The 115,343-nt window shown below is 73.6% G+C and carries 97 protein-coding genes (1 of these 97 only partly in view); 41 read left to right on the forward strand and 56 right to left on the reverse strand.

The window, feature by feature from the left end; genetic code table 11:
• The 7 genes from IO39_RS15790 to IO39_RS15820 form a co-directional block, all read left to right on the forward strand.
• Positions 1-293, forward strand: the 3' portion of a protein-coding gene (locus IO39_RS15790; RefSeq protein WP_043622656.1) for an ArsR/SmtB family transcription factor. 49 nt of this gene lie to the left of the window's left edge; the window shows 293 of its 342 coding nt (coding positions 50-342); its start codon lies beyond the left edge, outside the window; its stop codon occupies positions 291-293.
• A complete protein-coding gene (locus tag IO39_RS15795; protein ID WP_043622659.1) occupies positions 286-879 on the forward strand; it encodes a TIGR03086 family metal-binding protein in 594 nt (197 codons plus the stop codon). The genes IO39_RS15790 and IO39_RS15795 overlap by 8 nt, the downstream gene beginning before the upstream one ends.
• Positions 876-1,421, forward strand: a complete 546-nt coding sequence (locus IO39_RS15800) for an SRPBCC family protein (RefSeq protein WP_084772972.1) — start codon at positions 876-878, stop codon at positions 1,419-1,421. Before IO39_RS15795 ends, IO39_RS15800 begins: the two co-directional genes overlap by 4 nt.
• Before the next feature lie 40 nt (positions 1,422-1,461).
• The gene (locus IO39_RS15805; RefSeq protein WP_084772928.1) at positions 1,462-2,901 is read left to right on the forward strand and encodes a glutamine synthetase family protein; all 1,440 of its coding nucleotides are present in this window, start codon (positions 1,462-1,464) and stop codon (positions 2,899-2,901) included.
• Positions 2,902-3,077: 176 nt separating this feature from the next.
• The gene (locus IO39_RS58895) at positions 3,078-4,358 is read left to right on the forward strand and encodes a PP2C family protein-serine/threonine phosphatase (protein WP_281200089.1); all 1,281 of its coding nucleotides are present in this window, start codon (positions 3,078-3,080) and stop codon (positions 4,356-4,358) included.
• A gap of 111 nt (positions 4,359-4,469) precedes the next feature.
• Complete coding sequence (locus IO39_RS15815; RefSeq protein WP_245641988.1) at positions 4,470-5,084, forward strand: acyl-CoA-like ligand-binding transcription factor; 615 nt, start codon at positions 4,470-4,472, stop codon at positions 5,082-5,084.
• Positions 5,085-5,192: 108 nt separating this feature from the next.
• Complete coding sequence (locus IO39_RS15820; protein WP_043622663.1) at positions 5,193-6,779, forward strand: MDR family MFS transporter; 1,587 nt, start codon at positions 5,193-5,195, stop codon at positions 6,777-6,779.
• A gap of 115 nt (positions 6,780-6,894) precedes the next feature.
• Here the strand turns inward: IO39_RS15820 and IO39_RS15825 are convergent, their stop codons facing one another.
• Entirely contained in the window at positions 6,895-8,502 is a 1,608-nt protein-coding gene (locus IO39_RS15825; protein ID WP_043622666.1) for an ADP-ribosyltransferase domain-containing protein, read from the reverse strand.
• Between the two features lie 160 nt (positions 8,503-8,662).
• Here IO39_RS15825 and IO39_RS15830 point away from each other — a divergent pair, with 160 nt between their 5' ends.
• The 4 genes from IO39_RS15830 to IO39_RS15845 all read left to right on the forward strand — a co-directional run bounded on the left by IO39_RS15830 (position 8,663) and on the right by IO39_RS15845 (position 21,145).
• Positions 8,663-9,337 carry a macro domain-containing protein gene (locus IO39_RS15830; RefSeq protein ID WP_043623207.1) on the forward strand — a complete coding sequence of 225 codons (675 nt, stop codon included), beginning with the start codon at positions 8,663-8,665 and terminating at the stop codon, positions 9,335-9,337.
• A 301-nt stretch (positions 9,338-9,638) separates the two neighbouring features.
• Positions 9,639-10,649 (forward strand): 3-oxoacyl-ACP synthase III family protein, encoded by a 1,011-nt coding sequence (locus IO39_RS15835; protein WP_063765283.1) that lies wholly within the window; start codon positions 9,639-9,641, stop codon positions 10,647-10,649.
• A 188-nt stretch (positions 10,650-10,837) separates the two neighbouring features.
• Entirely contained in the window at positions 10,838-18,778 is a 7,941-nt protein-coding gene (locus tag IO39_RS15840) for a type I polyketide synthase (protein WP_043623210.1), read from the forward strand.
• Positions 18,779-18,802: 24 nt separating this feature from the next.
• Complete coding sequence (locus IO39_RS15845; RefSeq protein ID WP_043622673.1) at positions 18,803-21,145, forward strand: MMPL family transporter; 2,343 nt, start codon at positions 18,803-18,805, stop codon at positions 21,143-21,145.
• A 28-nt stretch (positions 21,146-21,173) separates the two neighbouring features.
• Here the strand turns inward: IO39_RS15845 and IO39_RS15850 are convergent, their stop codons facing one another.
• Genes IO39_RS15850 through IO39_RS15860 form a run of 3 tightly spaced genes read right to left on the reverse strand, consistent with a single transcriptional unit; the run spans position 21,174 to position 24,902 of the window.
• Positions 21,174-22,208, reverse strand: a complete 1,035-nt coding sequence (locus tag IO39_RS15850) for an alpha/beta fold hydrolase (RefSeq protein WP_043622676.1) — start codon at positions 22,206-22,208, stop codon at positions 21,174-21,176.
• Between the two features lie 25 nt (positions 22,209-22,233).
• Complete coding sequence (locus IO39_RS15855) at positions 22,234-23,235, reverse strand: NAD-dependent epimerase/dehydratase family protein (RefSeq protein ID WP_245641989.1); 1,002 nt, start codon at positions 23,233-23,235, stop codon at positions 22,234-22,236.
• A gap of 8 nt (positions 23,236-23,243) precedes the next feature.
• Entirely contained in the window at positions 23,244-24,902 is a 1,659-nt protein-coding gene (locus IO39_RS15860) for a fatty acid CoA ligase family protein (protein WP_052422955.1), read from the reverse strand.
• 162 nt (positions 24,903-25,064) lie between these two features.
• Between IO39_RS15860 and IO39_RS15865 the strand changes: the two genes are divergently transcribed.
• Positions 25,065-25,292, forward strand: a complete 228-nt coding sequence (locus IO39_RS15865; RefSeq protein ID WP_043622681.1) for a hypothetical protein — start codon at positions 25,065-25,067, stop codon at positions 25,290-25,292.
• Positions 25,293-25,307: 15 nt separating this feature from the next.
• Here IO39_RS15865 and IO39_RS54425 read toward each other — a convergent pair whose 3' ends face one another.
• From IO39_RS54425 to IO39_RS15880, 3 genes are read right to left on the reverse strand one after another with little or no spacing between them, the layout of a single operon-like run.
• Positions 25,308-25,847 carry a hypothetical protein gene (locus IO39_RS54425; RefSeq protein ID WP_157548380.1) on the reverse strand — a complete coding sequence of 180 codons (540 nt, stop codon included), beginning with the start codon at positions 25,845-25,847 and terminating at the stop codon, positions 25,308-25,310.
• 14 nt (positions 25,848-25,861) lie between these two features.
• Positions 25,862-27,229, reverse strand: a complete 1,368-nt coding sequence (locus IO39_RS15875; RefSeq protein ID WP_043622687.1) for a beta-ketoacyl-[acyl-carrier-protein] synthase family protein — start codon at positions 27,227-27,229, stop codon at positions 25,862-25,864.
• Positions 27,226-27,477: an acyl carrier protein gene (locus tag IO39_RS15880; RefSeq protein WP_043622690.1), complete on the reverse strand. Its 252-nt coding sequence runs from the start codon at positions 27,475-27,477 to the stop codon at positions 27,226-27,228. The genes IO39_RS15875 and IO39_RS15880 overlap by 4 nt, the downstream gene beginning before the upstream one ends.
• 198 nt (positions 27,478-27,675) lie before the next feature.
• Between IO39_RS15880 and IO39_RS15885 the strand changes: the two genes are divergently transcribed.
• Both IO39_RS15885 and IO39_RS15890 read left to right on the forward strand, forming a co-directional pair.
• Entirely contained in the window at positions 27,676-28,380 is a 705-nt protein-coding gene (locus tag IO39_RS15885; protein WP_157548383.1) for a hypothetical protein, read from the forward strand.
• A 612-nt stretch (positions 28,381-28,992) separates the two neighbouring features.
• Positions 28,993-30,675, forward strand: coding sequence for a pectate lyase-like domain-containing protein (locus IO39_RS15890; protein WP_211267034.1), 1,683 nt, complete (start codon positions 28,993-28,995; stop codon positions 30,673-30,675).
• Positions 30,676-30,761: 86 nt separating this feature from the next.
• Here the strand turns inward: IO39_RS15890 and IO39_RS15895 are convergent, their stop codons facing one another.
• From IO39_RS15895 to IO39_RS54430, 7 genes are all read right to left on the reverse strand, one after another.
• Positions 30,762-31,403, reverse strand: a complete 642-nt coding sequence (locus IO39_RS15895; RefSeq protein WP_043622697.1) for a response regulator — start codon at positions 31,401-31,403, stop codon at positions 30,762-30,764.
• Between the two features lie 45 nt (positions 31,404-31,448).
• Positions 31,449-32,615: a sensor histidine kinase gene (locus IO39_RS15900; RefSeq protein ID WP_043622699.1), complete on the reverse strand. Its 1,167-nt coding sequence runs from the start codon at positions 32,613-32,615 to the stop codon at positions 31,449-31,451.
• A gap of 3 nt (positions 32,616-32,618) precedes the next feature.
• On the reverse strand, positions 32,619-33,314 hold the full coding sequence (locus tag IO39_RS15905) for an ABC transporter permease (protein ID WP_043622702.1): 696 nt from the start codon (positions 33,312-33,314) through the stop codon (positions 32,619-32,621).
• Between the two features lie 146 nt (positions 33,315-33,460).
• A complete protein-coding gene (locus tag IO39_RS15910; RefSeq protein WP_043622706.1) occupies positions 33,461-34,351 on the reverse strand; it encodes an ABC transporter ATP-binding protein in 891 nt (296 codons plus the stop codon).
• Positions 34,352-34,505: 154 nt separating this feature from the next.
• Positions 34,506-36,002 (reverse strand): glycoside hydrolase family 43 protein, encoded by a 1,497-nt coding sequence (locus IO39_RS15915; protein WP_245641990.1) that lies wholly within the window; start codon positions 36,000-36,002, stop codon positions 34,506-34,508.
• Between the two features lie 315 nt (positions 36,003-36,317).
• Positions 36,318-37,310: a magnesium and cobalt transport protein CorA gene (locus IO39_RS15920; RefSeq protein WP_043622709.1), complete on the reverse strand. Its 993-nt coding sequence runs from the start codon at positions 37,308-37,310 to the stop codon at positions 36,318-36,320.
• A 30-nt stretch (positions 37,311-37,340) separates the two neighbouring features.
• A complete protein-coding gene (locus IO39_RS54430; protein WP_157548385.1) occupies positions 37,341-37,517 on the reverse strand; it encodes an alpha/beta fold hydrolase in 177 nt (58 codons plus the stop codon).
• Between the two features lie 143 nt (positions 37,518-37,660).
• Here IO39_RS54430 and IO39_RS15925 point away from each other — a divergent pair, with 143 nt between their 5' ends.
• Positions 37,661-38,002: a VOC family protein gene (locus IO39_RS15925; RefSeq protein ID WP_043622711.1), complete on the forward strand. Its 342-nt coding sequence runs from the start codon at positions 37,661-37,663 to the stop codon at positions 38,000-38,002.
• Between the two features lie 21 nt (positions 38,003-38,023).
• Positions 38,024-38,146 carry a glycine betaine ABC transporter substrate-binding protein gene (locus IO39_RS54435; RefSeq protein ID WP_281200091.1) on the forward strand — a complete coding sequence of 41 codons (123 nt, stop codon included), beginning with the start codon at positions 38,024-38,026 and terminating at the stop codon, positions 38,144-38,146.
• Between the two features lie 87 nt (positions 38,147-38,233).
• On the opposite strand, the gene IO39_RS15930 is transcribed toward IO39_RS54435, so the two are convergent.
• The 7 genes from IO39_RS15930 to IO39_RS15960 all read right to left on the reverse strand — a co-directional run bounded on the left by IO39_RS15930 (position 38,234) and on the right by IO39_RS15960 (position 47,395).
• Positions 38,234-39,634, reverse strand: a complete 1,401-nt coding sequence (locus IO39_RS15930; protein WP_043622714.1) for an APC family permease — start codon at positions 39,632-39,634, stop codon at positions 38,234-38,236.
• 335 nt (positions 39,635-39,969) lie between these two features.
• On the reverse strand, positions 39,970-40,548 hold the full coding sequence (locus IO39_RS54440; protein WP_157548391.1) for a hypothetical protein: 579 nt from the start codon (positions 40,546-40,548) through the stop codon (positions 39,970-39,972).
• A gap of 731 nt (positions 40,549-41,279) precedes the next feature.
• Entirely contained in the window at positions 41,280-43,169 is a 1,890-nt protein-coding gene (locus IO39_RS57735; RefSeq protein WP_245641991.1) for a glucuronyl esterase domain-containing protein, read from the reverse strand.
• A gap of 321 nt (positions 43,170-43,490) precedes the next feature.
• A complete protein-coding gene (locus IO39_RS15945; RefSeq protein WP_052422956.1) occupies positions 43,491-44,777 on the reverse strand; it encodes a glycoside hydrolase family 30 protein in 1,287 nt (428 codons plus the stop codon).
• Between the two features lie 138 nt (positions 44,778-44,915).
• Entirely contained in the window at positions 44,916-45,518 is a 603-nt protein-coding gene (locus IO39_RS15950; protein ID WP_043622719.1) for a cysteine hydrolase family protein, read from the reverse strand.
• A gap of 73 nt (positions 45,519-45,591) precedes the next feature.
• On the reverse strand, positions 45,592-46,626 hold the full coding sequence (locus IO39_RS15955) for a GlxA family transcriptional regulator (RefSeq protein ID WP_043622722.1): 1,035 nt from the start codon (positions 46,624-46,626) through the stop codon (positions 45,592-45,594).
• A gap of 196 nt (positions 46,627-46,822) precedes the next feature.
• A complete protein-coding gene (locus IO39_RS15960; RefSeq protein ID WP_245641992.1) occupies positions 46,823-47,395 on the reverse strand; it encodes a DoxX family protein in 573 nt (190 codons plus the stop codon).
• A gap of 1 nt (position 47,396) precedes the next feature.
• On the opposite strand from IO39_RS15960, the gene IO39_RS15965 reads away from it, so the two are divergent.
• From IO39_RS15965 to IO39_RS54445, 3 genes are read left to right on the forward strand one after another with little or no spacing between them, the layout of a single operon-like run.
• Positions 47,397-49,013 (forward strand): P-loop ATPase, Sll1717 family, encoded by a 1,617-nt coding sequence (locus tag IO39_RS15965; RefSeq protein WP_043622725.1) that lies wholly within the window; start codon positions 47,397-47,399, stop codon positions 49,011-49,013.
• Entirely contained in the window at positions 49,010-51,076 is a 2,067-nt protein-coding gene (locus tag IO39_RS15970) for a hypothetical protein (protein ID WP_043622728.1), read from the forward strand. Before IO39_RS15965 ends, IO39_RS15970 begins: the two co-directional genes overlap by 4 nt.
• Positions 51,077-51,114: 38 nt before the next feature.
• Positions 51,115-51,267, forward strand: a complete 153-nt coding sequence (locus IO39_RS54445) for a hypothetical protein (protein ID WP_157548394.1) — start codon at positions 51,115-51,117, stop codon at positions 51,265-51,267.
• A 172-nt stretch (positions 51,268-51,439) separates the two neighbouring features.
• Here the strand turns inward: IO39_RS54445 and IO39_RS15975 are convergent, their stop codons facing one another.
• A complete protein-coding gene (locus IO39_RS15975) occupies positions 51,440-52,012 on the reverse strand; it encodes an RNA polymerase sigma factor (protein ID WP_043622731.1) in 573 nt (190 codons plus the stop codon).
• A 359-nt stretch (positions 52,013-52,371) separates the two neighbouring features.
• Here IO39_RS15975 and IO39_RS15980 point away from each other — a divergent pair, with 359 nt between their 5' ends.
• Positions 52,372-53,583: a hypothetical protein gene (locus tag IO39_RS15980; protein WP_043622734.1), complete on the forward strand. Its 1,212-nt coding sequence runs from the start codon at positions 52,372-52,374 to the stop codon at positions 53,581-53,583.
• Between the two features lie 281 nt (positions 53,584-53,864).
• Entirely contained in the window at positions 53,865-57,152 is a 3,288-nt protein-coding gene (locus tag IO39_RS15985; protein ID WP_043622737.1) for a glycosyl hydrolase family 95 catalytic domain-containing protein, read from the forward strand.
• 127 nt (positions 57,153-57,279) lie between these two features.
• On the opposite strand, the gene IO39_RS15990 is transcribed toward IO39_RS15985, so the two are convergent.
• From IO39_RS15990 to IO39_RS16000, 3 genes are read right to left on the reverse strand one after another with little or no spacing between them, the layout of a single operon-like run.
• A complete protein-coding gene (locus IO39_RS15990) occupies positions 57,280-59,241 on the reverse strand; it encodes an ABC transporter ATP-binding protein (protein ID WP_084772934.1) in 1,962 nt (653 codons plus the stop codon).
• Entirely contained in the window at positions 59,238-60,974 is a 1,737-nt protein-coding gene (locus IO39_RS15995) for an ABC transporter ATP-binding protein (RefSeq protein WP_043622739.1), read from the reverse strand. Before IO39_RS15995 ends, IO39_RS15990 begins: the two co-directional genes overlap by 4 nt.
• Complete coding sequence (locus IO39_RS16000; RefSeq protein WP_211267035.1) at positions 60,974-61,570, reverse strand: TetR/AcrR family transcriptional regulator; 597 nt, start codon at positions 61,568-61,570, stop codon at positions 60,974-60,976. The genes IO39_RS15995 and IO39_RS16000 overlap by 1 nt, the downstream gene beginning before the upstream one ends.
• Positions 61,571-61,760: 190 nt before the next feature.
• Here IO39_RS16000 and IO39_RS16005 point away from each other — a divergent pair, with 190 nt between their 5' ends.
• Positions 61,761-62,570, forward strand: a complete 810-nt coding sequence (locus tag IO39_RS16005) for an IclR family transcriptional regulator domain-containing protein (protein ID WP_043622745.1) — start codon at positions 61,761-61,763, stop codon at positions 62,568-62,570.
• A 26-nt stretch (positions 62,571-62,596) separates the two neighbouring features.
• On the opposite strand, the gene IO39_RS16010 is transcribed toward IO39_RS16005, so the two are convergent.
• Genes IO39_RS16010 through IO39_RS16025 form a run of 4 tightly spaced genes read right to left on the reverse strand, consistent with a single transcriptional unit; the run spans position 62,597 to position 65,829 of the window.
• A complete protein-coding gene (locus tag IO39_RS16010) occupies positions 62,597-62,959 on the reverse strand; it encodes a hypothetical protein (protein WP_043622747.1) in 363 nt (120 codons plus the stop codon).
• Positions 62,956-63,822: a DODA-type extradiol aromatic ring-opening family dioxygenase gene (locus IO39_RS16015; protein ID WP_043622751.1), complete on the reverse strand. Its 867-nt coding sequence runs from the start codon at positions 63,820-63,822 to the stop codon at positions 62,956-62,958. The genes IO39_RS16010 and IO39_RS16015 overlap by 4 nt, the downstream gene beginning before the upstream one ends.
• Entirely contained in the window at positions 63,815-64,621 is an 807-nt protein-coding gene (locus IO39_RS16020) for a citryl-CoA lyase (protein WP_043622754.1), read from the reverse strand. Before IO39_RS16020 ends, IO39_RS16015 begins: the two co-directional genes overlap by 8 nt.
• Positions 64,618-65,829 carry a CaiB/BaiF CoA transferase family protein gene (locus tag IO39_RS16025; RefSeq protein WP_052422957.1) on the reverse strand — a complete coding sequence of 404 codons (1,212 nt, stop codon included), beginning with the start codon at positions 65,827-65,829 and terminating at the stop codon, positions 64,618-64,620. Before IO39_RS16025 ends, IO39_RS16020 begins: the two co-directional genes overlap by 4 nt.
• 214 nt (positions 65,830-66,043) lie before the next feature.
• Here IO39_RS16025 and IO39_RS16030 point away from each other — a divergent pair, with 214 nt between their 5' ends.
• On the forward strand, positions 66,044-67,486 hold the full coding sequence (locus IO39_RS16030; protein ID WP_043622757.1) for an amidohydrolase family protein: 1,443 nt from the start codon (positions 66,044-66,046) through the stop codon (positions 67,484-67,486).
• Positions 67,487-67,610: 124 nt separating this feature from the next.
• Here IO39_RS16030 and xynA read toward each other — a convergent pair whose 3' ends face one another.
• Both xynA and IO39_RS16040 read right to left on the reverse strand, forming a co-directional pair.
• The gene (xynA, locus tag IO39_RS16035; RefSeq protein WP_043622760.1) at positions 67,611-68,609 is read right to left on the reverse strand and encodes an endo-1,4-beta-xylanase XynA; all 999 of its coding nucleotides are present in this window, start codon (positions 68,607-68,609) and stop codon (positions 67,611-67,613) included.
• A 275-nt stretch (positions 68,610-68,884) separates the two neighbouring features.
• Positions 68,885-69,757, reverse strand: coding sequence for an alpha/beta fold hydrolase (locus IO39_RS16040; protein WP_245641993.1), 873 nt, complete (start codon positions 69,755-69,757; stop codon positions 68,885-68,887).
• A gap of 86 nt (positions 69,758-69,843) precedes the next feature.
• Between IO39_RS16040 and IO39_RS16045 the strand changes: the two genes are divergently transcribed.
• Positions 69,844-70,527 carry a CGNR zinc finger domain-containing protein gene (locus IO39_RS16045; RefSeq protein ID WP_043622768.1) on the forward strand — a complete coding sequence of 228 codons (684 nt, stop codon included), beginning with the start codon at positions 69,844-69,846 and terminating at the stop codon, positions 70,525-70,527.
• A gap of 124 nt (positions 70,528-70,651) precedes the next feature.
• Here IO39_RS16045 and IO39_RS16050 read toward each other — a convergent pair whose 3' ends face one another.
• From IO39_RS16050 to IO39_RS16070, 5 genes are read right to left on the reverse strand one after another with little or no spacing between them, the layout of a single operon-like run.
• Complete coding sequence (locus IO39_RS16050) at positions 70,652-71,350, reverse strand: ferredoxin-NADPH reductase (protein ID WP_157548397.1); 699 nt, start codon at positions 71,348-71,350, stop codon at positions 70,652-70,654.
• Positions 71,347-72,243 carry a carbohydrate ABC transporter permease gene (locus tag IO39_RS16055; RefSeq protein ID WP_043622775.1) on the reverse strand — a complete coding sequence of 299 codons (897 nt, stop codon included), beginning with the start codon at positions 72,241-72,243 and terminating at the stop codon, positions 71,347-71,349. The genes IO39_RS16050 and IO39_RS16055 overlap by 4 nt, the downstream gene beginning before the upstream one ends.
• Positions 72,243-73,169 carry a carbohydrate ABC transporter permease gene (locus IO39_RS16060; protein WP_043622778.1) on the reverse strand — a complete coding sequence of 309 codons (927 nt, stop codon included), beginning with the start codon at positions 73,167-73,169 and terminating at the stop codon, positions 72,243-72,245. The genes IO39_RS16055 and IO39_RS16060 overlap by 1 nt, the downstream gene beginning before the upstream one ends.
• A gap of 40 nt (positions 73,170-73,209) precedes the next feature.
• Positions 73,210-74,484, reverse strand: a complete 1,275-nt coding sequence (locus tag IO39_RS16065; RefSeq protein WP_043622780.1) for an ABC transporter substrate-binding protein — start codon at positions 74,482-74,484, stop codon at positions 73,210-73,212.
• A gap of 38 nt (positions 74,485-74,522) precedes the next feature.
• Complete coding sequence (locus IO39_RS16070) at positions 74,523-75,533, reverse strand: hydroxyacid dehydrogenase (protein WP_043622783.1); 1,011 nt, start codon at positions 75,531-75,533, stop codon at positions 74,523-74,525.
• A gap of 208 nt (positions 75,534-75,741) precedes the next feature.
• On the opposite strand from IO39_RS16070, the gene IO39_RS16075 reads away from it, so the two are divergent.
• Positions 75,742-77,736 carry a DUF2264 domain-containing protein gene (locus IO39_RS16075; RefSeq protein WP_043622785.1) on the forward strand — a complete coding sequence of 665 codons (1,995 nt, stop codon included), beginning with the start codon at positions 75,742-75,744 and terminating at the stop codon, positions 77,734-77,736.
• Positions 77,737-77,777: 41 nt separating this feature from the next.
• Here the strand turns inward: IO39_RS16075 and IO39_RS16080 are convergent, their stop codons facing one another.
• The 4 genes from IO39_RS16080 to IO39_RS16095 all read right to left on the reverse strand — a co-directional run bounded on the left by IO39_RS16080 (position 77,778) and on the right by IO39_RS16095 (position 82,991).
• Positions 77,778-78,932, reverse strand: coding sequence for a substrate-binding domain-containing protein (locus IO39_RS16080; protein ID WP_052422958.1), 1,155 nt, complete (start codon positions 78,930-78,932; stop codon positions 77,778-77,780).
• Positions 78,933-79,026: 94 nt separating this feature from the next.
• Positions 79,027-80,997, reverse strand: a complete 1,971-nt coding sequence (locus tag IO39_RS16085) for a heparinase II/III family protein (RefSeq protein ID WP_084772935.1) — start codon at positions 80,995-80,997, stop codon at positions 79,027-79,029.
• Between the two features lie 104 nt (positions 80,998-81,101).
• Positions 81,102-82,214: a sensor histidine kinase gene (locus IO39_RS16090; protein WP_052422959.1), complete on the reverse strand. Its 1,113-nt coding sequence runs from the start codon at positions 82,212-82,214 to the stop codon at positions 81,102-81,104.
• Positions 82,215-82,304: 90 nt separating this feature from the next.
• Positions 82,305-82,991, reverse strand: coding sequence for a response regulator transcription factor (locus IO39_RS16095; protein WP_043622788.1), 687 nt, complete (start codon positions 82,989-82,991; stop codon positions 82,305-82,307).
• A 111-nt stretch (positions 82,992-83,102) separates the two neighbouring features.
• Between IO39_RS16095 and IO39_RS16100 the strand changes: the two genes are divergently transcribed.
• The gene (locus IO39_RS16100) at positions 83,103-85,268 is read left to right on the forward strand and encodes an MMPL family transporter (protein WP_052422960.1); all 2,166 of its coding nucleotides are present in this window, start codon (positions 83,103-83,105) and stop codon (positions 85,266-85,268) included.
• Between the two features lie 55 nt (positions 85,269-85,323).
• On the opposite strand, the gene IO39_RS16105 is transcribed toward IO39_RS16100, so the two are convergent.
• The 8 genes from IO39_RS16105 to IO39_RS16140 all read right to left on the reverse strand — a co-directional run bounded on the left by IO39_RS16105 (position 85,324) and on the right by IO39_RS16140 (position 92,803).
• A complete protein-coding gene (locus IO39_RS16105; RefSeq protein WP_043622790.1) occupies positions 85,324-86,532 on the reverse strand; it encodes a beta-ketoacyl synthase N-terminal-like domain-containing protein in 1,209 nt (402 codons plus the stop codon).
• Complete coding sequence (locus IO39_RS16110) at positions 86,529-87,881, reverse strand: beta-ketoacyl-[acyl-carrier-protein] synthase family protein (protein ID WP_084772937.1); 1,353 nt, start codon at positions 87,879-87,881, stop codon at positions 86,529-86,531. Before IO39_RS16110 ends, IO39_RS16105 begins: the two co-directional genes overlap by 4 nt.
• A complete protein-coding gene (locus IO39_RS59405) occupies positions 87,878-88,714 on the reverse strand; it encodes a cupin domain-containing protein (RefSeq protein WP_043623247.1) in 837 nt (278 codons plus the stop codon). The genes IO39_RS16110 and IO39_RS59405 overlap by 4 nt, the downstream gene beginning before the upstream one ends.
• 14 nt (positions 88,715-88,728) lie before the next feature.
• Complete coding sequence (locus tag IO39_RS16120; protein WP_063765286.1) at positions 88,729-89,901, reverse strand: SAM-dependent methyltransferase; 1,173 nt, start codon at positions 89,899-89,901, stop codon at positions 88,729-88,731.
• Positions 89,902-90,022: 121 nt separating this feature from the next.
• On the reverse strand, positions 90,023-91,204 hold the full coding sequence (locus IO39_RS16125; RefSeq protein WP_043622792.1) for an FAD-dependent oxidoreductase: 1,182 nt from the start codon (positions 91,202-91,204) through the stop codon (positions 90,023-90,025).
• Positions 91,201-91,539, reverse strand: coding sequence for an antibiotic biosynthesis monooxygenase family protein (locus IO39_RS16130; RefSeq protein WP_052422961.1), 339 nt, complete (start codon positions 91,537-91,539; stop codon positions 91,201-91,203). Before IO39_RS16130 ends, IO39_RS16125 begins: the two co-directional genes overlap by 4 nt.
• Positions 91,536-92,444, reverse strand: coding sequence for an SDR family oxidoreductase (locus tag IO39_RS16135; protein WP_052422962.1), 909 nt, complete (start codon positions 92,442-92,444; stop codon positions 91,536-91,538). Before IO39_RS16135 ends, IO39_RS16130 begins: the two co-directional genes overlap by 4 nt.
• Positions 92,441-92,803 carry a SchA/CurD-like domain-containing protein gene (locus tag IO39_RS16140; protein ID WP_043622795.1) on the reverse strand — a complete coding sequence of 121 codons (363 nt, stop codon included), beginning with the start codon at positions 92,801-92,803 and terminating at the stop codon, positions 92,441-92,443. Before IO39_RS16140 ends, IO39_RS16135 begins: the two co-directional genes overlap by 4 nt.
• Positions 92,804-93,285: 482 nt before the next feature.
• On the opposite strand from IO39_RS16140, the gene IO39_RS16145 reads away from it, so the two are divergent.
• The 6 genes from IO39_RS16145 (at position 93,286) to IO39_RS16170 (ending at position 98,756) form a co-directional block, all read left to right on the forward strand.
• Positions 93,286-94,119 carry a sensor histidine kinase gene (locus IO39_RS16145; protein ID WP_043622797.1) on the forward strand — a complete coding sequence of 278 codons (834 nt, stop codon included), beginning with the start codon at positions 93,286-93,288 and terminating at the stop codon, positions 94,117-94,119.
• Entirely contained in the window at positions 94,098-94,766 is a 669-nt protein-coding gene (locus IO39_RS16150; RefSeq protein WP_043622800.1) for a response regulator, read from the forward strand. Before IO39_RS16145 ends, IO39_RS16150 begins: the two co-directional genes overlap by 22 nt.
• Before the next feature lie 179 nt (positions 94,767-94,945).
• Complete coding sequence (locus tag IO39_RS16155) at positions 94,946-95,269, forward strand: TcmI family type II polyketide cyclase (protein WP_043622803.1); 324 nt, start codon at positions 94,946-94,948, stop codon at positions 95,267-95,269.
• 4 nt (positions 95,270-95,273) lie between these two features.
• Positions 95,274-96,947 carry an acetyl-CoA carboxylase carboxyl transferase subunit gene (locus IO39_RS16160; RefSeq protein ID WP_043622807.1) on the forward strand — a complete coding sequence of 558 codons (1,674 nt, stop codon included), beginning with the start codon at positions 95,274-95,276 and terminating at the stop codon, positions 96,945-96,947.
• Complete coding sequence (gene accB, locus IO39_RS16165) at positions 96,940-97,386, forward strand: acetyl-CoA carboxylase biotin carboxyl carrier protein (RefSeq protein WP_043622810.1); 447 nt, start codon at positions 96,940-96,942, stop codon at positions 97,384-97,386. Before IO39_RS16160 ends, accB begins: the two co-directional genes overlap by 8 nt.
• Positions 97,383-98,756: an acetyl-CoA carboxylase biotin carboxylase subunit gene (locus IO39_RS16170; RefSeq protein WP_043622813.1), complete on the forward strand. Its 1,374-nt coding sequence runs from the start codon at positions 97,383-97,385 to the stop codon at positions 98,754-98,756. Before accB ends, IO39_RS16170 begins: the two co-directional genes overlap by 4 nt.
• A 139-nt stretch (positions 98,757-98,895) precedes the next feature.
• On the opposite strand, the gene IO39_RS16175 is transcribed toward IO39_RS16170, so the two are convergent.
• From IO39_RS16175 to IO39_RS16190, 4 genes are all read right to left on the reverse strand, one after another.
• Positions 98,896-99,699 carry an ABC transporter permease gene (locus IO39_RS16175; protein WP_043622816.1) on the reverse strand — a complete coding sequence of 268 codons (804 nt, stop codon included), beginning with the start codon at positions 99,697-99,699 and terminating at the stop codon, positions 98,896-98,898.
• On the reverse strand, positions 99,696-100,661 hold the full coding sequence (locus IO39_RS16180; RefSeq protein ID WP_043622818.1) for a daunorubicin resistance protein DrrA family ABC transporter ATP-binding protein: 966 nt from the start codon (positions 100,659-100,661) through the stop codon (positions 99,696-99,698). The genes IO39_RS16175 and IO39_RS16180 overlap by 4 nt, the downstream gene beginning before the upstream one ends.
• Positions 100,662-100,692: 31 nt before the next feature.
• Entirely contained in the window at positions 100,693-101,619 is a 927-nt protein-coding gene (locus tag IO39_RS16185) for a DUF4097 family beta strand repeat-containing protein (protein WP_043622821.1), read from the reverse strand.
• Between the two features lie 101 nt (positions 101,620-101,720).
• Positions 101,721-102,263 carry a toxin-antitoxin system HicB family antitoxin gene (locus IO39_RS16190; RefSeq protein ID WP_043622824.1) on the reverse strand — a complete coding sequence of 181 codons (543 nt, stop codon included), beginning with the start codon at positions 102,261-102,263 and terminating at the stop codon, positions 101,721-101,723.
• A 374-nt stretch (positions 102,264-102,637) separates the two neighbouring features.
• Between IO39_RS16190 and IO39_RS16195 the strand changes: the two genes are divergently transcribed.
• Positions 102,638-103,774, forward strand: coding sequence for a carboxylate-amine ligase (locus IO39_RS16195; RefSeq protein WP_052422964.1), 1,137 nt, complete (start codon positions 102,638-102,640; stop codon positions 103,772-103,774).
• A 63-nt stretch (positions 103,775-103,837) separates the two neighbouring features.
• Here IO39_RS16195 and IO39_RS16200 read toward each other — a convergent pair whose 3' ends face one another.
• Positions 103,838-105,373, reverse strand: coding sequence for an NAD(P)-binding domain-containing protein (locus tag IO39_RS16200; RefSeq protein ID WP_043622828.1), 1,536 nt, complete (start codon positions 105,371-105,373; stop codon positions 103,838-103,840).
• The gene (locus IO39_RS16205; RefSeq protein WP_043622831.1) at positions 105,370-105,939 is read right to left on the reverse strand and encodes a carboxymuconolactone decarboxylase family protein; all 570 of its coding nucleotides are present in this window, start codon (positions 105,937-105,939) and stop codon (positions 105,370-105,372) included. The genes IO39_RS16200 and IO39_RS16205 overlap by 4 nt, the downstream gene beginning before the upstream one ends.
• A gap of 200 nt (positions 105,940-106,139) precedes the next feature.
• Between IO39_RS16205 and IO39_RS16210 the strand changes: the two genes are divergently transcribed.
• The gene (locus IO39_RS16210; protein ID WP_043622834.1) at positions 106,140-106,532 is read left to right on the forward strand and encodes a nuclear transport factor 2 family protein; all 393 of its coding nucleotides are present in this window, start codon (positions 106,140-106,142) and stop codon (positions 106,530-106,532) included.
• Positions 106,533-106,786: 254 nt separating this feature from the next.
• On the opposite strand, the gene IO39_RS16215 is transcribed toward IO39_RS16210, so the two are convergent.
• Both IO39_RS16215 and IO39_RS16220 read right to left on the reverse strand, forming a co-directional pair.
• On the reverse strand, positions 106,787-107,335 hold the full coding sequence (locus IO39_RS16215; RefSeq protein ID WP_043623262.1) for a carboxymuconolactone decarboxylase family protein: 549 nt from the start codon (positions 107,333-107,335) through the stop codon (positions 106,787-106,789).
• Positions 107,336-107,688: 353 nt separating this feature from the next.
• Positions 107,689-108,765 carry a helix-turn-helix transcriptional regulator gene (locus tag IO39_RS16220; RefSeq protein WP_084772940.1) on the reverse strand — a complete coding sequence of 359 codons (1,077 nt, stop codon included), beginning with the start codon at positions 108,763-108,765 and terminating at the stop codon, positions 107,689-107,691.
• Positions 108,766-108,856: 91 nt separating this feature from the next.
• On the opposite strand from IO39_RS16220, the gene IO39_RS16225 reads away from it, so the two are divergent.
• From IO39_RS16225 to IO39_RS16255, 7 genes are all read left to right on the forward strand, one after another.
• The gene (locus IO39_RS16225) at positions 108,857-109,282 is read left to right on the forward strand and encodes a VOC family protein (RefSeq protein WP_043622837.1); all 426 of its coding nucleotides are present in this window, start codon (positions 108,857-108,859) and stop codon (positions 109,280-109,282) included.
• A gap of 89 nt (positions 109,283-109,371) precedes the next feature.
• Positions 109,372-109,635, forward strand: coding sequence for an aldo/keto reductase (locus IO39_RS16230; protein WP_342671421.1), 264 nt, complete (start codon positions 109,372-109,374; stop codon positions 109,633-109,635).
• Entirely contained in the window at positions 109,632-110,732 is a 1,101-nt protein-coding gene (locus tag IO39_RS16235) for a winged helix DNA-binding domain-containing protein (protein ID WP_043622843.1), read from the forward strand. The genes IO39_RS16230 and IO39_RS16235 overlap by 4 nt, the downstream gene beginning before the upstream one ends.
• A gap of 105 nt (positions 110,733-110,837) precedes the next feature.
• On the forward strand, positions 110,838-111,794 hold the full coding sequence (locus tag IO39_RS16240; protein WP_043622846.1) for an ankyrin repeat domain-containing protein: 957 nt from the start codon (positions 110,838-110,840) through the stop codon (positions 111,792-111,794).
• A gap of 215 nt (positions 111,795-112,009) precedes the next feature.
• On the forward strand, positions 112,010-112,813 hold the full coding sequence (locus tag IO39_RS16245) for an SAM-dependent methyltransferase (protein WP_043622849.1): 804 nt from the start codon (positions 112,010-112,012) through the stop codon (positions 112,811-112,813).
• A gap of 99 nt (positions 112,814-112,912) precedes the next feature.
• Positions 112,913-113,560 (forward strand): RNA polymerase sigma factor, encoded by a 648-nt coding sequence (locus IO39_RS16250; RefSeq protein ID WP_084772942.1) that lies wholly within the window; start codon positions 112,913-112,915, stop codon positions 113,558-113,560.
• Positions 113,553-114,683 carry a CU044_5270 family protein gene (locus IO39_RS16255; protein WP_043622854.1) on the forward strand — a complete coding sequence of 377 codons (1,131 nt, stop codon included), beginning with the start codon at positions 113,553-113,555 and terminating at the stop codon, positions 114,681-114,683. Before IO39_RS16250 ends, IO39_RS16255 begins: the two co-directional genes overlap by 8 nt.
• Positions 114,684-115,343 lie beyond the last annotated feature (660 nt).

Genomic DNA, 115,343 nt, shown 5'->3' on the forward strand with positions numbered 1-115,343 from the left:
CGCGCCGCGCGATCCTGGCCCGGCTCAAGGCCGGCGAGGCGACGGTGACGGAGCTGGCGGCGCCGTTCGACATGACACAGCCGGCGATCACCAAACACCTCAAGGTCCTGGAGCGCGCGGGCCTCATCTCCCGCGGCCGGGACGGGCAGCGGCGGCCGTGCAGGCTGGAGGCCGCCGCGCTCAAGGAGGCCACCGACTGGCTGGAGGGCTACCGGAGCTTCTGGGCCGACCGCTACCAGAGCCTGGACGCCCTCCTGAACGAGCTCAAAGAAGAGGACACCCGTGATGAGTGAGACAGCCGAGCGCTACCGCCGGCGCGCCGACGCCTTCGAGCGCAAGGTCGTGGCCGTGCGCCCCGAGCAGTGGGCCGACCCGTCCCCCTGCGCGAAGTGGACGGCCAGGCAGGTGGTGGGGCACATCGTCGACATGCACGCCGCCATGCTGCGCCCGCTCGGCCGCACCCTCGGCCCCGCCCCGTCGGTGGACGAGGACCCGTTGGCCGCCTTCCGGGCCGCCCGCGCGGACGTGGAGGCGATCCTGCGCGACCCCGCGCTCGCGGGCCAGGAGTGCGACACCCCCTCCGGCCGCATGACGGCGGAGCGGCACATCGACCAGGTCATCAGCGAAGACCTGCCGCTGCACGGCTGGGACCTGGCCCGCGCGACGGGGCAGGACGACACGATCGACCCCGTGGACGTCGAGCGGAGCTGGGCGGGCATGCGGTCGCTGCCGCCCGAGCTGATGGAGCGGTTCCGCACGCCGGGCGCGTTCGGGCCGGGCATCGAGGTGTTCGGGCCCGAGGTGAAGGTCGAGGAGGACGCCTCCACCCAGGACAGGCTGCTCGCCTTCATCGGCCGCGACCCGCGGTGGCGCCCGTGACCGCGCCGCTGACCGTGGCCACGCCGTCCGAGCGCGCCATCGTCATGACGCGCTCGTTCGACGCGCCACGGCACCTGGTCTTCGCCGCCTGGACCGAGCCGGCGCTGGTCAGGCGCTGGTACGGCGCGCACGGCTGGGACATCGTCGAGGCCCGCATCGATCTGCGGCCCGGCGGCGCCTGGCGGTTCGTCTGGCACGGGCCGGGCGGGGCGGTCATGGCCTCGGGCGGCGTCTACCGCGAGGTCGTCGCGCCCTCCCGGCTGTCCTACACCGAGTCCTTCGACGATCACTGGTATCCGGGCGAGGCCCTGGTCAGCCACGACTTCACCGAGCGGGACGGCGTCACGACCCTCACCACGACCCACCTGTTCGCCTCCAGGCAGGCGCGGGACCTGGTGATCGAGTCGCCCATGGAGCGCGGGGTCCGCGAGGGGTTCGACCGCCTCGACACGCTCCTCCCCGCCCTGCGCCGACCCCTCCCCGGCCTGCGCCGGCCCCTCCCCCGCATCACCGCAAGCGACCATCCCGGAAGCACAGGGTGATCTAAGCTGTACGCGGTGTGACCGCGAGAAGGGGAGGCCCATGCTCGACCAAGCAACCGCCACGGCGACGGAGCCCGCCGGGGAAGCCGGCACGCAGGCCGGCAGGGAGGGCGGCACGCAGGCCGCCGCCCTGGCCGGCGGGCAGGCCCTGGCCAGGGCCGGCGTCGTCGGCGTCACCATCGTCTGGGCCGACAACAACGGCATCCCCCGCTCGCGCACGGTCCCCGCCGCCCAGTACGACGCGGCGATCGAGCGCGGCGTCGGCATCACCCCGCTGTTCGCGGTCTTCGACTCCCACGACGGCATCACCTTCGACCACTCCCCCCTGGGCACCCCGTCGGGCGACATCCGGCTGATGCCGGTGCCCGACCGGCTCGTGCGGCTGGCCGGGCAGCCCGGGTTCGCGTGGGTGCCGGGGCGGCAGGTGGCGGCCGACGGCTCCGCGTGGCCGTACGACCAGCGGGGCGTGCTGGAGCGGCAGGTCGCGCGGGCCGCGGCGCTCGGGCTGGACTTCCTGGCCGGCTACGAGATGGAGTTCCACCTCAGCCGGGCGGGCGACGACGACGGTGACGAGGTGCGCCCCGTCTACGACGGCCCCTCCTACGGCCCGGCCAAGCTGCTGGCCGTCGACGCCTTCGCCGCGCAGCTCCTGCACGACCTCGACCGCAACGGCGTGCCCATCGGCCAGCTCCACGGCGAGTACGGCCCCGGGCAGTTCGAGTTCAACATCTCCCCCGCCGACCCGGTCACCGCCGCCGACCGGCAGCTCCTGGCCCGGCAGACCGTGCATGCCGCGGCCCGCGCGCACGGCCTGCGGGCGAGCTTCGCCCCGCTGGTCAACCCGGGCCAGGTGGGCAACGGCTGGCATCTGCACACCTCACTGTCCCAGGCGGGGGCGAACCTGCTGTCCGGCGGGGACGGCCCGGCGGGGATGACCGCCGAGGGCGGCGCCTATCTGGCCGGCCTGCTGCGCGACCTGCCCGCCGTCGTGGCCGTCACCGCACCGAGCCTGTCGTCGCTGCAACGGCTGCGGCCCGGCTACTGGTCCGGCGCGTACACCTGCTGGGGGGTGGAGAACCGGGAGGCGTCGCTGCGGCTCGTACCGTCCACTCCGCTGCTCGGGGCGGGGCACGCCAACGTCGAGCTCAAGCCGTCCGACGCGGCGGCCAACCCCTATCTCGCCCTCGCGGCGGTCATCGCCGCGGGGCTGGGCGGCATCGAGGACGGCCTCACGCCGCCCGATCCGGTGCAGGACAACCCGGGCTCCTGGAGCGAGGAGCGGCGGGCCGAGCACGGAGTCCACCGGCTGCCCGCCACGGTGACGGAGCAGCTCGGCGCGCTGCTGGGCAACCCGCGCGTGCGGGCCGCGCTGGGCGAGGAGCTGACCGACGCGTTCCGCGCGGTGCGCGTGTCGGACGCCGCCCGGGCCCGCGACCGCGACGCGGCCGACGTCCTGCGCTCCTACCGCTGGCTCTACTGACGACGACCCCGGCGGCCGGCCGTCCGGACGGACGCCCGGCCGGCCGCCCCCGGGAGCCTGGCCGCGCCCCGGGGAACCTGGCCGTGCCCCAGGCGCCTGGCCGTTCTGACGGCGCCGGCCCGTGGCGCGCGCCCCCTGCCGCCGGTCGCGGCGGCGGGAGCGGTTACCGTGGGTACATGACCGCTCACGACGCATCGGGCGCCCCGGGCCAGGGGACATCGGCGGCGCGGGGGACGATGTTCGGGGCGCTGCTGTCCGCGAGCCACACCTGCGCCTTCGAGCAGATCCCGGTCCTGGTGGCGGAGCAGGCGGCGCGGGTGGGCCTGGCCGACGTGGTGATCTACCTGGCCGACCTGCAGCAGGAGGTACTCTCCCCGCTGGCGGGCCTGGCCGCGCCGGCCGGCGAGGCCGAGGACGCCCAGATCTGCATCGAGGGCACGCTGGCGGGGCGGGCGTTCCAGCACGGCCGGATCCTCCCGGCCGCCGTGCACGACCCGCACGAGTGGTGGGTGCCGCTGGTGGACGGCACGGACCGGCTGGGCGTCCTGCGCATCACCGCCACCGACGTGGACCGGGAGGCGCTGCTGGACATGGAGCGCCTGGCCGCGCTGGTGGCCCTGCTGGTGGTCTGCAAGCGCCCGATGAGCGACACCTACGCCAAGCTGGTGCGGCGCAGGCGCATGAGCGTCTCGGCGGAGATGGAGTGGCGGCTCATGCCGCAGCGCACGTTCGGCACCGAGCGCATCGTGATCAGCGGGGTGATGGAGCCCGCCTACGACGTCAGCGGCGACGTGTACGACTACGCCTTCGACGGCCTCCTCGCCCACCTGGCGATCTTCGACGCGATGGGCCACGACACCGCCGCGGGACTGACCGCCAACCTCGCGCTGACGACCCTGCGCAACTGCCGTCACGCGGGCGACGGGCCGGAGGTGGCGGCGCGCCGGATCGACGAGGCGCTCATGGGCATCTTCGGCGGCGAACGGTTCGCCACCGGCATCATCGCCGACCTCGACATCCCCAGCGGCGAGCTGCGCTGGGTCAACTGCGGCCACCATCCGCCGGTCATCATCCGCGGGCGCGCCACCGTCGAGCTGACGTGCGACCCGGGGCCGCCGGCGGGCACCGGGCTGGGGCTGCCCGTGACCGTGAGCCAGACGCGGCTGCAGGCCGGCGACCGGCTGCTGCTCTACACCGACGGCATCACCGAGGCCCGCAACAGCGCCGGCGAGGAGTTCGGCATGGAGCGGTTCACCGACTTCCTCATCCGGCACCAGAGCGACGAGCTGCCGGTGCCCGAGACCCTGCGCCGGCTGATCCTCCACCATCTCGACTATCACGGGCACCGGCTCCGCGACGACGCCACCGTGCTGCTCGTCGAGTGGCCGGGCTCGTGCCCGTACTCCGACGAGCAGGCCGACGCGCTGACCGGCATCCCCCGGGGCGACGCCGTCTGACGCGACGCCGGGGCCCCGCCGCAGGAGAAGGGGCCCGAGACGCCTGTGATCTGCCCCACTTCAGATGCTGAAACATTGCAGATTATGAAAAATCCCCCCTACTCTTGACTGGTGACCATCGTGGACAGCGCTGACGAACTCGGCCGGAGGGACCGGAAGAAGCTCGAGACCCGTGCGGCGCTGGAACGCGCCGCCCTCACGCTCGTCGCCGAGCGCGGCCTGGCGGGGGTCACGGTGGAGGACATCGCCGAAGCGGTCGACGTCTCCTCACGCACGTTCTTCAACTACTTCCCGTCGAAGGAGGACGCGCTCATCGGCCGGAACCAGTTCACCGCCGCCGAGCTGCGCGAGAAGCTGGAAGCCGTCCCGCCGGAGGTGCCCGTCCTGGAGGCGTTGCGGCGGATGGCACGGGCCGAGGCCGAGCATGTTCAGGAGCAGCAGGAGCAGTGGCTGCTGCGGCTGAAGGTGTTCGAACAGAACCCGTCGCTGCTGCCGCGGCTCGTGGCCAGCGGCACCGAGACCGAGCGCGCCGTCACGGAGGCGGTCGCGCGCCGGGCCGGCGTCGAGCCGGGCACGACCGGATATCCCGAACTGGTCACCGCGGCGGGCCTGGCGGCCTTCCGGGTGGCGATGATGCGCTGGAGCGCCGCGGGCGCCCGCCGCCCGCTGGCCGGCCTGGTCGACGAGGCCTTCGCGCAGCTCGCCGCCGGCCTGCCCAACCCGTGACCTGCCCGGTCACCGTCCCCTTTCCACCGTACCGGTAAACGTTTCGCCCTGCCGGCGTCCGCGGGTGTCACCGCGGGCGCCGCTTTGTCTGAGAGAGATTGAGGAAAAATGACATCCACCAGCGCGCAGCCCGAGGCCGAGGCCGCGGCGCCCGCCTCCCGAAGAAAGGTCCTGCAGGCGCTGTCGGGGCTCATGGTGGGCATGTTCGTGTCCATCCTGGCCTCGACGGTCGTGGCCAACGCCCTGCCGCGCATCATCACCGAGCTGCAGGGCACGCAGACGGTTTACACCTGGATCGTCACCGCCGAGTTGCTGGCCATGACGGCCACGGTGCCGCTCTGGGGCAAGATGGCCGACCTTTACAACAAGAAGCTGCTGATCCAGCTCTCGCTGGGGTTGTTCGTGGTGGGCTCGCTGATCGCGGGCCTGACGCCGAACGTGGAGATCCTCATCGTCAGCCGCGTCGTCCAGGGCGTCGGCGCGGGCGGCATGACCGCGTTGTCGATGGTCGTGATGGCGGCCATGATCCCGCCGCGTGAGCTGGGCCGCTACGCCGGCATCTTCGGCGCCGTGTTCGGCGTCGGCACCGTGGCGGGCCCGCTCATCGGCGGCGTGCTCGTGGACACCTCCTGGCTCGGCTGGCGCTGGTGCTTCCTGCTCGGCGTGCCGTTCACGATCGTGGCCATCATCCTGCTGCAGCGCACCCTCGACCTGCCGGTGGTGCGCAAGGAGGTCAAGGTCGACTACCTGGGCGCGCTGCTCATCACGGTGGGCGTGTCCACGCTGCTGATCTGGTCGTCGCTGGCGGGCAACCAGTTCGAGTGGGGCTCCTGGTGGACCGTCGGGCTCGTGAGCGGCGGCGTGATCGTGCTGGCGCTGGCCGTCTGGGTCGAGTCGCGGGCGGCCGAGCCGATCATCCCGCTGGCCATCTTCAAGAACCGCACCGTCGCCCTGGCCACCATCGCCAGCGCGCTGGTCGGCGTGGCGATGTTCGGCGGCACGGTCTTCCTGTCGCAGTACTTCCAGGTGGCGCTCGGCAAGTCCCCGACCGTCGCCGGTCTGATGAGCCTGCCGATGGTGTTCGGCCTGCTGATCTCCTCCACGGTGGCGGGCCAGCTCATCACCAGGACCGGCCGGTGGAAGGGCTTCCTGGTGGCCGGCGGCGTCGTCATGCTCGGCGGGATGGGGCTGCTCGGCACCATCGACGGGCAGACCGGCACCGTGCTGCTCGGCGTCTACATGGCGGTGCTCGGCATCGGCGTGGGCATGCTCATGCAGAACCTGGTGCTCGCCGCCCAGAACGACGTGCCCGCCCAGGACCTGGGCTCCACCACCTCGGTGCTGACCTTCTTCCGCAGCATGGGCGGCACGATCGGCGTCAGCGCGCTCGGCGCGGTGCTGGCCAACCGGGTCACCACGCTCATGACGGAGAAGCTCGGCCCGATGGCCGCCGCCGGTGGCGGCGGCGGCGGCGACCCGCACGCGGTGCCCGACATCTCCAAGCTGCCCGCGCCCGTCGTCCGCGTCATCCAGGACGTGTACGCGACCGCGACCGCCGAGTTGTTCCTCATCGGCGTGCCGCTGACGGCGCTCGCGCTGGTGGCGGTGCTGTTCATCAAGGAGAAGCCGCTGGCCACGCTCTCGGGCGAGGAGCGGCTGGCCAAGGAGCGCGCCGCCGCGGCCGCCGGCCACTGACAGCCGACGCTGACGGCCGCCACCGACGGCCGCCACCGACGGCGGCCATTCACCGCCGCCGTCAGCGGCCGCCATGGGCGGCTCCCCGGTCCGCGGCCTCCGGGTCGCGGGCCGGTCAGGCCACCAGGAGCTGTTCGTCGAGCTCGGCCAGCGTCACCGTGCACAGCCCGCCGCGCTCGGCCCGCACCTCGGTCACCTTGAGCCGCGTGCCGGGGGCGAGGATGAACTCCTCCTCCCCGGTGAACGCCGAGAAGCCGCGGATGCCGACGGCGCGTACCGGGCGCACCTCGAAGAGCGTGCGCTTGCCGCGCCGCCCGAGGAACGCCTGCGCCACGCCCAGCTCCGAGGTGCACGACGACACGCCCCACCACGTGACGGTCCGGCCCACCGGGTACTGCCCCCGCAGGTCCAGCGACACGCCGCGCCACAGCGGCTCGGTGCGGGCGGGCAGCCGCGACACGGCCGAGGACAGCAGCCTCAGGTACGGCAGGTAGGGCACGATCCGGCTGCGGTCCGGGTGGCGCAGGGTGGCGTTGATCTGGCGGTAGAAGGCCGACTCGCAGGTGTAGAGGTACAGCGCCGCGATCTCGTCGGCGGACAGGCCGTGCGCCGCCGCGGCGGCCGCCTGCTTCTCCCCGAACCGGTACGACTGCTCCACGTGCCAGTCGAGCCCCGGCAGCAGCGCGGCCACCGGCGCGACCGAGTCGGGGAAGGGCATGAGCGGGGTGGCGGACACGCCGGTGATGGCCGGCAGCTCCAGGCCCTCGTCCTTGACGCCGGCCAGCCGTTCGAGGTAGAGCTGGTGCAGCTCCATGGTGGAGGCGATGAACGCCCCCATGCGGTCGGCGTCCGCGCCGGAGTCCCCCGCGCGCTCGTTCCAGCCCTTGCTGGGCAGCCAGTCGATGCCGTCGGCGCCGAGCGCGTTCAGCGCCGCGTTCACCTCGGCGAAGTGGTCGCCGTCGCAGAAGATGTCGCCCTGCGCCGCCGGGTTGGGGTGGTCGATGTGCCGGACCTCGACGCCGGGATACTTCTTCTGCAGCCGCTGCACGACGGACTTCAGGGTACGGGCGTGCGCGCCCCACCACGCGAACACCACGCCCCGGTCCTGCTCGCCGGCCTCCTGCTTGGCCCGCAGGATCTCCTCGACGATGCGCTCGACGACCGGCCGCCAGAACGCGGTGTGCCGGTCGGTGGGGATCGCCCCGTCGCCGCTGGCCGTCAGCGCGGCGTTCAGCAGCAGCACGCCCTGCGTGAGCATGGCCTGGAACCACTCCGGCGGCTGCACGGTGTCGTGCTCCTTGAGCAGGGCACGCAGGTCGGCGATCGGCGTCTTCTTGGGGATGCCGTGCTTCCACATCGCCGCCGCCTTGATGATGCAGCGGATGGAGACGGTCCGGCCGAACCGGCTGTCGGCCCAGTCGTGGAAGGTGTTGTCGAACATCGCGATGCCGGTGGCGCTCTCGGCCCGCGGGTAGGGGTTCTGGCCGAAGACGACGACCTTCCACTTGTGCGGCGGGTTGGGCTTGAGCGCCTGGAAGGTGAGCTCCCGTACGGGCACGACGTCCGGGCCGCGGCCGGGGCCGATGAACGCCTCCGCGCCCGGCTGCGACTCGATGACCGGTCTCAGCAGCGGCGCCCACGCCTCTCCCCCGCCCTTGAACAGCTCGGCCAGGGCCAGCGGGTCGTCGGGGGCGGGCTGGGCGGTGACGCTGTCGTCGCTCATCATGGGCTCCTCGATCGGCGGAACGGCAGGGGAATTGTGCCGCATGAGGATCATGGACGCGACGTCGCGGGCGCCGGATCGGGCAAGATCCGGATTGTCGGCAGGGCGCGGTATGGTCATGGCTCCCTGGAAGTCCCCGTACCTGTCCGGAAGTGAGTTCATGACCGTCAAGCTCGTGCAGCCGCCGCTCAAGGTGGTGCTGGTGGACCTCAACCCCAACGTGGTCGCGGAGTGGCTGGCGGCCTTCGCCGACACCCCTGAGGTCGAGATCCGCAAGGGCTCGATCCTCGACCAGCGGGTGGACGCCTGGGTCAGCCCCACCAACGCCAAGGGGCGGATGGACGGCGGCACCGACGCGGCCATCAAGCGCCACCTCGGGGCGGGCATCCAGCTGCGCGTCCAGCGGGCGATCCGCGACCGGTTCGGCGGGTCGCTGCCGGTGGGCAGCGCGGTGTGCGTGCCGTCCGGGGCGACCAACCCGAAGTTCCTGATCTCCACGCCGACCATGCAGCAGTCGGCGCAGGACGTCAGCGAGACCCTCAATGTGGCCCTGGCCTGCGCCGCCGCGTTCCAGGCCATTCACGCGCAGAACGAGCTGCAGCCGGGCAGCATCGGGTCGGTGGCGCTGGTCGGCATGGGCGCGGCGACCGGCCGGGTGCCCGCGCGGGTCTCGGCCAACCTGATGTGGACCGGCTACACCCTCTTCAACGACCACGTCTTCCGCGACTACGACGACCTGCGCGCGACGATCCGCGAGCAGCTCGACGACATCGACAGCAGGCCGCAGGAGGAGCGGGTACGCATCAAGCCGCCCGCGGGCCGTTCCCGCCGCTGACGCCCGCTCCGGGGCCCCGCCGCCGACGCCCGCGGGCCCGTTCCCGCCGCTGACGTCCGCTCCGGGGTCCGGCCGCCGACGGGCGCGCCGGCTCCGCCGTCACCGGGCCCGCCCCGGCGGGGCTCTCATGGGGTGCGTTTCCGAGGGTCAAAAGCGTGGCAACCTCCCCTGAGCCCTGGCGTTTCCCGCGCGGCGGCGGATCGCGCCCGGCTTATCGTGATCGCCGAATCGATCACGGAAGGGCGGCTTCCATGCCGGAACGGCAGGCTCTGGGCAGCGCTTCGGAACCGGGCGGGGCGGCATGAGCGCGCCCCGGTACTCACAGGTGAGCGCGGTGGCGGTGCGCCTGCCCGACGAGGACCTCACCACGCCGGAGCTCGAAGAGCTGCTGGCCGAACGCAATCCCCGCGTGGACGTGCCGCGCGGGCTCATCGAGCGGCTCAGCGGGGTGCGGCGCCGGCACGTCGCGCCGCCCGGCGTGCTGCCCTCCGACCTGGCGGTGGCCGCCGCCAGGGACGTGCTGCGGCAGACGGGGCACGCGCCGCCCGCGATCGACCTGATCATCTACGCGGGCGTGTCGGCCGACGCGGTCGAGCCGGCCACCGGGCACATGGTGGCTGCCAAGCTGGGCGCCGACTGCCCGGTGTTCGACGTGCGCAACGCCTGCAACAGCGTGCTGAACGCGATCGAGGTGGCGGACCTGTTCATCACCTCGGGCCGGCACCGTACGGTGCTCATCGCCTGCGGCGAGGTCATCACGGCCGCCATGCCGTGGCGGCTGGCCTCGGAGGAGGAGTTCACCACCGCGGTCCCCTCCTACACGGTCTCCGACTCGGGCAGCGCGCTGCTGCTCCAGGCCGCCGACGCGCCGGGGGTGCTCGGGCACCGGTTCTGCGCGAACTCGGCGGACTGGGAGGTCTCGGCCATGCCGTTCGTCCGGGACGGCGCCGGCGCCCTGCGCGTCGGGGCCTTCACCATCGACTCGGTGGGGCTGGCGATCGGGGTGCAGAAGCTCGACCGGGAGATCTGGCGCCGGCCGCTGGCCGAGCACGGGCTCGACTGGGACGACATGGCCGCGATCTGCGTGCACCAGCCCTCGCTGGCGGCCCTGGGGGCGGTCTGCGAGCTGGCGGGCATCCCCCGGGACAAGGCGGAGGTCACGATCGCCGATCACGGCAACCTGGCCGCGTCCACGATCCCGATGCAGCTCCACCTGGCCACGGAGGCCGGGCGCGTGCGCCGCGGCGACCTCGTGGCGCTGGTGGGGGTGGCCAGCGGGATCAGCGCCGGAACCGTGCTGCTGCGCTGGTGACGTCCGCCGCCGGCCGCCACGGGGCGCGCGTCGCGCCGGGCGGACGGGTTCGGCACGGGGTGCGCGGGGCGGACGGGTTCGGCACGGGGTGCGCGCCGCGCCGGGCGGACGGGTTCGTTGAACTCTCGCGATTTCTCACATAGTAGTGACGCGAGCACGAAGAGTGAGAATGGGTGGTGTTCGCGGGCATGCGCGATGAAATGGACGCGGTGGCGATCGTCGGAGTGGGCTGCCGGCTGCCCGGCGCGATCACGGACCTGGACGGGCTGTGGCAGGCGCTGGAGCAGGGGGCCGACCTGATCGGAGAGGTCCCGCCCGACCGCTTCGACGCGGCGCGCTGGGTGGACGAGGACTCTCCCCGGCCTGCCAAGAGCTACACCCGGGCAGGCGGATTCCTGGACGACATCGACCACTTCGACGCCGCCTACTTCCGGATCTCGCCGAAAGAGGCGGCGGCCATGGACCCCCAGCAGCGCCTGCTGCTGGAGATGACCGCCGAGGCCCTGGACGACGCCGGCATCGACGCCGCCGCCCTGGCCGGCACGGACACCGCCGTGTTCGTCGGGATCTCCGACAGCTCCTACGGCACCCGGCAGACGCTGCACACCGAGCAGGTCGGCCCGTACACGATGGCGGGCTCGGCCCTGTCGATCGCGGCCAACCGCATCTCGCACGTCTTCGACCTGCGCGGCCCGAGCATGGCGGTGGACACGGCCTGCTCGTCCTCGCTGCTGGCGGTGGAGCGGGCCTGCCGGGCGCTGGCGGCCGGCACGAGCCGGGTGGCGCTGGCCGGCGGGGTGAACGTGCTGCTCTCCCCGGCCGGCTACGTCGGGTTCAGCCAGGCGCGCATGTTGTCGCCCAGCGGCCGGTGCGCCGCCTTCTCCGCCCGGGCCGACGGGTTCGTGCGCGCGGAGGGCGGCGGGGTGGTGGTGCTGAAGCGGCTGGCCGACGCGCTGGCCGACGGCGACCGCGTGCACGCCGTCATCGCCGCCGCCGGCACCAACAACGACGGCCGCACGAACGGCCTGTCGCTGCCCAACGCGGCGGCGCAGGAGGAGCTGCTGCGCCAGGTGTACGGGCGGGCCGGCCTCCACCCCGACGACCTCGTGTACGTCGAGGCGCACGGCACCGGCACCCAGGCGGGCGACCCCGCCGAATGCCTGGCCCTGGGGCGGGCGCTGGGCCGGGCCCGCACCCGGGGCGCGCTGCCCATCGGCTCGGTCAAGTCGAACGTGGGTCACCTGGAGCCCGCCTCGGGCATGGCGGGGCTGTTCAAGGCGCTGCTGGTGCTCCGGCACGGCGTCATCCCCGCCTCCCTGCACGCCGACGAGCTGAACCCGGGCATCGACTTCGACGGCCTGAACCTGTCCGTCGTCACCCGCGCCGCGCCGGTGAGCCTGCCCGCGGGCGGGCGGGTGCTGGCCGGCGTCAACTCCTTCGGGTTCGGCGGCAGCAACGTGCACGTCGCGCTCGCCGCCCCGCCGCAGATCGAGGCGCAAATCGAGGCGCAAATCGAGGCGCAGGTCGAGGCGCAGGTCGAGGCGCAGGTCGAGGCGCAGGTCGGGGCGCCGCCCGTACGGGAGCGGCTGGGGGCGCGGCTGCCCGTGGTGGTGTCGGCGCGCACGCGGCGCGCGCTGGAGCGGGCGGTCGAGCGGGCCGCCGGCCACCTGGACCGGCTCGGCGACGCGGACCCGGCGGCCTTCTACGACACCGCCTACACGGCGACGCGCCGGCGCGGGCTGCATCCGTACCGGGCCGCGGTGCTGGCGGACTCGCCGTCCCGCGCGGCGGCGGCGCTGCGCTCCCTCGTACGCGACGACGCCCCCGCCGTCACGGGCGGGGCGCGCGGCGACGAGACCAGTGCCGTGGCGTTCGGGGAGGGCGTGGAGCACGGCCGGGTGGCGTTCGTGTTCTCCGGCAACGGCTCGCAGTGGGCGGGCATGGGCGCCGACCTGCTGGAGCGCGACCGGGTGTTCCGCTCGGCCGTGGCGGAGGTGGACGCGGCGCTCACGCCGCTGCTGGGCTGGTCGGTGCTGCACGAGCTGGCCCTGCCCGCGCGGCGGTGGCGGCTGTCGCTGACGGAGGTCGCGCAGCCGTTGTTGTTCGCGGTGCAGGCCGGCCTGGTGGCGATGTTGCGGGCGGCGGGCGTCCGGCCGGGGGCGGTGCTGGGGCACAGCGTCGGCGAGGTCGCCGCCGCGTACGCCGCCGGCGCGCTGACGCTGGAGCAGGCCGCCCGGGTGATCGCCGCGCGCGGCACCGCCCAGGCGGCCACCATGGGCATGGGGCGGATGGCCGCCGTCGCCCTGCCCGCGGAGCAGGCCCGGCAGGTGCTGGCCCGGTACCCCGGCGTGGAGCTGGCCGCCGTCAACAGCGACCGCGACGTCACCGTGGCCGGGCCCGAGGACCGGCTCAAGCAGCTCGGCGCGGACCTGGAGGCGGACGGGGTGTTCGTCCGCCGGCTCGACCTGGACTATCCGTTCCACAGCACCGCGATGGACGCCATCCGCGAGCCGCTGACCGCCGCCCTGGCCGGGCTGACGCCGGGGCCGGCCGGGATCACGCTGGTGTCCACCGTGACCGGCGAGCCCGTGCGCGGCGAGGAGCTGACCGCCGATCACTGGTGGCGCAACGTGCGCGAGCCGGTGCTGTTCGGCGCCGCCGTCGAGCACGTCCTGCGCACCGGGCACGACGTGCTCGTCGAGGTGGGGCCGCACCCGGTGCTCCGCTCCTACCTGCGGCGCGTCTCCGGGCAGGCCCGCCGGCCCGCCTGCCTGGTGACCACCGTGCGCCGCGAGGAGCCCGGCCCCGCCACCATGGACCGCGCCGTCGCCACGCTCGTCGCCTCGGGGGCCCGGCTCGACTGGGACGGCTACTTCCCGCGTCCCGGCCGGGTGCGTACGCTGCCGTCCTACCCGTGGGAGCGCGAGCCGTTCGGCATCGGCGGCCCCGACACCTGGACCCGCGGCAGCGGCACGGGCGCGCTGGACCATCCGCTGCTCGGCGAGCGGCTGCCCGCCCCGCACCCCACCTGGCACGGCCGGCTCGAACGCCCGCTCGCGCCCTGGCTGACCGACCACCGCATCGGCGACTCGGCCGTCATGCCCATGACCGGCTACGTCGAGATGGCGCTGGCCGCGGCGCGGCTGGCGCGTCAGGAGGACGGCCGGGCGATGGAGGCGGACCGGGCGATGGAGGTGGACCGGGCACGCGTCAGCCGGGCGCTGGTGCTCCCGGAAGGGCCCGACGCCCGCCCGCTGTACGTCCAGACCTTGCTGTCGCCGGAGACCGGCACCGTGATCGTCACCGGCACCGACGACGTGGGCCGCCCGCCGCAGGAGCACTTCCGCGCCCGGGTGCGCCCGCTGCTGCGCGAGAGCCCGCCGCCGCTGGACGTCGCCGCGCTGCGGGCCCGGGCGCGCACCGAGCTCGACGTGGACGACTACTACCGGCGGGCGGCGCGGGGCGGGCTGGCGTACGGGCCGGCCTTCCGGGTGCTGACCGGTCTGTGGCGGGGCGAGGGCGAGGTGCTCGGCGCCTACTCCGTGCCGGCGCAGGCCGAGGGGCGCTACCACGTGCACCCGGCGCTCCTCGACGGGGCGCTCCAGGCCGGGGTGTCGTGGCTGCTGGAGGCGCTGGAGCAGGGCGAGGCGTTCCTGCCGTCGGCGATCGGCGCGGTGCGGGTCCACCGCGCGCCGGCCGCCGAGGGGCTCTTCCACGTACGCGAGCGGGCGCGCGGCGACGACGAGGCGCGCTGGGATCTCGTCGTCACCGACCCCGACGGCACGGTCGCCGTCGAGGTGGAGGGGTGCAGGCTGCGCCGCAGCGGGCTCAGCGCGGTCCTCCCGGTACGCCGCTTCCGCACCGAGCTGCGCGCCCGTCCTCATGACGACCTGCCGGGCGAGCCGTGGCCGCTGCCGGGGCCCGCGCTGATCGCGGACGCGGCGGCCGAGGCCGTCGCCCCGGTGCGCCGGGCGTGGGACGCGCTGCGTTACGGCCGGTTCGCCGACCTCATGGAGAGCGCCTTCGCCCGCGCCCTGGCCGCCGCCCTGACCGAGGTGGCGCCCGCCGCCCGGGACGGCGTGACGCTCGCCGGCCTGGAGCGGGCCGGCCTGTCCCCGGACCGCACCGCCCTGGTCCGCCACGCCCTCCTCCTCCTGGAACGCCACGGCCTGGCGGAACTCGATCACGACCCTTCGGAGCCCGGACGCCATGGCCTGCCGAAGCCGGAGCGGGAGCGGGCCGGTTCGGAGGAAGCCGGGGACGGGTGCCGGTTCCGGCTGGTCGAGCCCGGCGGCGGACCCGGCGACGGCGGACCCAGTGACGGCGGGCGCGGCGGCGACGGACGCGGCGGCGAGCTGTACGGTGCGGGGAATCCGTTCGCCGCCGAGCAGGCGCTGACCGCCCTGTGCGTGAGCCACCTGGAGCCCGTCCTGCGCGGGCGCCGCGACCCCGCCGCCCTGCGCACCTCCGGCGGCGGTGCGGAGCTGCTGGAGCAGGTGCGCGACATCGCGCCGCTCAGCCTGTACGGCAACCGGGTGGCGCGGGCCCTGGTGGCGGAGATCGCCCGGCGCTGGCCCGCGGACCGGCCGCTGCGCGTCCTGGAGGTGGGCGGCGGCACGGGCGGCACGGCCGCGGCGCTGCTGCCGATCCTGCCGGCCGACCGCACCCGCTACCTGTTCACCGACCCCGACGACCTGGCCGTGGGCCGGGCCCGGCGGCGGCTGGCCCGGTTCGACTTCGCCGACTTCCGGTGCTTCGACCCGGACGCCGACCCCGCCGGTCAGCGGCTGAGCCCCGGCGGATGGGACCTGGTGATCGCCGCCCACTCCCTGCACCTGGCCAAGGACCTCACCGGCGCGCTGCGCCGCCTGTCCCGGCTGCTGGTGCCCGGCGGCCAGCTCCTGGCCGTGGAGCCGCACCGCCCGCCGGTCGCCGCGTACGCCGGCCTGCTGCCCGGTTACTGGGACGTCGCCGACTCCCGGCTGCGTCCCCGCTCTCCCCTCCCGGAGGCGGAGCGCTGGCCCGCGCTGCTGGCCGAGTCCGGGTACGGGGAGGTCACGCGCATCGGGGACACCGACGGCACGTGCTCGGTCCTGCTGGCCGCGGCCCAGGGCTCCCGGCCCCGCCCCACCCGGCCGGCGCTGAGCCCGTCCCAGACCTGGATCATCGTGACAGACCGGCCCCAGGATCAGGCAGCCGACCGGCCCCAGGATCGGGTGACGGACCGGCCCCAGGACCGGGCCCAAGGCGAGGCGGCGGGCCGGCCGCAGGGCTCTCTCGTCTCCGCGCTCGCGGACCTGGTGGCCGAGAGCGGCGGCAGGGCGGTGCCGGCCAGTGCGGCCCAGGGCCCGGCCGGGCTCCTGGCACACGTGCCGCCGGACGCCACGTCCGTGTCGTTCGCCCTCGTCCTGGAGCCCCCGCGGGCCACGAACACCGCCATGAACAGCGCCACGAACACCGCCGTGAACACCGCCGTGAACACCGCCACGAACACCGCCGTGGACGCCGCGGAGGCCGTGGAGGCGGCCTGCCGGGGGGTGGCCGCGTTGCGCACGATCGCGGAGGCGTGCCGCGACCTGCCCCCCGCCATCCCGGCGACGCTGTGGCTGATCACCGGCCCCTGCGCCGCCCTGCCGGCCCCCGGCGAGGACGACACCACCGAGCGAGCCCCCGTGACCGCCCAGGACCGTCCGTCACAGGCCACGGTCCAGGGCGGGGCCGACCCGGCGAAGGCGGCCCTCGGCACGGCCCGGCCGGCGCCCGCGGGCGCGCAGGACGCGGCCGAGGTGGTGCATGCGGCCGTATGGGGGGCGGCGCGGTCGCTGGGGAACGAGCGGCCCGAGCTCACGGTGCGCCGGGTCTCCCTGCACCGCGCCGGTGACGCGCTCGCCGACGCCGCCCGGCTGCTCACCGAGCTGATGCGCCCCGGCGACGAGGACGAGATCGTGCTGACCGGCCAGGGGCGTTTCGCCGCCCGTACCAGGGAGGTCGCCGAGCGGCCCGCCCGGCGGGCGGGCCGGGCTCCCTGCTCGCTGGTGATCCGCGACCCGGGGCTGTCGCACCGGGTGACCTGGCGGGAGTCGCGCGTGCCCGAGCCCGCTCCGGGCGAGGTGCTGATCGAGGTCCGCGCGGCGGGCCTGAACTATCGTGACCTGGTCCACGCGGTCAACCTGCTCCCCAGCGAGGCGCTAGAGGCCACCGGCTCCCCGCTGGGCCTGGAGTGCGCGGGCGTGATCACCGCGGTCGGCGAGGGCGTGCCCGCGGCGCGGATGGGCGAGCGGGTGGCGGCGATCGCGAACGGGCTGGCCACCCATGTGACGACGCCCGCCTGGGCCGCGTTCCCGGTGCCCGACGGCCTGGGCTTCGCCGCGGCGGCCACGATCCCGCTGGTCTACGCCACGGTGCACGTCGCCCTGGTGGACGAGGCGCGGGTGCGGCCGGGCGAGACGGTGCTGGTGCACGGCGGCGCGGGCGGCGTGGGCCTGGCCGCGATCCGGTACGCCCGCCGCCTGGGCGCGAAGGTGATCGCCACGGCGGGCACCGAGGCCCGGCGCGACCTGCTGCGCGCGATGGGCGTGGAGCACGTGCTGGACTCCCGTACGCTGCACTTCGCCGAGCAGGTCAGGAGCCTGACCGGCGGGCGCGGTGTGGACGTCGTGCTCAACTCGCTGGCCGGCGAGGCGCTCACCAGGAGCCTGGAGACCCTCGCGCACGGGGGCCGCTTCGTCGAGCTGGGCAAGCACGACATCTTCGGCGACCGGCCCCTCCCGCTGCGGCCCTTCGGCGGCAACGTCTCCTTCTGCGGCCTCGACCTGGGGCTGCTGATCGCCCGCGACCCGGCCAGGGCCGCCGGGGTGGCCGCGGAGCTGGCCGAGGCGGTCAGGGCCGGGGACGTGACGCCGCTGCCGCACACGGTCTTCCCCGCCGCCCGGGCCGGCGACGCGTTCGCGCTCATGCGCCACTCCCGGCACGTCGGGAAGATCATCCTGTCGTTCGACCCGCTCGACGAGCCGATCGAGGCGGAGCCCGCGCCGCGTGCCCCGCGTCTCGACCCGGCGGGGACGTACCTGGTGACCGGCGGGCTGGGCGGGTTCGGCGCGGCCACCGCCCGCTGGCTGGCCGATCGGGGCGCGCGCCACCTGGCGCTGGCAGGCCGCCGCGGCGCGCGCAGCCCGGAGGCTCCGGCCCTGCTCAAGGAGCTGGGCGAGCGCGGGGTGGCGGTGAGCGTGCACGCGGCCGACGTCACCGACCGGGACACGATGGCCGGCATCGTACGCGGGGCGCGTGAGGCGGGCCGGCCGGTGCGCGGCGTCGTCCACTCGGCCATGCACCTCGACGACGCGCCGCTGCCGGAGCTGTCCGACGACCGGATCAGGGACGTGCTCCGTCCCAAGGTCGCGGGCGCGCTGGTGCTCGACGACGTGACGCGGGACGAGGAGCTGGACCTGTTCGTCCTGTACTCCTCCGTCTCCGCCACGATGGGGCAGATCGGTCAGGCGTCGTACGCGGCGGCGAACCTGGCCCTGGAGGCGCTGGCCCGCCGCCGGCGCGCCCGCGGCCTGCCGGGGCTGGCCGTCTGCCTCGGCGTGCTCGCGGAGACCGGCGTCGTCGCCCGTGGCGAGCAGGGGGAGCGGCTGGCCGCGTTCGGGGTCGAGCCCGTGCGCCCGGCCGAGGCGTTCACCGCCGTCGAGGACCTGCTCGTCGCCGGCGCGCCGGTGGGCGGCGTCGGCCGTCTCGACTGGAGCCGGCTGCGCGGCCTGCTCCCCGCGCTCGACCGGCCCCGGATGTCGCCGGTCATGCCGGCCGGGCTGGAGCGGGACGCCTCCGGCCCCGACGAGCTGGCCAGGCGGCTGGCCGCGCTGCCGGCCGAGGAGGCGCTGGCGCAGGTCGGCGAGCAGCTCCGGGGGTTGTTGTCGGCGGTGCTGCACCTGCCGGCCGACCAGATCGCGCAGGACCGCAAGCTGGCCGACTACGGCATGGACTCCCTGATGGGCGCGCAACTGCTCGTCTCGGTCCGCCACCGGTACGGCGTCGACATCCCGCCCATGGAGCTGCTGCGCAGCGGCGGGACCGTCGCCGACCTCGCGCACGTCGTCCTCGGCCGGCTGGCCGGGCCGCGGCAGGCGTGAGGCGGCGAGCGAAGGGAGGGCCTCATGCCGCTCGGCAACACCCGCGGCCACACCGGCCCCACGGCCGCCGCGGCTGAGGCCACCGGCCCGGCCGGGACGACCTCGGCCAGCCCGCCGGGCGGGGACGGAACCGGCATCCCCGGCAGGGGCGGGGGCGTGCTCGATCGGCTGGCGCGGGCCGCGGCCCGGCGCGGGCGGCTCGTCATCGCGGTGTGGCTGATCCTCGCCGCGGCCTCGGCGGCGCTGCTGCCCGGGCTGACGCACCGGCTGGCGCCGCCCTCGCTGGAGGTGCCCGGCTCGGAGTCCGCCAGGGCCGCCGCCCTGATCGCCCGCGGGCTGCCCGAGCTGGGCACCGAGCAGATGCTGCTGGCCTTCGACTCGGCCCGGCTGGACACCGACGCGCCGCCCTACCAGCGCGCCCTGGAGGCCACCGTACGCGCGCTGGACCGCCGGCCCGACGTCGGCGCGCTGCTGCCGCTGCCGGCCGTCGAGGGACAGCACCCGCACCGCGTCTACGTCCTGACCGGCGTGCACGGCGACGAGCTGACCCGGCAGCGGCGGCTGCCCGCGCAGCTCGCGACCGCCCGGCAGGCCGCCCACACCGCCTCCGGGGGGCAGGTCACGGTCACGGTCATCGGCGTCAGCCGGGCGTTCGCCCAGCTCGCCCACACCGACATGGGCGACCTGCGGGCGATGGAGCTCAAGACCGTGCCGCTGGCGGTGCTGCTGCTGGTGCTCGGGCTGGGGGCGGTGGGGGCCGCGGCCGTCCCGCTGCTGGTGGGCGGCGCGGCGATCCTGACCGGCACGGGCGCGCTCACGCTGGCGGGCGCGCTCGGCCACGTCGACTCCACGATGCTGACCTTCACCGTCACCATGTCCGTGGGGCTCGGCCTGGACTACGCGCTGCTCGTCCTGCTGCGCTACCGGCAGGCCCGCCGCGCGGGACGGCCGCCCCTGGACAGCGTCGGCCACGCCGCCGCCACGGCGGGCGGCACGGTGTGCTGGTGCGCGATGGCGATCATGGTGACGGCGGGCGGGCTGCTGATCGTCGACGTGCCGTGGGCGCACTCCATGGCGCTGGCGGGCGTGCTGGCCGCGTTCGTCACCATGCTGGCGGCGCTGACCCTGGCCCCGGCCCTGCTGCCCCTCCTGGACCCGTACCTGGAGTGGGGCGCCCTCCCCTGGCGCCGCCGGCCCGCGCGGGCCGGCTCGCCCGGGGGGTCGGTCGCAGCCGGCTCGCCCCGGTGGCTGCGGGGGGCCGCGCACCTGATGCGCCACCCCGTCCGGTACGCGCTGGCCGCGACCGCGCTGCTGCTGGTGGCCGCCGTACCGGTGCTGGACATGCGGCTGGGCCTGCACTACGACCGCGAGACGCTGGCCGGCACCGACATCGGCGAGGGGCTGGCCAGGCTGGAGTCCGACGGGGTGGCCAGCCTGACCAGCCTGGCCCTGCCCCACCCGGCGGGCGGCGGCCCGGTGGACACCCTCGCGCTGGCCGAGGCGCTGCGCGCCGACCCGCGGGTCACGCTGGTCAGCGCGCTCGACAACGGCGAGGACCTGACCCTGCTGCTGATCGCCGACCGGTTCGCGCCCGACAGCGCCGCGTCCGCCGCGTTCCTGCGCGACGTGCACGCCCGCGCGGCCGAGCTGCTGCCGGCCGGGCAGGAGGTGCTGGCCGTGGGGCCGGCGGCGCGGCTGGCCGACCTGTCGGCGGGGGCGCTGGCCGGGTTGTGGACGGTGCTCGGGGTGGTGCTGCTGTCGTCGTTCGCGCTGCTGCTGATCACCTTCCGCAGCCTGCTGATCCCGCTGAAGGCGGTGGCCATGAACGTTCTGTGCGTCTGCGCCGCGTTCGGGCTGCTCACGCTCTGGTACCAGGACGCGGGCACGGCGGCGGCCGACGTCAACGTGCTGCTGCCGGTGATCGTCTTCACCATCGTGTTCGGCCTGTCCCTGGACTACGAGGTCTTCCTCGTCCACCGCATCGCCGAGCACTACCGCCTGCGGGGCGACAACACCGCCGCCGTGCTGCACGGGCTGCGGCACACCGCCCGCCCCATCACCCTGGCCGCCGCCATCATGGCCGTCACCTTCGGCGGGCTGATGTTCACCCGGCGGCTGGACTTCCAGCAGGCCGGGTTCGCGGTGGCGGTGGCCATCGTCATCGATGCCACGCTGATCCGGATGGTCCTCGTGCCGTCCCTGATGCGGCTGCTCGGGCACCGCAACTGGTGGCTGCCGGACCCGCTGAACCGCCTCCTGCCCCCCTTCACGCCGCCCGCCCCGGCCGGCGCCCCCGCCCCGGCCGGTGCTCCTGTGCCGACCGGTGCGCCGCCGCCGCCGTCCGGCGTGCCCGCCGAGGAGCGCTGAGGGACGCCGAGGGCGCCGAAGGGCGGGGTCAGCGGCGCAGGAAGGCGGCGACGGCGGGCACGAGCCGGTCGTGGGCGTCTTCGAGCACGTAGTGTCCCGCGTCGCGGTAGACGTGCACCTGCGCGTCCGGGAAGCGCCGCCGCCACTCGGCGAGCATGGCGGGGTCGAGCACGGGGTCGCGCAGCCCCCAGCCGATCAGCACCGGCCGGTCGGCGAACCCGCCGAGGCTCTCCCCCGTCCGCCGCAGCTCGGGCCAGGCGGGATCGCCGGGTCCGAGCGGAATGTCCTGCACGAACCGCTGCACGGCGACCCGGTGCCCGGCCTGGCCGACCCGGTGCCCGGCCTGGCCATCACCGCGATCGCCGCTGGGGTCGCCACTGGGACCGCCACTGGGACCGCCACTGGGACCGCCACTGGGACCGCCGGCCGAGCCGGCGGGCCCGGCCGGGTGGCGGTCGGGGGACAGGAACGCCGCGCGCACCTCGGCGGGCAGGCGGCGGCGCACCCCGAACGGCGGCAGCGTGGCGGCCCGGGCGAAGGCGTGGTGCCGCAGGAACAGGCGCGCCCCCAGCCGGGTCTCCCGCAGCAGCCAGAACGGCAGCCGCAGCGCCGGCCTGACCCGCGCGCCGTGCGGGTTGGGGAAGGCGGCGGTGTTCAGCACGACCAGGCGCGCCACGCGGCCGGGGTGGCGGCGCGCCCAGCCCATGCCGATGGGGCCGCCCCAGTCGTGCATCACCAGGGTCCAGCCGCGGGCCGGGGCCCGGCCGCTGTCGATGAGATGCGTGGTCAGGGCGTCCAGGTCGTCGATGCGGGAGGTGAGGGTGAAGGCGTAGCGGTCCTCCCCCGGCTTGTCCGAGCGGCCCATGCCGATGTGGTCGGGCGCGACGCAGCGGTGCTCGCCGCGCAGCGCGAGGATCAGGCGCCGCCACAGGTAGCTCCACGACGGGTTGCCGTGCAGCATCAGCACGGGCGCCCCGTCCCCCTCGTCCACGTAGTGCTGGCGCAGCCCGTTCCTGGTGAACCAGTGCGGGGCGAACGGGTATCCGGGCAGGTCCTCGCTCATGGCAGCCGGGCCTCCTGACGGTCGGTCATGGCAGGTGGGTCCCTCGCCGGGCGGCGGGGTGGGCGGCGAGGTGGGCGGCGAGCCTGGACAGGCCGTCGGACATGCGCACGCGGGGCGCGTACCCGAGGTCGCGGCGGGCCGCCGACAGGTCGAACCAGTGGCTGGTGGTGGCCTGGCACACGGCGAGCCGGGTGAACGGCGGCGTCACCCCGGCGATCCGGCACGCGGCCTCCACCACCGGGGCCGCCAGCCGGGCCGCCCGGGCGGGCACCCGCCGCGTCACGGGAGGCAGCCCGGCCGCCCCGAGCAGGGCGTTGACCCACTCCGCCAGGGTGCACGGCTCGTCCTGGCCGATGAAGTACGCCCGCCCCGAGACCCGCCCGTCCTGGGCCAGCCGGTCCAGGGCCAGCAGGTGCGCCTCGGCGGCGTTGTCGATGTAGACGGTGTCGACGCGCTTGCCCGGCGCGCGCGGCAGCAGCAGCCTGCCCTGCCTGGCCCGCGCGGTGAAGCGCGGCAGGAAGTGCGGGTCCCCCGGCCCCCAGATCAGGTGGGGGCGCAGCGCGACGGTGGCCAGGCGGTCGCCGTTCGCGGCCAGCACGAGGCGCTCGGCGGCGGCCTTGGTGGCCGGGTAGGGCGCGAGGAAGCGGCGGGCGTAGGGCGCCGACTCGTCCACGCCTTCCAGGTCACGGCCGTCGTACACGACGCTGGGGGAAGAGGTGTGCACGAGCCGGGCGACGCCGGCGCGCAGGCAGGCGGCCAGCACGTTGGCGGTGCCGTCCACGTTGATCGTCCGGTAGTCGCGGGCCGGCCCCCACAGCCCGGCCAGGGCCGCGCAGTGCACGACGGCGTCGCATCCGGCCACCGCCCGCTCCACGGCGCGCGGGTCGCGCAGGTCGCCGCGGAGCTGCGCGACGCCGTACGCGTCCAGCGCCGGGTGCGGCCGGCGGTTCAGCGTGCGGACCTCGTCGCCGCGCCCGGCCAGCAGCCGGCAGACGGCCCCGCCCAGGAAGCCACCGCCCCCGGTCACCAGGACCCTCATCGCCCACCGGCCCCGAGCGCGCGGGCCGCCCAGCGGGCCAGCACCGGACGGCGGATCTTGCTCGCGTGCCGGACGTCCATCGGGAAGCTGCGGTGGAACAGCACCTCGCCGACGACGGGCACCGCCGCGCGCACCCGTTCGGCCAGCTCGCGCCGCGCGGCCCTGGGCAGGCCGGGCTCGCACTCCACGCAGAGCACCGGCCGCTGCCGCCCCGGCGGGCCGACGCCGACCAGCGCGCTGCGCCGCACGCCCGGCAGGCCGTCGCAGATCGGCTCGACCTGGTCGGTGTAGAGGTCGCCGTCGCGGGTGCGTACGCGCTCGCTCTTGCGCCCCGCGAACCACAACCGCCCGCGCTCGTCCTGCCACCCCAGGTCGCCCATGCGGTGCACGGTCACGCCGCCGTCGTCGATCCGGGCGAGCCGGGTGTCGTGCGGCCGGCCGAGATACGGGTCGCCGACGGCCGGGCCCGCCACCGTGATCTCCCCGACGGTCCCCGCCGGCGCCAGCAGGTCGTCCGACCAGACGGGGACGGGCTCGTCCGAGACGGCGATGATCCGTACCTGGTTGCCCGGCAGCGGCCTGCCCAGGCACGTGCCGGCGCCGCGTGCGGTGGCCTCGGCCGTCGCGGTCAGCTCGGCCGCGTCCGCCACGCTGACCAGCAGCGACTCGGTGGCCCCGTACACCGAGCGCAGGTCCGCGCCCGGGGGCAGGCAGCGCAGGGCGCGCCGCAGCACCCCGACGGGCAGCGGGGCGCCCGCGGTGAGCACCATCCGGACCGTGTCGAGCGGCTCGCCGGTGCGCAGGCAGTGGCGGGCCAGCCGGTCCAGCAGCGCGGGGGCGGCGAACAGGGCGGTCGCGCCGTGCCGCCGGATCGAGGCGGCCATGGCGGCGGGATCGGTGCGCTCGGGATGGCGCAGGTTCGTCCGGGGGATCACCGCGCCGCAGCCGATGGCGGGCGCGGCCACCGCGAACGGCAGGAAGGTCGAGTACAGCGTGCCGCCCGGCTCCAGGGAGCCCAGCAGGCCCAGCAGCGCGGCCTGCCCCGCCAGGTGCCGATGCCGCAGCGGGACGCCCTTGGGCGCGCCGGTGGAGCCGGAGGTGAACACGATCAGCGCCGGGTCGTCCGCCTCCGGCCGCGGCCACGGGCCCGCCGGCGCCGGTGAGCGGCCGAACCACCTCGGGCTCCGGCCGGCCGTGATCAGGACGCGGAGGCTGTCCCGGCCCCATCCGAGCACGGCCCGCGCCACCCGGGCGCGGGCGATCCCGACGAACGCCTCGGGCGCGGCCTCGGCGAGACAGGCGCCCATCGCCCGTACGCCGAGCCCCGGGTCGATCAGCACCGGCACGGCCCGCAGCCGGAACAGCGCGAAGATCAGCGCGACCAGCTCCGGCCCCGGCGGCACCAGCACGGCGGTGCGCGTCCCCGCCGCCACCCCCGCCCGCGCCAGGGTCCCCGCCGCACGATCGACCAGTTCGTCCAGCTCCCCGTACGTCACCGTCCGCCCGCCCCGCCACCCGGACGAGCCGCGCCACCCGGACGAGCCGCCCGGCCAGCCGGACGGGAGGCGGCCGTCGAAGCGGTAGGCCACCTCGTCCGGGCGGTCCCTGGCCCATCGTTCGGCCATCGCCATCACGTCGGCGTGCTGCGTGCTCACTGCTGTCGTCCCTCTCGCTGTCATGAACGGGGTCCGCGGGCAAGGGGGAAGACGGCCTGACGGTCAAATGTTGCACCGCGCTACGTCTGGCGCGTTTCGAGCGACACGCACATGGTTACTCTCCGTAGCAAAAACCTGATCTTATGTGAATGGAGCAGGACTATGCGCCGCCTCATCGCCATACTCACCCTGACCGCCTCGGCCGCCACGCTGCCGGTCGTCCTCGCCGCACCGGCCATGGCCGTCACGGCCTTCGACTGCGTCCTCGGCTTCGGCTTCGTCATCCCCGATCCCGCCAGCCAGACCCGGTGGCTCTGCTACGGCGGGCGGAGCAACAACCAGCCGGTGTCCGGGCTCCTGACCGACGGCACGCCGGCCGTGGTGCGCTGAACCCGGGCGTCGCCGCTAGCAGGGCGTCGCCTCCAGCACGGGGAGGTCCTGCGGCAGCGACGTGCCGAACAGCCGGGACTGCGCCGGAGCCTGCCCCTTCTCCGGCGCGACCGCCGGCAGGCCCTTCATCAGGCCCGTCGCGGCGAAGAACTCCGCGAACGCCTGGGCGAGGGCCCGTACGGGGACGCGCATGCAGAACTTGCCCAGGCCGTCACCGCCGAGGGGCTCGACGGCGGTGCCCGCCAGGGGCCACTCACCGAAGACGGTGTCGGCTTCCGCCCCGGTCCCCGCGCCGGTCACCTCTCCGGACGTCTCCACCTGCCCCGTGCCTGCCGCCGCCCCTGGCGTCCCCGCGGACGCCGCCTGCGGCGTCCCTACGGGCCTTGCTTGGGGCGTCCCGGCACCCGGCACCGCGGCGGGAGCCGTCCGGGGCGGCGGCGCGGCGGGGGCCGGGTCGGCGGGGATCGTGGCGGCGGTGGCTGCGGGAATCGTGGTAGCGGGGCCGGCGAGCAGGGCGCCGCAGAGGGCGGTCGTGGACAGGACGTACGTATACACGGCGTGTTCCTCGGTCAGATCGGTGCGAAGATCAAAGTGGCGTTGTGGCCGCCGAAGCCGAACGAATTGGACATGACCGGCCCCGGCGGCAGAGGCCGCGCCTCGCGGGCGACGTCGATGGGGCACTCCGGGTCGAGGTTCTCCAGGTTGGCCGTGGGCGGCAGGGTCAGCTCGCGCATCGCCAGGATCGCGGCCACGGCCTCGATCACGCCGGCAGCCGCGATGGCGTGCCCCGTGACCCCCTTGGTGCCGGTCACCGGCACGCCGGCCGGGCCGAACAGCCGGCTGATCGCCTGGGCCTCGCCCAGGTCGTTCAGGCGGGTGCCGCTGCCGTGCGCGTTGACGTGCGCGATCTCGCCCGGCTCCAGTCCGGCGTCGGCCAGCGCCGCGCGCATGCAGCGGTAGGCCCCCTCGCCCTGGGCCGCCGGGGCGGTCAGGTGGTGGGCGTCGGAGCAGGAGCCGTACCCGGTGAGCTCGGCGTGCACGCGCGCGCCCCTGCGCAGGGCGTGCTCCAGGTTCTCCAGGACGAGGAACGCGGCGCCCTCGGCCAGCACGAACCCGTCGCGGTCCCGGTCGAACGGCCGGCTGGCGCGCTCGGGCGCGGCGGTCCTGCGTGACAGGGCGCCGCAGCGGTCGAACGCGAGCAGCACGGTCGGGGTGAGGCAGGACTCGCTCCCACCGGCGATCACCAGGTCGGCGGAGCCGTCGCGCAGCAACCGGGCTCCCTCGCCGATGGCGTTGGAGCCGGAGGCGCAGGCCGTGCCGATCGTGAGGCTGTGACCCTTGATCTGGTGGCGGATGCTGATCGCGGCGGCGGCCGCGTTGTGCATGACCATCGGCACGTAGAGCGGACCGGGCGCCGTCGGCCGCGCACCGCCGGCCACACCCGCGCCCGGCGTCCGCGACTTGCCGAGCGTTCCCGCGTCCGGCGTCCGTGGCTCACCGAGCGATGCCGCGTCCTGCGTCCGTGCACCGCCGAGCACACCCGCCTCCAGTGTCCGCATGCCGCCGAAGCAGATGCCGGCCACGACGGCCCGGCGCTCGGGCGGCACCCGCACGCCCCCCGCACCGCCGGACCCTCCCCCGCGCCCACCGTCGCAGGCCCCGTCGAACGCGTCGGCGAGCGCGTCGTCGGCCGCGCACACCGCGAGCTGGGCCACCCGGTCGAGCCGGTCCGCCTCCCTCGGCGTCAGGTACCCCCCGACGTCCAGCTCGCCCACCTCGCAGGCGAAGTCGCAGGCCAGGCCCCGGGTGTCGAAGGAGGTGATCCGGCGGGCCGTGGAACGCCCGCTCAGCAGCGCGTTCCACAACTCCTTGGGATGGCCGCCGGCCGGCGTGCGCAGGCCCATGCCGGTCACGGCGACCCGTACCCGGCCCGTCATCGCGCGTTCGCCGTGGCCAGCTCGCGGGCGTACGCGACGACGTCGCCGACGGTGCGCAGGGTGGCGAGCGCCTCACGCGGCATCGGGCCCCACACCTCCTCCATCGAGACGTGTAGCTCGGCCAGGTGCAGGCTGTCGGCCTCCAGGTCCTCCCTGAGCCGGGTGTCCGGGCGGACCCGCTCCGGCGGGACCTTCAGAATCCGTACGCAGCTGTCGCGCACCATGGTCACGATCTCGTCATCGCTCACGCCTGATCCCCTCCTCGTGGTCTTGTCACCCAGCGTCGCCGATGACGCGATAAGTGATCACTCAAGACGCGGCGTCCGGCGTTAAGGGATTGATCAAGTTTTGCGGTCAAGAGCGGGCAACTCCGCGGTTCGCGCGCGGCCGGGCGTGGCCTGCGTCCCTATCGTGAGCAGCACCGACACCACGTCATAGGGGATGACATGCCCGTTTCCCGGATTCACGCGCCGCTCATGACCACGGCCGCCGCCCTGGCCGTGGCGGCCGCCGCCGCCCTCCCGCCGCCCGCCGCCCTGGCCATGACGCCCGCGATCCTCCCGCCGCCCGCCGCCCTGGCAGTGACGCCCGGGTCTCTCCCGCCGTCCGCCACCCTGCCCGGGCCGCCCCCCACCCTGCCCAGGAGGCTCGCCGCACCGGCCGCGGCGGTAGCGGTCCTCCCGGCGGCGGAGCGGACCCTGCTGACCTGCCAGCTGTCCACGACGTCGGAGCATCCGCTGACGTTCAGCCCGGCGGTGGGCTTCATGGCGCGTACCGTGACCGCACGTGCCACCCTCGAACTGTCGCACTGCACCGGCTCGGCGCGGAACCTGCGCTCGGGCCTGCTGACCGCCCAGGGCACCGGGCGCGCGACCTGCAGCAGCGTACGCGACATCCGCGGCACCGGCCGGATCGTCTGGTTCGGCCGGGACGGCAAGCGGGCGGGCGTGTCCACGCTGCGCCCGTCCACCTCCCGCGTCCAGACCTACAACCCGGGCGACATGCTGCTCAGCGGCACGATCACCGGCGGCCCGCTGGCCGGGGCGCGCACCTCCGGCACGGCCACCCCTACCTCCAACATCAGCACGTGCGCCACCAAGGGCCTGACCACCGTGTACGGCAGCGGCAAGATCGCCTTCCTGGGCACGTAGCCACGCACGGTCCCGCCCGCCGGACGGCCCGGGCGGACCACCGCGTACCGGTCCCGCCCGCCCGACCGGCCGGCGGCACGAACGACCGGCACGAACGACCGGCGGCACGAACGTCCGGCGGCACCGCCTTGACCGCGTGCCACCACAGGCGGTCGTGTACTTGTGATCGGGCCCGTCCGCGCGATAAAAACGTCCGACACCATTCCTTCACACCTTGATACAAGCCCCGGCCAGAAAAGAGAGCGCTCTCTCGCCGCCGCGGCCCCGGCCGGGGCCGTCCCAGCCCGAACGCGCTCCCCCTCGGCGGCGCCGCGACCAGCAGCGGAAAGGACACGCGCATGACGCCCCAGCCCTCCGGTGACGACACCCCCTTAACCCCACCCCCCGCCCGCCGCCCGCCGGGCCGGGCGCTGAGGTCCGGCCTCGTGCTGGCGGCCGCCGTCATGACGGCCGGAACCGTCATGACGGCGGTCACGCCCGCCACCGCCGCGACCCCGCCCTCCGGCGCCCCCGGCCTGGGCCCCGACCTCGGCCCCAACGTCACCGTCTTCGACCCCGGCATGCCGGTCGCCCAGATCCAGGCGACCCTCGACGCCGCGCACGCCGCCCCGCGTGAACGACGAGATGGGCACCGCCCGCCACGCCTACCTCTTCAAGCCCGGCACGTACGGCACCCCCGAGCAGCCGCTGCAGATCAAGGTCGGCTACTACACCGAGATCGCCGGCCTGGGCGCCTCGCCCACCGACGTCGTCATCAACGGCAAGGTCGAGGTCTACAACCGCTGCCTGGCGGACAACGGGACGAGCAACTGCCTGGCGCTGGTCAACTTCTGGCGCACCCTGTCCAACCTGTCGATCAAGGTGAACGCGGCCGGCCAGGACGGCTGCCGGGCCTCGGCCAACATCTGGGCCGTCTCCCAGGCGGTGTCGATGCGCCGGCTCGACGTCAGCGGCGGCGCCCTGTCGCTGATGGACTACTGCACCGCCGGCCCGCAGTACGCCAGCGGCGGCTTCATCGCCGACTCCCGCCTGCCGTCGGTCACGAACGGCTCCCAGCAGCAGTGGCTCACCCGCAACAGCGAGATCGCGGGCTGGTCGAACGGCGTGTGGAACCAGGTCTTCTCGGGCGTCGTGGGCGCCCCGGAGGAGAGCGCGTTCCCGAACCCGCCGTACACGACGCTCGACACCACCCCGATCAGCAGGGAGAAGCCCTACCTCTACACCGACGAGCGCGGCCGGTACCACGTCCGCGTGCCCGCCGCCCGCCGGGACACCCGCGGCGTCTCGTGGGCCGGTGGCCTGACGCCGGGCCGCTCGCTGCCGCTGTCGGCCTTCCACGTCGCCAGGCCGTCGGACTCGGCGCAGGTCATCAACGCCCAGCTCGCCCGCGGCAAGCACCTGCTGCTCACCCCCGGCGTGTACGACATCGCGCGCAGCATCGAGGTCAGGCGCCCGGACACGGTCGTCCTCGGCCTCGGCCACGCCACGCTCACGGCCGTCCGCGGCTCGACCCCGATCGACGTCGCCGACGTGCCCGGCGTGGTCATCGCCGGCGTGACCGTGGACGCGGGCACGGAGCAGTCACGCGTCCTGCTCCGGGTGGGCAGGAAGCACGACCGGCACCAGCACGACCAGCACCACGGCTCGCCGCACGGCCGCCGCCACGCCGCACCGGACAACCCGACGACCCTGTCCGACGTGTACTTCCGGGTCGGCGGCCCCCACGTCGGCAAGACCGACGTCGCGCTGGAGGTGAACAGCGACCACGTGCTCATCGACCACACCTGGGTCTGGCGCGCCGACCACGGGATCGAGGGCTTCACCGACACGCAGCGCTGGAACACCAACCTCGGACGCAACGGCGCCGTCATCAACGGCGACCACGTCACGGCGACGGGCCTGTTCGTGGAGCATTTCCAGCAGTACAACACGATCTGGAACGGCGAGGACGGCACGACGATTCTGTACCAGAACGAGCTGCCCTACGACCCGCCGACCCAGGCCGACTGGATGAACGGCGCCGTCGAGGGCTGGGCCGGCTACAAGGTCGGCGACCACGTGCGCAGGCACCGCCTGTACGCGGGGGGCGTCTACGTCTTCAACCAGAACAACCCGCAGATCCACACCGAGAACGGCTTCGAGGTGCCACGGCGGCCGGGCGTCCGCCTGCGCCACATCATGACCGTCAACCTCAGCGCCGGCACGATCGACCACGTCGTCAACGGCGTCGGGGAGGCGGCCGACACCACCCGGGTCGGCGCCCCGGTCTACCTCACCGACTACCCGGCCCCGTGAATGCCCTCCCGGCCGGGCCCGTCCGTGCGGGACCGGCCCGGCCGGCGAGCGGTCAGGCCCGATGATGATCGGGTGATGGTTCCGGGTCAGCCGTTGTCGAGGGTGAGCAGGCCGCGGCGGAAGGCGGTGGCGACGGCGGCCGCCCGGTCGTTGACGCCGAGCTTGGTGTAGATGTGCAGCACATGGCTCTTGACCGTGGCCTCGCTGACGAACAGGCGCGCGGCGACCTCGCGGTTGGTGGCGCCGTCGGCGATGAGGCGGAGGACCTCCAGCTCGCGGGCGCTGAGCGGGTCGGCGGGCGCGCGGACCTGGCCGAGGAGGCGGGTGGCGACCGACGGGGAGAGCACGGCCTCGCCGCGGGCGGCGGTGCGCACGGCGCGCACCAGCTCGTCGCGGCCGGTGTCCTTGAGCAGGTAGCCGGTGGCGCCCGCCTCGATGGCGGGCAGCACGTCGCGGTCGGTGTCGTACGTCGTCAGCACCAGCACGCGGGCCGGGTGGCCGAGCCGGGCGAGCTGCTGGATGGCCGTGACGCCGTCGGTGCCGGGCATGCGCAGGTCCATGAGGATCACGTCGGGGCTCAGCGCCCGGGCCAGCTCGACGGCCCGCGCGCCGTCAGCCGCCTCGCCGACCACCTCGAAGCCGGGGTCGCCGGCGAACATGCCGCGCAGGCCGTCGCGGACGATGGGATGATCGTCGGCGATCAGCAGGCGGATCGGACCCTCGGTCATGCGGCGCCGCCCGCCGTGCCGGCCGGGGCTCGTCCCGGTGAGGTCTCAGGCACGCGACACCGCCGGGACGCTCGCGGAGATCGCGGTGCCCGCGCCGGGCTCGGACTCGACGTCGAGGGTGCCGGCCAGCCGGGTCACCCGCTTGCGCATGGCGGTCAGCCCGAACCCGCCGGCCTCGCCGACCCGGCCGGGGTCGAAGCCGGCGCCGTCGTCGCGTACGTCCAGCGTGATCACATCTCCCATGTACGACAGCGTCAGCCCCACCCGGGAGGCGGCGGCGTGCTTGGCGGCGTTGGCCAGGGCCTCCTGCGCGACGCGCAGCAGCGTCTCCTCGACCTCCGGATGCATGGGACGGACCGTACCAGTGACCGTGAAGTCGGCACGAACCCCGTTGAGCTCGCCCCACTGCGAGACCACGCCCCGGAGCGCCTCGGGCAGCGGCGCCGCCGCCAGCTGCCCCGGCCCCACCGCGTGCACCGAGCGCCGCGCCTCGGCCAGGCTCTCCCTGGCCAGCCGCAGCGCCAGGTCCACGTGCCGCCCGCCGTCGTCGGCCCGCCTGGCCGCCTGGAGCTGGGTGATGATCCCGGTCAGGCCCTGGGCCAGGGTGTCGTGGATCTCGGCCGCCACGCGCTGCCGCTCGTCGAGCACGCCCGCCTCGCGGGCCTGGACCAGGAGCTGGGCCTGCAGGCCGGCGTTCTCCCGCATGGCCTCCTCCAGCCGGGTCACCATGCGCTTGCGCTCGGCGCTGCGCTCGGCGGTGACCTCGCCGACGAAGCTGAACAGGGCGACCGCGCCGACGATGGCGGCGGTGAAGAACACGTAGGTCAGGACGGCGAACGGAGTGGGCTCCGGCAGGCCGCCGTTGTAGGCCGCGACGCAGACGGCCGCGGTGGCGCTCACGCCCGCCAGGCGCCAGCTCCCCTTCAGGTACTGCCAGGAGTGCAGGTATCCGGTGAAGCCGAAGAAGCTCGCGTACCACACGTCCTGGGTGCAGAGCGCGCCGATCAGGATCACCAGGCCGGCCACGTAGGTCGCGCCCCGCCGCGCCGGCGCCATCCAGGCGGCGGCGAGCGCCGACAGGCCGGCCGTGAGCCAGGGGTCCTGGCCGCCGCCGAGCAGGGCCAGCACGGTGGAGACGGCCAGCAGCACGTACGGCAGGGCCACGAGCTGGCGCTCCAGCAGCCGTTCCCAGCGGTCGAGCCGGCCGGTCATCCCTTACTCCCAGCGGAAGAGCCTGGCCGCCGCGACGCTGATGACCGCGGCGTAGGCGGCCATCACACCCAGCAGCAGCGGGCTGGGGGCCGTGCCCGCCCAGACGTCGCGCAGGCTCTGCCCGAAGGCGCCCAGAGGAGTGTACTCCCCGATGCGGGCCACCAGCTCGGGCAGCTGGTCCCGGGGCTGGATGAGGCCGGCGAGGTAGGCCATCGGGAAGTACAGCAGGACGCCGAAGCCGTTGGCGGCGCGGCCGTTCGGCGCCAGGGCGGCGACGAGCAGGCCGACCGCGAACATGCTCGCCGTGCCGAGCAGGAACACCAGCGCGACCGCCGGCGCGGCCGTGGGCAGGTGCGCGCCGAGCACGGTGCCCGCGACGGTCACCAGCAGCGCGCACGCGGTGACGGCCAGCACGAGCTGCAGCAGCAGCTGCACCATCAGCAGGCTCCCCGGGCGCACCGGCGTGGTGGACAGCCGGCGCAGGACGCCCCGCTCGCGGTAGGCGGCCAGGGTGGTGGGCAGCAGGTACAGGCCCACCAGCCCGACGGCGATGGCCAGCGCCATCGGCAGCAGCACGGTGTCGCCCGGCTCGATCGAGCTGCCGAACACCACGAGGATGAACAGCGGGATGAGCAGCGAGAACAGCGCTCCCGGCTCCCGGGTCAGCAGCTTGGTCTCGACGAAGGCGAGCTTGAACATGAGGGTCCTCTCGATGGGCAGGGGCGACGGGATCGTCAGGGCGGCGGGAGTGTCAGTACGGCCGGAGCGTCAGGGTCGCGGGAGCGGCAGGACGGCCGGAGCGTCAGGGTCGCGGGAGCGGCGTGAGCGTCAGGGCGGCCGGAGTGTCAGAAGGAGCGGCCGGTCAGGGCCGTGAAGGCGTCTTCGAGGGTGCGCTTGTCGATGCGCAGCTCGCTGACCAGGACGTGGTGGCGGGCCAGGTGCGCGGTGACCGCCGTGGCGAAGTCCCCCCGGCCCGTGACGACCACCCGGTTGCCCGTCCTGGACACGCCGGTCACGCCCGGCACCCCGTCCAGCTCCACCTCGTCGTCCCCGAGCAGCGTGAAGCGCATCTGGTGCGCGTCGCCCACCAGCCCGTCCGGGCTGTCGATCGCGACGACCCTGCCGCGGTCGAGCACGGCGACCCGGTCGCACAGCTCCTCGACCTCGTCCATGAAGTGGCTGACCAGCACCACGGTCACGCCGCCGGCGCGCACCCGTTTGATCAGCTCCCAGGTGGCGCGGCGGGCGGCCGGGTCCAGGCCGGTGGTCAGCTCGTCGAGGAAGACCACGCGCGGGCCGCCCACCAGGGCCAGCGCGATGAACAACCGCTGCTTCTGCCCGCCGGAGAGCTTGGCGAAGCGGGTGTCGCGCTTGTCCGCCAGCCCCCATTCCGCCAGCAGCTCGCGCCAGTCGCGGGGCCGGGCGTAGAAGGAGGCGTACAGGTCGAGCGCCTCCCACACCTTGAGGTTCTCCGGCAGCTGGGTCTGCTGGAGCTGTACGCCGATCTGCTCGCGCATCCGGCGGCCGTCCTTGACGGGGTCGAGGCCGAGCACCCGGATCGTGCCCGCGTCGGGCCGCCGCAGGCCCTCCACGCATTCGACGGTGGTGGTCTTGCCGGTGCCGTTCGGGCCGAGGAGGCCGAAGATCTCGCCCTCGCCGACCGAGAACGACACCCCGTCCAGCACCGTGAGGCCCGCGTACGTCTTGCGGAGGCCGGTGACTTCGATGACTGCCATGCCTCAAGCATCCTGGGCCGGCCTCCGGCGCGAATCGGCCCACCGGCCATGATCGGCGGCACGCGCTGCTGATCCGGAAATCCACCGAACGGTTGATGCGGCCGGGGGCCGGGCCGTGCGGGTCGCGCGGAGCCGGCCCCCGGGTGACGGGTGGTTACGGGGTGAGGCGGAAGGTGGCGTCGGCGCGGTCGGTGGCGGTGCCGATCGGGTCGATGCGCATCAGGTAGCCGCTGTGCCGCAGGTAGCGGTCGGGCACGTTGTGCGACCGGAACGAGCTCCAGGCGGAGTCGGCCAGCCCGGCGACCCGGTGGAAGGTGGCGTCGGCGCGGAAGGCGGCGCTGCCGTCGGAGGCGTCGAGCCGGATCTCGTAGTTGTAGTGCCGCAGGTAGCGGCCGGGGACGTTGACCGACTCGAACGACACCCCGGCGCTGTCGGCCAGGCCGGGCACCATCCGCCACAGCTGGTCCTGGTACGGGTCGAACGGGTAGGCGTCCAGGCGGGCCACGTAGTCGGCGTGGCGCACGTACCGGTCGGGGAAGTTGGCGGACTTCAGCCGCGTCCAGTTCGGCGCGCCCCAGCGGGACAGCAGGGCGTCGTGCTCGGCGGCGCTGATCCCGGTGATGGAGCCGTGCTTGGCGTTGAGCGGCGGGGTGTAGGCGCGCTGGTCCATGACCGTCCAGGAGCCGCCGCCGACGCTGGAGGCCGACCAGGCGTAGTAGTCGTTGTTGACCGGGCCGAAGGAGTCGCCCCACAACCACCAGCCGGTGCCGGCGTTGTTCCTGACCAGCATGGGGGCCTCGATGGCGGTGCCCTGGCGCAGGCCGGCGGTGTAGGTGGTGTAGCTGCCGGGGGCGCCGGTGGCGGAGCGGGCGCCGTACAGCAGGCCGTTGGACAGGTTCTTGTAGTACAGGTAGAAGGTGTTGCCGTCCACGGCGATGTCGCCGTCGAGCACGGGGAAGCCGGGGCTGAAGTACACCTGGTTGGGGGTGACGGTGCGGAAGTCGGTGGTGTAGTTGACCATGAGCACGTCGGTGGTGCCGTTGTGGGCCGAGTAGACGATGCCGTACTGGCCGCGGGAGGCGTCCCAGAACGCGGTGGGCGCCCAGGTGTGGGTGTTCAGGCCGTGCATGCGGATGCGGCGGTAGCCGGTGAAGCTCGTCAGGTCGGCGGAGTCCCAGACATGCAGATACTGGTTGTTCTGCCCGAAGTCGGTGCCGTTGAGGTCGGTGGCGAGGATGACGAACGTGCCGTCCTGCTTGCGCAGGACGAACGGGTCACGCAGGCCGCGCGTGCCGGCCGTCGGGGTGGTGACCGGGTTGTTCTGGTTGAGCGGGGTCCAGTTCAGGCCGTCCTGGCTGACGGCCAGGTGCAGGCCGTAGTTCGCGCCGGTCATGTTCGGCGACTCGGTGAAGTACGCGAAGACGTACGCCGTGTTCGCCGCCGCGTTCGCGGCCATGTTCGCCGCCATGTTCACCGCCATGTTCGCCGCCGTGTTCGCCGCCATGTTCACCGCCATGTTCGCCGCCGTGTTCGCCGCCGTGTTCACCGCCGTGTTCACCGCCGAGGCGGGCCGGGCGGGCATGAGGCCGGTGGCGGCGATCGCCGCGCATAAGGCGGCGAGCAGGGCGAGGGCTCTGCTGCGCAGGGTCATGGTGGAGCCTTCCTTCTTGTTAGCGTTAACATTTCGCGGCGGGAAGGTCGTGCGCACAAGCATCCGAAGCGGGATGTGCACGAGTGTTAACGCCAACACGGCCACCGTCAAGGGCCCCCACCGCTCCCGGGCCGCAGGACCTCGGCAACGGACCTCGGGCCCCGTAGCGTTCTCCCGGGCCCAGGAGCCCTACGGAGGCCGTGTGGGCGGAGGCCGTGCGGGCGGAGGGCGAACGGGGGGCGGGCGAGCGGGCGAGCGGGCGGCGGGCGAGCGGGCGGCGGGCGAGCGGGCGGCGGGCGAGCGGGCGGCGGGGGTTCAGAGCCAGCCGCTCCGGCGCAGCAGCCGGTAGACGATGACCACCGCGACGGCCATGACGGTCAGGCTGAGCGGATAGCCCAGCGTCCAGTGCAGCTCCGGCATGTGGTCGAAGTTCATGCCGTAGATCCCCGCGATCATGGTGGGCACGGCGATCAGGGCCGCCCAGGAGGAGATCTTGCGCATGTCGGCGTTCTGCTGGATGGCCGCCTGGCTCTGCTCCTTGCTGACCAGGGCCAGATGGGCGTTGAGGGCGCTGGTGAGCAGCTCGTTGTGCTCGTCCACCCGGGTGTCCACCCGCAGCAGGTGGTCGAGCACGTCGCGGAACTGCTCCCGGATGTGGGCGCACAGCTCCACCCGGCCCTTGACGATCTCCTCCAGCACCGGGATGAGCGGGTCCTGGGCGGTGCGGAACTCCAGCACCTCGCGCTTGAGCGAGTAGATGTCCTCGGTGACGTCGCCGTGCTCGCCGCTGAAGACCCGTCGTTCCAGCACGATGAGGTCGTGCTCGACCTCGTGCGAGGTCTGGGAGTAGGTGTCGACGACCTGGTCGCAGATCGCGTACAGCACGCCGGCGGGGCCGGCGGCCAGCAGGTCGGGGTCGGACTCGACGCGGCGGCGCACCCCGCCCAGCGGGTCGGCCTCCCCGTGGCGGACGCTGATGACGAAGTCGCGGCCCAGGAACAGGTTGATCTCGCCGACCTCGATGTCGGAGCTCTCCTCCACGTACTGCAGCGGCTTGAGCACGACGAACAGCGTGTCGTCGTAGCGCTCCAGCTTGGGCCGCTGGTGGGCGTGGATGGCGTCCTCGACCGCGAGCGGGTGCAGCCGCACCTCGCTGGTGATCAGGTCGAACTCGTCCTGGCTGGGCTCGTGCAGGCCGATCCAGAGAAAGCAGTCGCCCCTGCTCCTGGCGTCGTTGAAGGCGTCGCTGATGTCGCCGCTGATGGTCTCACGCACGCCGCCGCAGTAGATCGCCTTGTCCACAATCACAGGGGCATTGTCGCGTAGTTCGTACCGGGATCAGACCTGCCGGGCGGCTCCGGCGAGCCAGCGGTCGAGCGTGGCGACGTACGCGCCGGGCGCCTCCACCGGCAGGAGGTGGCCCACCCCCTCGAACACGTGCGGCTCCCAGTCCGTACGGCCCGCGACCACGTCGTCGATCGTGTCCTTGACCACGAACCCGTCCTCGTCACCCAACAGCAGCAGCGCGGCCCGCTCCGGCGCCTCTGCGGCGAACAGCAGCGCGACCAGCCCGCCCCTTTCCCCGGCTCAGGCGTTTCCGGGGCTCTGCCGGAGGGACACACTCGTCACCGTACTGCGCGAATCCGTAAGATCAGCTCATGTCCATCGACCTGTTCGCCTGCATTCCGGTCGCCGACTACGCGGCGGCGCTCCTGTGGTACGAACGGCTGCTGGGCGGGCCGCCCACCTACGTCGCGAGCGACACGGAGGCCGTGTGGGAGCTGGCCGAGCACCGCTCGCTGGCCGTCGAGCACCGGCCCGGGCACGCCGGGCACACCATGGTCGTCATCTTCGACGGCGACTTCGACGCGCGGGTGGCGGGGATCGCCGGGCGGGGGCTCGAACCGGCGGAGCGGGTGACGTACGGCAACGGCGTGCGCAAGGCGATCTACCGCGATCCGGACGGGAACGAGATCCAGTTCGGCGGCGCCCCGCTCTGACCGGCACGCCCGCTCGCCAAGCTGGACGACGCCACCATGCAGGAGCTCAACGCCCGCATCGACGTCAAGGGCGAGGAGCCGGCCGCCGTCACCGCCGACTGGCTCGGCAAGCAGGGCTTCCTCGGCGGCGCCGCCGGCGCCTGACCCGATCCCGGGGGCGGGCTTCACACCCGGCCCCGGCACGGCTCGGGTCGCGGGGCCGGCCTCGCACGCCGCCCCCCGGAAGCCGGGTCATTCGCCGGGGCGTTGCCTGCGATGGATGACCCAGGTGAGCAGCCACAGGGCCAGGCCGATCGCGAGCAGCACGCCCGCGATCTCGTACTGGCCGGCCGGGCGGCCCGACGACCAGGGCAGCACCAGGTAGAGGCAGGTGACCGTGCCCACCACGGGCAGAACGCGGCCCGCGTTGAAGTGCTTGACCGCCGACTGGTCCCTGCGCAGGACGAGGACGGACAGGTTGACCCCGGCGAAGACCGCGAGCAGCAGCAGCGACGTCGTGCCGCCCAGCAGCGACACGACCGGGCTGTCCGGGTCGAGCGAGACGAACGTGATGAGCCCGAGGGCGATGACCGTGGTGAACACGATCGCGCTCTCCGGGGTGCGCCGGGTGCGGTGCACCTTCGACAGGAAGGAGGGCAGCACGCCCTGCTTGCTCATCCCGTACAGCAGCCGGCTGGCCATCAGCATGTTGATCAGCGCGGAGTTCGCGACGGCGAACATCGAGATGAACGGCAGCAGGTCGGCGATCGGGAAGCCCGGCGTCGCGGTCTGCACCACGGTGGCCAGCGGCGTCTCGCTCTCGGCCAGCCGCCCGACGGGCACCACGGCGACGGCGCAGATCGACACCAGGACGTAGATCGCGCCCGTGATGCCGAGCCCCGTGAACATGATGCGGGGGAAGATCCGCGACGGGTCCTTGGTCTCCTCGGCCATGTTGACGGAGTCCTCGAAGCCCACCATCGCGAAGAAGGCCAGGGACGTCGCCGTGCTGACGGCCAGGAACACGCTCTTGTCGGCCGCGGTCTCGAACGCGACGACGCGGGAGAAGTCGGCGTTGCCGCCGGCGATGAAGTACAGGCTGAGCAGGATGACGAGCAGCAGCCCCGACAGCTCGATGGCGGTCAGCACCACGTTGATCCGGACGCTCTCGCCCACGCCGCGCAGGTTGACGGCCAGGACCAGGAGCATGAAGCCCAGGGCGATCGCCAGGATGACGCCGTTGCCGACGTCGAGCCCGAAGCCGGCGGCGAGGTTGGCGGCGAAGGCGCGCGAGGCCGCCGAGGCCGAGGTGATGCCCGAGCACATCACGGTGAAGCACACCAGGAAGGACAGGATGTGCACGCGGAACGCCTTGTGCACGTAGAGCGCGGCGCCCGCGGCCTGCGGATATTTGGTCACCAGCTCCAGGTAGGAGCAGGCGGTGATCGCGGCGACCACGAAGGCGATGGCGAAGGGCAGCCAGGCGGCCCCGCCCACCTCACCCGCGACCTGGCCGGTGAGCGCGTAGATGCCGGTGCCGAGAATGTCACCGATGATGAACAGCAGCAGAAGCCCGGAGCCCATGACCCGCTTGAGCGCGGGCTGGTCGCCGTCTGACGTGTGCGCGGGGGCGGGCGGGCTGCTCTGGGACATGACGGTGGTCCTTGTCTCGGATCGACCGTGGCTGGACGTGGGGGCGGGCTAGCCGCGACGTAAGGGGCCGGGGAACGGCCCGAACGCATGATCATCCGTCACCCCTGCCACTTTACGTGTCCGCGTGGCCACGCGGGAGTGGCCGCGACCGGATTTTTCCGCCCGCCGCACGGCAGCTCTCCGAGCCGCCCGGCAACCGAAGCGCCGGGCGAAGGCGGGACCGTGGGTGGCGCCGTCAGCGCGTCGCCGGGCCGGCCCGCAGCGCGGTCCGGCCGCCTCGAGCCCGGCCGGAGTCGGCGGTGCGGACAGCTCGGCCTCGCCTGACGGCGCGCCGGTCATCTCCCCGTCCTGACCTCACCGTCGAGGGCCCTGACCTCACCGTCGAGGATCCCGGCCTCACCGTCGAGGATCCCGGCCTCACCGTCGAAGGTCCTGACCTCACCGTCGAGGATCCTGCTCTCACCGCCACGGGTCCTGGTCTCGCCGCCGCGGGTCCTGGTCTCGCCACTGCGGGTCCTGGTGTCACCGCCCGGGGTCTTGGTGTCACCGCTGCGGGATTTGGGCTCGCCGCCGCGGGGCCTGGTGTCACCGCCACGGGGTCTGGCGTCGCCGCGGGACTTGGGCTCGCCGCGGCGGGGAGTGTGCCGGCCGCCCGCTGCCGCCTCCTGGGCCAGGCGTCCGATGCGGTTCGGCTCGCAGCGCACTAAGGCGTTGATGGAGCGCAGGTTGACGGCGGTGCCGTTCGCGAAGCCGGGACCGCTGATGGTGGCCTGCTGCGGGGCTCGATCCGCGAACGTGACCTCCAGGCGCCAGGCATCGCGGCAGAGAGTGAGCAGGAGTCCGGTGGGCGGGCGGGTGCTCTGGATGTTCCAGCCGTGCCGGCGTGCGCGGCTGGAGAGCGCATGCGGATGCATCAGGTCGTCGTCCTTTTTCGTCAGATGGATGTTCACTGGCTTGGCTGGGCGAATTGACCGTCTGATAGGTCTGACGGTTGCAAGGGCCGAATTGGAACCATCTCCTGCCCAGTGGAAACCCTCCAAAGCCCTGCCAGCCCTCATCGGCGCCGCCCTCCGCGAGGGCGCCGATTCGCCCGACTGTGCCGCTGACCAGGAACTTCACTATGACCAACGCTACACCGACCAGTATGCGCCGCGGTCCGTACGCATCCCGTAAGATCAACCGGCTTCGTGGACGTCCACTCACGCCGGGGATACACCGCGGATACCTTTACGGCACCCCGAAATCACAATCCGCACTCTTGATGTTGCTCACCGTGACGGCCAGGGTGTGAGGTGCAACACGCACCACGGCCGCGGCACCCCTTCCGCAACCCTCACCGCGGATGGGGCCGCCGCCGCCCATCACATCCTTTCTCCCGAGAACGGAGCGGCACCCATACGACGCAGGACGCCGGAGAGGGTCGTGCGGACGGTGGCCACGGGCGGGGCGGTGGCGACGATCGCCGCCACCACGCCACTGTCCCGGCCTGGGCCTCTATGCGCTTTTGCACACCCATGCGTCCGGTTGGCCCGTGTCTCCCCATCGGTCCAGGGCCGGGTGAGCGGCGAGCCGGGGCTGCGGTTCGGGGCCCCGGCCCGCCCGCGCCTGACGAGGAGTGGGCGGACGGGCCGGGAGTCGAGCGGGGTCAGGCGCAGGTGTAGCCGGAGGGCAGCGAGGTGTCGCCGTTCGGGCGGTTGACCTGGAAGCCGACGCCGCCCGTCGCGGCGCCCGGGGCGAGCGTGCCGTTGTGCGCCACGTTCCTGATGGTGACGGTCTGCCCGCTGCTGGTGACGGCGCCGTTCCACGAGCCGGCCAGCGCGTGCCCGGCGGGGAGTGTGAAGGTGACGGTCCAGCCGGTGATCGTGGCGGTGCCGGTGTTGGTGACGGTGAGCGGCTGGATGACGTACCCGGTGGCCCACTGCGTCTGTACGGTCGCCACCGCCGAGCAGGCCCCGGCGGACGAGCCGGGCTGGGTGGTGACGGTCACCGCGCCGGAGAGCGGGGAGGTGTTGCCCGCGGCGTCCCTGGCCACCACCTGGTAGCGGTAGGTGGTGGCCGGGGTCAGGCCCGTGTCGGCGTACGACGTCGTGGCCGAGGCGCCGACCCGGGTGAACGTGCCGCCGCTCGCGCCCGGCGCGCGCAGCACGTCGTAGCCGGCCAGGCCGGAGCCGCCCTGGTCGGTGGAGGCGGGCCAGGTCAGCGTGGCGCTGGTGGCGGTCACGCCGGAGGCGACCGGGACGCCGGGAGCGCTCGGCGCGGTGGTGTCGCCGCCGGTGTCGCCGAGGGCAGGCGTCTGCCAGTCGCGCCACTCGGCCAGGTTGCCGCTCTTGGCGGGCGAGACGCGCATCGTGCCGGTGGAGGAGCCGGTGTTCAGCAGGAACTTCTGGATGTTCTGCTGCAGCGGGGTCCGCCATTCCGATCTGGTGGCGCAGTGCGTGCCGTCCTGCACGTCGGACCAGTAGGTGATGTTGCCGCCCGCCCCGAGCGCCTTGTAGACCTCGGCGCCGCCCAGCGCGCCCACGCTCGCGGACCGGGCTGCGAGCCAGTCGATGTGCGGGTTGTCCATGATGAACAGCCCGCGCGGCGCGATCATGCCGACGACGGAGTGGGTGTCCACCGGCAGCCTGGCCGGGCTGCCGGTGAAGGAGCCGAACGCGTCCCCGAGCCACGGCTGCTCGGAGTACGCGCTGCTCAGCGGCTGGGCGCCGCTCTCGCCGGGGATGGCGCGGAAGGCGGCGACACCGCCGCTGCCCGGCTCGATGGGCATGGTCAGCGCGATGCGCTGGTCGAACGCGCCGGTCACGAAGGCGCCCTTGCCGTACCGGGAGCAGCCGGTGACGCCGGTGCCGTCGGCGCGCAGGACGGCACCGCCCGCCTGCTCGATGACGTCGATGATGCGGCTCACGCCCCAGGCCCAGGCGGCCAGCACCCCCGTGCCGCTGGAGGCGCCGTAGAGGGTGTAGAACGCGCCTTGCTTGCTGGTACGCGGCGTGCCCTCCCTGCCGACGGCCAGGGGGTCGTAGGAGATGACGGCCGCGCCGGCCGCCTTGATCGTGGCGGTGTCGGCGCCCAGCCCGCCCAGCACGACGACGGCGGGGAAGGGGCCGGAGCCGCTCGGCAGGTCGACGCCCGCCGAGAAGGAGGCGCTGCGGCCGTTGTGGGAGACGTTGACGGTGATGCCGGTCCTGGAGACCGTCCCCGTGACGCTGGACGGCTTGGCGGGCTTCTCACCGTAGACGAACTTCTCGGCCAGCCGTTTGATCTCCTCGCGCCGGCAGCGCCAGTCGGACTTCGCGGAGATCCGCGTGCCGTCCAGCTTCCTGAAGGGGTCGGGCAGCCGGGCGGCGGTGGGCAGGGACCCGGCGTCGGGCAGGCCGGGCACGGCGCAGTCGGCCCCTTCGTTCTCCACCCCGGCGGCGGCCACGGCCGGCCCGGCGGGTGTGAGCGTCACCGTCCCGGCGGCCCCGAGCGTCGCCGCCATCGCCAGCGCGACGACCCTCGTGCGGATCTTCGGGCGGGTCCAGCTTGTGATCACCAGGGCTCTCCCTTCCGGCTGCGGTGTTGGCGATCAGTCTGAAAACCCGCTCGAAATGTGTCAAGGACACGCCGAAATATTTCAGTTACCGATCTTCATGCATCCTCTCAACCTGGGCCTCCTTGAAGCACTAGACCGAAACTATCGGAAACTAGCTGAAAGCCGGGTGCCGACTTCGCTGCAGGTTCCGAAAGTTTCGGGTCACTTCGGGCTCAGGCGAGCCGTAGACGCCGATCCAGTGCCAGATGTTGCGGTTCGTGGGGTGACCGGCGAGGTGGTCGGCGGACGGCGTCTCCGCCGCTTGTGCGTGTGGTGGCGGGGTCAGCGCAGCACGATCGTCGTCAGGGTGCGGGGCGGGAGCGGCAGCGAGCCGTCCGTGACGGGGCGGGGGTCGAGGGAGGCGTCCGGGCCGGTCAGGTACGCCTCGGCCGGCTCACTCACGCCCGCCCACGTGACGGCGGACATGCCGGTGTTGAGCACCTCGACGACGCGGGAGCCGTCAGGGTTGCGGAAGGCGCACACCTTCAGCGCGGGCAGCGCCGACGCGGCGCCGATCCTGACCGCGCCCGGCCTGATGAACCTGCTGAACGCGGCCAGCGCCCAGAACCGCTTCGAGACGCGGTACGTCCCCGCCTCCTCGTCGATGCGCAGCAGCGCCCTGGTGTTCCCCTTCGAGGCCCCCAGCCAGTACAGGTAGCCGGAGACCCCGGCGAGGGTGAGGGCGTCGTGCACGGCCGTGGCGATGGTGTAGCCGTCGGAGCCGCTGCCGTCGTACCAGCTCTCGTTCCAGACGTGGCCGTTCGGGTTCCACTCCGACATCCAGGTGGGCAGCTTGGTCGGCAGCGGGGTGTCCACCGGGGTGCCGTAGCCGTGGCCGCTGTGGACCTTCACCCAGCGGCGGGCCCCGGCGTCGGCGGCGACGGCCGCGGTGTACGCCTTGGCCTCGTCCCAGCCGAGCGACTCGCAGCACACCAGGTTCACGTCCGCGGCGAGCGGTCCGAGCACCTTGACGAACTCGGCGGCCTCCTTCGGGGTGAAGCGCATGGAGGGGTGCGGGGCGGTCCAGTCCGGCTCGTTGGCGAAGGCCAGGTCGGTGATCCGGATGCCCTCCCGCCGGTAGAAGCGGGTGTACTGCACCAGGTAGTCGGCATAGGCGCGCCACCACTCGCGCTTCAGCCTGCCGCCGTTGCGCTCCTCGCCGTTGTCCTTCATGTAGCCGGGGGCGCTCCAGGCGACGGCGAAGAAGCGCTCGACCCCGTACCGCTGGGCCTCCTTGGCCAGCCAGACCTGGCTGTTGTCGTCGCCGTCCCAGACGTACTTCGGCGGGGCGTCCGGGCCGCCCGGGTCCTCCGGCTGGATCGACACCATGGCGTCGTACGGGCTGCCGGCCGGCGCCGAGCCGATGCCCAGGCGCAGGATGGTGAGCCCGGCGCCCTGGCCGGTGCCGAACCACAGGTCGAGGATCTCGCGCTGCCTCTCCCGCGGAAGGGCCCTGATCAGCTCGTTGCGGCGGAAGGCGGTGGAGATGCCGAACCCGTCGATCGTCTGGTGCCGGGCCTCCTCGTCGATCGTGATCACCGGTGGATCGGCCGGTCGGGGTTCGTTCATCGCTGGGGCTCCGGGCGGGGAAGGCGCATGGCGCCCCAGAGTTAGCACATCGGTGCCTTCCCCCTCAATACACACCGGCCCCTCAATACACACCGGCTCGCCGATGCGTACCGTCCGGAGCGACCCGGCGGGAGCCGGTCAGGCGGGCAGGTCGGCCACCCGCGCCGCGACCAGGCCGAACAGGTCGCCGATCGTGGTCAGGGCGGCGGCGTGCAGGGCGTCGGCCGGGATCGGCGCGCCGTCCGGCCCCGCCAGCGGCCGGGTCGCGCACGCCTCCGCCACCACCGTGGGCCGGTAGCCGAGGTTGAACGCGCCCTGCGCGGTGAACTGCACGCACATGTGGGTCATGAAGCCCGCCAGCACGAGGTCCGGCCCGGCCTCCGAGCGGCGCAGCACCTCCAGCAGGTCGGTCTCGTGGAAGGCGTTCGGGAAGCCCTTCACGACGACGGGCTCGCCGTCCCGGGGCGCGACGCGGTCCTCGATGCGCCCGATCTCGGCGCGGATGTCGTACGGGCTGCCCTCGCCTCCGTCGTTGACCACGTGCACCACCCGCGCCCCGGCGGCCCTGGCACGTTCCAGCAGCCGGGCGCCGGCGTCGAGGGCGCGGTCGGCGTCGGGGAGCGCCATGACGCCGGTGCGGTAGGTGTTCTGGAAGTCGATCAGGACCAGGGTGGCGTCCGCGAGCCGCGGCAGCGCGCCGTCCAGGCCGATCACGTCACGCAGGGTCGTCGAAACGGTCATCACAGTTCTCCTTGGTGATTCGGGGCATGGCGCATCACCGGCCCGACCGGGCCGGGAACGCGCGGGAACAAGATCAGGCGGCGGTGCGGAACCGTCGCCGGTAGGCCGCCGGGGTGGTGCCGAGCCGCCGCCGGAACGCCCGGTGCAGGGTCTCCACCGAGCCCAGGCCGGACTCGGCGGCGATCCGCTCCAGCGGCTCGTCGGTGCCCTCCAGCAGCCGTCGGGCCGCCTCCACCCGCGCCGCCTCGACGTAGGCGGCCAGGGTCGAGCCGGTCTCCTTGCGGAAGACCCGCGAGAAGTGCCGCTCGCTGAGGCGCATGCGCTCGGCGAGCGCCGCCGCCGACAGGTCGGCGGTCAGGTTGGCGGTGATCCAGGCGCGCAGCTCGTCGATGTCGCGGCGTTCGGCGGGCGCCTGCCAGAGCGGGACGCTGAACTGGCTCTGCCCGCCCTGCCGCTTGAGGTACATCACGAGCTGCCTGGCGACCGTCAGGGCCAGCCGCTCGCCGTGGTCCTCGGCGACCAGCGCGAGCGCGAGATCCATGCACGCGCTGATGCCCGCGCCGGTCCACACCTTCCCCGACCGCACGTAGATCGGGTCGGGGTCCACGACGACGTCGGGGTGGTCGGCCGCCAGCCGGTCGGCGGTGGCCCAGTGCGTGGTCGCGGTCCGGCCCTTCAGCAGCCCGGCGGCGGCCAGCAGGTGCGCGCCGACGCACACCGAGGCCACCCGGCCGGCGTGCTGGGCGGTCTCCTCGATCCAGCCGACCAGGAGCGGATCGATCACCGGCGCGCCGTCGCGATCGACCGCGCCGGGCACCACGAGGGTGTCCACCTGGTCGCCGACCTCGTCGAAGGTCAGGTCGGTGACGAGCCGGACGCCGGCGCTGGTGCGCACCTGGCCGCCGGCCGGCCCGGCGAGCAGCACCTGGTAGGGCGCGCGGCCGGGCATCCCGCCGTCCGCGCCCCCGCCCGTATCGCTGCTCGCCTCTCTGGCCGCCTCCCTGCTCGCCTCTCGGTTCGCCACCGCGAACACCTCCGCGGGCCCGGTGACGTCGAGGAGGTCGACGTCGGGGAACACGGCGATGACGACACGATGTGGAGCGGACATGTCTCTATTGTCCCCCCACACGGTGCGTGGCCGCCATGACGAGGTTCTGTCACATCCGGACGCCCTCGGCCGTTCGGCCCCGAGCCGGCGACGGCCCGCCTCGGCCGGGAACGCGGTTCGACCTCCTCGGCGGCCTGGCCGAGGAGGTCGAACGAGCGCTTTCGTGGGTCCGGCCGCCGGTCCCGCCGGGCGGCCGTCAGGAGGCGGGCAGGGGGTCGCGGGCGGCGCGGGGGCGTGCGGCGCGGTCGGCGGCCGGCACCAGGCGGGCGCCCAGGGCGCGGGCGCCGATGACCATGGCCGCCGCGGCCAGGACGATGTCCTTGAAGATGTACTGCGCCTCCAGCGTCGGCGCGCCGGGGAACAGGTCGGTGAAGAACAGCGCGTACGGCGCGAAGAACCCGGCCAGCGCCCCGGCCATCACGACCAGGCCGGTCTTCAGCAGCCTGCCGGTCACCAGGGTGAGGCCGATGAAGACCTCCATGGCGGCGATCACGAACTGCGCCGCGTAGCCCGACAGCACGCCCAGGGACAGCCGCTCCAGGGTGGCCACCGACAGCGCCTCCGCCGGGCTGACCCCGGGGAAGAACTTGAGCGTGCCGAAGGCCACGAAGACCAGGCCGAGGCTGACGCGCAGGACGCCGATGCTGTGCCGGGACAACCAGGCGGCCAGCGCGGGGATGGCGCGCGGGCGACCGGAATCCGGCGTATCAGCGGCCGGATCGGCCCGCTCCGGAGGAAATGAGCAGGCCGACGAGCGAAGGTGACCCACGATGACCCGTGGCAACGGCAACAGCAACGGCAGCAGCAACGGCAACGACATAGACCGCCTGTTCACCGTGCAGAAACCGCTGGGGCCCATCGCCGTCTCCGACTCGCAGAACGTCAACGTGCTCAAGGCCCTGTACGACACGCGCGTCCAGCTCCACCTGCGCTCGGAGGACAACCCGCCGACGTTCATCGTCGGCCGGCGCGGCTCGGGCAAGACGGCGCTGCTGCTGTCGCGCGAGTTCAACCCGGAGAACCTGTCGGTGCGGCTCAGCGCCGACGACGCCTTCGCCGGGATGCAGGCCGTCGTCCGGGAGGTCGGGGCGTCGATGTTCCTGCCGGTCGAGGGCGTGGCCCGGCTGTGGGGCGCGCTGCTGTGGGCGCCCATCGCCGCCCGGCTGGTGACATCGGAGCGGCGGCCTGACGACCCGGGGCGCGCGTACCAGATCCTCTGGCAGGAGACGGCCGAGCTGCGCAAGAGCGCGGACGGCTCGGCCGACCACGCGCTCGACTTCGCCGCGGCGCGGCTCATGGAGCACATGGACCGGGCGCCGCGGATCATCAGCCTGGAGAGCCTGCTGAACGGCTTCAGGCTGGCCGAGCGGCCGTGGAACGACGTGGTGCAGGCCGCCAGGGACGTGCTGGCCGCGCGGCGCACCCCCGTGTTCGTGCTGATCGACTCTCTGGAGAACATCGGCGACCACATCCACGACGACGGCAGCGAGCACACCAAGGACATCCGGCGGATCCTGCAAGGGCTCTTCCACCTGGTGGGGAAGGCGGGCCAGTGGACCGCGCAGAGCCCGGTGCGCATCCAGTGCTGCTTCCCCAGCGAGTTGTGGCCGGTGCTGAACCGGGTCTCCACCAACCCGCCGAAGGACTTCAGCGGCCGGCTGATGCTGCGCTGGCAGTGGCGCGACCTGCTCAGGGTGGTGGGCATGCGCCTGCGCATCTTCCTGGCCCGCCACTACCCGCGCGAGCTGCGCGGGGTGGGCGCCGACGAGCACGAGCGGCTGCTCGAACGGGTCCTGCCGGAGAGCCTGACCAACTCGCGGGGCGTGCCCGAGAAGTCGGTGCCCTACATCCTGCGCCACACCCAGCTCCTCCCCCGCCAGGTGCTCTACATCTTCGGCGAGGCTCTGCACCAGGCGATCGTGGAGACCGGCGGGCCGCACATCCGCGACAAGGACGTGGTCAACGCGGTCGCCGAGGCGGAGGCGGTGCTGTGCCCGGAGGTCTTCTCCGCCCACAGCTTCCGCTACCCCCACGCCCCCGACGTGGGCCGGCGGATCATCCCGCACCTGCCCTTCCGCTTCAACGACGGTTTCCTGCACCAGATGTTCAACTACGCCGGCATCAGAAAGAACTTCGACCTCAACTACGTCGAGATGCGCGAGATGCTCACGGACCTGGGCATCATCGGCCAGTTCACCGGGGAGACCGAGCACTACCTGCACGCGGAGTTCGCCTACACGCTGGACCGGCAGATGACGTTGTCGCCGGACAAGGACTACTGCCTGCATCCGCTGTTCGTGCGCCACTACGGCTCGCCCGACACGCTGCCGGGCGCCGAGCGGGTCAAGCCCGTCTACCCGTCGGGCGTGGAGGTGGTGTCGCTGTGAGCGGGCCGCGCGCGTACTCGCGCTACCACTACCTGCACCGTCCCGGCGGGGTGGACGAGATCGGGATCGCGCTGGCGGGCGGCGGCGTCCGGGCCGCGTGCCTGGCGCTGGGCGCGCTGCAGGTCGCCGAGGAGTCGGGCGTGCTGGCGCGGGCCCGCTACGTGTCGGCGGTCTCCGGCGGCAGCTACATGGCCACCGCGTTCCTGTCGGCCCGGGCCCTGGCGGCCAGGGCCCGGCGGCGCCCCGGGCAGGAGGACGGGGGGCCGCCGTGGAACGGGGGGCCGGCCGAGGAGGAGGGGTCGCCGCCGTGGAGCCGGGGGTCGGCCGAGGAGGAGCATCTGCGCAGGAACCTGCGTTACCTGGGCGAGGACGTGTCCGACCTGTTCCTCGGCCTGACCCGGTACGTCCTGAGCCTGCTGCTGAACCTGGTGCCGTTCGCCACCGTGATCGTGCTGGCCGGATGCGCGCTCGGCGCGCTCTACCGGGCCGCGCACGCGCTCGCGCCGGTGGACGACGAGCTGGCGGCGCGGATGGCCGAGCAGCGCTGGGCCCTGGCGGCGGCCGTCGCGGTGGCCGGGGTGCTGCTGGAGCGGCGGTTCGGCCGCGCCGAGCGGCGGGCGCGGTGGGCGGTGCTCGGCCTGGTGGGCGTGCTGCTGCTGCCCGACGCCGTGGTGCTGGCCACCCGCGTGCTCGACACCCGGATGTTCGACGCCTCGGCGGGCGTGCGGCTGGCCGGGCTGGTGGCGCTGCTGGCCGTCGTGGCGGGGGCCGTGGTGCGCACGCAGTGGAGCTTCGCCTTCAACCCGGTCCGCCAGGTGCTGCTGCAGGTGCTGCGCGCGCTGTTCTCGATCTCCATGGTGGCCGTGCTGGTGCTGCCGCTGCTGCTGGCGGTGGGGCAGGCCAGCCAGCTCCCGTACGCGACGGCGGCCGCGGTGGGCGGGGGCGCGCTGCTGGTCCTGCTCGTCTTCCAGCTCGTCGCGCCCGCCAACCGCACCTCGTTGCACGAGACGTACCTGCGCCGGCTCAACCGCGCCTACGTGGTGCGGGCGGCCGGTGAGCACGGCGTCGTCCGGCTGTCCGACGTGCCGCTGGAGCACATGCACGCGGAAGGGCTGCCCCGCCTGCTCGTCTGCGCCTCGGTCAACCTGCGGGCCAGCGAGTCGGCCGAGGGCGAGGGCTGCGCGTCGTTCGTCTTCTCCGCCGACTACGTCGGCAGCGCCGCGATCGACGAGCGCGCGCCCGGCACCGGCTCGCCCAACGGCGGCGACCCGGCCGAGAAGGGGCCGCCCGCCTTCGACGGCAAGCTGCGCGCCGCCACGCTGGTGGCCGCCTCGGGGGCCGCCGTCGCGCCCCACATGGGCCGCTACACCGGCCGCGCCACCCGCATCGCCCTCGCGCTCATCAACCTGCGCCTGGGGTTGTGGTTCCGGAACCCGGCGATCAAGCCCAGGGAGTACCGCGGGCCGCGGCCGCTGCGCCGGCTGGTCAGGCGGTGGCAGCAGCCGGGCCCGGTGTCCACCTGGCGCGAGGCGCTCGGCGGCCTGTCGGCCCGGCACCGCTACCTGTTCGTCTCCGACGGCGGCCACTGGGACAACTCGGGCGTGGTGGAGCTGCTGCGCCGCCGCTGCCGGACGATCTTCGCCGTGGACGCCTCCGTGGACGAGTACCGGCTGGGCAACGTGCTGCGGCTGATCGCGCTGGCGCGTACGGAGCTCGGCGTCGAGTTCGAGGCGGACGGGCTGCTGCTCGAATCGCACGACCCCGTGGTGCGGATCAGGTTCGCCTACCCGGACGACACCCCCGACAGCCCCTCCGGATATCTGATCCTGCTGCGCACCCACATCAACCAGGAGATGCCCAGCGACATCGTCGCGCTCGCCACGGACCGGACGGGCTTCCCGCGCCACAACACGCTCAACCAGTTCCTCCGGGCGCGCGACGTCGACGCCTACGTCACGCTCGGGCGCTGGCTGTTCCAGCACGGCCTGGCCGCCGCCGACCTGCTCCCCGCGCACGCCCACCACGCCGGAGGAGGATTGCAGAATGCGGGCCGGACGTACTGACGAGGCATCCAGCCGACCGATCGAACAGGATGAGTGACATGGCCACCTCACCGTGGGCCGACGAGGACCGGCTGCTGGCCGCGCTCCGGGACGCCGTCCTGGCCGCGGCGGCGGTCCCGCCCGGGTTCGCCGAGGCCGGCAAGTCCGTCTTCACCTGGCACGATCCCGACGCCGCGCCGGCCCGCCCCTGACTGATCCGCCGGCCCGGGCCGATCCCACCCCGCCCTGCCCGATCCCGGCCGCTTCGGGCCCCGGCCGCTCCGGGCCGCTGCGGGCCCCGGCCGCTCCGGGCCGCTCAGGGCTTGCTTCGGGCCGCGCAGGGCCGGTGCCGGGGCGCGGATCAGGCCGTGCCGGGGGCGCGGGTCAGGCCGTGTCGGGGCCGATGAAGCCGGCGAGGTGCGGGCTGCGGCGCAACCTGGCCAGGCAGCGGGCCCGCTGCGGGCCGATGCCGCCGATCGGCACCCCCAGCAGGTCGCTGATCTGCGCGTACGACATCGGCGTCTCGCTCAGGAAGCAGCCCAGCAGCGTCCTGCAGTAGTCGGGCAGCTCGGCCAGCGCGGTGCGCAGCGCGAGGTTGCGCTGGGCCCGCTCCACCTCCTCGTCGACCACGACGGTGTCGTCCTTCAGGTCCACGTCGAGCAGGAACTCGGAGTCGTGCCTGCGGCGCGTCGTGCGGTACTGGCGCATGCACTCGCGCTGCGCCACCATCGCGATCCAGCCGGGCAGCGCGGCGGGCTCGCGCAGCTCCCCCAGGTGCTCGACCAGGCGCAGCCAGACGGTCTGGGCCACGTCGAGCGCGTCGGCGGAGGTCAGGCGATAACGCAGGCAGATGGACCACAACAGGGGCGAATAGCGCTCGACGATGGCGTCCCACGCGCCCTGGTCACCCTTGCGCGCCTTGCCGACCAGTGCCACGACCTGCGGATCGTCTCGCATGCCGCCTCCAAGGCGCGCCCGTCACCCATCGTGTCGTCCACCTGACACACGGGTTCATCGTATGCGCGCGGCCCCCGGGAAAGGGCACGGTCGGGCGCGGGCCTTCTCCTTGTACGTGCCGCCGCTCGGGCCCGGTTCATACCGATGCCCACTGGCGCCGTCCTCCGGGCGGGGGGCGTTCGCGGTTCCACAATGGGGCAATGGCCTACCCACCACAGCCTCACCCGCAAGATCCGTGGGGCCCACAGACGCAGGAGACACCTCAGGGACACGGCGGAACCGGGCCCGCCCCGCCACCCTCCGGCCGGCCGCCCGGGTACGGCCCGCCGGCGTCCGGCCGGCCGCCGGTGCCACCGCCGGTGCAGCAGCCGGGCCACGGGCCGCAGCCCCGGCAAGGAGGCCCGCCCGCCGGGTACGACCGGCAGCCGGGACGGCACGGCGCGCCGCCGTCACCGGACTTATGGGAGCAGCAGAGCTCCTACGACCCGTACGGCCCGGCGCAGCACCCGTACGATCCCTACGCGGCCGCGCCGCACCCGAGGGACCCCTACGCGCCGGCGCCGCCCCCGCACGACCCTTACGCCCCGGCCCAGGGCCCGAACGACCCCTATGCCCCGGCCCACGGCCCGCACGACCCCTACGCCCAGAGCCCTTACGACCGGGGTGACCCGTACGACCGGGGTGACCCGTACGACCGGGGCAACCCGTACGGCCTGCCCCAGAGCCAGTACGACTACGGCGCACCGGCCAGGCGCAACGCCACCCTGACCATCGGGTTGTCGGTCGGCCTGGGCCTGGTCCTGCTGGTCGGCGGCACGGCGGGCGCGATCGCGTACGCCCGTTCGAGCGACGGCCCGCCGCCCGCCGCCCAGCCGGGCGGCGCGACGTCGTTGCCCACGACCGCGCCCTGGCAGTCGGAGGCGCCCTCGCAGGAGCCCTCGGAGGGAAGCTCGGAGGGAAGCTCGGAGGGAAGCTCGGGGACAGGCGCGGACGGAAGCTCCGGCGGGGCCTCGCAAGCGCCCGCCGAGGAGCCGGGTGATCCCACGGAGGAGCCGGCCACCGAGCCCACGGGGGGCACCTCGTCGCGGGCGGCCCCCGGATCGCCGATCAAGGACGCCGAGTTCGAGGACTGGAGCGTGGACCTGCCCGGAGCCAGGTTCAACGCCAACAAGGTCGAGGGCTGGACGTACGACACGTGCGACCCCGTGGACGGCGAGGGCGTGCTGGCCAGGAACAACTGCAGCCGCGCCATCCAGATCGCCTACTCGGCCTACCGGGGGCACCTCAAGGCGATCCAGGTGGTCATGGAGTTCCCGACGGACAAGGACGCCAAGTCGGCCGCGACGCGGCTGGCCAAGCTCACCTCGGACGCGATCAGCGTCCGCGCCGACATGACGCTGCCGAGGTTCGAGTACGGCAAGGTCCGGACGAACGCGGCCAAGAAGTACGTCGTCGCCACGATCGTCACCGCCGACCGGACGGCCAAGGCCAGGGCGAACAAGTTCCACATCTATCTGCAGGCCGACTCCATGAGCTACCTCATCCTGCGCGATGTGACGGTCACGAGCTGACCGGGCGACGGCCCGCACGCGGCGCGGCCCCCAGCCACCCGCGCCGCCCACCCGCACCCCACGCCACGCCCGCTTCCCCGGCAGCGTGGTGATCGACGGCAGCGGCCGGGAAGCGGTCATCGGATGTTCCCCATGCGTGGACCCGAACGGGAAGATCTGGCCGATACATCGGAGGTTAACTCTTGTGAGGGGGAGGTTTCGGTGCTATCCCCTAGATCATGGCTGTTTTGTGATCGGAGGAATCCGTGCCCCACCCCCCGAGAAGACGCTTCAGCGCCGCCATGATCACCGTCTTCATGCTCGCCGCCGGCCTGGCCGCACCCGCCCGTGCCGCCACCGGCCCGGCCGAGACACCCGATGACTTGACCCTCTGGTACGACAAGCCCGCCACCGACTGGGAGACCCAGGCCCTGCCCATCGGCAACGGCCCCCTGGGCGCGATGGTGTTCGGCGGGGTGGCGTCCGAGCGGCTCCAGTTCAACGAGAAGACGTTGTGGACCGGCGGTCCGGGCTCGCCGGGCTACGACTTCGGCAACTGGAAGCAGCCGCGCCCGGGCGCGATCGCCGCCATCCAGGAGCGCATCGACCGCGAGGGCCGGATGTCGCCGGAGGACGTGGCCGCCGAGCTTGGGCAGCCCAAGACGGGCTTCGGCGCGTACCAGACGTTCGGGGACCTGTTCCTCGACTTCGGCCACGGGACGGCGAGCGGTTACCGGCGGGAGCTGAGCCTGCGCGAGGCCGTGGCCCGCGTGCGGTACACCGCCGGCGGCGTGCGCCACGAGCGGGAGTACTTCGCCGCCAACCCCGGCAACGTGATCGTCGGCCGGATCGCCGCCGACCAGGGCGGCAAGGTGTCGTTCACGCTGCGGCACACCTCGCCGCGCGCCGACAAGACGGTCACCGCCTCGGGCGGCCGGCTGACCATCCGGGGGCGGCTCGCCGACAACAAGCTGCGCTTCGAGGCCCAGGTGCAGGTGATCGCCGAGGGCGGCACGCGCACCGACGACGGCGACAAGGTCACCGTGTCCGGCGCCGACAGCGCGGTGCTCGTGCTCTCGGCCGGCACCGACTACGCCGACGCCTATCCCGCGTATCGGGGCGCGGACCCGCACGGCGAGGTCACCGCCGCCGTGGACGCCGCCGCCGCGAAGGGCTACGACGCGCTGCGCGCGGCGCACGTCGCCGACTACCGCGAGCTGTTCGACCGGGTGCGGCTCGACCTGGGCGGCGCCATGCCCGATGTGCCCACCGACCGGCTCCGCCAGAGCTACACCGGCGGCGGCTCGGCCGCCGACCGCGCGCTGGAGTCGCTGTTCTTCGCCTACGGCCGCTACCTGCTGATCTCCTCCTCCCGGGAGAACGACGTGCTCCCGGCCAACCTCCAGGGCGTGTGGAACCACTCGACCAGCCCGCCCTGGTCGGCCGACTACCACGTCAACATCAACCTGCAGATGAACTACTGGCCGGCCGAGCAGACCAACCTGCACGAGACCACCCGGCCCTACGACCGCTACATCACCTCGCTGGTGGCGCCGGGCCGGGTGACCGCCCGGGACATGTACGGCGCCCGCGGCTGGGTGGTCAACAACGAGACCAACCCGTTCGGCTTCACCGGCGTGCACGACTGGGCCACGGCCTTCTGGTTCCCCGAGGCCGCCGCCTGGACCACCCGGCACCTGTACGACACCTACCGCTTCACCGGCGACCTCGGCTACCTGCGGGAGACCGCGTACCCGGTGATCAAGGCGGCGGCGGAGTTCTGGCTGGACTTCCTGCACACCGACCCGCGCGACGGCAGGCTCGTGGTCTCCCCCAGCTACTCGCCCGAGCACGGCGACTTCTCGGCGGGCGCGTCGATGTCGCAGCAGATCGTCGGCGAGGTGCTCGCCAACGCCCTGGCCGCGGCGGAGCGGCTCAAGGTGGACGCGGGCTTCCGCGACGAGGTGCGCGCGGCGCTGGACCGGCTCGACCCCGGCCTGCGCGTCGGCTCCTGGGGCCAGCTCCAGGAGTGGAAGGGCGACTGGGACTCGCCGACCGACACCCACCGGCACGTCTCCCACCTGTACGCCCTGCACCCCGGCGACCGCATCCGCCCCGGCACCCCGGAGGCGCGGGCGGCCGAGGTCTCGCTGAGGGCGCGCGGCGACGGAGGCACCGGCTGGTCCAAGGCGTGGAAGATCAACTTCTGGGCGCGGCTGCTGGACGGCGACCACGCGCACAAGATGCTCGCCGAGCAGCTCAAGACCTCCACGCTGGACAACCTGTGGGACACCCACCCGCCGTTCCAGATCGACGGCAACTTCGGCGCCACCTCCGGCATCGCCGAGATGCTCGTGCAGAGCCAGCACGACGTGGTGCACGTGCTGCCCGCGCTGCCGGCCGCGTGGCGGGACGGCTCGGTACGCGGCCTGCGCGCCCGCGGCGACGTCACCGTGGACGCCTCCTGGAAGGACGGCGCGCCCGCTGCCGTCACCGTCCGTCCCGGCCGGACCGGGCCGATCGCGGTCAAGTCGTCGTTCATCGCCGGCCGCTACCGGGTCTACGACGAGCGGGGCCACGAGGTGGCGCCGCGCCGCGACGGTGACACGCTGAGCTGGCAGGCCCGGGCGGGCCAGGCGTACACGATCAGGAACGAGGCCGCGGTCACCGTCGAGGCGCCCGCCGCCGCCACGCCGGGCGTCCCGTTCGAGGCGCGGGTCGCCGTCACCGCCACCGGCGGCAGGGCGGTGCCCGCCTCCGACGTGGCGCTCACCGTGCCCGAGGGCTGGAGCGTGCGGCCGGCCAGCAGGCGGCTGGCGGGCGTGGCACCGGGCAGGTCGCGCAGCGCCGCGTTCACCGTCACGCCGGGGCCCGCCGACGGGACGCGGCGGGCGGTGCTGTCCGCCGCGGTCACCGGCTCGTGGCGGGGCGCGGCCACCGCGGTGCTCGCCCTGGCGCCCTGCGCGCCGCCCGCGCCCGGCTCGGTCCTGGTCGCGTGGGACCCGAAGGAGGGCGGCACGGTCGCCGACGCCTCGGGCAACGGCCGCCACGCCACCGTGACCGGCGCCGCCGCCTACGACCCCACGGCCCCGTCCGGCAGCGGCCTGATCCTGGACGGCGCCACCTACCTGGGCACCGCGCCCACCACGCTCGGGTTCGTGCCGGAGGCCACCTTCGCCGCCGAGGTCCGGATCGCGGGCGGCGGCTACCGCCGGCTGTTCGACTCGCAGCCGTCCGGCGACCCCGGCACCGACGGCGTCCTCATCGACGTCACCCCCGGCAACGCGCTGCGCTTCATCGGCGCGGGCGCGAACGTGACGCTGGACACGACGCTGCCGACCGGCCGCTGGATCGACCTCGTGGTCACCCTCGACCGCACCGGCGCCGTCACCGTCTACGTGGACGGCGAGCGCCGGGCGACCGGCCGAGTCTCCTCCGACGGCATCGCCGGCTGCGCCACCCGCCCGCTGCGCTTCGGCGCCGACCAGAACGGCGGCCAGCGGCTGACCGGCGGCGTGGACCGCGCGGCCGTCCTCGCCAGGGCGCTGACCGCCGAGGAGGTGCGAACCTGGCGCGACCTGGCCTTCTGACCGCCCCGCCGCCGGGAGCCGGGACGGCGCCGGCGGCGGGTTTCCGGGCCGGCCTCCGGTGCCGCCCGCCGCCCGCCCGCCGGCGGCGGGCCGGGCGTCCGCCGGCGGCGGGCCGGGCGTCCGGGGGTCAGTCGACCTCGACGGCGGCCTCGGCGAACTGGGCGGAGTACAGCCGGGCGTAGGCGCCGCCGGCCGCCAGCAGCGACTCGTGCGTGCCCTGCTCGACGATCCGCCCCTCCTCCATCACCAGGATCAGCCCGGCGTCGCGGATCGTGGACAGCCGGTGGGCGATCACGAAGCTGGTGCGGCCCTCGCGCAGGCTGCTCATCGCCCGCTGGATGAGCACCTCGGTGCGGGTGTCGACCGAGCTGGTGGCCTCGTCGAGGATGAGGATCGCCGGCTCGGACAGGAACGCCCGCGCGATCGTGATGAGCTGCTTCTCCCCCGCGCTGACCGTGGTGCCCTCACCCTCCTCGTCGAGGACGGTGTCGTAGCCGTCGGGCAGCGTGTGGGCGATGCGGTCCACGTGGGCGGCGCGGGCGGCGGCCTCGACGCGCTCGCGGGTGGCGCCCTCGGCGCCGTAGCCGATGTTCTCCGCGATCGTGCCGCCGAACAGCCAGGTGTCCTGGAGCACCATGCCGAGGTTGGCGCGCAGCTCCTCCCTGGACATCTCGGCGATGTCGACCCCATCGAGGGTGATGCGGCCGCCGGTCACCTCGTAGAAGCGCATGATGAGGTTGACCAGCGTCGTCTTGCCCGCTCCCGTGGGGCCGACGATGGCCACGGTCTGGCCGGGCTCGACGGTCAGCGACAGGTTCTCGATCAGCGGGCGGTCCTCGGCGTACCGGAAGGAGACGTTCTCGAACGTCACCCGGCCCCTGACCCGCTCGGGGCGGGCGGGCTTCGCGGGCTCGGGGGACTGCTCGGGCGCGTCGAGCAGCTCGAAGACCCGCTCGGCCGAGGCGACGCCCGACTGCACCAGGTTGGCCATGCCGGCCACCTGGGTCAGCGGCTGGCTGAACTGGCGGGAGTACTGGATGAACGCCTGCACGTCGCCCAGCGAGATCGAGCCCGAGGCCACCTTGAGCCCGCCCACCACGGCGACCAGCACGTAGTTGAGGTTGCCGATGAACATCATGGCCGGCTGGATGAGGCCGGAGATGAACTGGGCGCGGAAGCTGGAGGTGAACAGCGCCTCGTTGTGCTCGGTGAAGGTGTCGCCGGCCTCCTTCTGCCTGCCGAACGCCTTGACCAGCGTGTGACCGCCGTACATCTCCTCGATGTGGCCGTTGAGCTTGCCCGTGGAGGACCACTGCTTGATGAACTGCGGCTGCGACCGCTTGCCGACGACGGCGGTGACGTAGACCGACACCGGCACCGTCACCAGCGCGATGAGCGCGAGGATCGGCGAGATCCAGAACATCATGGCCAGCACGCCCACGACCGTCAGGGCCGAGGAGATGAGCTGGCTCATCGTCTGCTGCAGCGTCTGGGCGATGTTGTCGGTGTCGTTGGTGGCGCGGCTGAGGATCTCGCCGCGCGGCTGGCCGTCGAAGTAGCTCAGCGGCAGCCGGGACAGCTTGGCCTCGATCTGCTCGCGCAGCCGGTAGGCCGCCCGCTGCACCACGGTCGTCGTCATCCGGAACTGCGCGATCCCGAGCACCGCCGCCACCAGGTAGAGGGCCAGCACCCAGGCGAGCACCACGGCCAGCGCGGCGAAGTCGATGCCCTGCCCGGGCACCACGCTCATCGCGGCGACCATGTCGGCGAAGGTGTCCTGGCCGCGGGCACGCAGCCCGGCCACGGCCTGCTCCTTGGTGGCCCCGGCGGGGAGCTGGGCCCCGATGATGCCGGAGAAGATCAGGTCGGTGGCGATGCCGAGGATCTTGGGGCCCATCACGGTGAGCGCGACGCTGAGCGCGCCGAGGGCCAGGATGACGATCAGCATCCCGCGTTCGGGGCGCAGCAGCCGCAGCAGGCGGCGCAGCGAGGAGCCGAAGTCGAGGGCCTTCTCCGCGGGCCCCGCCATCATCCGGCCGGGGCCGAAGCCGGGTTGCGGGCGCCGCGCGGGCGCCTGTGCGGCCGTCATGCCGCCGCCTCCTGTTCGGTGAGCTGGGACAGCACGATCTCCCGGTACGTCGGGCAGGTGTCCATGAGCCCGGCGTGGTCGCCGCTGCCTACCACCCGGCCCTCGTCGAGCACGATGATCTGGTCGGCGTCGCGGATCGTGCTCACGCGCTGGGCCACGATGACGATCGTGGCGTCGGTGATCCGTTCGGCCAGCGCGGCGCGCAGCCGGGCGTCGGTGGCGTAGTCGAGGGCGGAGAAGGAGTCGTCGAAGAGGTAGATCTCGGGCCGGTGCACCAGGGTCCTGGCGATGGCCAGGCGCTGGCGCTGGCCGCCGGAGACGTTGGTGCCGCCCTGGGCGATCGGCTCGTCGAGGCCGCCGGGCATCGCCTCGACGAACTCGCGCGCCTGGGCCGTCTCCAGGGCCTGCCACAGCTCGTCGTCGCTGGCGTCGGGCCTGCCGTACCTGAGGTTGGAGGCGACGGTGCCGGAGAAGAGGTAGGGCGCCTGCGGGACCAGGCCGACCACGCGGGCGAGCACGGCCGGGTCGAGCTCGCGGACGTTGACGCCGTCCACCAGCACCTCGCCGGCGCTCGCGTCGAACAGCCGCGGGATGAGGTTGAGCAGCGTCGTCTTGCCGCTGCCGGTGCTGCCGATGATCGCCGTGGTGCGGCCGGGCCGCGCGGTGAAGCTCACCCCGGACAGCACCGGCTCCTCGGCGCCGGGGTAGCGGAAGTCGACCGACCTCAGCTCCAGCTCGCCGATGCGCCGCTCGGGCACGACGGGGTCGGCCGGCGGGTGGACGCTCGGCTCGGTGTCGAGCACCTCCTTGATGCGCTCGGCGCACACCTCGGCCCTGGGGACCATCATGAACAGGAACAGCGACATCATGATCGACATCAGGATCTGCATGAGGTAGGAGATCACCGCGGTCAGCGCGCCCACCTCCATGGCGCCGTCTGCGATGCGGTGGCCGCCGAACCAGACCACGGCGACGCTGGAGACGTTGACGACCAGCATGACCGAGGGGAACATCAGCGCCATCAGCCTGCCGACCTTCAGCGACACGTCGGTCAGCTCCGCGTTGGCCACGGCGAAGCGCTCGCGCTCGTGCCTGTCGCGGACGAAGGCCCTGATGACGCGGATGCCGGTGATCTGCTCGCGCAGCACCTGGTTGATCCGGTCGATGCGCTCCTGCATGGCGCGGAAGAGCGGGCGCATGAGCGTCACGATCACGCCCAGGATGGCGATCATCACCGGCAGCACGACGAGCAGCAGCGACGACAGCGCCGTGTCCTGGCGCAGCGCCAGCACGATGCCGCCGACGCACATGATCGGCGCGGTCACCATCATCGTGAACGTCATCAGCACGAGGAGCTGGATCTGCTGCACGTCGTTGGTGGTCCGGGTGATCAGGGACGGCGGGCCGAACCTGTTGACCTCCTGGACGGAGAAGTCCTGCACCCGGTGGAAGATGGCCGCCCGCAGGTCCCGGCCCAGGGCCATGGAGGTGCGCGCGCCGTAGTAGACGGCGACGACCGAGCAGACGATCTGCACGAGCGTCACGCCGAGCATCACCAGGCCGAGCCGCATGATGTGGGCGGTGTCGCCCTTGACGACGCCGTCGTCGATGATGTCGGCGTTGAGCGTGGGGAGATAGAGCGTGGCCAGCGTCTGCACGAACTGGAAGAGCACGACGAGCGTGATCTCTTTCCCGTACGGCCGGAGCTGGACCCGCAGGAGACGGAGCAGCATCAACAGCGGCTTTCTGTAGAGGTGGTGTGGGGGGCGCGCACGAGGAGCCCGTCGAGCAGCACGGAGACGATCTCGTCGTCCTCCATGTCGCCGAACTCGTCGCCCAGGCCCAGGCTCCGCTGCACGCTGACCGCCACCAGCATGAGCAGCAGGTGCGCCGCGGCCTCCGGGGAGCGGCGCAGCCGGGCGCGGTCGGGCTCCATCAGCGCGGCCAGCCCGGACAGGATCGCCTGCCGGTAGGACATCATCCGGTCGCGGAACTCGGCGTCGCCGTCCATCAGCTCCCGGGGCGCGACGACCAGGTTGGCGTTGGCCCTCATCCCCGCCCGCAGCCTGGCGACCGCCTCGCGCAGCCGCTCGCGCAGGCCGGCCGCCGGGTCGACGCTCGCCAGCACCTCCAGGGCCGGCTCCGGGTCGAAGGCGGTCATCAGCGCCGCGCGCAGCAGTGACGCCTTGTCGGGGAAGACGCCGAAGATCGTGCCCTCGGCCACGCCCGCGGCCTCGGCGATCTGGCGGGTGCTCACGGCGGTGCCGTGCGCGCGCAGGAGCGGGAGCGTGGCGGCGATGAGCGCGGCTCGGCGGTCTTCCGGTGCCATGGCCGGCACCCTTCGCCTTCTCGTCATGGAAGGAGAGTAATGAGCGAGTACTCACTCGTTCAACCGATTATTCGGGGCTTGATCCCTTTGTCGGCTGGTGAGGGTGGCGGCGGACAGGCGTACGCTGTGCGGACATCCGGCCGGGACGGTCTAGAGTCGGATCGGCGGGATCCGAGCAGGGAGGCGTTTCATGGCACGTGCTGACACCGGCCCCGACTTCATCGAGGCGCTGGCACGCGGCCTCGACGTCATCCGGGTGTTCCGGCCGGGCCGGGCGGTCATGTCGCTGACCGAGGTGGCCACCGCCGCCGGGCTGGCCCGGCCCACCGCCCGGCGCATCCTGCTCACCCTCCAGGAGCTGGGCTACGCCAGGAGCGAGCCGGGCGGCTACGCGCTCACCCCGCGCGTGCTCGAACTCGGCGTGTCCTACGTGCGCTCCATGGGGTTGTGGGAGGTGGCCAGGCCGCACATGGAGCGGCTGGTGGAGCGGACCCGCGAGTCGTCCTCCATCGCCCAGCTCGACGGCTCCGACATCGTCTACGTCGCCCGCGTGGCCGTGCCGAAGATCGTCACGCTGTCGGTGCAGATCGGCACGCGCTTCCCCGCCCTGCAGACCTCCCTGGGCAAGGTGCTGCTCGCCGCGCTGCCGCCGGGAGAGGTGGAGCGGGTGCTGGCCGAGCCCAGCCGCTCGGGGGTGGAGCCGCGCTGGCGGCCCGGCCCGGCCGAGCGGGAGGCGGCGCTGCGCGAGGTCCGCGCGAAGGGGTGGGCGCTGACCGACGAGGAGCTGGCCCTGGGCATCCGCAGCGTGGCCGCGCCGCTGCGCGACGGGCTGGGCAACGTGATCGCCGCGCTCAACGTCAACGCGCACGCGGCGGAGACCTCGGTGGAGCGCCTGGCCGAGGAGCACCTGCCGCTGCTGCTGAAGACGGCCGGCGCGATCAGCGCCGACTGGGCCGTCTACGAGCGCGTCCCCCACGTCACCGCCGCCTCGACCGCCTGAGCGCCGGGCGACGGGCGACGGGCCCTTCAGGTGGCGATGTCCGGGTACGGCAGGGTGTGGTGCGCCAGCCTGCGGGCGTACTCGCGCTGGAAGCCCAGCGGCTCGGCGTGGTCGCGCTCGAACATCGCGATGAACAACGTCAGCGTGAGGAACGGGTGCGCCCCCAGCTCGAACAGCTTCGGATAGTCGTGCGCGGCCAGCGCCTCGCGCTCGACGTCGTCGAAGCGCTGCCAGGTGGACGCCTCGCCGGCGTGGCAGCCCAGGATGCGGCCGGCGTACTCGGCCTCCCACCACTCCACCGTGGCGCGCGGCTCGGAGCGGTAGCGTTCGACCAGCTCGGGGTCGCGATCGACGGTGAACAGGAACTTGTCGAGCAGATACTTGCTCACGGGCGGCCGCCTCCGTTCGGGTACCAGGTGAAGTACGCCTCCATGGTGTGGAACAGGTCGTAGGTGTCGACGTAGTCGGCCTTCCTGCCCTCCCCCGCCACGCCCATCATGAGCATGAAGTCCATGAAGCCATGGGTGGCGTTGCCCGGGTTCCACAGGCTGTCCAGGGTGACCTCGGCCAGGCACCCCTCCAGGTCCCCCGAGGAGATCCACCCGACGGCCTTGCGGTCGAACTCGGGGTCGGGGCCGTGCGGGCCGAACTGGCGCGGGCCGCCGAGCTCGAGCGACAGGTGCCCGGTGCCGATGACGGCCACCCGCCGGTCGTCGGGCCACGACTCCACCAGCTCGCGGATGGCCCGGCCGAGCTGCACGAAGCGCCCGGGCCGCGGCAGCGGCGGGGCGAAGATGTTGGTGTAGACGGGCACGATCGGCAGGTCGTTCTGCGGGCGCAGGGTGATGATCGGGCACGTGATCGAGTGGTCGATCCGCAGCTCGTTGGAGAAGGCCAGGTCGAAGCCGAGGTCCAGGCCGCCGCGCAGGAGGTGGGCCGACAGGTCCTCCTCGCCGCGCACGAGCATGCGGGGCAGGCCGAACTCGCGCTCCTCGTTGTGGAAGTTGGCGTCGTAGCAGGGCGCCTTGCCGACCAGGAACTGCGGCATGTTGTCCAGCCAGAGCTGGTGGAAGTGGTCGGAGCCGACCATCACCAGCACGTCGGGCCTGGCCCTGGTGAGGGTCTCGCGGAACGCCTCGACCTTGCGCACCCACTCGTCGGCGAACGGCGGCCGCTCCGCGCCGGTCGAGGTGGAGGCGCGGTAGTAGAAGGGATGGTGGGTGGATGCGATGACCGCGACGAGCTCAGCCATGCGAACCTCCATCGGGGTACGGCTCGGGCGCGATCGGCCGGGTGGCCCGGTCCACGGACAGGAAGATCTCGTTCGCCACCGGGCGGCGCAGCTCCTCGGCGAGCTGCCCGATGAGCCCGGCGGTCCTGGCCAGCAGCGCGAAGGCGCGCAGCAGCTCCAGGGGCAGGCCGAGGTCGGCCAGCGCGGCCCCGCAGACGCCGGCGCCGTTGAGCGGCAGGGTCCGGCCCAGCACCCGGGGGTGCACGCGCCCGATCGCGGCGAACAGCGACAGGTGCGGCCCGAGCAGCCCCTCCTGCCGGGCGATCTCGAACAGCCGGGGGGTGCGCGGGTCGCCGTCCTTGTGCACGTGGTGGCCCAGGCCGGGGACGAGCGCGCCCCGCTCGCGCCGCTCGCGCACGGCGGTCAGGGCCAGCTCGTCCCAGCCGGCCTCGCCGGACGGGAGCGGGTCGCGGCCCGCGAGCGCCTCGTGCAGGAACCGGCCGCAGTCCTCGGTGACGCCGAGGAAGCGCGAGCCGCCGCCGAGCAGCCCGGCCGCCAGCGCCCCCTGTACGGAGTCCGGCGCCGACAGGTACGTCAGCCGCGTCACGATCGCGGTCGGCGTGAACCCGTGATCGGCCAGCGCGGCCAGCACCGCCTCGAACACCCGCACCTCGCCCGGCGCCGGGCGGCGCCGCGCGGCCAGCCAGAACGCCAGCTCGCCGAAGCCCACCTCGCCCATCACGTCCGCGGCCAGGTCGTGCCCGAGCAGGGTGATCGTCTCCGCCGTCGACGCCCCGAGCGCCGTGGGGTAGTCGCTCACTCCCCCTCCCCCGCACCGGGGCCCAAGTCGGGGCCGGCGGAGGGTCCTGAGTGCGGTTCGGTCAGCCACTTGCGCAGCTCCGCGCCGTGCTCGTCGAGCTCGGGCGGCGGGAGCGCGTAGCCGGCCGGCGTCTCGGAGAAGCGGATCGGGTGCCGGGTGGTCGGCACCGCCCGCTCCCCCTCCCCGACCTCCACGATCGGTTCGAGCCCGAAGCGCTCCGCCATGGCGAAGCCGCCGTCGATGGTGTTGATCGGCCCGCTCGGCACCCCGGCCGCCACCAGCAGCTCGAACCACTCGGCCGCGCCGCGGGCGGCCAGCCGCTCGACGAGGATCGGCCGCAGCTCGTCACGGTGCGCGGTACGCCCGGCGTTGCGGGCGAAGCGCGGGTCGTCGGCGACCTCGGGGATGCCCAGCACCTCGCACAGCTTGCGGAACTGCCCGTCGTTCGCGGCGGTGACGATGAGGTCGTCGTCGGCGGTGGGCAGCGGCTCGTACGGGAACACGCTCGGGTGCGCGTTGCCCATCCGGTACGGCACCACGCCGCCCGCCACGTACGCCGAGCTGTGGTTGACCAGCCCCGTCAGGGCCGAGGACAGCAGGTTCACCTCGACGTGCTGCCCGCGTCCGGTGGCCTCCCGGTGCCGCAGCGCGGCCAGCACGCCGATGACGGCGTGGTTGCCCGCCATCACGTCGAACACCGAGATCCCGGCCCGGTAGGGCGGGCCGTCCGGCTCCCCGGTCAGGCTCATCAGCCCGGACATGGCCTGCACCATCAGGTCGTAGCCGGGCACGTGCGCGCCGGCGCCGGAGCCGAAGCCGCTGATGGAGGCGTACACGATGCCGGGGTTGGCGGCCCGGACGGCGTCGTAGCCCAGCCCGTACCTGGCCAGGCCGCCGGGGCGGAAGTTCTCGACCAGCACGTCGGCGCGCCGGGCCAGCTCCCTGGCCGCCGCCGCGTCGCCGGGGTCGCGCAGGTCCAGGGCGATGGAGCGCTTGCCGCGGTTGACCCCGAGGTAGTACGTCGACACCTCGCCGCGCGCGGGCGGCGTCCAGCCCCGGGTGTCGTCACCCTTGGGGCCCTCGACCTTGACGACGTCGGCGCCCAGGTCGGCCAGCAGCATCGTGGCGTACGGCCCGGCCAGCACCCGGGAGAAGTCCGCCACCAGCACCCCCGCCAGCGGCCCGCCCCGCTCGGACCCGCCCGTCATCCAGCTCCCCTTCCGTTCGCTGAACGGACGACTGTCCGCAACTCGCGATTCTGGCACACCTCCCCACTCTGAACCAGAGCCGCGAGGCGCGCCAGGGCCCCCTTGACAGCGGTCCCGGCGATCGTAGAGTTACGGCGAACCCGATGACCGCGCAGCGGACAACCGTTCGCGAATGACGGCGCGCTGCCGCCCCCGGCCGTGAGGAGTTGCTGCGATGAGCGAGCGGACCGGCTTCGGGGCGGGGCGCCCCATCGTGCTGCGCGGCGGCACCGTCCTGCCGATGGAGGGCCGCCGGGTGCTGCCCGGCGCCGACGTCCTCGTCACCGGCGACCGGATCGCGGCCGTCGGCCCCGCGCTGGACGTCCCCGAGGGCACCGCCGAGATCGACGCCTCCGGCGGCATCGTCATGCCCGGCATGATCGACACCCACCGCCACATGTGGCAGACCGCGCTGCGCGGCTACGGCGCGGACTGGACGCTGACCCAGTACTTCGTCTGGTTCTACCTGGAACACGGCAAGCTGTTCCGGCCCGAGGACGTGCACGCGGGCAACACGCTGGCCGCCATCGAGGCCCTCGACGCCGGCGTCACCACCGTCGTCGACTGGTCGCACGGCCTGCGCACCCCCGACCACGCCGACGCCGCCGCCGACGCGCTGCAGGGGGTGCCCGGCCGGTACGTGCTCGCGTACGGCAACCTCCACCGGCCGCCCGCCGAGTGGACGGCCGCGCCCGAGTTCCGCGACTTCGTGCGCCGCCGCGTCACCGGCGACGACCTGCTCGGCTTCCAGATCGCCTTCGACGTGCTGGGCGATCCCTCCTTCCCCGAGCGGCCCGCCTTCGAGGTCGCCCGCGACCTCGGCGTGAGCGTCACCACGCACGCCGGCGTGTGGGGCGCCACCGGCGACGACGGCCTGCGGCTCATGCACGAGCACGGCTTCATGACCCCCGGCACCGTCTACGTGCACGCCGCCTCCCTGTCGGCCGACTCCTACCACCGCATCGCGGCCACCGGCGGCTCGGTCTCGGTCTCGACGGAGAGCGAGCAGAGCGCCGGCCAGGGCTACCCGCCCACGTGGGCGCTGCGCGCGCACGGCATCCCGGTCTCGCTGTCGATGGACACCAGCGTCTGGTGGAGCGGCGACCTGTTCTCGGCCATGCGCGCCACGCTCGGCGCCGACCGCTCGCGCGAGCACCTGGAGGCGCACGCCAGGGGCGAGACGGTCACGCACTGCGCGCTCCGCGCCGACCAGGTCGTGGACTGGGCCACCCGGGGCGGGGCCGCCGCCATCGGCCGCGACGACCTGGGCGTGGTCGCGCCCGGGAAGAAGGCCGACCTCGTGCTCATCAAGAACGACGCCTCGCCGGTGTCGTTCCCGCTGCTGAACCCGTTCGGGCACGTCGCCTTCCAGGCGCAACGCGGCGACGTGCACACCGTGCTGGTCGACGGGCGGGTGGTCAAGCACGGGCACCGGCTGGCCGGCATCGACCTGGACGCGGCGCGGGCCTCGGCGGAGCGGACGGTGGAGCATCTCCGGAGCGAGATGGGCGAGGAGGCGTGGGCGAAGGGCATGGACCCGGACGTGCCGGAGACGAAGATCCTCGACAACCCGTACACGTACACCGACTACCGCAGCGACGCCACCCACCGCCGCTGACCACCGCACCCCCGGCGCGGCGGCCGGGGAGCCGTCGCGCCGGGGGTGCGGAGTTTCCGATGGTGCCGGGGTCAGTGGCCACCCCTCGGTGCCGGGGTGCGGGTTCCGATGGGCGGCCGAAGGGTCAGCCCGCGCTGCAGGAGACCGTCGGCCAGGTGTGGTTGCCGTTGTGCTGGATCGTCACGCCCCAGTTGTTGCCGCTGCCGTTGGACCTGGCGCTCAGCGTCTGGGCGTTGGGGTAGCTGGCGCTGACGTTCCAGGTGGCCAGGACCTTCGCGGGCGAGGGCACGTTCATGGTGACGGTCCAGTTGCTCGACCCGCTGACCGCGACGTTGAGGTTGTAGCGGTCGCTCCACTGCTGGCCCGCCGAGAGCGTCGCGGTGCAGCCGCCGGGGTTGCCCGGGTTGCCGGGGTTGCCGGGGTCGCCGCCCGAGGAGCCGATCGTGATGTTGGAGTTGCCGCTGCTCTGGTATCCCTCGGTGGCCATGATCATGTAGTCGTGGCTGCCCAGGCTCATGCCCGCGCGGGCCCACGCGTCGAAGTGGTTGCCCGAGGTGATGGTGCCGCCCGTCTTCTTGGACTGCCTGACGCTCCAGTACTGGTTGAACGTCCGCGTGCCCTCGATGGACGGCGCGTTGTAGCGCGTGGTCTGGTAGATGTCGTACGTGCCGCCGTCGCTGGTCACCGTGCCCTTGTAGGTGCCGGTGGGCCGGTAGGTGCCCCAGTTGTCGACGATGTAGTACTCCACCAGCGGGTTCCTCGTCCACCCGTAGAGCGTCAGATACGCGTTCCCGGACGGGTTGAAGCTGCCGGAGTAGCTCACGGTCCGGCGTCCGCCGGTGCTCCAGCCCTTGCCGGCGACGAAGTTGCCGGTGTTGCGCCAGGAGGTGCTGTAGTTGCCGCCGGACCCCAGCTCCATCGAGACCGTCCCCTGACTGTCGGTCCAGAAGGAGTAGAAGTAGCCGTTGTTGGTACCGGTCTGGTTGGTGGTGATGGCGGCGTGCGCGATGCCGGGCAGCGCGATGGCCAGGAGCAGCGCCGCGACCACGGCGCAGGCCCGGCCGAGCAGCGGCCCGGGACGGCCGCGTCCGCGGCCTGTCCGGTGAATGAGGGCGCCGTTCATGTGCGTGTTTCCTCCTCGTGACGTCCGGGGGGCAAGCGGCACCCGGGGCGGATGTCGCGGCGGGTGGCTCGGATCAGCGATGGTGAGGACAACGAAACTATCGGTACGGTGGCGAAAGTATCGGCCGCGTTCCGCGGAGTTGTCAACGCCTCCCGCCAGCTTGTGAAGACCCCAGCAAAGCCTCCGGCCACCCTGCCACCGTCACCAGGGGTTCATCGCGGGCAGACGCTCGTGAAAATTTCAGATGGCATCCGAAATATTGCGATCGAGGGGCGTCACGGTGCGGACCGGCGCGCCGGCGTGCCGAGGAAGTCGCGCAGGTGGGCCAGCAGGGCGTCCGGCCGCTCCTCGGGGATGAAGTGGCCGCACTCGGGGATCTCGGCCCCCCGCACGTCGTCGGCGTACGCGCGCCAGATCTCCAGCGTCGGCAGCCGCGCGGGCAGCCCGGCCGATCCCCACAGGGCCAGCACCGGCATCGTCAGCCGCCGCCCCGCCGCGGCGTCCTCCTCGTCGAGCGCGAGGTCCTGCTCCTGCGCGCGGTAGTCGTCGAACCCGGCCCGCAGCGCGCCCGGCCGCGAGAAGGCCCGCACGTACGCGTCCACCGCCTCGGGCGGCAGCCCGTGCCGGTTGTACGTCCACCGCTCGAAGAAGTACTCCAGGTAACCGCGCACGTCGTGCCCCACCAGCCGCTCGGGCAGGTCCGGCTGCAGGTGGAACAGCCAGTGCCAGTAGCCGGGGGCGAGCGACGCGTCCAGCCGGCGGAACATCTCGCGGGTGGGGATCACGTCGAGCACAACGAGCCGTTCGACCTGGCCGGGACGGTCGAGCGCCCAGCGGTGGGCGACCCGCGCGCCGCGGTCGTGGCCCACGACGGCGGCCCGTTCGAAGCCGAGGGCGCTCACCAGCTCGGCCACGTCGGCCGCCATCCGCCGCTTGTCGTAGCCGGTCGCGGGCTTGTCGCTGAGGCCGTAGCCGCGCAGGTCGGGGGCGATCACGGTGTGGGTCTCGGCCAGGGCGCCGAGCACCGGCCGCCAGCACAGGGAGGTCTGCGGCCAGCCGTGCAGCAGCACCACGGCCGGACCGGCGCCGGCCCGCGTGTAGTGCAGGCGGATCCCGCCCACGGTGGCCACCCCGGTGGTCGTCGTCACGTCCATTGCGCACCCTCTCGCATTACTAACCATCTGATGGGGTTAGCGACGGTAGCATGGGGGCGGGACGGCCCGACAATGGAGACATGGCAGAGACCGACGAGTGGATCCGCGACGGCGGCCGGGTGTGCCTCGACTTCCTCAACACCCTGCGCGACCGGTGGGACGTGCCACGGGAGACGCTCGCGGAGCCGGGAGACCTGCTGCGGTGGCTGCGCGGCGCCGGCCTGCTCGCTCCGGACGCGCCCGGCACCGCGCTTCCCCCTGATCCCGGCACCGCGCCCCACCCCGGGCCCGACTCCGCGCCCCACCCCGGGCCCGACTCCGGGCCCGACTCCGGGCCCGACTCCGGGCCCGACGCGCTGTTGCGGTCGGCGCGGCTGCTGCGGGAGGCGATCGACCGGGCGGTGCTGGGCGCCGCCGCCGGCCGCCTGCCCGGCCGCGCGGACGTGGAGCTGATCAACGAGGCCGTGGCGGCGGCGCCGCGTCCCGTCCTCCGGCTGGTGATCGTCGACGGCCGGCTGGCGGCGGGCACGGCGGACGGCGTCGCGGCCGACGTGGCGGGCGCGCTCGGGCTGGTCGCCCGCGACGCGGCCGAGCTGCTGCTGTCACCCGAGGTGAGACGCGTGCGCGTGTGCGGCTCCGAGCGCTGCGCCCTGCGGTTCGTGGACCGGTCGCAGGCGGGCAACCGCCGCTGGTGCTCGATGACCCGCTGCGGCAACCGCACCAAGGTCAGACGCCACCAGCTCCGCGCCAGACCCACCGCCTGACCCGCCCGCCCACGCCCGGACCGCGGCCCCCGCGCCGGCCGCCGGCAGCCGCGCTCCTGCACGGCAGGTCCCCGGCCTCCTCCGGGGTCACCGGCCGGCGCGTTCCCGCGCGACCGGTCCCCGGTCAGCGCTGCGGGTGGGCGGGCAGGAGCGGGGCGAGGACGAAGCGGGTGGTGGCCCACACCAGGTAGAGCAGGGGCGCGCCGAGGAGCAGGACGCCGAGCACCGGCCTGGCCAGGACGACGGTGACGGCCAGGCCGAGCGCGGCGACGTTCAGCGCGGCCAGGTACCAGCGCCGGGCCACGAGGTAGAGGCAGGCGCGCAGCCGTACCGGCTCGCCCTCCGCCAGGAGGGTCAGCAGGGCGACGGTCACGGCGATCACCAGCCCGGCCGCCGTGGCGAAGAACGGGACGAGCGCCGGCCCCCAGCCGGTGCGCCAGACGGCCGCGGTGTCGATCGCCAGCACCGCGACGGCCGCGGCGCCGCCCGCCCACACCAGCGCCGCGCGCCCGCCGCCGCGCCGGTAGCCGGTCAGGAACGGGCGCAGCACCACCGCCGCGCCCGGCTCCCCCAGCGCCGCGAAGCACGCGAACGCGCCCGTCAGCGCCGGCGCGCACAGCGGCGACAGCGCCAGGAAGAACGGCCACGACGCCCACGGGTCCCGCAGGATCGCCAGCGCCGCCAGCAGCGGCGCGCAGGCGGCGGCGAGCAGCACGTTCGTCATGAGGCCGACGTAGACGGTGCCGAAGATCCGCTCGTACGTGGTCTGCGCGGCCGGCCGCAACCACCGGCGTACCCCGCCGGCCTGGCCCGGCGCGCTCATCCTTTGAGCCCGCTGGTGGCGATGCCACGGATGAAGTACCGCTGCCCGAGCAGGAAGATGACCACGATGGGCAGCACCGACAACACCGCGCCCGCCATGATCATGGCGTACTCCGCCTCGTACTGGCCGACGAACGAGCGCAGGCCCAGCTGCACGGTCCACAACTCGTTGCTGGTCAGGTAGATGAACGGCCCCATGTAGTCGTTCCAGGTGTTGACGAAGGTGAGCAGGGCCAGGCTGGCCAGCGCGGGCTTCGACAGCGGCAGCATGATGCGCCAGTAGATGCCGTACTCGCTCAGGCCGTCGATCCGCGCGGCCTCGCACAGGTCGTCGGGGATCGACATGTAGTACTGGCGCATGAGGAAGACGCCGAACGCGCCGAACGCCTGCAGCAGGATGATCGACCAGTACGTGTTCGTCAGCTCGGCCCGCTGCATCATGATGTACTGCGGCACCATGTACGCCTGCCACGGCACGGCGATGGTGGCGATGTAGGCGACGAACAACCCGTCCCGGCCGGGGAAGCGCACCTTGGAGAAGCCGTAGGCGGCGAAGCTGCCGCTGAGCACCTGCAGCAGGGTGATCGCCACGGCCAGGAACGCCGAGTTGCCCAGGTAGGTCAGCAGCGGGATGCGCTCCCAGATGTCGACGAAGTTCGACCAGCGCAGCTCGTCCGGGATCCACTGGATCGGGATGGTCAGCACCTCGTTGTCGCGCTTGAGCGACGAGGACACCATCCAGCCGAACGGCACCAGCACCAGCGCCGTGACCACAGTGAGCGCCGCGTACGCCGCCGCCCCGCGGACGATCCCGCGCCCCCGCCGGCCCCGCCCGCCCGGCTCCGGCCCGGGACGCCGCCCGGCCACGGGGGGAGCGTCGTGCAGCGTCGTCATCAGCCGTTCCTCCGTTCGTTGAGCCGGAACTGGATCAGGGTGGCGGTGAGCACGATGAGGAAGAGCACCAGGGCGATCGCCGAGGAGTAGCCGAACCGGCCCTCCCTGATCCCCTGCTCGTAGACGAGCTGCGCCAGCACCTTCGTGCTGCGGCCGGGACCGCCCTCGGTCATGACCACGATGAGGTCGAGCACCTTGAAGCTCTGGATCGTCAGCATGACCAGCACGAAGAACGTGGTCGGCCGCAGGCTCGGCAGCGTGATGCTCCAGAAGCGCTGCCAGGCGCCGGCGCCGTCCACCGTGGCGGCCTCGTAGTACTCCTTGGGGATGGTCTGCAGGCCGGCCAGGTAGAGCACCATGTAGTAGCCCATGTCCCGCCACACGCTGGTGACGATCACCGCCGGCATCGCCCAGTCCGTGCTGGCCACCCAGCGGGGCGGGGCGTCGACGCCCAGCGCCCCGAGCACCTGGTTGACCGGCCCGGCCGTGGGGTTGAACAGCATGTTCCACACGATCGCCACGGCGACCAGCGAGGTGACGTACGGGAAGAACGCCGCGGTGCGGAAGAAGGCCATGCCGCGCAGCTTGCGGTCGAGCACGAGCGCCAGGCCGAGAGCGGCGACCAGCGTGAGCGGGATGTGGCCGGCCGCGTAGTAGAGGGTGTTGCCCAGCGCGACGTGGAAGTTCTCGTCGCCGAGCATGCGCTGGAAGTTCTTCAGCCCCACCCACTCGGGCGTGCTGTAGGAGTCCCAGTCCAGGAACGCCAGGGCGAAGGCCGCCAGCATCGGGATGAGGGTGAACAGCGCGAACCCGAGGAAGTTCGGGAGGATGAAGCTCCATCCGACGAGGATGTCGCGCCACGCGCGCGTGCGCCGGGGCGGCGCCTTCGGCGCGGGCCGCGCCGGTTGCGTCATCACATCGGCCATGACCGTCCTTTGTGCCGTCTGAGAAGTCGTGCGCGGGGGCCTAGTCGAGCGCCTCGTTCTTGACGCGCTCGTTCATGGAGGCGATGCCGTCGGCCGCGGACTTCTCGCCGACCATGACCAGCTCGTGCTCCTCGTTGAGGATCGTGTCGATGTCGGAGGCCTTCTCGCTGACCGGCATCTCCAGCACGACCTTGTCCGGCTCGAACGCCTTCTTCGACAGCTCGTCGGAGGGCATGCCCTCGGCGGCGAAGTACGCCTTGGTGATCTCGGGCGTCTGCAGCGCCGGCACCACGCCGACCTTGGTGATCGCCTCGGCGCCGGCCTGGCTCGCGGCGAACTGCACGAACTTCCTGGCCGCGTCGGCGTGCTCGGCCTTGGCGTTGACGGCGAAGGCGGTGGGCGAGCCGAACGTCGTCACCTCGGTGCCGCCGGGGCGCTGCGGCATCGGGGCCAGGCCCCACTCGACGTCGGTGGCGCCCTTCTTCCTGGCCTCCAGGATGCCGGAGATGTACCAGGTGCCCATGGGCATCATGGCGGCCGCGCCGGTCTCGAACTGGGTGCGGTAGTCCGACTTCTGGGCCTTGGCGGTGCCGAAATCGAGCACGGCGCCGGACTTCTGCAGGCCGAGCGCGAGCGCGTACTGGTCGTTGAAGAAGGAGTAGTCGCCGCCGAGCTGGTCGCCGCCGCTCTGCGCGGCGGCGACGGCCTGCACGACCGAGCGCCAGGTGTGGTGGTAGGCGCCGTAGACCTTCTTGCCGCCCTCCTCGCGGGTGAGCTGCTGGGCGAGCTTGGCGTACTCGTCCCAGGTGAGCTTGTCGGGCATGGTGACGCCGGCCGCCTCGAATGCCTTCTTGTTGTAGTAGAGCAGCCAGAAGTCCTGCCGGTACGGCATCGCGAAATACTTGCCCTGCACGTCGAAGGCGTCCAGGCCGGCCAGCTTGGAGGTGTCGGTGGACTTGACCGCGTCGGTGATGTCGAGGAGCTGCCCGCGGCTGGAGTAGCGCGAGTAGTCGATGACGTTCTTCATGGTGATCACGTCGGTCGTGTCGCCGCCGGCCAGCATCGTGGTGACCTTCTCGGGATAGTCGTCCGCGAGGATGTCCACCGGCTGGATCTTGATGGTCGGGTTGGCCTGCTGGAAGGCCTCGAACAGGGCGGTGAACTCCGGGGTCTTGGCCAGGTTCCACACCGAGACCCGCAGCGTGACGTTCCCGTCGCCGCCGCCGGCCGGCTCGTCCGAGCCGCCGCAGGCGGTCACGGCGAGGGCGAGGGCGGCCACGGCCGCCAGACGGCGTGAGGTGTTCAAAGCGATCATTGATCCGGTTCCTTTCCGGTTGAGCCGGTATCCGGCGCTCAGGCGCTCACCTTGAACTCGTCCACCGTCACGGCCGCGCGGGGCGGCCGGCCGGTCACGTGGCGTTCCAGCTCGTCGAGCGCGCTCTCACTCATGCGCCGGGTCTCCGAGCCGAGAGATCCGGCGACGTGGGGGGTGATCATGACGTTGGGCAGGCCGTACAACGGCGAGCCCGGGGGCAGCGGGTCGGGGTCGGTGACGTCGAGGATCGCGTTGAGCCGCCCGGCGGCGCACTCGCGCTCCAGGGCCGCGGTGTCCAGGACGGCGCCGCGGGCGGTGTTGATCACGGTGGCGCCGTCGGGCAGCGCGGCCAGCTCGGCGGCGCCGATGAGGTGGCGGGTGGCCGGGAGCTGGGGGACGTGCAGCGAGAGCACGTCGCAGCGGGGCAGCAGCTCGGGCAGCTCGACCAGGCGCGCCCCGGCCGCGCCCACCTCGGCGGGCGAGGCGTACGGGTCGGCCACGAGGATCTCCACCTCCAGGGCGCGCAGCCGTTCGACGACCCGGCGTCCCACCCGCGAGTAGCCGACGACCCCGACCGTGCGCTCGCGGTTGGACAGGTCCTCGCGGCGCACCAGGGAGGACCAGCCGGCGCGGCGCATGAGCGCGTCCTGCGCCAGGAACGGGGCCTTCTTCCCGGCGAAGATGATCGCGGCGAGCGTGAACTCGGCCACCGGGATCGCGTTCTCGTCGGCCGCGCTGGTGACGAGGAGGCCGCGGCGCCACACCTCGTCGGTCACGAACGATCGCACCGTGCCCGCGCAGTGGAAGATCGCGCGCAGCCGGGGCGCGTCGGCGAGCCGTTCGGCGGTCAGCGGCGGGCAGCCCCAGGAGGTCAGCAGCACCTCGGCCTCGCGCAGCCGGCGGCGCGCGCGGGGCGTGTCGAGCTCGGCGGTCACGAGCGGCTCGCCGAGGTCGGCCAGCGTGCGCAGCCGGCGCAGCTGCGGCTCGCGGAACTGCACGTCGAACGTGGCCTGGTCCATGACCAGCAGGGCCTGTGCTCGTCCGGTCATGGCGTCCCCGCCGGAGGCGCCATGACCACGTTGCTGTGCTTGATGATTACCTCGCTTCACTCAGGTCACTCGGCCCGTTACGGCAAGCGCTTTCCGATGGCGCCGATCATGTCCGATCGTTACAATCGCGTCAATACCTTGTTAATCAGATCGATCACGTTATCTGATCGATATTGATCGTCCCCGTTCGATCGGGTCAGGAGGACGGATGCCTGCGTTCCTGGAGTCACTGCGGGAGCTGGACGACCGGCGGCTCTCGCCGTACACGGGATGGACGCGTGATCACTGGGGGGCGCTGGCCGACCATCTCCTGCTGTCGGCCCGCCCGTACGCGTCGGCCGGGCACGCCCGCGTCTCCTTCCCCGGCGCGCCCGGCGGCTACGGGGCCGACGTGGACGGGCTGGAGGGGTTCGCGCGCACGTTCCTGGCGGCCGGGTTCCGGGTCGCGGGCGAGGGCGGGCGCGACCCGCTGGGCCTGATGGACTGGTACGCCGAGGGGCTCGCGGCCGGCACCGACCCCCGTTCGCCCGAGCGGTGGGTCCGGCTCGACGAGCACGGCCAGGCGAAGGTGGAGGCCGCCTCCATCGCCCTGGTGCTCCACCTGACCAGGCCGTGGTTGTGGGACCGGCTGCCGCCGCTGGTGCAGGAGCAGGTCGTCGACTACCTCGCGCCCGCGATCGGCTCGGACTACCCGCCGATCAACTGGATCTGGTTCCAGATCATCGTCGAGCAGTTCCTCTCGTCCGTCGGCGGGCCCTTCTCCGCCAAGGACATCGCGGAGGGCCTCGCGCTCACCGACGGCTTCGCCCGCCAGGACGGCTGGTACGCCGACGGCGCCGAGCGCGCCTACGACCACTACGTGGGCTGGGCGCTGCACTTCTACCCGCTGATGTGGACCGAGATGGCGGCCGGCGAGGCGATGGCGGACACGCGCCGGCCGGTGTACCTGGAGCGGCTCGAACGTTACCTGCACGACGCCGTCCATCTCGTCGGCGCCGACGGGTCCCCGCTGGTGCAGGGCCGCAGCCTCACCTACCGCTTCGCCGCCGCCGCCCAGTTCTGGATGGGCGCCCGCGCCGCCAGCCCCTCCCCCGGCTCACCGGAGGGCGGTGGGACGGGCATGCCCGGGTTCGGGCTGCTGCGCCGGGCCGCGTCGGGGATCGCCCGCCACTTCGCCGAGCACGGGGCGCCCGACGAGGACGGCGTCCTGACGCTGGGCTGGCACCACGCGTGGCGGCCGATCGCCCAGTCCTACTCCGGGCCCGGCTCTCCGTACTGGGCGGCCAAGGGCCTGTTCGGCCTGGCCCTGCCCGCCGATCACCCGGTGTGGACGGCCACCGAGGAGCCGCTGCCCGTCGAGTCGGGCGACTTCCACCGCACGGTCAGGGCGCCCGGCTGGCTCGTCAGCGGCACCCGCGCCGACGGCGTGGTCCGCGTCGTCAACCACGGCACCGACCACTCCCACCCCGGCACCAACCTGACCGACTCGCCCCTGTACGGCCGGCTCGGCTACTCCACCGCGACCTCGCCCCTGCTGACCGGCGCGCCCGTGGACCAGTCGGTCGTCCTCCTCGACGAGCACGGCGAGCCCAGCCACCGCACGGGGTTCGAGACCGTCCGCGCCGAGCGCCTCCCCTCCGGCACGCTGGTCGGCGCGTCCCGCTGGCAGGCGCACTGGGTCACCGCGGAGGGCGACCGGCCCGACCACGGCAGCGGCCGTTCCGGGCCGGTGCGGCTGGGGCCGTGGCTGGAGGTGCTCTCCGCCGTCCGGGGTCCTTGGGAGATCCGCCTGGTACGCCTGTCCCCCTACCCCACCGGGTCCGCCTCGCCCACCGGGTCCGCCTCCCCCAGCGGGGACGCCGGGGGGCCGCTGCGCATCGGCGGGTGGCCGCTGCCCGCCCTTGGAGACGTCCAGGAGGACGCGGCGAGCGTGGGGAACGGCAGGCTGACCTCCCGCGTCGTCCCCGGCTCCGGGCTGGGCGCGTCCGGCGTGCTGCGCGCGGCGGACGCCTCACCGCTCGCCCCGCTGACCCTCGTCCCGTGGTGCGCCACCGAGACGCCGGCCCGCCCCGGCACCTGGTACGACGCGGCGATCCACCTCGGCGGCCGGTCCCCGGGCGAGCCCCCGGCCCTGACCTGGGACACCCCCGGCACCGCGGCCCTGAGCTGGCCGGACGGCACCCGCGACCACCTCCCCGTCTGACCGCCCGCAGAGTCGAAGGATCGTGCCGGACGGCCGAGGGGTCAGGAGGCGGACGAGGAGGAGCGCACGATCAGGCGGGGCTCGACGATCATCCGGTGGGTGGGCCGCTCCGGGTCGGGGTCGGCCAGGCGGGCCGCGAGCATCGCGAACGCCGCCCGCCCCACCGCCGCCTTCGGTGGCCGGACGGCGGTCAGCGGCGGGTCGCACAACTCGGCCACCTCGTCGTCGTACGCCACCACGGCCAGGTCGCCGGGCACCCGGAGGCCGCGCTCCCGGCACCGTTCCACCAGGCTGATCGCCTCGGGGTCGGAGTGGACGAGCAGCGCCGTCGTCCGCGAGGCGACGCACTGGTCGAGCACCTCGTCCAGCGCCTTCGCCCATCCGGGGTCCCGCTGATCGACGGTGTCCGCGTCCGGCACCCCAGCGCCACCCCTGCCGTCGCCGTCGTGGGCGGTGCCGAGGGGGAGGCCGAGTTCCTCGCACGCCTGCCGCCAGCCGCGGCGTACGTGCGGGCTCGTCGGGCTCTGCCGGGTGGTGATCAGCCCGACGCGGCGGTGGCCGAGGGCGGCGAGGTGCCGTACGGCCATGGCCGCCCCGAACGCGTGGTCGCTGACCACCGACTCCATCGCCTCCCGGTGGTCGCCCACGGCGGCGGCCCGTTCGACGAGCACGACCGGCACCCCCGTGCCCCGGAGCCAGCGCACCAGCTCCTCGCCGTCGTCGCCGGTCGTGGTCGGGGCCACCAGCAGCCCGTCCAGGCCGCCCGCCTCGACCAGCCGGGCGAGCTGGCGGCGCTCGTCGGCGGCCTGGTAGGTGGCGCCCCGCAGCACGATCCGCGCCCCGGACGCGGCGGCGGCCTCGCGGACGCCGCGGATCACGTCGGGCCAGTAGTAGTCGAGCGACGGCACCACCATGCCGACGGTCAGCCGGGGCTCCTCCCGCTCCGCCGGCCGTGCGGGCTCCCCGGCCGGGAGGGTCTCGGCCACCGGGCCGCTCTGGAGCGCGGCCCCGCCGCGTACCCGGCGGATGAGGCCCTGCGAGGACAGCAGCGCGATGTCCCGGCGGATGGTGATGACCGAGACGTCCAGCTCGGTGGCCAGTTCGTTGACGCGTACGACGCCGCGCAGGCGCAGCAGCTCCAGGAGCCGGGCCCGGCGTTCGTCCGGCAGCGGGCCGGGCGGATCGGGCAGTGTCACTGTGGCACCGTCTTTCTCGAAGGCACCGCCACGGTGCCGGATGAAGGAACCGGGAGAACGCCGCCGTGCGAGCCGGAGCCGCCGTGCGGGCGGTTCACTCTCCCACCTCCACCCGCAGCTCGAAGGCGCCGCGCGGGGTGCCGGGGAGGGCGAGTTCGAGTCTGGTCAGACGCTCGCCCCACACGTCCGACAGCATCGGGTCCTCCAGCGTACGGACGGTGAGCGCCGCCGTCGCGCCCGCCGGGTCCCAGGAGATCAGCACGGTACGCGCCCCATCCTCCGGCCGCACGCGGACCTGCCTGTCCGAGCGCCGCTCGACCTGCCCGGCCAGCACGAAGCGCAGGACGCTCGGGTCGCCGTCGCCGGTGAACTCCCAGGCGTCGGTGATCGTCACCAGGCCCGCGTCCCGGTCGAGGACGGCCGTGCGCCACCACCGTTCCAGCCCGGGCACGGGGTAGGCGGCGGCCAGATCCAGCTCGACGGCGAAGCGCCCGGACCGACCGGGCTGACCGGGCTGGCCGGGCTGGCCGGGCTCACCATGCCCGGGCCTGCCAGGTGGGATGGGTTCGTCCGTCACGCGCATGTCGCGGGCCCGGAAGTCGCGGCCCTGGCCCTGTCCCGTGCCCCGCACGTGTGGCACGTTGTGCCAGTCGCTGCGCATCGTCCAGATCGAGTACCGGTCGGGCCCGAACGTCTGCGCCGTGTACGTCGGCCGCCCCGGATCGGCGAGCACGGGCACGCCGTCCACCGCGACCACGACGGATCCCACGTCATTGTGGTTGTGGTGCTCGTCGTTGTGCCCGCCCTTGACGGCCAGCGCCAGGCCGCGCGCGGTGCCGCCCGCCGTACGGGCGAGGGCCACCTGCGTGCCCGGCAGCCAGAGCCCGGCCACCAGCGGCGGCTCGGCCGGCCCTGCGGCGCGCCACTCGTCGTCGGCCAGCTCCCGCAGCGCCCGGCCCAGCTCGGCCGAGGGGTCGATCCCGGCCGCCCGCTGCGACAGCGCGTGCCGGACCGCGTCCTGCTCGCCGAGCCTGCGGCCCCAGCGGTAGGGCACCTGCCAGGGCTGCCCGGCCGGCGGGCGGGCGCGGGCGTCGGCGAGGTTGAGGTACCACGGCCCGCCGAGGTGCATGCGGTGGGGGAAGCGGAGCGTCTCGCGCACGATCGGCACGGCCGCCGCGTCGAGCGTCCCGGACGTGGCGTGCGCCAGGACGTCGAGCGCCTCCAGGGCCCGGCATGCGCCGTTCCACCAGTATTCGTACCCCTCGTCGATGGAGCCGTCGGCGGGCAGCGCGGCGAGGTAGCGGTCGAGGCCCTCGACGGCCGGCGCGACCTGGCGCGCCCGTTCCCGCGCGTCATCCTCCAGGCGCAGCGCGGCGACGAGGACGTTGCCGCAGATCCACGGGCACCAGTTGTGCACGTCGCCGTCACGGCCGAGCCAGTGCCAGTCGCGCCGCCGTACGAACGGGTCGAGCACCCGCGCCCGCACCTCCGCGCGCACCCGCTCGCGCAGGCCGGGGAAGCGCTCCTGGAGCCGCTCGCCGAGGACCTGGTCGGCCCAGGCGAGCTGCGCGGCCACGCCGGCGGCGCCGAGGTCGAGGCAGGGGGCCGCGGGGTCGGGCAGGACCGTGCCCCTGGGGCGGCAGGTGTCCTCGTGGGCGGGCCAGCACCAGGAGCTCTGCTCGCACAACAGGACGATCCCATCGGCCACCTCGTCCAGCCACACCTCCCCGCCGGTGGTGGCCGCCATGAGGACGGCGCGGGTGAGGCGGTCCTGGCGGGTGAACACGCTGGACTCGTACACGGTGCGGTTGCCGTCGCGGAAGTAGCGCGCGTACTGCGAGGCCAGGGGTTGCGGCCAGGGCGTGCCCAGCTCCGCCCGGGCCCGCTCGCGCACGGCGTCGAGCCCGCCGCCCTCGCCCGCCCGGCGCCAGAGGTCCGACCCGGCGGCGGGGACCGGCAGCGCGGTCTCCGGCGGCAGGAGGGCATGGGCCAGGGCTTCCGGCTCGGCCCTGGCGCCCCACGCGGACAGCAGCGGCCCCGCCCGCCCGGTCACCGTGTTCGTCATACTCCTCCTCGCGACCCCATCGATCCTCACGTGATCGAAGTTGAATCAACATGATAGAGCTGATCGAAGTGTCACCGCTCGGGGGTGCGGGGTGAGGAGCGGGGTCAGGGGTGGTTGAGGGGGAGATGTACGTGGAAGGTGGTGCCCTCGCCGGGTACGGAGCGGGCGGAGACCTCGCCCCCGTGGGCCGTCACCACCGCCCGGACGATCGACAGGCCCAGGCCGGCCCCGCCCCGGCGGGCGCCGCCCCCGTGGCTGTGGTCCACGCGGTAGAAGCGCTCGAAGACCAGCGCCGCCTGCTCCGGTGGCATCCCCGGCCCCCGGTCGGCGACCTCGATCACCGCCTGGCCGTCCTCGACGCCGATCCGCACCGCGGCCGGGGTGCCCGGCGGGGTGTGGTGCAGGACGTTGGCGAGCAGGTTGCCCATCACCTGGCGCAGCCGGGCGGCGTCGCCGGTCACCCGGACGGGGCCGTCGTGGTCGAGCGTCAGAGGGCGGTCGGGATCGACGGCCAGGGTGTCGGCCACGGCGTCGGCGGCCAGCTCGGTCAGCTCGACCGGCTCGCGGTCCAGCGGGCGGCCCTGGTCGAGGCGGGCCAGCAGCAGCATCTCGTCCACCAGCGAGCCCATCCGGGTGGCCTCCGCCTCGATCCGGCGCATCGCCTTCTCCAGGTCGTCCTGGCGGGTGGCGGCGCCGCGGCGGAACAGCTCGGCGTACCCGCGGATGGTCGCGATGGGCGTGCGCAGCTCGTGGGAGGCGTCGGCGACGAAGCGGCGCAGGCGGTCCTCCGACGCCGCGCGCTCGCGGAAGGCGTCCTCGATCTGGCCGAGCATGGCGTTGAGCGCGTCGCCGAGCCGGCCGACCTCCGTGCCGGGCGGCCCGGCCTCGACGCGCCGCGCCAGGTCGCCGTCGCCGATGGCGGCCGCGGTCTCGACGATCCGGTCGAGCGGGCGCAGGCCGCGCCGGATCAGGTGGGCGGCCAGCAGGGTCAGCGCCGCCAGCCCGAAGCCGGACGTGCCGATCAGCACGAACGCGACGCGCTCCGACAGCTCGTCGGAGGCGGCGAGCAGTTGCTCCGGGGTGGTCAGGGACAGCAGGCGGGAGCTGCCGGGCCCGCGCCAGTCCTGGATGGCGCCGAAGGTGGCGCCGGCGGCCAGGACGAGCGCGAGGGCCAGCAGGCCGACGACGGTCGCGACGAGACGCGCGCGAAGGGACATCAGGCTTTCCTGGGGAGGGCGACGGGAACGAGGCGGACGCGACGGGTCACCGGGGCTTCCCGGAGACGTTGGGGCGGGCGCGGGAAGGCATCAGGGTTCCCTGGGGAGGCGCAGGACGTAGCCGACGCGGGGGACGGTGTGGATGAGGGGCGGGTCCACGGCGTCCACCTTGCGGCGCAGGTAGCTGATGTACGTCTGCACGACGCCGTCGTTGCCGCCGAAGTCGTACTCCCAGACGTGGTCCAGGATCTGCCTCTTGGTCACCACCCGCCCGGCGTTGGTCACCAGGAAGCGCAGCAGCTTGAACTCCGTCGGCGTCAGGTCGAGCAGGACCCCGTCGCGCCGCACCTCGTAGGCGTCCTCGTCGATCACCAGGTCCTCGAAGCCGAGCCGGCCGCTGCCGGGCTCGGCCCGCCTGGTGCGGCGCAGCACGGCCCGGATCCGGGCGATCAGCTCCTCCAGGCTGAACGGCTTGGTGACGTAGTCGTCGCCGCCCACGGTCAGCCCGCCGATCTTGTCCTCGGTCGCGTCCCGGGCGGTGAGGAACACCACGGGCACCTCCGTCCCCGTGGCCCGGATCCTGCGGCACACCTCGGTCCCCAGCACGTCCGGGAGCATGACGTCCAGGACGATCAGGTCGGGCCGGAAGGAGTCGGTCATCGCGACGGCCGCCGCACCGGTGGCGGCCGTCGCCGTCTCGAAGCCTTCGTACTTCAGTGCGGTCGACACGAGGTCGGCGAGGTAGGGTTCGTCGTCAACGACAAGGATGCGGCTCACACGTTCAGTCTCACCCGGCGGGCGGGCGGCGGCGAACAATGATCCTCGATTCACATAACCGTCTAAGAACGCCCGCACGGCGCTCGAAGATCATTTTGCTGCACTGGAGGCATGGAGAAACTCTCGGCCTTTGTCCTGCGACGCAAGGGACTGGTCACCCTGCTCGCCGTCCTGGCGTTCTTCGTCGGCATGGGAGCGACCCCGATCGCGATCCAGCGCCTGTCCGAGGTGTACGCGCACCCCGGCATGCCGGCGTTCGACGCCAACCAGGAAATCGTCAAGATCTACGGCAACGGCGGCTACCAGCGGCCGTTCGTGCCGGTCGTGGTGCTGCCCGAGGGGCAGCGCGCGGACGCGAGCAGGGAGGTCATCGGGCGGGCCTTCGCCGCCGTGGCCGCCGAGCTGCCGCAGTCGCGCGTGGTGTCCTATGCCGACACCGCCGATCCCCGGCTGGTCGGCTCCGACGGGCGGACCACGTTCGGGCTGGTCTTCCCCGGCACCTACTCCGACGGCAGCCCGCCCGGCGGCGGGCTCGGTGAGACGCCCGACGAGAGCCCGGTCATCGTCAAGGCGATGACCCCGCACCTGCCGCCCGGCACCGAGGTGCACGTCACCGGCCTGGACACGCTCGCGCCCAGCGTGGACGCGGGCGGCGTGGACGTGCCCGCCAAGATCGGCATCGGCGTGCTGGCCGCGGTCGTCGTGTTGTTCCTGGTGTTCCGGTCGGCGCTGGCGCTGGTGCCGCTCCTCATCTCCGTCCTGTCCATCTTCGCCTCGTTCATCGTGATCCTGCTGCTCACGCTCGTCATGACCGTGCACGACGTGGCGCTGACCACCATGCCGCTGCTCGGCCTGGGCATCGCCGTCGACTACTCGCTGCTGCTGGTCGCCCGATGGCGCGAGGAGCAGGCCAACGGCTTCCGCGGCGACGAGGCGGTGCACCGCGCGATGGCGGGGGCGGGGCGCGCGGTGCTGTTCAGCGGCGTCGCGGTGGCCATCGGGCTGGTGACCATGGTGGTGCTGCCGGTGCCGTTCCTGCGCAGCCTCGGCATCGCCGGCATGATCATCGCGGCGCTGAGCGTGGCCGCGACGCTGACCGTGCTGCCGGTCCTGCTGGCGCTCACCGGCCAGCGGCTCGACCGCCGCGCCGCGGCCGGCCGGCGGTTCGCGGGCGAGGCGAACGCCGGTCGCGCCTGGTCGGCCTGGGCCCGCGGCGTCGTACGGCTGCGCTGGCCCGCCGCGCTCGTCTCCGGCGGCCTGCTGCTGGCGCTGTCGCTGACCGCGCTCGGCGTCAACCTGGGCCTGCCGGAGAGCGGCCACCTCAAGACCACCGGTCCCGGCCACGACGGCATCGCGGCGCTCACCCGCGCGGGCATCCCGGCCGGCGTGATCACACCGATCGACACCCTGGTCACCGGCGACCCCGCCGCGGCCGTCGAGCGGATCAGGCGGGTGAAGGGCGTCGCGACCGTGCTCGCGCCGGAGTCGGACACCTGGCGGCGGCAGGGCACGGCGGTGATCTCGGTGCTGCCGGTCGCGGAGAACGGCACCGCCGCCGGCGAGGCCACCATCACCCGCGTCCGCGAGAGCACCCCGGACACCGTGCGGGTCGGCGGCAACGCGGCGCAGAGCATGGACTTCCAGGCCCACACCTACGGCGCGTTCCCGTGGATGCTGGCGCTGATCGCGCTGGTCACGTTCGTGATGCTGACGCGGGCCTTCCGGTCGCTGCTCCTGCCGCTCAAGGCGATCCTGCTGAACCTGCTCTCGCTCGGCGCGGTGATCGGCGCCATGGTGCTGCTGTGGCAGTTCGGCTGGGGGACCGCGGCGCTGCTCGACATCCAGCCCACCGGCTCGATCGGCGAGTTCGTCCCGCTGACGATCTTCGCCTTCCTGTACGGGCTCAGCATGGACTACGAGGTCTTCATCCTGGCCCGCATGCGCGAGGAGTACGACCGGACCGGCAACACCCACCAGGCCGTCATCCAGGGCGTCGGCCGTACGGGGCGGCTGGTCACGTCGGCGGCGCTGATCCTGTTCATCTCGTTCGCGGCGCTGGCCATGACGCCCGAGCTCGACGTGAAGGTCTTCGCCAGCGGCCTGGCCCTGGGCATCCTGCTGGACGCCACGCTCATCCGCGGGGTGCTGGTGCCGGCCGTGGTGGCGATGATGGGCCGCTGGAACTGGTGGCTGCCCGGCTGGGCCGCCCGCCTCCTGCGGGTCGAGCCCTCCCCGATGCGGGACGAGGCGCCGGAGCGCGTCCCGGTCACCGTGTGAGCACGCGGAACGGCCACCGCCGGAAAGGCGGTGGCCGTTCGTGGTGCGGGGCGGGTCAGGCGGCGGTGAGCACCGCCGCGGAGTTGAAGCCGCCCGAGCCGCGCGCGACGACCAGGGCGGCCGACAGCCCGGAGACCGTGCGGGCGCTGGTGACCAGGTCCAGCCCGGCGGCCCCGTCCGCGACGCCGACGGTGGGCGGGATCACCCCGTCCGCCAGGGACAGCGCGGCCCAGGCCAGGTCGAGGGCGGCGCCGCCGGAGCACAGCCGGCCGGTCATCGTCTTGGGGACGGTGACCGGGACCCGGCGGGGCCCGAAGACCTCGGCGATGGCCGCCGCCTCCTGCCGGTCCCGCACGGGGTCGCCGGCGCCGTCGGCGAAGACCACGCCGATGTCGGCCGGGGTGAGCCCGGCGCGGGCGATGGCCTCGCGCATGGCCCGCGCGTACTGGCCGTGGCCGGGCGCCGGGTCGGTGATGTGGTGGGCGTCGTGCGTGGACGCGGTCCCGGCGATCTCGGCGTAGATCGTCGGGACGCCCCGGTCGCGGGCCCGCTCGCGCTCCTCGACGACGAGGATCGCGCCGCCCTCGCCGGGCACGTACCCCGGCGCGTCCGGCGCGAAGGGGCGGTAGTCCCCGGTCCGGCCGACCGCCGCCTCGCTGCTCTGGCAGGCCAGCGCGTACGGCGACAGCGGCGCCTCGGTCCCGCCCGTCACGACGGCGGCGGTGCCCCTGCGGATCGCCCTGGCGGCCTCGGCCAGCGCGTCGATCGCGCCCGCCGCGTCGGCGACCACCACCCCGCAGGGCCCCTTGAGCTGGTGCCGGATGGACAGCTGGCCGCTGCTCGCCGCGTAGAACCAGCCGATCGACTGGTACGCGCTGACCGCCCGCGACCCCTGGCTCCACAACGCCTGGATCTCCCGCTGGCCGAAGGCGTTCCCGCCGGACCCGCTGGCGGTCACCACCGACAGGTCGAACGGGTCCTCGCCGGCCGGGTCGAGCGCGGCGTCGGCGAGCGCGAGCTGCGTGGCGGCCAGCGCGAACCAGGTCCACCGGTCGGTCTGCACGAGCAGCTTGCTGGCCACGAACTCCTTCTCGTCGAACGCGGCCACCTGCCCGGCCCACCCGATCGGCGCTCCCTCCTCGACGCCCGGCAGCGGGGCGATGCCGATCCGGCCCGACAGGGAGCTCTCCCAGTGCTCGGTGACGCCGACGCCGGTCGGCGCGACCACGCCCAGGCCCGTGATGACCACTCTGCGCCCGCTCACGCGACCCCTCCGAGCTTGGACGGGGCCGGCGTGGAGGAGGCCGGCGCGGAGGAGACAGGCGCGGAGAAGACAGGCTCGGAGAAGACCGGCTCGCAGAAGACCGGCTTGGAGAAGACCATCGCCGACTGGAAGCCGCCGAAGCCGCTGCCCGCCGAGAGCGCGTGCCGCGCGGTCACCTCGCGCGCGACCAGCGGCGTGTAGTCCAGGTCGCATTCCGGATCGGGGGTGGTCAGGTTGGCCGTGGGCGGCGCCACGCCCCGGTCCAGGACCAGCGCGCAGGCCGCCATCTCGATGGAGCCGATGGCGCCGAGCGAGTGGCCGACGACGGACTTGATCGAGCTGATCGGGATGTGGCGGGCCCGCTCGCCGAGCGCTCGCTTGTAGGCGGCGGTCTCGTGCCGGTCGTTCTGCTTGGTGCCCGAGCCGTGGGCGCTGATGTAGCCGACGTCCTCGGGGTTGAGCCGGGCCTGCCGCATGGCGTCCGCGACGGCCTCGCCCAGCTCGTACCCGTCGGGGCGCAGGCCGGTCATGTGGAAGCCGTTGGCCCTGGCGGCGTACCCGGTGATCTCGCAGTAGACGCGGGCCCCGCGCCGGCGGGCGTGCTCCAGCTCCTCCACCACCAGCATCGCGGCCCCCTCCCCCAGCACGAACCCCTTGCGCCCGGCGTCGAAGGGCCGGGACGCCTGCTCGGGGTCGTCGTTGTCCGGGGTGGTGGCGCGGATGGCGTCGAAGCAGGCCACGGTGATGGGCGAGATCGGCGCGTCGGAGGCGCCGGCGAGCATGACGTCGGCCTCGCCGTCCTGGATGAGCTGGAGCGCGCGGCCGATCGAGTCGATGCCCGAGGTGCAGCCGGTGGAGACCACGGCCGCGGGGCCGCGGGCGCCGAAGCGGACGGCCAGCTCGGTGGCGGCGCTGGAGGGGACCAGCGCCTGGTAGAGGAAGGGCTGCAGGTGCCGGTGGTCCACGTCCCAGTGGCGGCCGCGGTCGCTGGCGACCACGTACTCGTCCTCCAGGGTGATGGTGGCGCCGACGGCGGAGCCGAGGCTCACCCCCATCCGGTCGCGGTCGGCGGCGGCCAGGTCGAGGCCGGAGTCGCCGACCGCCTCGTCGGCGCAGACCACGGCCAGTTGCGCGAACCGGTCCATGCGCCGGATCTCGCGCGGCGTGAGCCCGTGGGCGGCCGGGTCGAAGTCGACCTCGGCCGCGATCTGGGAGCGGAACCCGGACGGGTCGAACGCGCTCACCCGCCGGATGGCGGGCTTGCCGTCCACGATCCTGTTCCAGAACTCCTCGCGGCCCACGCCGCCCGGTGCGACCACGCCGACACCGGTGACGACGGCTCTTCTCACGCGCTCACCTTCTCGGGGTAGGGCTCGGTGTCCACGTGCCCGAGCTCGGGACGCGGCGCGAGCGGGCTGAGCTGGAAGACCGCCAGCGCCTGGCCGTCGGCGGTGTTGGTGAGGCGGTGGCGGACGTTGCGCGGGATCAGCAGCGCCTGCTCGGGCCCGACCGTGACCGGCTCGCCGTCCAGGTCCACGCGGAGCGTGCCGGTGGCGACGAACAGGTACTCCTCGGAGTAGGGGTGGTAGTGCTCGGAGACCGACTCGCCGGGCTGCAGGCGTACGGCGCCGCAGAAGCCGGAGGACGAGCCGCACGTCGCCGGGGAGACCATGGTGCGCAGGTCGCCGCCGCGCTTGGTGTTGGCCGGGACGTCGTGGAAGCCGACGACCCGGCGGCGGCGCAGCTCGACCCTCTCCTTGATCAGCGCCATCTGCACCTTGCTGTTGGCGTTGATCCGCTCGGTCATGCCCGCGGTGTCGACCGGCGCGCCGGGCTTCATGTGGAAGTCCTGCACCCAGCGCATCCGCGTCCGGTCCGGGTCCAGCTCCTCGTACGTCCAGGTGATGTTCATGAACTCGAACGGGCCGGTCTCCACCCGCCGCGCCCGCACGGTCCAGGTGTCGCGGTCCCACGTGCGCTCCGACACCCAGGACCAGACGCGGTCCAGCTCGTCGGGGTGCATGGTGAGCCGGAAGGTCACCGAGTTCTCCGACTCGGTGAGGATCTCCGCCTTGGCGTACTCGGAGAACAGGTCGGGCCAGACCGTGACGTCGTTGGTCTGGTCCCAGACGAACCCGATGGGCGCGTCGATCTCGATCGCGTTGTCCGTGTGTCCGATCATCATGCGTCTCCGTCTCAGCTCGCCAGGCGCTCGGTCACGAGCTTCTTCATCTGCGCCGGGGTCACCTCGGCCGTCAGCTTGTCCTCGATGTCCACGTCGAAGCGCTCCTGGATGCGGGTGGCGATCTCCATCCGGGCCAGCGAGTCCAGGCCGAGCGCCTCGAAGTCGCGCTCCAGCGCGTGCTCGTCGGCGTCGGCGCGGTCGAGGCCGACGGAGACCAGCAGGTCGCGTACCACGTCGTCGGTGAATGCCATGGTGTTGTTCTCCTTGTCGTCATGGGTGGCGGTGTGATGGATGGCGGCGTCATGGATGGCGGCGTCATGGATGGCGGTGTGGGAGGCGGCGTGGGAGGCGGCGTGGGAGGCGGCGTCACGGGTGGCGGTGACGAGCCAGATGCGGGCGGCGCCGACGAGCTCGGGGTCGGCCATCGCGGGGACGGGCCGGCCCAGCCGCCGGGCGAGGTCGGACTGGTGGGTGACCTCGGCCCGCCAGCCGTGCGCGGCGAGCCAGGTCCGCGGGTCCTCCACCGAGGACTGCCACGAGGCCTGCGTGGCGGCCAGCCGGTTCACGGCCGGCGCCAGCTGCGGGAGCTGGATGTAGGCGCGGTTGAGGTGCTCGACGGCCAGCCGGCTGCCGGGCGCGGACAGGGCGCCGATCGTGTCCAGGACGCGGGCGCCGTCGTCGGCGGTGAGGTACATCAGCACGCCCTCCACCAGCCAGGCGGTCGGCCGCCGCGGGTCGAAGCCGGCGTCGGCGAGCGCGGCGGGCCAGTCGTCGCGCAGGTCGGCGGCGACCGCGCGGCGCGCGCAGGAGGGCCGGGCGCCCAGGCCGGCCAGGGTCTCCTCCTTGAAGGAGACCAGGCCGGGCAGGTCCACCTCGAACACCTCGGTGCCGGCGGGCCAGTCCAGCCGGAAGGCGCGGGTGTCCAGGCCGGCGGCCAGCAGCACCACCTGCCGCAGGCCGTCCCCGGCCGCCTCCAGCAGCGCGTCGTCGAAGAAGCGGGTGCGCAGCACGAAGTGCTCGGCCGCGCGCCGTCCCGCCTCGCTGATTGCGGGGATCCGGCCGGCGGCCTCGGCCAGCGGGCCCGCGAGGGGGTCGGCGAACAACCGGTCGGGGCGCGCGCTCTCGGCCTCCCTGGCCTGCGCGATCACCACCGCGGTACGGCTGACCCCGGTGTGCAGACTCATGCCTGGTTTCCTCTCTGAGATGAAGGCGGCCGCCCGGTCGGCAGCCGGTGCCGGGGCCGTTCGCGTCCGGCGGCCGGCACCGGCTGCCCGGTGGGCGGCCGGCGCCGGTGGCCGCCGGCGGTCAGCGGCCGACGAAGTCGACGGCCATCGTGAGCTCGTAGGTCTTGCGGTAGATGAGCCGGTCGAAGGTCGCGCGCATGAACGCGTCGCGCGCGGCCACGGCCAGCGGATGCCGCCAGCGGGTCAGCTCGCCGTTGAACCGGGACCTGCGCACCATGCGGGCGGCCCGGTCCACGCGGCGGGCCTCGTACCCGGCCAGGCTCTCCGCCACGCCGGCCTGCCCGGAGGCGGTGGCGGCGCCGAGCTCCTGGGCCAGCACGACGGCGTCCTCGATCGCCTGGCCGGCGCCCTGGCCCAGGTTGAACGTCATCGGATGGGCGGCGTCGCCGAGCAGCGTCACCCGGCCGTGGCTCCACCGGGCCAGCGGCGGCCGGTCGAAGACGGGCACCGGGACCAGGTCGCCGGGCCCGGTCGCGGCGATCAGCGCCGGGATCGGGTCGGGCCAGCCGTCGAACTCGCGGGCGAGCATGGTGCGGGGGTCGACGCCGATCGGCACGGTGACGCCGTCGCCGAGCACGCCGTCCCAATAGACGTGCTCGTCGTCGAGCCGGTAGCAGACGAACCAGCGGCCCCTCCCCCACGTGCTGAGGAAGGTGTGCTCGGGCACGCCGGAGCCGGGCAGCCAGATCACGCCCTGGAAGGCGGTGAAGCCGGCGTACCTGGGGGGCGGCTCGTGGGCGAGCAGCCCGGCGCGTACGGCCGAGCGCAGCCCGTCGGCGCCGACCAGCAGGTCCGCGCGCTCCTCCCGGCCCGGCCCGAACGTGACGGTGACCCCGTCGCGGTCGGCGGCGAACCCCGTCAGGCGGGAGCCGAGCACGAGGTCGTCGCCGATCTCCTCGGCGAGCAGGGCGTGCAGCCGGGGCCGGCTGACGCTGTAGACGGGCGCGTCGAACCGCTCGGCCATCCGCGCCATGGACCAGTCGGCGAGCGTGCGCCCGCGCCGGTCCCGGAAGCGGTGCCGGTGCAGCTCGTAGCCGATCTTGCGCAGCTCGGGCTCCAGCCCCAGCTCGCGCAGGGCCAGGACCGCGTTGTGCCACAGGACCAGGCCGTGCCCGGACTGGGCGGAGCGCAGCTCGGCGGCCCGCTCGTGCACGGTGACCGAGGCGCCCGCCCGCCGCAGGGCGACGGCGGCGGCCAGGCCGCCGATGCCGCCGCCCGCGACGAGCACCCTGGGCGCGGTCACGCCGCGGTCCCCTCCATCACCGCGGTCTCCATGGTCGCCGACGTCTCCGCCATGACGGTGAAGCGCAGCGACCTGGCCTCGGTGATGCAGTCGCGCATGGGCTTGACCAGGTCCCGGTGCTCCTCGGTGGCCTCCCAGGCCAGGAAGTCGTCCAGGGTGCGCCACTCGCTGGTGATCAGCCACTGCTCGGGGTCGGTGGCCGAGCGGCACACCTGGTCGCGCAGGTGCCCGGGCACGCCGCCGGCCACCTGGTGGCGGATCTGCTCGTACGCGCGCAGGAAGTCCTCGCGCCGGTCGCCGGGGACCTTGATGAGGAAGACGATCCTGGCCTTCATCGCGGACCTCCGACCCCGGAAGGCGGACCGGCGACCCCGGAAGGCGGGCCACCCACGCCCGGGGGCGGGCCACCCGCGCCAGGAGGCGGGCCGCCCACACCGGGAGGCGGGCCCCCGAGCCCGGGAGGCGGGCCGCCGAGGCCGGGGGGCGGGCCGGAGAGGTCCGACCTGAACTCGAACTTGCCGAGCACCGGCACGCGGCAGCCGTACAGGCCGTCGGAGGCGGGGCCGGTCAGGAAGCCCACGACCCGGGCGACCAGCTCGGGCGTGACCATGTGCTCGGTGTTGAGGTCCGGGCGCTCCTGCCGCTTGTCCGGCGTGTCGGCCATGGTCATGACGACCGTGTTGGCGTGGATCCCGTTGCGCTTCACCTCGTGCGCGATCGACCCGACCCAGGCGGCCAGCGCCGCCTTGGCCGCCGAGTACGCCGACAGCGCGGGCATCGGCACCTCGGCCAGCGGCGTGCTGAAGTACACCAGCCGCCCGCCCTCGCCCAGGTGCGGCAGCGCCGCCTGCGTCGCGGTGACGGCCGACAGGTAGTTGGCGCGCAGCAGGTCCTCGCACACGCCGGAGTTCATGAGGAACAGCGGCCCGGCGCGGAACCCGCCCACCATGTGGACCAGGCCGTCGAGCCGGCCGAACCTGCCGACGGCCTCGGCCACCGCGTGCGAGGCGCCGTCCGGGTCGGACACGTCCGCCGCCAGCGTCTCGATCCTGCCGGGGGTGCCGAACTCCTCCTCCAGCTCGGCCAGCCGGTCCTTGTTCCTGCCGACCAGCAGCAGCCGGTCGCCCCGGCTGCCCAGCAGGTCGATCACGGCCCCGGCGAGCCGGCCGGTGGCCCCGGTGATGAGGAAGACGGGCGTCGTCACGGGCGTCGTCACGGGCGTCGTCACGGGCGTCGTCATCGGGCTGCCTCCGCGGGTTCGGCCACTCGGGTGGTCACGTGCTCCATGAGGGCGGACAGGAAGAACGACCTGGCCCCCTCGGGGGAGCTCATGTCGCGGGGGACGGCCAGGTGCGGGTCGAGCTCCCGTTCCAGCCGCTGGATGCTCGGCTGCCTGGCCAGGTGCGCCATCACGCTCGGCAGCGCGCCGTCGATCTCGATGACGCGGACGACGGTGGTGCCGTACATGAAGATCGAGGTGCTGAGGAGTCGGGTGCCGTCCGGCGTGACCCATTCCGGCGGGTCGTAGGCCGACAGCAGTTCCTTTACCGCGGCCTCCGAGCCGGGCTTGATCTGGAAGGTGATCGCGTATCGCTGCATCGGGCTCCCTCGGTCCGGGCGGCCCTCCGCCGCCCCCGATTCAGCCTCTTCACGGGGCGGTCGCGTGTCTTCCGCCGGCGGGCCGAACCGCGGGCTCCCCCGCGCGTGCGAGACCTCCCCCACCTGGCGAATACCGAAGGGAAATCTCTATTTCCATTTCGTTAAACCGCTCGTCAGGCTACGGTCTTCTGGTAGGCCCGATGATCGCTATCGCCATTTTCAGAGATCGCGGATTGTTGAATCATGAACCGCGCAGAACATTAGTACGCCCTGCGAGACCCCTTAGAGAACCCATAGAGCGCTTGCCCGCACCGTAAACCGCGTGCTACACGGCCCCGACGCCGCGACAGGGCCACTCTGCGAAAGATATGTGAGCCGCCATACAAATCCCTTGAAGCGACCATTGCGTCAAGCTAGTATTCGCAGCCATGGGGGTAATTCGGCACATATGCACACCGTTTTATCAGCAGACCTCGGCTTTAATGGCACTCGAACAGCGCACCACCGTCGACCGGCTCATCATCGTGGAGGAATGGGCCCTGGTCGTCTCGGCGTTCTTCATCGGGGGAGCACTCACGGCCTCGGTCGTCCACAGGATGTCCCGGGTCCGGCTCTTACGGGCACAGCAGGCGGCGGTGCTGCGCGAACGGCGGCGCGTGGCGCGCAACCTGCACGACGGGGTCAGTCACGGCCTGGTGGTGATGGCCCTGCACGCCAGGCGGCTGCGCTCGGCCACGGCGGGCGCCTCACACCACCAGGCGGCCGAGATCATCGAGGGGGTGGCCCGGACCACGCTGGCCGACCTGAGCGCCACGCTCGGCGTCCTGCGCAGTGAGGAGAGCGCGACCGCGCTCCCCCGCGGCGCCCTCCCCCTCGGGGAGGAGCAGCAGGCGCCGCCGGCGCCGTTCTCGTCGCGGCTGCTCCAGCTCACCAGGCACCTGCCGGCCTCGCGCCTGGACCTGGAGCTGCACGACCTGGCCGAGGAGCACCGGGTGCCGCCGGGGGTGGCCGCGGCGGCGTTCCGCGTCGCCCAGGAGGTGCTCACCAACGCGCTCAAGCACAACGGGGGCCGGCTGCACCTGGAGGTGCGCTTCGGCGACGAGCTGAGCATCACGCTGACCAACGACGCGCGCCCGCCCGGCGGCAAGGAGATCTGCTTCCCCCCGGGCGGCTTCGGCCTCGCGGGGCTGCGCGAGCACCTGGAGGTCCACGGCGGGCTGCTGGAGGCCCGGCCCCTTCCCGGCGGGGGCTTCGTCACCAGGGCGACCATCCCGATCACGCGAGAGGATGACGTGTGCACAGCATCCGCGTGCTGATCGCCGACGACCAGCCGCTGATCAGGAGCGGTCTGCGGATGACCTTCGACCAGGTGCCCGACATCGCCGTCGTGGGGGAGGCGGCCGACGGGGGCGAGGCGGTGCGCGAGGTCAGGCGGCTGCGCCCCGACGTCGTGCTGATGGACATCAACATGCCCGCGATGGACGGGCTGACGGCCACCAGGGAGATCGCCGCGATGGGCGGCGCCCCGACCAAGGTGATCATCCTGACCATCTACGACCAGGACGAGCACATCTTCGAGGCGCTGCGCAGCGGGGCGAGCGGCTTCATCCTCAAGCACGCGCCCATCGACCGGCTGACCGACGCGGTGCGGCACGCCGCCGAGGGCGACGCGCTGCTGTCGCCCTCGGTCACCCGCCGGCTGATCGACGAGTTCTCCCGCAGGCCGGTGGCCTCGGCCTCGCCGGTCCCCGTGCTGGACCAGCTCACCGAGCGGGAGCGCGACGTCTTCCGGCTGCTGGTGCGCGGCTACAGCAACGAGCAGATCGCCACGACCCTGATGCTGGGCGACAGCACGATCAAGTCCCACGTGCAGCACCTGTACCAGAAGCTCGGCGTGCGCGACCGGGTGCAGGTCGTGATCTACGCCTACGAGAACGGGCTGGTGGTGCGCTCTCCTCAATAGCAGGACGGGGGCAAGCCCCAGGAGGCGCCCCGGCAGCGGGGAGGAGGCGTCTCAGCAGCGGGAGGGAGGAGTCGTACGTCCGGGGGAGGCCGGGATTCGGGCCGGCGGTGGGCGACACGCGCGGGGGCCGGTTCCTACGGTGGCAGGGACCCGAAGGCTCGCACACACAGGAGAGCTTCGTGCCCGACAAGATCCTCATCGTCGCCCGCCTGGCCTCCGGCGGAGCAGACGAGGTCGCCCGGCTGTTCGCCGAGTCCGACGCGGGAGAGCTGCCCCGCGCGCTCGGCGTCACCCGGCGCGACCTGTTCCTCTACCGAGATCTCTACTTCCACCACGTGGAGTTCGACGGCCCGGCCGGCGCCGCGATGGACCAGGCCCGCAGGCGCGACGACTTCCGCGAGCTGAGCGACCGGCTCGGCGCCTTCGTGACGCCCTACGACCCGGACACCTGGCGCAGCCCCGCGGACGCCATGGCCCGCCGCTTCTACCACTGGGAGGGATAGCCCCGTGACGATCTCCCTGCCCACCTCACAGGACGTCGCGTGGGAGCTGTGCCCGGCCTGCTCGGCCATCGTCTACCGGCCCCGGCTGGCCAGGGACGGGCACGTCTGCCCCGAGTGCGGCCACCACCACCGCCTGTCGGCCGCCGATCGGCTGGCCACCGTCGTCGACGACGGCTCCTTCGTGCCCGCCGGCTCGCGGGTGCGCTCCGGCGACCCGCTGGCGTTCACCGACTCCCGCCCGTACACCGAGCGGCTGGAGCAGGCGCGCCGGCGCACCGGGCTCGACGACGCGCTCGTGCACGGCACCGCCGCGATCGGCGGGCGGCGCGTCGTCGTCGCCGTCATGGACTTCGCCTTCCTGGGCGGCAGCATGGGCTCGGCCGTCGGCGAGACGATCACCCGCGCGTGCGAGCGGGCGCTGCGCGAGCGCAGCCCGCTGATCCTCGTCATCTGCTCGGGCGGCGCGCGCATGCAGGAGGGGGCGCTGTCGCTGATGCAGATGGCCAAGACCGCCCAGGCGATGCGCCGGCTCCAGCGGGAGGGCGTGCTCAGCGTCTGCGTGCTGACCGACCCCACCTTCGGCGGGGTGACCGCCTCGTTCGCCACCCTCGGGGACGTGCTCGTCGCCGAGCGCGGGGCGCTCATCGGGTTCGCGGGGCCGCGGGTCATCGCGGCCGCCACGCGGGAGGAGCTCCCACCGGGCTTCCAGAGCGCCGAGTACCTGGCCGGGCGGGGCATGCTGGACCGGGTCGAGCCCAGGGACGGGCTGCGCCCGCTGCTGGCCCGGCTGCTGTCGGTGACCGCGCCCGCGACGTCCGCGCCCCTCGCCGGCGACGGCCCCTCCCCCGTGGTGCGCGACCCGGCCGAGCTGACGGGGGTGCTCACGCCGTACGAGACGCTGCGGGTGGCGCGGGACACGCGGCGGCCGACCGCCCTCGACTACATCTGGCACATGTGCTCCGACTTCGTCGAGCTGCACGGCGACCGGCTGCACGGCGACGACCCGGCGATCGTCGGCGGCCCCGGCGTGATCGACGGCACCCCCGTGATGATCATCGGGCATCAGAAGGGCCACGACACGGAGGAGCTGGTCCGCCGCAACTTCGGCCTGTCCCACCCCGAGGGCTACCGCAAGGCGCTGCGCCTGATGCGGCTGGCCGACCGGCTCGGCCTGCCCGTCGTCACCCTCGTGGACACCCAGGGCGCGGCGCCGGGCGTCGGCGCGGAGGAGCGCGGCCAGTCCTGGGCCATCTCCGAGTGCCTGGCGGGCATGTCGGAGCTGTCGGTGCCGGTGGTCTCCACCGTGATCGGCGAGGGCGGGAGCGGCGGCGCGCTGGCGCTGGCGCTGGCCAACCGGGTGCTCATGCTGCGGCACGCCGTCTACTCGGTGATCAGCCCGGAGAGCTGCTCGACGATCCTGTTCGGCGACCCCGCGCAGGGCCCGCGGATGGCCGAGGCGCTCCGCGTCACCGCGCCGGAGCTGCTGCGGCTCGGCGTGGTCGACGGCGTCGTGCCCGAGCCGCCCGGCGGCGCGCAGGAGGACCCGGAGCGGGCGATGGGCGCGCTGAAGGCCGCGGTGCTCGACGCGCTGCGCGAGCTGTCCGGCCTCGACGGCGACGAGCTGCGCAAGCAGCGCTACGAGCGGTTCCGCGGGCTGGGGGTGTTCGAGGATGAGTGAGCAGTACGCGGCGGTGAGGCTGCTGCGCGAGGAGATCGGCAACCTGATCAAGACCGTTCCCGGGCCGGTGGCGAGCGTGTCGCTGCGGCTGGGCGAGTGCACCCTGGAGGTGAGCTGGGCCCACGGGCAGGCGCCGGCGGCCGTGCCGCAGCAGGCCCCGGCCGCCCCCGTGGAGGAGGCCGACGACCCGGCGCTGCACTCGGTGACCGCCCCCGTGGTCGGCACCTTCTACGTCGCCCCCGAGCCGGGCGCGCCGCCCTTCGTGCAGGTCGGCGACCGGGTCAGCGCCGGGCAGACGATCGGCATCGTCGAGGCCATGAAGCTCATGAACCCGGTCAAGACCGAGCGGGCCGGCGAGGTGGTCGAGGTCGTGGCGGGCAACGCCGACCCGGTGGAGTTCGACCAGGTGCTGGTCCTCATCCGGTCGGACGAGACATGAGCTTCGACAAGATCCTCATCGCCAACCGGGGCGAGATCGCGCTGCGGGTCGCGCGTACCTGCCGGGAGCTGGGCATCAGGACGGTGGCCGTGCACTCCACCGCCGACCGCGACGCCCGGTTCGTCTCCTACGCCGACGAGGCGGTGCACATCGGGCCGGGGCCCGCGCGCCGCAGCTACCTGTACGTCCCCGCGATCATCGAGGCGGCGCTGCGCACCGGCGCGCAGGCCGTGCACCCCGGCTACGGCTTCCTGTCGGAGGACGCCGACTTCGCCCGGATCTGCGCCCACCACGGCCTCGTCTTCATCGGCCCGCGCCCCGAGGTGATGGAGTGCGTCGGCGACAAGGCGCGGGTGCGCGCGCTGATGGCCGCCGCCGGGCTGCCCGTGCTGCCCGGCAGCGAGGGCGCGGTGCCCTCGCTCGGGGAGGCGGAGCTGATCGCGGACGAGATCGGCTACCCGGTCATCGTCAAGGCGGCGGCGGGCGGCGGCGGGCGCGGCATCGAGGTGGCCGCGGACCGGGCGGAGCTGCGCGAGGTCTACCGGCGCACCACCGCCTTCGCCCGCCAGGTGTTCGGCAACGGGGACGTCTACCTGGAGCGGTTCGTGCCGGTGGCGCGCCACGTGGAGGTCCAGCTCCTCGGCGACGGCACCGGGAACGTGGTGCACCTCGGCGAGCGGGACTGCTCGCTGCAGCGGCGCAACCAGAAGCTGGTGGAGGAGGCGCCCTCACCGTTCCTGCCCGGCCCGGTGCGGGCCCGGCTGGGCGAGCTCGCCGTGGCCGGGGCCCGGCACCTCGGCTACACCGGGGCCGGGACGATGGAGTTCCTCGTCGATCCCGAGGGGCGGCCGACGTTCATGGAGATCAACGCGCGCATCCAGGTGGAGCACCCGGTCACCGAGATGCTCACCGGCGTGGACCTGGTCAGGGAGCAGATCCGGGTGGCCGCGGGCGGCAGCCTGCCGTTCGGGCAGGAGCAGGTGCGGCTCACCGGGGCGGCCATCGAGTGCCGGATCAACGCCGAGGACCCCGACGCCGGGTTCCGCCCCACGCCCGGGCGGCTGGCGGTGTTCCGCCCGCCGGGCGGTCCCGGGGTCCGGGTGGACTCCGGATACGCGCAGGGGGACGCGGTGCCGCCGACGTACGACTCGCTGATCGCCAAGCTGATCGTCTGGGCGCCCACCCGGGCGGAGGCCATCGCGCGGGCGGACCGGGCGCTGGCCGAGTTCGCGGTCGAGGGGCCGGGCGTGGCCACGACGATCCCGCTGCTGCGCCGGCTGCTCGCGCAGCCGCGCTTCGCGGCCGGGGAGCACACGACCCGGTTCGTGGACGAGTTCATGCGCTCCCAGGCGCTGGCCCCCGCCTCCTGAGCGTGGCGTCTCGACGTGACGCAGGGCCCGGCAACGGTGCCGGGCCCTGCGCTCCCGGGTCCGCGCGCGGCGGACGGTCAGCCGGCCGCGTTCGCCGCCCGGTCGCGCTCGCGCCCCGCGGGCGCGACGGCCCGGCCGGTCATTGGCTGACCGCCCGCCGGTACAGGCGGGGGGCCAGCGGCACGAACACGAGCAGCAGCACGACCGACCACGCCAGCGACACCGGCACCGCGTGCCGCAGCGGCCAGGCGGTGGGCTCGGGCATGAGGGAGCCGGTGTTGCCGAACAGCTCGCGGGCGGCCTGGACGAGCGTGGAGACCGGGTTCCACTCGGCGATCGGCTTCAGCACGCCGGGCAGGCGCGCGCTGTCGACGAAGGCGTTGGACAGGAACATCAGCGGGAACGACATGATGGTGGCGATGTTGTTGAAGACCTCGGGCCTGCGCAGGGCCAGCGCGACGGTCGCCGTCACCCAGGAGAAGGCGTAGGCGAAGAAGACCAGCATCACGAAGCCCAGCGCGGCCTCCGGCGGCGAGGTGTGGATGCGCCACCCGACGAGCAGCCCGACCAGGGCCATGGTGACGACGCTGGTCACGTTCATGATCACGTCGGCGAGGGTCTGGCCGGTCAGCACCGCCGACGGCGACATCGGCAGGGTGCGGAACCGGTCGAAGATGCCCTTCTGCAGGTCCTGCGTCAGCGTGTAGCCGGTGATCTGCGCGCTGCCGACGATCGTCATGACGAAGATCCCGGGAAGCAGGTACTCGTTGTACGACACGCCGGGCAGGGTGATCATGCTGCCGAACACGTAGGTGAACAGCAGCACGAACACGACGGGCAGCATGATCACGCCGCCCAGCAGGTCGGGGGCGCGCCGGATCTTCAGGGCGTTGCGCCTGGCGATGGTCAGGCCGTCGGCGACGGCCAGGTGCAGGGCGTTCATCGGACGGTCTCCTTGGTCCTGTCGTCGGCGTCGCGTCCCGTCAGGGTCAGGAACACGTCGTCCAGGGTCGGGCGGCGCAGCCCGGCGTCGCGCACGGCGATCCGCTCGGCGGCCAGCTCGCCGAGCGCCCGGGTCAGCGTGGCGGCGCCGCCGGCGACCGGGAGCGTCACCCGGAGCGCGCCGGGGTCGAGCCGCACCTCGCCGGCGGCCAGCGGCGCCAGCGCCCGCCCGGCCGTCTCCAGGTCGGCCGCGCTGGTCACCGACAGCTCGATCCGGTCGCCGCCGACCTGGTCCTTGAGCTGGTCGGCGGTGCCGAGCGCGATCACGTGCCCGTGGTCCACCACGGCGATGCGATCGGCCAGCCGGTCGGCCTCCTCCAGGTACTGGGTGGTGAGCAGCACCGTCGTGCCGCCGCCGACCAGCTCGGAGATGACGTCCCACAGGCCGATCCGGGCCCGGGGGTCGAGGCCGGTGGTGGGCTCGTCGAGGAAGAGCACCGGCGGGGCGGCGACCAGCGCGCCGGCCAGGTCGAGCCGGCGCCGCATGCCGCCGGAGTAGCCCTGCACCGGGCGGTCGGCCGCCTCGGTCAGGTCGAAGCGCTCCAGCAGCTCGCGGGCGCGCTCGCGGCTGCGCCTGACGCCCAGGTGGTAGAGGCGGCCGACCATCTCCAGGTTCTCGGCGCCGGTGAGGTGGTCGTCCACGGCGGCGTACTGGCCGGAGGCGCCGATGCGGCCGCGCAGGCGGCGCGCGTCGCGCACGACGTCGAGCCCGGCCACCTCGGCGCGCCCGGCGTCGGGTCTCAGTAACGTGGTCAGGATGCGGACGGTGGTGGTCTTGCCCGCCCCGTTCGGGCCGAGCAGCCCGAAGACGGTCCCCTCGGGGACGCGCAGCTCCATCCCGTCGAGGGCGACGACGTCGCCGAACTTCTTGACCAGCCCCTCGGCCACGATGGCGTCGGACATGGTGATCTCCTTGCTGTCAGGGACGGTGCTGTCAGGAACGGTGGATGACGATGTCGCCGTGGCCGGTGTGGGCCCGGACCTCGACGACCTCTTCCGACTGGCCGGGGCCGTCGCTGGGGTCCAGCTCGACGTCGACGGTGCCGTACGTCGAGCTGACGTCCAGCCAAGCGGCGGAGCCCTCGCGGATGCCGAGGTCGAGGCCGCCGCCGGTGGTCTCCATGACGACGGCGCCGGACACGACCTCGCCGATGCGCACGCCCGCGTACGCGGTCTTCACCGCCGCGCCGGCCGGGGCGCGGTCGACGGTGATGTCGCCGTAGGCGCTGTTGAGCCGCAGCTCGCCGGTCACCTCGCCGACGCGGACGTCGCCGTGGGAGTTCTTGATCACGGCCGGGCCGTCGATCGTGCCGACGCGGATGTCGCCGTGGGTGGCGGCGATGTCGGCGGGCCCGGAGGAGCGGGTGACCGAGATGTCGCCGTGGGTGCTCTTCAGCCGCAGCCGGCCGGCCTGCTCGACCTGGATGTCGCCGTAGGACGTGGTGTAGGACACCTCGCCGAGCGGCCCGCGGCAGCGCAGGCCCGCCCCCGCCCTGGCGTCCACGCGGGAGCCGGCGGGCAGGTCGATCGTCACCTCGACCGAGCCCTCGCCGAACAGGAACGAGCGCGCCCAGTCCGCGGGCGACTCCACCAGCAGGTCGAGCGAGAGCCCCCGGCCGGAGGCCGGGCCGCCTTCCTTGTCGGCGCGCACGACCAGCCTGCCGTCGGCGTACTCGGCCCGCACGTGCCGGGCGGCCTGCACGTCGGCGTCGTTGTCGCGGTCGCTCGGGCGCACCTCGACGACGGTGTCGGCGCGGTCGCCCGCGTTGATCCGGAGCGTGCCGGCCCCCAGGTCGATGATGGCGAGGATGGGCTGCGGGGTGTCGAAGGTCGGGGTCGCGGTCTCGTCGAAGGTCGGCATCGCGGTTTCCTCGTCGCGGGTCGCTGGGGTCGGCGTGGTCGTCGGCGGGCGTGGCGTCCTTGACGTCATGTGTGGCGTCACCGATGGCGTCATGGTGGTCATCAGCGCACCCAGCCGCTGAAGCGGTTGCCGCTCCGGGTGGTGGCGCGCGGGCCCGCCGGGCGGGCGGCGCCGGGGTCGAGCGCGGCGGAGACCGCGCGGACCAGCCAGGCGTTGACCGACAGCCCGTCTCTGGCGGCGGCCTCCTCGATGCGCGGCTTGAGGTGCTCGGGGACGCGGAGCGAGATGCGGGAGGTGCCGCCCTCGTCGGCGTCCGGCGGGGGCGGCGGGGCGGGCGGTGGGCCCGGTGGCGGGCCCGGTGGACCGGCGCGCTCGCCGTCCGCCTCGAAGGACCCGCGGGTCAGCGGGGGCGTGACGACGAAGTCGGGGTCGCGGCCGCGCAGGCGCACCTCGACCGAGCCGGGCGCGAGGTCTCGGGTGATCTCGTCGGCGGCCGCGGACAGGGCCTCCAGGAGCGCGAGCCTGGCGGCCGACTCCAGGGTGGCGGCCAGGCGCTCGGCCAGGGCCCTGGCCTCCTCGCCGCCCGCGCCGGCGGAGAGCGCCAGCTCGCGGCGGAGGTGATCGACATACGGGGCGAGATCCATGACGTCACTATGACACCACTATGACGTCATCGCAAGGCAGAGGGCGTCACCATCGACGTCATGACGGCGCCACCCCGACGGCAGCCCGTCACGAGCCCCGCGTCACGAGCCCCGCATCACGAGCCCCGCATCACGAGCCCCGCGTCACGAGCCCCGCGTCACGGGCCGCCACAGCGCCCTGCCGACCGGCCTGCTGGGGGTCGCCCCGCCGCGCCCTGACCCGCGTTCGGCCCGCCGGAAAGCCGATCGCCCCGCGGGGACCGGGCACGGTCCGGTGGTCGCGATCTGGTGGAGTTGGGGGAAAGGAGTGCCGGGCGGGGCGCGGGGAGGGCAAGATCGGAAGCGGCCCGACCCCCGCCGTCGAAAGGGAGCGCATGACCGTGACCGCCGCATCGACGACCTCCGCGCCGTCCGACCCCGCGCGCCCGCTGATGGGGGTCGAGGAGGAGTACCTCGTCGTCGATCCCCGCACCCGGGAGGTGGCGCCGCGGGCCGGGCTGGTCGTCGCGCGGGCCGCCGGCGAGCTGGGCGACCGCGTGTGCACGGAGATCACCCAGTTCCAGGTGGAGGCCAAGACGCCGCCCTGCGCGGGCTCCGCCGAGCTGGCGCGGGAGCTGGCGCGGATGCGCGCCGTGGTGGCCGCCGCCGCGCGGGCCGAGGGCCTGGCCCTGATCGCCTCCGGCACCCCCGTGCTGGGGCCCGCGGTCCCGCCGCCGATCACCGAGGACCCCCGCTACGACCTCGGCATCGAGAACTACCGCTCGCTCCACGACGAGCAGGCGATCTGCGCCGGCCACGTCCACGTCCACCTGCCCGACCGGGAGCGGGCGCTGCTGGTCTGCAACCACCTGCGGCCCTGGCTGCCCGCCCTGATCGCGTTCATGGCCAACTCGCCGTTCTGGACCGGCCGCGACACCGGGTACGCGGCCTGGCGCGTCCTGGCCTGGAGCAAGTGGCCGGTGGCCGGGCCGCCGCCCTACCTGGAGAGCCTCGGGCACTTCGAGCGCCTGGTCGAAGGGCTGACCGCGAGCGGCGCGCTGGTGGACCCGGCGACGATGTTCTGGGACGCGCGGCCGTCGCTGCGACTGCCCACGGTGGAGGTGCGGGTGAGCGACGTGCCCGCCTCCGCGCGGGAGTCGGCGCTCCTGGCGCTCGTGGTCAGGGCGCTGGTCACGGTCTCGCTGCGGCGGGTGGAGGCGGGCGATCCCGGGCCGCGGCCGCCGGACGAGCTGCTGCGCGTGGCGTACTGGCGGGCCGCCAGGGACGGGCTCGACGGGCACGGCGCCGATCCGTACACCGGGCGGCAGGTTCCGGCGGCGCAGGTGGTGGAGGGGCTGATCGAGCACGTCAGGCCCGCGCTGGAGGAGAGCGGCGACCTGGAGACGGTCCTGCGGGAGTGGCGGTGGCTGCGCGAGGCCGGGAGCGGGGCCGCCCGGCAGCGCGCCGCGCTGAGGAGGCACGGGTCGTTCGAGGGCGTGGTGGACGACCTGGTGGCGCGGTTCTCCGGCTGACGGCCCGGTGAGATTGACCGGCGGCGGGCGGGCCGCACCCCCGCCGCCGGTGGCGGAACGGCTTCAGCCCGCCGGGACGTGCCCGGCCAGGAACTCACGCAGCGGGGCGACGTGGCGTACGGGGTCCTGCCAGCGGGCCTGGAGGTCCTCCAGCAGGTGCCGCTCGGCGACCAGCTCGCCGCGCCGCCACACCCGGACGACGGGGTGCAGGAAGGCGCACTCGTCGGCCCGGTCGGGCGTCGGGTGCCGCCGGATGGCGAACACGTCGGGATGCTCGTCGCGCGGCCCCCACCGCAGGGTGACGGTGAGCAGCAGGTCCTCGCCGGCGAAGCGGGCCGTCGCGTAGTCCTCCGGCAGGTCCTCGTAGCGGCGCGCGGTGCCGCCGCCCACGACGTACGCGTCCGACAGGTACTCGAACTGGGTCCACAGCGCCGAGCTGTGGTTGACCCGGGCGAGCACGTCGTCCGTCAGCGCGCCCGCGTCGGCGGGCACCTCGCGCGGGCGCAGCGGCACGCCGTCGTAACGCTCGCACAGCAGCGCCGCCAGCGTGCGCAGGTTGTAGCGGAAGCCGTCGATGAACGCCGAGGAGGCGCGCTTGAAGTCGCGGGCCTGCATGAGCGTGCCCGCGAAGTAGAGGCCGTCCACGTTGGCGGACTGGAAGTCGGGGCGGACGGCCGGCATGCGGCCGTTGGGCGCGAGCTCCGGACGGCAGGACCCGGCGAACAGCCCGGTGTCCATCGTGAAGCCGGTGCAGCGCACCACGGCGTCGTAGTCGAGCACCGCCCGCTCGCCGTCGGCCAGCGTGTACGTGATCGCCGCCTTGTACGCGCCGTCCTCGCGCCAGATCCGGTCCACGGTGCACTCCAGCACGGCGTGCAGGGTCTTGAACCAGTAGCTGTCGAGCAGCGCGCCGTACATGCCGCGCACGTGCCCGGGGTGCTTGCTGGTCCACGTCAGCCGCACGGGGCTGGGACTGGCCAGATGGATCACCGACGCGTACGGCAGCAGCGCCTGGGCGGTCTCGAACGCCGAGTTGCCCTTGCCGATGATGAGCACCCGCTGCCCGGTGTACTCCTCCCCGCCGGTGGGCGCGTCCTCGTAGCCGGTGGCCAGCTCGATGCCGGGAATGTCGGGCACGTACGGGCCGCCCCACCCGGTGGCCACGATGACGCAGTCGGCGCGGTAGACCTCCCCGTCCGTGTGGACGGCGAACCGGTCGCCGGTCTTCTCCACCCGCAGCACCGGCGTGCCGTAACGCACGCGCAGCCCGTGCACGCGCTGGAAGTCCTCCAGGTAGCGCACCAGGTCGTCGGCGTGCGGGAAGTACTCCTGCGAGTAGCTCGCGAACCCCAGGTCGGGGTCGTCGTTGAGCAGGGAGTTCCAGTCCCAGCGGAGCTGGATCTCGCGCTCCTTCTCGCCGGTGTGGACCTTGTTCAGGGAGATCAGCCGGCGGTGGCGGGGATAGCGGCGGAAGAAGCCGCCGGGCGACTCCTCCCGCTCCAGCGTGACGTAGTCGGCCCCGGCCCGCTGGAGGAAGTAGCTGAGCTGGAGGCCGCCCGGCCCGGCCCCGATGATCAGGTAGCGGTGGTCGCGCGTCACCCTGCGTGTCCCGCCTGCTGCGCCCCCGGGGCGGGGTGGCCGTAGCCGTACGTCACGATGCGCTCGGCCGCCGCCTCGTAGACGGCCGGGTCGTCGGGGGCGTGCGTGGCCAGGCCGTCCACGTACCGGTTGAACATGCAGAACGCGGCCGCGATCAGCACCGTGTCGTGGATCTCCCGCTCGGTGGCGCCCTCCTTCCGCGCGGCGGCGACCAGGTCGCCGGTCACCTCGCGGCCGCTGCGCTGCACCGCGGCGGCGATCGCCAGCAGCGCCCCGAGCTTCGGCGAGATGTCCGCGCCGGCCGTGCCGGCGCGGACCCGATCGACCAGTTCCATGCCCCCGGGCAGCTGGGCGGCCGCGAACGCGGCGTGCGAGGCGGTGCAGTAGCGGCACTCGTTGAGCCCCGACACGTAGGTGGCGATCAGCTCCCGCTCGCCGCGTGTCAGCGTGTTGTCCCCGCGGAGCAGCACCTCTGCCAGCGCGTTCAGCGGCCCGGCGGTCTCGGGGCTGAAGGCGAAGAGACCGCGAATTCCCGGCTCACCTGAATCGATGCTGACATGGGGCATAAAAGCTCCTCAACGTCCGAAAACCGAGTCGGCCAACCCCAGCATGATCGGGTGGCCGCTCACCCACTGTCAATGTCCTGGTCTATACCTCCTCTTTCCGTTTCCGACATTGAGCGCATGAGACCTCCTTGTTTCGTCGATCTACGCAGCGTAGGGTCGCGAACGGCCCTATAAGCCCTGTTTGTGATTGGACGGCTTCCATGACCGAACATCCCTACGTCAGTGTCATCAACAGTTTCTACGACGCCCTGGCCAAGGGTGACTTGGACGTCCTGCGGGACCTCCTCACCGACGACGCGGTCTTCCACGTGCCCGGCCGCGGCCCGATGGCCAAGGACTACACCGGCAAGGAAGAGGTCCTCGCCTACCTGACCCGGCTGGCCAAGGCCGCCTCCGGCGGGCTGCGGCTGGAGCCCGAGGAGTACCTCGCCGGCAACGACCGCGTGGCCGCGGTGCTGTCCATCCACGGCGAACGGGACGGCCGCACCCTCAACGATCACGGCCTCCAGCTCTTCCGGCTGGTCGACGGCAAGATCAGCGAACGCTCGAGCTACCCCTACGACCCCTACTCCGTCGACGAGTTCTTCGCCTGACGCACACCTGATGGACTGCTGACGAACCACCCGGGACCCGGACGGGGCCGACGGCCCCGCCCGGGCCTCCCCGGTGGCCTCGCCCGTGCCTCCCGGTGGACTCCGTGCGGGCCGCCCCGGTGGACTCCGGCCGGACCTCTTCGCCGCCCGGCGGGTCCGGTCCAGGACCTCCCGGCATGGTGGACTCCGTCCGGGCCTCTCCCCCGCCCGGCGGCCCCTTCCCGGCCCGGCGGCCTCCCCTGCCGCGCTCACGCTCACCCGGCCTTCTTCAGGGCGTCGTGCCACGTCGCGACGTATCCCCCGGTCAGCCGGGCCCGCTCGGCGTAGTGCTCCGGGTCGTCGCAGGCGAGCGTGGCCAGCCCGTCCACGTACCGGTTGTACATGCAGAACGCCGCGGCGATCAGCACCGTGTCGTGGATCTCCTCGTCCGTCGCCCCCTCCCTCCTGGCCGCCTCCACGTGCTCGCCGGTGACCTCCTGCCCGCCGCGCTGCACGGCCGCCGCGATCTCCAGCAGCGCCCTGAGCTTGGCGGGGACCGGCGCGTTCGGCAGGTCCTCGCGCACCTGGTCGACCAGCGCCATGCCGCCGGGGACCCGGGCGGCGGCGAAGGCGGCGTGCGTGTGGTAGCAGAACCGGCAGCGGTTGAGCGACGACACGTGGGCCGCGATCAGCTCGCGCTCCCCCCGGGTGAGCGTGCCGTCCCCGCACAGGAGCACCTCGGAGAGCTGGTTCAACGGCTGCGCCGCCTCGGGCCGGTAGCGGAACAGGCCACGAATTCCCGGCTCATCCGTACGTAACGTGATGTGCGGTTTTCTGCCACCTGCGTGATTGACGAATTCGTGCCATCGTGGCGGCCATTTTGTCGAGTTACGGACCTCCGAAAAATCGACCTCTGTCATTCTCGTGTCCCTTCGGCATCGGAAATGTTCCGGCACCCTCAGTGTGCGGTGAATTCCCCGGCCGATCCGTCCCGCCGAGGGCCAGCAACGTGCAGCCCCATGACCGCTTCCTGCCACCACCACCGCCCGGCCCCGGACCGCGTCCCCCATGCGGGGGCCGGACGTGAGGGACCCACGCGCGGGGGACGGCGGGCGGCGCGGGCGTCAGGCTGAGGTGGACGTCCGAACGGGCGGGTGGCCGGCCGGGCGGGCGGGCGTCAGGATTCGGGGGGTGTTCCCTCTGGGGGGCCTTCCGCCGGGGACAGCCCGGCCGGGTGGCCGCCGGCCGCTCTGGCGTAGCGGCGGGACAGGTGGGCGAAGGCGGTCCTGAGCTCGTCCGGGCCGACGACCTCGATGTCGGCGTCGAACCTGCCGATCGCGGCGGCCAGCCCCGGCCAGGACCACGAGCCCAGCACGAGCCGGCACCGGTCGGGGCCGAGCTCTTCCACGACGCCGTCGCGGGTGTAGCGGGACACGACGGAGGCGGGCAGGCCGAGGATCACCTCGCCGCGGCAGGACCAGCCGCCGGAGCCGTCAGCGCCGTCGGAGCCCTGGAAGCGGGCGGTGACGAAGGCGGCCACGTTCGCCGCGGGCAGGTCGCGCGGGGTGAAGCGGGGCCCGGTGGGGGTGCGCGGGGTGATGCGGTCGGCGCGGAAGGTGCGCCAGTCGTCGCGGTCGAGGTCCCAGGCCACGAGATACCAGCGCCCGCCCCAGGTGACGAGGTGATGGGGCTGCACGCGCCGCGGAGGAACCGGGCCGAGGCCGCCGGGCTCCACTGAGGAGGAGGCGCCGGAGTCCGGTGGAGAAGTGAGCGCGTAGTCGAAGCGCAGCTCTTCGTGGGCGTGGACGGCGGCGCCGAGCGTCATGAGCACGCCGCTGTCGATGGGCGGGTCCTGGCGGGCCGTGGGGCGTTCGACGGCGGTGACCTGCATGGTGTCGATGCGGCGGCGCAGCCGGGCGGGCATGACCTGCCGTACGGTCTGCAGCGCCCGCGCCGCCCCCTCCGCGATGCCCGCGCCGCTGGTCATGGCGATCTGGAGCGCGACGGCGAGAGCGACGGCCTGCTCGTCGTCGAACAGCAGCGGGGGCAGCTCCGAGCCCGCGTCGAGCCGGTAGCCGCCGTCGGGCCCCTTGAAGGTCACGATGGGGTAGCCGAGCTCCCGGAGGCGGTCCACGTCACGCCGGACCGTGCGCGGGCTGACGTCGAGCCGCTCGGCCAGCAGCGCCCCCGGCCAGTCCCGGCGCGCCTGGAGCAGCGAGAGCAGGGCCAGCAGGCGTGCTGAGGTCTTCGGCATGCGTTCCATTCTGCCGGGAGAAGAGGCCACAACCTGACCGCTACCCCTGCGACGGTGGTCCCGTACGGAATCGAGAGATGAGGAGGACACCATGTCCGTCAACGTCGTGACCCACCTGAACTTCCGGGGCGAGGCCCGCGAGGCGCTCACGTTCTACCAGTCGGTGTTCGGCGGGGACCTGGCGGTCGTCACCCACAAGGACATGGGCAACGTGCAGGACCCGGCCGAGGCCGACCAGGTGTCGTGGGGCCAGGTGGCGGCCGGCAACGGCTTCCGGGTGATGGCGTACGACGTCCCGGGGAGCATGCCGTGGAACCCGGGCGAGAACGCGTTCTTCGTCTCGCTCCGGGGCGAGACGGTCGAGGAGGTCACCGCGCACTGGGAGGGGCTCAGCGACGGGGCCACCGTCCTGCACCCGCTGGGGCCCGCGCAGTGGGCGCCCGTCTACGGGATGCTGAAGGACCGGTTCGGCGTGATCTGGGTCGTGGACGTCGTCAGCGAGTACAACGCGTCCTGAGCACCGCGGCCGGGGCGGCGGTGCTCAGGACGCGCCGCCGCCCGGGCCCGTGCTCCGGCCACCACCAGGACAAGGACTGAGCAGTGAAGATGCGTACGCTGGGGCGGACCGGGATCCGGGTCAGCCCCTCCTGCCTGGGCACGATGATGTTCGGCCAGGCGGGCAATCCCGACCCCCACGACTGCGCCGGGATCGTCCACCTGGCGCTGGACGCGGGGATCAACATCGTGGACACGGCCGACGTGTACGGGCCCCGCGGCGTGTCCGAGGAGATCGTGGGCAGGGCGCTCCGGGGCCGGCGCGACGAACGCGCCGCGGCGACCGGCCAAGGAGAAGGTGGTGGGGCGCGATGAGCGTTCTGGACGCGCGGGCGCTCAACCGGGCGACGCTCGCCCGGCAGTTGCTCCTCGACCGTGCCGACGTGCCGGCGCTCGACGCCGTCGGACACCTGTGCGGTCTTCAGGCGCAGGAGCCGCAGGAGCCGTTCGTCGGGCTCTGGTCGCGGCTGCGCGCCTTCGACCCGGCCGAGCTGTCCGGCCTGCTGGTCGGGCGGCGCGTCGTGCGCACCCACCTCATGCGCCGCACCGTGCACCTGCTCACCGCCGACGACGTCCTGGCCTGGCGGGCCCGCCACGACCTCATGCTGCGCCGGCGGGTGCTCGGGACCTACCGGCGCGAGCTCGACGGGGTGGACCTCGACGAGCTGGCGGCGGCGGGCCTGGCCGTGCTGGCCGACGGCGAGCCGCGCTCGATGGGCGAGCTGGCGCGGGCGGTGGCCGGCCGCTGGCCGGCGGCGGAGCCGCGGGCGCTGGGCGAGATGCTGGTCGCGGCCCTCCTCCCCATGGTGCAGCTGCCGCCGCGCGGGGTGTGGCGCACGAGGGCGGGCGTGCGCAACGCGCTGCTGTCGTCGTGGCTGGGCCGGGAGATCGACCCGCTCGCCGAGGACAGCTCCGACCCCGTCGGCCAGACCCTGGTGCGGCGCTACCTGGCGGCGTTCGGCCCCGCGGCCTCGGCCGACCTGCGGGCCTGGTCCGGGCTGGCCGGGCTGCCCGCCGCGGTGGCGGCCGTGCGGGAGGAGCTGGTGTCCTTCCGGGACGAACGCGGGCGCGAGCTGCTCGACCTGCCCGACGCGCCGCGCCCCGACCCCGGCACGCCCGCGCCGGTGCGGTTCCTGCCCGCGTTCGACAACACGGTCCTCGGCTACCACGACCGCGGGCGGATCATCGACGACGCCCATCGCGGCCTGTCGGTGACCGGCGCGCGGATGGTGCTGGTCGACGGCCGGGTGGCCGCCACCTGGACCGTCGAGGCGGACACCGTGACCGTCGCCCCGCTGCGCCCCTTCTCCCGGTCCGAGCGGGCGGCGGTCGCCGAGGAGGGGCGGGAGCTGGCGGCGTTCCTCTCGGACGGGGAGAGCGACCGCGTGCGGGTGGCTCCGTCACCTCCCTGAGTGCCCGGGAGGCCGCGGCCTGCTGATCGCGGGCCGGAAATTGTCCTAGTGCTCCGTCATGATGGCCCCGCTCGCATCCACAGCCGTGATCTTGAAGGAGCTGCCATGACCGCTGCCCTGACGCCCGAATGGTCCGATCTGACGTCGTGGAACGACCTGGCCGGGGTCCGGGCGAGGCTCGACGCCGGCGCCGATCCCGAGTGGGGGGCGTACACGTTCGAGCGCCCGCTGCACGCCGCCGCGGCGCGCGGCACGGCCGAGGTGGTCGCCGAGCTGGCCGGCCGGGTCGATGACGTCGACGCCGAGTGCGAGGGGCGCACCGCGCTCTGGGAGGCCGTCTTCAACGACCGGCCCGAGAACGTCCGCGCCCTGGTCGCCGCCGGGGCCGACCCGTGGCGGCCGATGATGGGCGGCTGGTCGCCCGGCCGGCTCAGCCTGGCGGGCCCCACGCCCGGCCTGTTCTTCCCCTTCCCTCCGGGCCACGAGGGTCTGAGCGAGGCCGAGACCGCCGCCGTGCGCGAGGCCGACCGCCTGATCGCCGCGCTGGACGACCCCGAGTTCGACGGTTACAGCCTCTCGTGCGTACGCGGGATCAGCGCCGCCGAGGCGGCCAGCCGGCTGGCCGCCGAACCCTTCGACGAGGAGGAGCTCCAAGCGATCGTCGAGGACGGCTACTCCGAGGAGGCCGTGCGGGTCGTCGGCTTCACCGACGTGCCCGGCGGCTGCGTCGTCAGCCAGGCGTGGGGCTACCTGGCCGCCACGCCCGTCGTCATGAACGCGCTGTCGGAGGGCACGGTCGCCTACGGCATGTACGCCAACCCCAAGAGCGGCGACCAGGGCCGCGTCCACCGCGACGGCAAGGTCACGGCCTGGGACACCCATCCGGGCGGCGGCCACGTCTCCCCCGGCGACTCCCCGGCCGAGATCCTGCGCACCTACCTGTACCAGGACTACGCCCTGGCCTACTGCTACGCCGGCGCGGGCCTGCGCGCGACCGGCAGGTGCGCCATCACCGAGCCCGGCACGCGGCTGCGGCTCCCCGACCGCGACTACTGGCACTGACGGCCGGGCGGGCGGTTCGGCGGTTCGGCGGTTCGGCGGTTCGGCGGTTCGGCGGTTCGGCGGTTCGGCGGTTCGGCGGTTCGGCGGTTCGGCGGGGCTTGGACGGCTCCGGGGGCTCAGACGGATCGGGGCGCTCAGGCGGATCGGGGGGCTGCCGCGTACCGGGGCCGGCTGCCTATGATCCGTTGATCTGCTCGGTGAGGAGAGGGACGCCCGTGACTGAGACGCCGGACATCCGGGACAGCGCGATCGACACGACCAGGCCCAGCATCGCCAGGGCCTATGACGTCGTGCTGCGGGGCAAGGACAATTTCGAGGTCGATCGCGCCTTCGTGGCCGAGATCGCCAAGGTGGTGCCGGAGATCTACGACGTGGCGACGTACAACCGCCAGATGCTCGGGCGCGGCGTGCGCTTCCTGGTCGGCCAGGGTGTCACGCAGTTCCTGGACCTCGGTTCGGGGCTGCCGACGGTGGAGAACACCCATCAGGTCGCGCAGCGCGCCGACCCCGGCTCACGCGTCGTCTACGTCGACAACGACCCGATGGTGCCGGCCCACGGGCAGGCGCTGCTCGCGGAGAACGCGCTGACCGCCATCGTGCCCGCCGACCTGCGGGAGCCGGCGGCCGTGCTGGGTCACGAGGCCGTGCGGCGGCTCATCGACTTCGGGCGTCCCGTCGGCGTCATGCTGGTCGGCATCCTGCACCACCTGCACGACGACGAGGACCCCAGGGGGATCGTCGAGGCGTACATGGACGCGGTCCCGTCCGGGAGCCACCTGTTCATCACCCACTTCTGCGCCTCCAGCCAGGAGTCGCGCGACGCGGAGCGGAAATACCTCGCCCTGCTCGGCACCGGCAGGTTCCGCACGGTCGCGGAGATCACCTCCTTCTTCGACGGGTTCGAGCTGGTGGAGCCGGGGGTCGTGCCGCTGCCCCTGTGGCGTCCGGAGGCGGCCGTCGCCGGGGAGCTGACCGTGGGGCAGCGGCTGATGTTCGGCGGGATCGCGCGCAAGCCGTGACGGGCCGCGGCGGCCGGGAGGCGGATCGGCGGGAGGGAGCGGCCGCCTTCTTCGCGGAGGGTCGCGAAGAAGGAACGCGGGTTCGGGCAATCAGCTCCGATGACTTCCGTAGAAAGGCTGCCGGTGTATGACCCCGACCCCAGTGCTCCCGTACGACCTGCGCGAACCGGGCGCGCGCCGGAGGAGACGACCGACGCGTCGATCATCGAGCGGTCCCGCGACGAGCCCGAGGTGTTCTCGGTGATCTTCGATCGGTACTATCCCGCGATCCACCGGTACGCCTGCGCCCGGCTGGAGCCCGGCACCGGCGACGACGTCGCCTCCGAGACCTTCCTGGCCGCGTTCGACCAGCGGCACCGCTACGACCCTGCCTGGCCGAGCGCCCGGGCGTGGCTGTACGGCATCGCGACGAACCTGATCGGCCGCCATCGCCGCGCCGAGCTCCGGCTCTACCGCGCGCTCGGCCGGGCCGGAACCCCCGGCGAGGTGGAGAACCACGCCGACCGGGTGGCCGAGCGGGTCAGCGCGCAGCAGCTCACGCCCGCGCTGGCCACGGCCCTGGCCGCGCTGTCCCGGGGCGACCGGGACGCGCTGCTGCTGGTCGTGTGCGCCGAGCTCAGTTACACGGAGGTGGCGCGGGCCCTCGGCATCCCGATCGGCACCGTCGGCTCCCGCGTCACCCGGGCCAGGCGCAGGCTCCGCACGACCCTCGGCCTCCCGGCGCAGGAGGTGGGCGACCGTGGATGAGCTGCGGCAGCTGAAGGACCGCCATGACGCGCTGCCCGGCCCGGACGAGCGTACGGTCGCCGCGGCGCGCGCCCGCCTGCTCGCCCACGCGCACCGGTCCGGGCGCCGGTCTGTGCACCGGTCTGTGCACCGGTCCGGGCGGCGGCCACGGGCACGCCGCTTCCCCTTCACGTGGGGGCTGGGCCTGGCGGCGGCGATGACGGCCGCGGTGGTCGTGATCGTTCCCGTGGTGCGCGGCTCCGGCGACCCGGGGGACGCGGGACGGCCCGGCGCGCTCCCGACGGCCGGCCCCCGCCCGCCGGGCGCCACCGCACCGCCCACCGGCACCGGCACCGGCACCGCGCCGCCGAGCGGTGAGCCGTCGTCGAGTGGCGGCCCGCTCCGGCTGCGCAAGGTCTCCAGCGCGGCGGACCTGGCGGGCAACGCGGCGGCGCTGGCGGCGGCCGGGCCCGATCCCAGGCCGGAGCCGCACCAGTGGGTGTACATCAAGACGGAGAGCGTCGCCGTCGCCGAGGACAGGAAGGGCACGAAAACCTACGAGTTGTGGCGGCGGGCGGACGAGAAGAAGTCCGCCTACCTGGAGGACGGCCGGCTGAAGGTGGTCAAGGGGTCGGAGTTCGAGGTGACGTACCCGTACCTGTTCTCCCTGCCGACCGACCCGGACGCCCTGCTCGCCCGCGTCTACGCGGACGTCGCCGCCGAGGACGCGAAGCGGCGGGCCGGCGCGCCTCGCGGGGTGAGGATTCCGCCGCTGACGGCCGAGCGGCGCGACGCGTGGGCGTTCCAGCACATCGTGCAGGGCATGCGCGACGCCGTGCTGCCCCGTACGCTGCGCGCGGCCATGTACGGCGCGCTGGCCCGCATCCCCGGCGTCCGGTACGAGGCCCGGGCCAAGGACCTGGCGGGGCGGCCGGGGGTGACGCTGTACCGGGTCCACGAGGGGTACCTGCGGGACGAGATCTTCGTGGATCGGGAGACGTACGAGTATCTGGGGTACCGCACGATCGCGGTGCGGGACCACAAGGAGCCGGGGGCGTTCGGCTCGGTCGAGAAGGGGCGGCTCTTCGGCTGGGGCAGCGTCGTGGCGAGCGGCATCGTGGACGAGCCGGGGCGGCGGCCCTGATGGCGGCGGGCCCTGATCCAGCGGGGGTGGATCATCATCATGCGTCACTGTTGACGCGAACCGGATGAAAGGATACGTTCCGGTAGATTTCACGGTTGTCCAAGGGAAATCCGGTGAGATGCCGGTGCGGACGCGCCACTGTATCCGGGACCCAGATCCCGGGAGCCAGGTCGCTTGGCGACCGTGACCTCACGACATGGGACGCGTCAACCCTGAGGAGGTTCCCATGAGTGGGCTCACCACTCCTTCCGCCCTTCCCGTGCCCCGCCCGGCCATCGCGCCGCCACGTCTCGCCTTCCTGGCACGCGGCGCCGCCTCCCGGACGAGCGCCGTCTCCCGGGCGGGTGACACCTCCGGGGCCCGCGTCGTTTCCCGGGCGGGTGCCATCTTCCGGGCGGGTGCCTTCTCTCGGGCGGGTGCCATCTCCCGGGCCGGCGCTGTCCCCTGCGACGGGCGGCGTCTCGTCGGCCTGCCCGGCCGCTGAGGTCCCCGCAGGCACCCCGCCGGTCAAGATCCGCCGGTGCCGGCACTTCTCACCGGGCACGACCGCTTCCGGACGGGACGCGATCGACAGATCCCGAACCGGAAACGTGTCCGGCGGCAGTGGCCGGTCGCGGGGCCGGTCGCGGGGCCGGTCGCGGGGCCGGTCGCGGGGCCGGT

The sequence above is a fragment of the Nonomuraea candida genome, assembly GCF_000725485.1.
Lineage (GTDB): Bacteria > Actinomycetota > Actinomycetes > Streptosporangiales > Streptosporangiaceae > Nonomuraea > Nonomuraea candida.

Coding starts and splice junctions, on each gene's coding strand:
- IO39_RS59405 (WP_043623247.1), bottom strand. CDS start 88,714: ATGATCGGACACACGGACAACGCGATCGAGATCGACGCGCCCATCGGG.
- IO39_RS15805 (WP_084772928.1), top strand. CDS start 1,462: ATGCTCGACCAAGCAACCGCCACGGCGACGGAGCCCGCCGGGGAAGCC.
- IO39_RS16075 (WP_043622785.1), top strand. CDS start 75,742: ATGCCTGCGTTCCTGGAGTCACTGCGGGAGCTGGACGACCGGCGGCTC.
- IO39_RS16130 (WP_052422961.1), bottom strand. CDS start 91,539: ATGAAGGCCAGGATCGTCTTCCTCATCAAGGTCCCCGGCGACCGGCGC.
- IO39_RS16045 (WP_043622768.1), top strand. CDS start 69,844: ATGGCAGAGACCGACGAGTGGATCCGCGACGGCGGCCGGGTGTGCCTC.
- IO39_RS15865 (WP_043622681.1), top strand. CDS start 25,065: ATGCGCCGCCTCATCGCCATACTCACCCTGACCGCCTCGGCCGCCACG.
- IO39_RS15930 (WP_043622714.1), bottom strand. CDS start 39,634: ATGTCCCAGAGCAGCCCGCCCGCCCCCGCGCACACGTCAGACGGCGAC.
- IO39_RS15975 (WP_043622731.1), bottom strand. CDS start 52,012: ATGCGAGACGATCCGCAGGTCGTGGCACTGGTCGGCAAGGCGCGCAAG.
- IO39_RS16140 (WP_043622795.1), bottom strand. CDS start 92,803: ATGCAGCGATACGCGATCACCTTCCAGATCAAGCCCGGCTCGGAGGCC.
- IO39_RS15965 (WP_043622725.1), top strand. CDS start 47,397: ATGACCCGTGGCAACGGCAACAGCAACGGCAGCAGCAACGGCAACGAC.
- IO39_RS16190 (WP_043622824.1), bottom strand. CDS start 102,263: ATGGATCTCGCCCCGTATGTCGATCACCTCCGCCGCGAGCTGGCGCTC.
- IO39_RS16250 (WP_084772942.1), top strand. CDS start 112,913: ATGACTTCCGTAGAAAGGCTGCCGGTGTATGACCCCGACCCCAGTGCT.
- IO39_RS15995 (WP_043622739.1), bottom strand. CDS start 60,974: ATGCTGCTCCGTCTCCTGCGGGTCCAGCTCCGGCCGTACGGGAAAGAG.
- IO39_RS16225 (WP_043622837.1), top strand. CDS start 108,857: ATGTCCGTCAACGTCGTGACCCACCTGAACTTCCGGGGCGAGGCCCGC.
- xynA (WP_043622760.1), bottom strand. CDS start 68,609: ATGAACGGCGCCCTCATTCACCGGACAGGCCGCGGACGCGGCCGTCCC.
- IO39_RS15950 (WP_043622719.1), bottom strand. CDS start 45,518: ATGACCGTTTCGACGACCCTGCGTGACGTGATCGGCCTGGACGGCGCG.
- IO39_RS15900 (WP_043622699.1), bottom strand. CDS start 32,615: ATGACCGGCCGGCTCGACCGCTGGGAACGGCTGCTGGAGCGCCAGCTC.
- IO39_RS16235 (WP_043622843.1), top strand. CDS start 109,632: ATGAGCGTTCTGGACGCGCGGGCGCTCAACCGGGCGACGCTCGCCCGG.
- IO39_RS15840 (WP_043623210.1), top strand. CDS start 10,838: ATGCGCGATGAAATGGACGCGGTGGCGATCGTCGGAGTGGGCTGCCGG.
- IO39_RS16085 (WP_084772935.1), bottom strand. CDS start 80,997: ATGACGAACACGGTGACCGGGCGGGCGGGGCCGCTGCTGTCCGCGTGG.
- IO39_RS16025 (WP_052422957.1), bottom strand. CDS start 65,829: ATGACGGGCGGGTCCGAGCGGGGCGGGCCGCTGGCGGGGGTGCTGGTG.
- IO39_RS58895 (WP_281200089.1), top strand. CDS start 3,078: ATGACCGCTCACGACGCATCGGGCGCCCCGGGCCAGGGGACATCGGCG.
- IO39_RS16205 (WP_043622831.1), bottom strand. CDS start 105,939: ATGCCCCATGTCAGCATCGATTCAGGTGAGCCGGGAATTCGCGGTCTC.
- IO39_RS15820 (WP_043622663.1), top strand. CDS start 5,193: ATGACATCCACCAGCGCGCAGCCCGAGGCCGAGGCCGCGGCGCCCGCC.
- IO39_RS16185 (WP_043622821.1), bottom strand. CDS start 101,619: ATGCCGACCTTCGACGAGACCGCGACCCCGACCTTCGACACCCCGCAG.
- IO39_RS15990 (WP_084772934.1), bottom strand. CDS start 59,241: ATGACGGCCGCACAGGCGCCCGCGCGGCGCCCGCAACCCGGCTTCGGC.
- IO39_RS16145 (WP_043622797.1), top strand. CDS start 93,286: ATGGCACTCGAACAGCGCACCACCGTCGACCGGCTCATCATCGTGGAG.
- IO39_RS15955 (WP_043622722.1), bottom strand. CDS start 46,626: ATGTCCGCTCCACATCGTGTCGTCATCGCCGTGTTCCCCGACGTCGAC.
- IO39_RS16055 (WP_043622775.1), bottom strand. CDS start 72,243: ATGACGACGCTGCACGACGCTCCCCCCGTGGCCGGGCGGCGTCCCGGG.
- IO39_RS16170 (WP_043622813.1), top strand. CDS start 97,383: ATGAGCTTCGACAAGATCCTCATCGCCAACCGGGGCGAGATCGCGCTG.
- IO39_RS16065 (WP_043622780.1), bottom strand. CDS start 74,484: ATGATCGCTTTGAACACCTCACGCCGTCTGGCGGCCGTGGCCGCCCTC.
- IO39_RS16015 (WP_043622751.1), bottom strand. CDS start 63,822: ATGGCTGAGCTCGTCGCGGTCATCGCATCCACCCACCATCCCTTCTAC.
- IO39_RS54445 (WP_157548394.1), top strand. CDS start 51,115: ATGGCCACCTCACCGTGGGCCGACGAGGACCGGCTGCTGGCCGCGCTC.
- IO39_RS54440 (WP_157548391.1), bottom strand. CDS start 40,548: ATGCATCCGCATGCGCTCTCCAGCCGCGCACGCCGGCACGGCTGGAAC.
- IO39_RS16175 (WP_043622816.1), bottom strand. CDS start 99,699: ATGAACGCCCTGCACCTGGCCGTCGCCGACGGCCTGACCATCGCCAGG.
- IO39_RS16210 (WP_043622834.1), top strand. CDS start 106,140: ATGACCGAACATCCCTACGTCAGTGTCATCAACAGTTTCTACGACGCC.
- IO39_RS15885 (WP_157548383.1), top strand. CDS start 27,676: ATGCCCGTTTCCCGGATTCACGCGCCGCTCATGACCACGGCCGCCGCC.
- IO39_RS16240 (WP_043622846.1), top strand. CDS start 110,838: ATGACCGCTGCCCTGACGCCCGAATGGTCCGATCTGACGTCGTGGAAC.
- IO39_RS15905 (WP_043622702.1), bottom strand. CDS start 33,314: ATGTTCAAGCTCGCCTTCGTCGAGACCAAGCTGCTGACCCGGGAGCCG.
- IO39_RS16090 (WP_052422959.1), bottom strand. CDS start 82,214: ATGTCCCTTCGCGCGCGTCTCGTCGCGACCGTCGTCGGCCTGCTGGCC.
- IO39_RS15835 (WP_063765283.1), top strand. CDS start 9,639: ATGAGCGCGCCCCGGTACTCACAGGTGAGCGCGGTGGCGGTGCGCCTG.
- IO39_RS16230 (WP_342671421.1), top strand. CDS start 109,372: ATGCGTACGCTGGGGCGGACCGGGATCCGGGTCAGCCCCTCCTGCCTG.
- IO39_RS16005 (WP_043622745.1), top strand. CDS start 61,761: ATGGCACGTGCTGACACCGGCCCCGACTTCATCGAGGCGCTGGCACGC.
- IO39_RS15915 (WP_245641990.1), bottom strand. CDS start 36,002: ATGACCCTGCGCAGCAGAGCCCTCGCCCTGCTCGCCGCCTTATGCGCG.
- IO39_RS15945 (WP_052422956.1), bottom strand. CDS start 44,777: ATGAACGAACCCCGACCGGCCGATCCACCGGTGATCACGATCGACGAG.
- IO39_RS16195 (WP_052422964.1), top strand. CDS start 102,638: ATGACCGTGACCGCCGCATCGACGACCTCCGCGCCGTCCGACCCCGCG.
- IO39_RS16030 (WP_043622757.1), top strand. CDS start 66,044: ATGAGCGAGCGGACCGGCTTCGGGGCGGGGCGCCCCATCGTGCTGCGC.
- IO39_RS15925 (WP_043622711.1), top strand. CDS start 37,661: ATGTCCATCGACCTGTTCGCCTGCATTCCGGTCGCCGACTACGCGGCG.
- accB (WP_043622810.1), top strand. CDS start 96,940: ATGAGTGAGCAGTACGCGGCGGTGAGGCTGCTGCGCGAGGAGATCGGC.
- IO39_RS15825 (WP_043622666.1), bottom strand. CDS start 8,502: ATGAGCGACGACAGCGTCACCGCCCAGCCCGCCCCCGACGACCCGCTG.
- IO39_RS15875 (WP_043622687.1), bottom strand. CDS start 27,229: ATGACGGGCCGGGTACGGGTCGCCGTGACCGGCATGGGCCTGCGCACG.
- IO39_RS16070 (WP_043622783.1), bottom strand. CDS start 75,533: ATGACCGGACGAGCACAGGCCCTGCTGGTCATGGACCAGGCCACGTTC.
- IO39_RS16180 (WP_043622818.1), bottom strand. CDS start 100,661: ATGTCCGACGCCATCGTGGCCGAGGGGCTGGTCAAGAAGTTCGGCGAC.
- IO39_RS15830 (WP_043623207.1), top strand. CDS start 8,663: ATGACCGTCAAGCTCGTGCAGCCGCCGCTCAAGGTGGTGCTGGTGGAC.
- IO39_RS15895 (WP_043622697.1), bottom strand. CDS start 31,403: ATGACCGAGGGTCCGATCCGCCTGCTGATCGCCGACGATCATCCCATC.
- IO39_RS16100 (WP_052422960.1), top strand. CDS start 83,103: ATGGAGAAACTCTCGGCCTTTGTCCTGCGACGCAAGGGACTGGTCACC.
- IO39_RS15985 (WP_043622737.1), top strand. CDS start 53,865: ATGATCACCGTCTTCATGCTCGCCGCCGGCCTGGCCGCACCCGCCCGT.
- IO39_RS16135 (WP_052422962.1), bottom strand. CDS start 92,444: ATGACGACGCCCGTGACGACGCCCGTGACGACGCCCGTGACGACGCCC.
- IO39_RS16000 (WP_211267035.1), bottom strand. CDS start 61,570: ATGGCACCGGAAGACCGCCGAGCCGCGCTCATCGCCGCCACGCTCCCG.
- IO39_RS16220 (WP_084772940.1), bottom strand. CDS start 108,765: ATGCCGAAGACCTCAGCACGCCTGCTGGCCCTGCTCTCGCTGCTCCAG.
- IO39_RS15795 (WP_043622659.1), top strand. CDS start 286: ATGAGTGAGACAGCCGAGCGCTACCGCCGGCGCGCCGACGCCTTCGAG.
- IO39_RS15910 (WP_043622706.1), bottom strand. CDS start 34,351: ATGGCAGTCATCGAAGTCACCGGCCTCCGCAAGACGTACGCGGGCCTC.
- IO39_RS16060 (WP_043622778.1), bottom strand. CDS start 73,169: ATGGCCGATGTGATGACGCAACCGGCGCGGCCCGCGCCGAAGGCGCCG.
- IO39_RS15845 (WP_043622673.1), top strand. CDS start 18,803: ATGCCGCTCGGCAACACCCGCGGCCACACCGGCCCCACGGCCGCCGCG.
- IO39_RS16120 (WP_063765286.1), bottom strand. CDS start 89,901: ATGAGTCTGCACACCGGGGTCAGCCGTACCGCGGTGGTGATCGCGCAG.
- IO39_RS16050 (WP_157548397.1), bottom strand. CDS start 71,350: ATGAGCGCGCCGGGCCAGGCCGGCGGGGTACGCCGGTGGTTGCGGCCG.
- IO39_RS15850 (WP_043622676.1), bottom strand. CDS start 22,208: ATGAGCGAGGACCTGCCCGGATACCCGTTCGCCCCGCACTGGTTCACC.